This is a genomic window from Algibacter aquimarinus (genome assembly GCF_039543265.1).
Lineage (GTDB): Bacteria > Bacteroidota > Bacteroidia > Flavobacteriales > Flavobacteriaceae > Algibacter_B > Algibacter_B aquimarinus.
Genome location: NZ_BAABJK010000009.1, coordinates 288,358 through 403,700, shown reverse-complemented (window position 1 = coordinate 403,700; position 115,343 = coordinate 288,358). Strand labels below are relative to the sequence as shown.

The 115,343-nt window shown below is 31.6% G+C and carries 108 protein-coding genes, 3 tRNA genes and 1 other RNA gene (2 of these 112 only partly in view); 57 read left to right on the top strand and 55 right to left on the bottom strand.

Annotated features, from left to right (window positions below; all coding sequences use genetic code 11):
- The 3 genes from nusB to yajC all read left to right on the top strand — a co-directional run.
- Positions 1-581, top strand: partial view of a transcription antitermination factor NusB gene (gene nusB, locus ABD939_RS14250; RefSeq protein WP_345170018.1) — the 3' portion only. 364 nt of this gene lie to the left of the window's left edge; 581 of the gene's 945 nt are visible here — the last part of the coding sequence; its start codon lies beyond the left edge, outside the window; it ends in the stop codon at positions 579-581.
- Positions 582-665: 84 nt separating this feature from the next.
- Positions 666-1,148, top strand: a complete 483-nt coding sequence (locus ABD939_RS14245) for a DUF1573 domain-containing protein (protein WP_345170017.1) — start codon at positions 666-668, stop codon at positions 1,146-1,148.
- Positions 1,149-1,156: 8 nt separating this feature from the next.
- Positions 1,157-1,453, top strand: a complete 297-nt coding sequence (yajC, locus tag ABD939_RS14240) for a preprotein translocase subunit YajC (RefSeq protein ID WP_345170015.1) — start codon at positions 1,157-1,159, stop codon at positions 1,451-1,453.
- 55 nt (positions 1,454-1,508) lie between these two features.
- Here the strand turns inward: yajC and ABD939_RS14235 are convergent, their stop codons facing one another.
- The 8 genes from ABD939_RS14235 to ABD939_RS14200 all read right to left on the bottom strand — a co-directional run bounded on the left by ABD939_RS14235 (position 1,509) and on the right by ABD939_RS14200 (position 9,246).
- The gene (locus ABD939_RS14235; protein WP_345170014.1) at positions 1,509-2,108 is read right to left on the bottom strand and encodes a YdeI/OmpD-associated family protein; all 600 of its coding nucleotides are present in this window, start codon (positions 2,106-2,108) and stop codon (positions 1,509-1,511) included.
- Between the two features lie 126 nt (positions 2,109-2,234).
- Positions 2,235-3,725, bottom strand: coding sequence for a YfcC family protein (locus ABD939_RS14230; RefSeq protein ID WP_345170012.1), 1,491 nt, complete (start codon positions 3,723-3,725; stop codon positions 2,235-2,237).
- Positions 3,726-3,921: 196 nt separating this feature from the next.
- Entirely contained in the window at positions 3,922-5,040 is a 1,119-nt protein-coding gene (gene dnaN, locus ABD939_RS14225) for a DNA polymerase III subunit beta (protein ID WP_345170011.1), read from the bottom strand.
- Positions 5,041-5,125: 85 nt separating this feature from the next.
- Positions 5,126-6,793 (bottom strand): gliding motility-associated ABC transporter substrate-binding protein GldG, encoded by a 1,668-nt coding sequence (gene gldG / locus ABD939_RS14220; protein ID WP_345170009.1) that lies wholly within the window; start codon positions 6,791-6,793, stop codon positions 5,126-5,128.
- Entirely contained in the window at positions 6,786-7,271 is a 486-nt protein-coding gene (locus ABD939_RS14215) for a hypothetical protein (RefSeq protein ID WP_345170007.1), read from the bottom strand. Before ABD939_RS14215 ends, gldG begins: the two co-directional genes overlap by 8 nt.
- Positions 7,271-7,987 carry a gliding motility-associated ABC transporter permease subunit GldF gene (gldF, locus tag ABD939_RS14210; RefSeq protein WP_345170005.1) on the bottom strand — a complete coding sequence of 239 codons (717 nt, stop codon included), beginning with the start codon at positions 7,985-7,987 and terminating at the stop codon, positions 7,271-7,273. The genes ABD939_RS14215 and gldF overlap by 1 nt, the downstream gene beginning before the upstream one ends.
- 120 nt (positions 7,988-8,107) lie before the next feature.
- Positions 8,108-8,404, bottom strand: a complete 297-nt coding sequence (locus ABD939_RS14205) for a putative quinol monooxygenase (protein WP_345170003.1) — start codon at positions 8,402-8,404, stop codon at positions 8,108-8,110.
- Between the two features lie 5 nt (positions 8,405-8,409).
- Complete coding sequence (locus ABD939_RS14200) at positions 8,410-9,246, bottom strand: SAM hydrolase/SAM-dependent halogenase family protein (RefSeq protein WP_345170001.1); 837 nt, start codon at positions 9,244-9,246, stop codon at positions 8,410-8,412.
- 157 nt (positions 9,247-9,403) lie between these two features.
- Between ABD939_RS14200 and ABD939_RS14195 the strand changes: the two genes are divergently transcribed.
- Together ABD939_RS14195 and ABD939_RS14190 are read left to right on the top strand one after the other, a co-directional pair.
- Complete coding sequence (locus ABD939_RS14195) at positions 9,404-10,357, top strand: PhoH family protein (RefSeq protein WP_345170000.1); 954 nt, start codon at positions 9,404-9,406, stop codon at positions 10,355-10,357.
- Between the two features lie 151 nt (positions 10,358-10,508).
- Positions 10,509-11,456, top strand: coding sequence for a phosphoribosylaminoimidazolesuccinocarboxamide synthase (locus ABD939_RS14190; protein ID WP_345169998.1), 948 nt, complete (start codon positions 10,509-10,511; stop codon positions 11,454-11,456).
- 160 nt (positions 11,457-11,616) lie between these two features.
- Here ABD939_RS14190 and ABD939_RS14185 read toward each other — a convergent pair whose 3' ends face one another.
- From ABD939_RS14185 to ABD939_RS14160, 6 genes are all read right to left on the bottom strand, one after another.
- Positions 11,617-13,239: a T9SS type A sorting domain-containing protein gene (locus tag ABD939_RS14185; protein ID WP_345169996.1), complete on the bottom strand. Its 1,623-nt coding sequence runs from the start codon at positions 13,237-13,239 to the stop codon at positions 11,617-11,619.
- A gap of 532 nt (positions 13,240-13,771) precedes the next feature.
- Positions 13,772-14,494, bottom strand: a complete 723-nt coding sequence (locus ABD939_RS14180) for a CPBP family intramembrane glutamic endopeptidase (RefSeq protein WP_345169994.1) — start codon at positions 14,492-14,494, stop codon at positions 13,772-13,774.
- 63 nt (positions 14,495-14,557) lie between these two features.
- Entirely contained in the window at positions 14,558-15,205 is a 648-nt protein-coding gene (locus ABD939_RS14175; protein WP_345169993.1) for an HAD family hydrolase, read from the bottom strand.
- Positions 15,206-15,215: 10 nt separating this feature from the next.
- Positions 15,216-16,001 (bottom strand): carbonic anhydrase, encoded by a 786-nt coding sequence (locus ABD939_RS14170; RefSeq protein ID WP_345169991.1) that lies wholly within the window; start codon positions 15,999-16,001, stop codon positions 15,216-15,218.
- 96 nt (positions 16,002-16,097) lie between these two features.
- Positions 16,098-16,988 (bottom strand): alpha/beta hydrolase, encoded by an 891-nt coding sequence (locus tag ABD939_RS14165; RefSeq protein ID WP_345169989.1) that lies wholly within the window; start codon positions 16,986-16,988, stop codon positions 16,098-16,100.
- Between the two features lie 23 nt (positions 16,989-17,011).
- Complete coding sequence (locus ABD939_RS14160; protein ID WP_345169988.1) at positions 17,012-18,109, bottom strand: heparan-alpha-glucosaminide N-acetyltransferase domain-containing protein; 1,098 nt, start codon at positions 18,107-18,109, stop codon at positions 17,012-17,014.
- 79 nt (positions 18,110-18,188) lie between these two features.
- On the opposite strand from ABD939_RS14160, the gene ABD939_RS14155 reads away from it, so the two are divergent.
- The 5 genes from ABD939_RS14155 (at position 18,189) to ABD939_RS14135 (ending at position 24,292) form a co-directional block, all read left to right on the top strand.
- Positions 18,189-19,547, top strand: a complete 1,359-nt coding sequence (locus tag ABD939_RS14155) for an alanine/glycine:cation symporter family protein (protein ID WP_345169986.1) — start codon at positions 18,189-18,191, stop codon at positions 19,545-19,547.
- A 116-nt stretch (positions 19,548-19,663) separates the two neighbouring features.
- Positions 19,664-19,921, top strand: a complete 258-nt coding sequence (locus ABD939_RS14150) for a DUF4212 domain-containing protein (protein WP_345169985.1) — start codon at positions 19,664-19,666, stop codon at positions 19,919-19,921.
- A 19-nt stretch (positions 19,922-19,940) separates the two neighbouring features.
- Positions 19,941-21,641, top strand: a complete 1,701-nt coding sequence (locus ABD939_RS14145) for a sodium:solute symporter family protein (protein ID WP_345170162.1) — start codon at positions 19,941-19,943, stop codon at positions 21,639-21,641.
- Positions 21,642-21,761: 120 nt separating this feature from the next.
- Positions 21,762-23,669 carry an acetate--CoA ligase gene (acs, locus tag ABD939_RS14140; protein WP_345169983.1) on the top strand — a complete coding sequence of 636 codons (1,908 nt, stop codon included), beginning with the start codon at positions 21,762-21,764 and terminating at the stop codon, positions 23,667-23,669.
- 11 nt (positions 23,670-23,680) lie between these two features.
- Positions 23,681-24,292: a DUF2306 domain-containing protein gene (locus ABD939_RS14135; RefSeq protein WP_345169981.1), complete on the top strand. Its 612-nt coding sequence runs from the start codon at positions 23,681-23,683 to the stop codon at positions 24,290-24,292.
- On the opposite strand, the gene ABD939_RS14130 is transcribed toward ABD939_RS14135, so the two are convergent.
- A complete protein-coding gene (locus ABD939_RS14130; RefSeq protein ID WP_345169979.1) occupies positions 24,289-24,903 on the bottom strand; it encodes a fumarylacetoacetate hydrolase family protein in 615 nt (204 codons plus the stop codon). The two genes, ABD939_RS14135 and ABD939_RS14130, sit on opposite strands and share 4 nt — an antisense overlap.
- Positions 24,904-25,040: 137 nt before the next feature.
- Between ABD939_RS14130 and ABD939_RS14125 the strand changes: the two genes are divergently transcribed.
- Together ABD939_RS14125 and ABD939_RS14120 are read left to right on the top strand one after the other, a co-directional pair.
- The gene (locus tag ABD939_RS14125) at positions 25,041-26,813 is read left to right on the top strand and encodes an ABC transporter ATP-binding protein (RefSeq protein WP_345169977.1); all 1,773 of its coding nucleotides are present in this window, start codon (positions 25,041-25,043) and stop codon (positions 26,811-26,813) included.
- An 11-nt stretch (positions 26,814-26,824) separates the two neighbouring features.
- A complete protein-coding gene (locus ABD939_RS14120) occupies positions 26,825-27,343 on the top strand; it encodes a DinB family protein (RefSeq protein ID WP_345169976.1) in 519 nt (172 codons plus the stop codon).
- 7 nt (positions 27,344-27,350) lie between these two features.
- Here the strand turns inward: ABD939_RS14120 and ABD939_RS14115 are convergent, their stop codons facing one another.
- Positions 27,351-28,556 (bottom strand): multidrug effflux MFS transporter, encoded by a 1,206-nt coding sequence (locus ABD939_RS14115; RefSeq protein WP_345169975.1) that lies wholly within the window; start codon positions 28,554-28,556, stop codon positions 27,351-27,353.
- A 97-nt stretch (positions 28,557-28,653) separates the two neighbouring features.
- Here ABD939_RS14115 and ABD939_RS14110 point away from each other — a divergent pair, with 97 nt between their 5' ends.
- From ABD939_RS14110 to ABD939_RS14095, 4 genes are all read left to right on the top strand, one after another.
- A complete protein-coding gene (locus ABD939_RS14110; RefSeq protein WP_345169974.1) occupies positions 28,654-29,238 on the top strand; it encodes a Crp/Fnr family transcriptional regulator in 585 nt (194 codons plus the stop codon).
- A 108-nt stretch (positions 29,239-29,346) separates the two neighbouring features.
- Positions 29,347-29,925: a YceI family protein gene (locus ABD939_RS14105; RefSeq protein WP_345169973.1), complete on the top strand. Its 579-nt coding sequence runs from the start codon at positions 29,347-29,349 to the stop codon at positions 29,923-29,925.
- Between the two features lie 133 nt (positions 29,926-30,058).
- Positions 30,059-31,147 carry an amidohydrolase family protein gene (locus ABD939_RS14100; protein WP_345169972.1) on the top strand — a complete coding sequence of 363 codons (1,089 nt, stop codon included), beginning with the start codon at positions 30,059-30,061 and terminating at the stop codon, positions 31,145-31,147.
- A 156-nt stretch (positions 31,148-31,303) separates the two neighbouring features.
- Complete coding sequence (locus tag ABD939_RS14095; RefSeq protein ID WP_345169970.1) at positions 31,304-32,818, top strand: helix-turn-helix transcriptional regulator; 1,515 nt, start codon at positions 31,304-31,306, stop codon at positions 32,816-32,818.
- A gap of 270 nt (positions 32,819-33,088) precedes the next feature.
- Here the strand turns inward: ABD939_RS14095 and ABD939_RS14090 are convergent, their stop codons facing one another.
- From ABD939_RS14090 to ABD939_RS14065, 6 genes are all read right to left on the bottom strand, one after another.
- Entirely contained in the window at positions 33,089-34,630 is a 1,542-nt protein-coding gene (locus ABD939_RS14090) for an acyl-CoA carboxylase subunit beta (protein ID WP_345169969.1), read from the bottom strand.
- Positions 34,631-34,636: 6 nt separating this feature from the next.
- Positions 34,637-36,076 (bottom strand): acetyl-CoA carboxylase biotin carboxylase subunit, encoded by a 1,440-nt coding sequence (locus tag ABD939_RS14085; protein ID WP_345169968.1) that lies wholly within the window; start codon positions 36,074-36,076, stop codon positions 34,637-34,639.
- A gap of 3 nt (positions 36,077-36,079) precedes the next feature.
- Positions 36,080-36,565: an acyl-CoA carboxylase biotin carboxyl carrier protein subunit gene (locus ABD939_RS14080; RefSeq protein WP_345169967.1), complete on the bottom strand. Its 486-nt coding sequence runs from the start codon at positions 36,563-36,565 to the stop codon at positions 36,080-36,082.
- Positions 36,566-36,733: 168 nt separating this feature from the next.
- Positions 36,734-37,288: an NUDIX hydrolase gene (locus ABD939_RS14075; RefSeq protein WP_345169965.1), complete on the bottom strand. Its 555-nt coding sequence runs from the start codon at positions 37,286-37,288 to the stop codon at positions 36,734-36,736.
- Between the two features lie 10 nt (positions 37,289-37,298).
- A complete protein-coding gene (locus ABD939_RS14070) occupies positions 37,299-38,456 on the bottom strand; it encodes an aminotransferase class V-fold PLP-dependent enzyme (RefSeq protein ID WP_345169963.1) in 1,158 nt (385 codons plus the stop codon).
- 6 nt (positions 38,457-38,462) lie between these two features.
- Complete coding sequence (locus ABD939_RS14065; protein WP_345169962.1) at positions 38,463-39,551, bottom strand: M42 family metallopeptidase; 1,089 nt, start codon at positions 39,549-39,551, stop codon at positions 38,463-38,465.
- Between the two features lie 170 nt (positions 39,552-39,721).
- On the opposite strand from ABD939_RS14065, the gene ABD939_RS14060 reads away from it, so the two are divergent.
- From ABD939_RS14060 to ABD939_RS14040, 5 genes are all read left to right on the top strand, one after another.
- Positions 39,722-40,609 (top strand): ABC transporter ATP-binding protein, encoded by an 888-nt coding sequence (locus tag ABD939_RS14060; RefSeq protein ID WP_345169960.1) that lies wholly within the window; start codon positions 39,722-39,724, stop codon positions 40,607-40,609.
- Positions 40,610-40,632: 23 nt separating this feature from the next.
- Positions 40,633-44,277 carry an ABC transporter permease/M1 family aminopeptidase gene (locus tag ABD939_RS14055; RefSeq protein ID WP_345169958.1) on the top strand — a complete coding sequence of 1,215 codons (3,645 nt, stop codon included), beginning with the start codon at positions 40,633-40,635 and terminating at the stop codon, positions 44,275-44,277.
- Between the two features lie 163 nt (positions 44,278-44,440).
- A complete protein-coding gene (locus ABD939_RS14050) occupies positions 44,441-45,127 on the top strand; it encodes a DUF4294 domain-containing protein (protein WP_345169956.1) in 687 nt (228 codons plus the stop codon).
- A 2-nt stretch (positions 45,128-45,129) separates the two neighbouring features.
- Positions 45,130-45,756 carry a PAQR family membrane homeostasis protein TrhA gene (gene trhA, locus ABD939_RS14045; protein ID WP_345169955.1) on the top strand — a complete coding sequence of 209 codons (627 nt, stop codon included), beginning with the start codon at positions 45,130-45,132 and terminating at the stop codon, positions 45,754-45,756.
- Positions 45,753-46,250 (top strand): GNAT family N-acetyltransferase, encoded by a 498-nt coding sequence (locus tag ABD939_RS14040; RefSeq protein WP_345169953.1) that lies wholly within the window; start codon positions 45,753-45,755, stop codon positions 46,248-46,250. The genes trhA and ABD939_RS14040 overlap by 4 nt, the downstream gene beginning before the upstream one ends.
- A gap of 155 nt (positions 46,251-46,405) precedes the next feature.
- Here the strand turns inward: ABD939_RS14040 and ABD939_RS14035 are convergent, their stop codons facing one another.
- From ABD939_RS14035 to ABD939_RS14020, 4 genes are all read right to left on the bottom strand, one after another.
- A complete protein-coding gene (locus ABD939_RS14035) occupies positions 46,406-47,398 on the bottom strand; it encodes a serine hydrolase domain-containing protein (RefSeq protein ID WP_345169952.1) in 993 nt (330 codons plus the stop codon).
- 173 nt (positions 47,399-47,571) lie between these two features.
- On the bottom strand, positions 47,572-48,000 hold the full coding sequence (locus ABD939_RS14030) for a DUF4268 domain-containing protein (RefSeq protein ID WP_345169951.1): 429 nt from the start codon (positions 47,998-48,000) through the stop codon (positions 47,572-47,574).
- 8 nt (positions 48,001-48,008) lie between these two features.
- Positions 48,009-48,683 carry a ZIP family metal transporter gene (locus tag ABD939_RS14025; RefSeq protein ID WP_345169949.1) on the bottom strand — a complete coding sequence of 225 codons (675 nt, stop codon included), beginning with the start codon at positions 48,681-48,683 and terminating at the stop codon, positions 48,009-48,011.
- A 53-nt stretch (positions 48,684-48,736) separates the two neighbouring features.
- On the bottom strand, positions 48,737-49,468 hold the full coding sequence (locus ABD939_RS14020) for a methyltransferase domain-containing protein (RefSeq protein WP_345169948.1): 732 nt from the start codon (positions 49,466-49,468) through the stop codon (positions 48,737-48,739).
- Between the two features lie 254 nt (positions 49,469-49,722).
- On the opposite strand from ABD939_RS14020, the gene ABD939_RS14015 reads away from it, so the two are divergent.
- The 3 genes from ABD939_RS14015 to ABD939_RS14005 all read left to right on the top strand — a co-directional run bounded on the left by ABD939_RS14015 (position 49,723) and on the right by ABD939_RS14005 (position 55,122).
- On the top strand, positions 49,723-50,880 hold the full coding sequence (locus ABD939_RS14015; protein ID WP_345169946.1) for a THUMP domain-containing class I SAM-dependent RNA methyltransferase: 1,158 nt from the start codon (positions 49,723-49,725) through the stop codon (positions 50,878-50,880).
- 687 nt (positions 50,881-51,567) lie between these two features.
- Positions 51,568-54,480 carry a VPS10 domain-containing protein gene (locus ABD939_RS14010; protein WP_345169945.1) on the top strand — a complete coding sequence of 971 codons (2,913 nt, stop codon included), beginning with the start codon at positions 51,568-51,570 and terminating at the stop codon, positions 54,478-54,480.
- 168 nt (positions 54,481-54,648) lie between these two features.
- Positions 54,649-55,122, top strand: coding sequence for an OsmC family protein (locus ABD939_RS14005; protein WP_345169944.1), 474 nt, complete (start codon positions 54,649-54,651; stop codon positions 55,120-55,122).
- 75 nt (positions 55,123-55,197) lie between these two features.
- Here the strand turns inward: ABD939_RS14005 and ABD939_RS14000 are convergent, their stop codons facing one another.
- Positions 55,198-55,872 carry an NAD(P)H-dependent oxidoreductase gene (locus ABD939_RS14000; protein ID WP_345169943.1) on the bottom strand — a complete coding sequence of 225 codons (675 nt, stop codon included), beginning with the start codon at positions 55,870-55,872 and terminating at the stop codon, positions 55,198-55,200.
- Between the two features lie 102 nt (positions 55,873-55,974).
- Here ABD939_RS14000 and ABD939_RS13995 point away from each other — a divergent pair, with 102 nt between their 5' ends.
- Positions 55,975-56,310: a winged helix-turn-helix transcriptional regulator gene (locus tag ABD939_RS13995; RefSeq protein WP_345169941.1), complete on the top strand. Its 336-nt coding sequence runs from the start codon at positions 55,975-55,977 to the stop codon at positions 56,308-56,310.
- A gap of 21 nt (positions 56,311-56,331) precedes the next feature.
- Here ABD939_RS13995 and ABD939_RS13990 read toward each other — a convergent pair whose 3' ends face one another.
- From ABD939_RS13990 to rlmD, 4 genes are read right to left on the bottom strand one after another with little or no spacing between them, the layout of a single operon-like run.
- Positions 56,332-57,060 (bottom strand): DUF6048 family protein, encoded by a 729-nt coding sequence (locus tag ABD939_RS13990; protein ID WP_345169939.1) that lies wholly within the window; start codon positions 57,058-57,060, stop codon positions 56,332-56,334.
- A complete protein-coding gene (locus ABD939_RS13985) occupies positions 57,026-57,550 on the bottom strand; it encodes a DUF6452 family protein (RefSeq protein WP_345169938.1) in 525 nt (174 codons plus the stop codon). The genes ABD939_RS13990 and ABD939_RS13985 overlap by 35 nt, the downstream gene beginning before the upstream one ends.
- 28 nt (positions 57,551-57,578) lie before the next feature.
- A complete protein-coding gene (locus ABD939_RS13980) occupies positions 57,579-57,941 on the bottom strand; it encodes a four helix bundle protein (protein WP_345169937.1) in 363 nt (120 codons plus the stop codon).
- Positions 57,942-57,975: 34 nt separating this feature from the next.
- A complete protein-coding gene (gene rlmD, locus ABD939_RS13975; RefSeq protein ID WP_345169936.1) occupies positions 57,976-59,391 on the bottom strand; it encodes a 23S rRNA (uracil(1939)-C(5))-methyltransferase RlmD in 1,416 nt (471 codons plus the stop codon).
- Between the two features lie 120 nt (positions 59,392-59,511).
- On the opposite strand from rlmD, the gene ABD939_RS13970 reads away from it, so the two are divergent.
- The 5 genes from ABD939_RS13970 to ABD939_RS13950 all read left to right on the top strand — a co-directional run bounded on the left by ABD939_RS13970 (position 59,512) and on the right by ABD939_RS13950 (position 62,876).
- Positions 59,512-60,003 (top strand): hypothetical protein, encoded by a 492-nt coding sequence (locus tag ABD939_RS13970; RefSeq protein ID WP_345169934.1) that lies wholly within the window; start codon positions 59,512-59,514, stop codon positions 60,001-60,003.
- A complete protein-coding gene (locus ABD939_RS13965) occupies positions 60,000-60,551 on the top strand; it encodes an RNA polymerase sigma factor (protein ID WP_345169933.1) in 552 nt (183 codons plus the stop codon). Before ABD939_RS13970 ends, ABD939_RS13965 begins: the two co-directional genes overlap by 4 nt.
- Complete coding sequence (locus ABD939_RS13960) at positions 60,541-60,927, top strand: DUF6768 family protein (protein WP_345169931.1); 387 nt, start codon at positions 60,541-60,543, stop codon at positions 60,925-60,927. The genes ABD939_RS13965 and ABD939_RS13960 overlap by 11 nt, the downstream gene beginning before the upstream one ends.
- 214 nt (positions 60,928-61,141) lie before the next feature.
- A complete protein-coding gene (gene rocD / locus ABD939_RS13955; protein WP_345169929.1) occupies positions 61,142-62,425 on the top strand; it encodes an ornithine--oxo-acid transaminase in 1,284 nt (427 codons plus the stop codon).
- Between the two features lies 1 nt (position 62,426).
- On the top strand, positions 62,427-62,876 hold the full coding sequence (locus ABD939_RS13950) for a DUF5362 family protein (protein ID WP_345169927.1): 450 nt from the start codon (positions 62,427-62,429) through the stop codon (positions 62,874-62,876).
- 77 nt (positions 62,877-62,953) lie between these two features.
- Here ABD939_RS13950 and ABD939_RS13945 read toward each other — a convergent pair whose 3' ends face one another.
- Genes ABD939_RS13945 through ABD939_RS13935 form a run of 3 tightly spaced genes read right to left on the bottom strand, consistent with a single transcriptional unit; the run spans position 62,954 to position 65,512 of the window.
- The gene (locus ABD939_RS13945; RefSeq protein ID WP_345169925.1) at positions 62,954-63,283 is read right to left on the bottom strand and encodes a CCC motif membrane protein; all 330 of its coding nucleotides are present in this window, start codon (positions 63,281-63,283) and stop codon (positions 62,954-62,956) included.
- A gap of 14 nt (positions 63,284-63,297) precedes the next feature.
- The gene (locus ABD939_RS13940; RefSeq protein ID WP_345169924.1) at positions 63,298-63,585 is read right to left on the bottom strand and encodes a DUF2752 domain-containing protein; all 288 of its coding nucleotides are present in this window, start codon (positions 63,583-63,585) and stop codon (positions 63,298-63,300) included.
- Positions 63,586-63,634: 49 nt separating this feature from the next.
- The gene (locus ABD939_RS13935; RefSeq protein WP_345169922.1) at positions 63,635-65,512 is read right to left on the bottom strand and encodes a T9SS type A sorting domain-containing protein; all 1,878 of its coding nucleotides are present in this window, start codon (positions 65,510-65,512) and stop codon (positions 63,635-63,637) included.
- Positions 65,513-65,687: 175 nt separating this feature from the next.
- Between ABD939_RS13935 and ABD939_RS13930 the strand changes: the two genes are divergently transcribed.
- Positions 65,688-65,879 (top strand): hypothetical protein, encoded by a 192-nt coding sequence (locus ABD939_RS13930; RefSeq protein WP_345169920.1) that lies wholly within the window; start codon positions 65,688-65,690, stop codon positions 65,877-65,879.
- 5 nt (positions 65,880-65,884) lie between these two features.
- Positions 65,885-66,448: a Smr/MutS family protein gene (locus tag ABD939_RS13925; RefSeq protein ID WP_345169918.1), complete on the top strand. Its 564-nt coding sequence runs from the start codon at positions 65,885-65,887 to the stop codon at positions 66,446-66,448.
- Here the strand turns inward: ABD939_RS13925 and ABD939_RS13920 are convergent.
- A complete protein-coding gene (locus ABD939_RS13920; protein ID WP_345169917.1) occupies positions 66,441-67,340 on the bottom strand; it encodes a hypothetical protein in 900 nt (299 codons plus the stop codon). The two genes, ABD939_RS13925 and ABD939_RS13920, sit on opposite strands and share 8 nt — an antisense overlap.
- Positions 67,341-67,439: 99 nt before the next feature.
- Between ABD939_RS13920 and ABD939_RS13915 the strand changes: the two genes are divergently transcribed.
- Both ABD939_RS13915 and ABD939_RS13910 read left to right on the top strand, forming a co-directional pair.
- Positions 67,440-68,585 (top strand): cysteine desulfurase family protein, encoded by a 1,146-nt coding sequence (locus ABD939_RS13915; RefSeq protein WP_345169915.1) that lies wholly within the window; start codon positions 67,440-67,442, stop codon positions 68,583-68,585.
- A gap of 120 nt (positions 68,586-68,705) precedes the next feature.
- Positions 68,706-70,136: a hypothetical protein gene (locus ABD939_RS13910; protein WP_345169913.1), complete on the top strand. Its 1,431-nt coding sequence runs from the start codon at positions 68,706-68,708 to the stop codon at positions 70,134-70,136.
- A gap of 7 nt (positions 70,137-70,143) precedes the next feature.
- Here the strand turns inward: ABD939_RS13910 and ABD939_RS13905 are convergent, their stop codons facing one another.
- Genes ABD939_RS13905 through ABD939_RS13895 form a run of 3 tightly spaced genes read right to left on the bottom strand, consistent with a single transcriptional unit; the run spans position 70,144 to position 74,844 of the window.
- Positions 70,144-70,674, bottom strand: coding sequence for a PH domain-containing protein (locus ABD939_RS13905; RefSeq protein WP_345169911.1), 531 nt, complete (start codon positions 70,672-70,674; stop codon positions 70,144-70,146).
- A gap of 10 nt (positions 70,675-70,684) precedes the next feature.
- Entirely contained in the window at positions 70,685-73,144 is a 2,460-nt protein-coding gene (locus ABD939_RS13900; protein WP_345169910.1) for a TonB-dependent receptor, read from the bottom strand.
- A gap of 14 nt (positions 73,145-73,158) precedes the next feature.
- Positions 73,159-74,844: a M23 family metallopeptidase gene (locus ABD939_RS13895; RefSeq protein WP_345169908.1), complete on the bottom strand. Its 1,686-nt coding sequence runs from the start codon at positions 74,842-74,844 to the stop codon at positions 73,159-73,161.
- Between the two features lie 176 nt (positions 74,845-75,020).
- Between ABD939_RS13895 and ABD939_RS13890 the strand changes: the two genes are divergently transcribed.
- From ABD939_RS13890 to rny, 4 genes are all read left to right on the top strand, one after another.
- A complete protein-coding gene (locus tag ABD939_RS13890; RefSeq protein WP_345169906.1) occupies positions 75,021-75,311 on the top strand; it encodes a hypothetical protein in 291 nt (96 codons plus the stop codon).
- Between the two features lie 15 nt (positions 75,312-75,326).
- Positions 75,327-75,620: a cell division protein ZapA gene (locus ABD939_RS13885; protein ID WP_345169905.1), complete on the top strand. Its 294-nt coding sequence runs from the start codon at positions 75,327-75,329 to the stop codon at positions 75,618-75,620.
- Between the two features lie 56 nt (positions 75,621-75,676).
- Positions 75,677-75,807: non-coding RNA, 6S RNA (gene ssrS / locus ABD939_RS13880), on the top strand.
- Between the two features lie 58 nt (positions 75,808-75,865).
- Positions 75,866-77,440, top strand: a complete 1,575-nt coding sequence (rny, locus tag ABD939_RS13875) for a ribonuclease Y (protein ID WP_345169903.1) — start codon at positions 75,866-75,868, stop codon at positions 77,438-77,440.
- Position 77,441: 1 nt separating this feature from the next.
- Here the strand turns inward: rny and xerD are convergent, their stop codons facing one another.
- Together xerD and ABD939_RS13865 are read right to left on the bottom strand one after the other, a co-directional pair.
- Positions 77,442-78,338 (bottom strand): site-specific tyrosine recombinase XerD, encoded by an 897-nt coding sequence (gene xerD, locus ABD939_RS13870; RefSeq protein ID WP_345169901.1) that lies wholly within the window; start codon positions 78,336-78,338, stop codon positions 77,442-77,444.
- A 68-nt stretch (positions 78,339-78,406) separates the two neighbouring features.
- Entirely contained in the window at positions 78,407-78,748 is a 342-nt protein-coding gene (locus ABD939_RS13865) for a TM2 domain-containing protein (protein ID WP_345169899.1), read from the bottom strand.
- 50 nt (positions 78,749-78,798) lie between these two features.
- Here ABD939_RS13865 and ABD939_RS13860 point away from each other — a divergent pair, with 50 nt between their 5' ends.
- The 3 genes from ABD939_RS13860 to ABD939_RS13850 are packed head-to-tail and all read left to right on the top strand — an operon-like array spanning position 78,799 to position 80,593.
- Positions 78,799-79,674 carry a hypothetical protein gene (locus tag ABD939_RS13860; RefSeq protein ID WP_345169897.1) on the top strand — a complete coding sequence of 292 codons (876 nt, stop codon included), beginning with the start codon at positions 78,799-78,801 and terminating at the stop codon, positions 79,672-79,674.
- Between the two features lie 26 nt (positions 79,675-79,700).
- Positions 79,701-80,117 carry a type II 3-dehydroquinate dehydratase gene (gene aroQ / locus ABD939_RS13855; protein ID WP_345169896.1) on the top strand — a complete coding sequence of 139 codons (417 nt, stop codon included), beginning with the start codon at positions 79,701-79,703 and terminating at the stop codon, positions 80,115-80,117.
- Positions 80,114-80,593: a porin family protein gene (locus tag ABD939_RS13850; RefSeq protein WP_345169895.1), complete on the top strand. Its 480-nt coding sequence runs from the start codon at positions 80,114-80,116 to the stop codon at positions 80,591-80,593. The genes aroQ and ABD939_RS13850 overlap by 4 nt, the downstream gene beginning before the upstream one ends.
- A 55-nt stretch (positions 80,594-80,648) precedes the next feature.
- Here the strand turns inward: ABD939_RS13850 and lpdA are convergent, their stop codons facing one another.
- Positions 80,649-82,025, bottom strand: coding sequence for a dihydrolipoyl dehydrogenase (gene lpdA / locus ABD939_RS13845; RefSeq protein ID WP_345169894.1), 1,377 nt, complete (start codon positions 82,023-82,025; stop codon positions 80,649-80,651).
- A 106-nt stretch (positions 82,026-82,131) separates the two neighbouring features.
- On the opposite strand from lpdA, the gene ABD939_RS13840 reads away from it, so the two are divergent.
- Both ABD939_RS13840 and ABD939_RS13835 read left to right on the top strand, forming a co-directional pair.
- On the top strand, positions 82,132-83,415 hold the full coding sequence (locus ABD939_RS13840) for an NAD(P)/FAD-dependent oxidoreductase (RefSeq protein WP_345169892.1): 1,284 nt from the start codon (positions 82,132-82,134) through the stop codon (positions 83,413-83,415).
- Between the two features lie 86 nt (positions 83,416-83,501).
- The gene (locus ABD939_RS13835) at positions 83,502-84,440 is read left to right on the top strand and encodes a nuclear transport factor 2 family protein (protein WP_345169891.1); all 939 of its coding nucleotides are present in this window, start codon (positions 83,502-83,504) and stop codon (positions 84,438-84,440) included.
- Between the two features lie 36 nt (positions 84,441-84,476).
- Here the strand turns inward: ABD939_RS13835 and ABD939_RS13830 are convergent, their stop codons facing one another.
- Both ABD939_RS13830 and msrB read right to left on the bottom strand, forming a co-directional pair.
- Complete coding sequence (locus tag ABD939_RS13830; RefSeq protein ID WP_345169889.1) at positions 84,477-85,040, bottom strand: DUF1572 family protein; 564 nt, start codon at positions 85,038-85,040, stop codon at positions 84,477-84,479.
- Positions 85,033-85,509, bottom strand: coding sequence for a peptide-methionine (R)-S-oxide reductase MsrB (gene msrB, locus ABD939_RS13825; protein WP_345169887.1), 477 nt, complete (start codon positions 85,507-85,509; stop codon positions 85,033-85,035). The genes ABD939_RS13830 and msrB overlap by 8 nt, the downstream gene beginning before the upstream one ends.
- A gap of 161 nt (positions 85,510-85,670) precedes the next feature.
- Between msrB and ABD939_RS13820 the strand changes: the two genes are divergently transcribed.
- Together ABD939_RS13820 and ABD939_RS13815 are read left to right on the top strand one after the other, a co-directional pair.
- Positions 85,671-86,489, top strand: a complete 819-nt coding sequence (locus tag ABD939_RS13820) for a M48 family metallopeptidase (RefSeq protein ID WP_345169885.1) — start codon at positions 85,671-85,673, stop codon at positions 86,487-86,489.
- A 66-nt stretch (positions 86,490-86,555) separates the two neighbouring features.
- Positions 86,556-87,941, top strand: a complete 1,386-nt coding sequence (locus ABD939_RS13815) for an MFS transporter (protein ID WP_345169883.1) — start codon at positions 86,556-86,558, stop codon at positions 87,939-87,941.
- Between the two features lie 88 nt (positions 87,942-88,029).
- On the opposite strand, the gene ABD939_RS13810 is transcribed toward ABD939_RS13815, so the two are convergent.
- From ABD939_RS13810 to ABD939_RS13795, 4 genes are all read right to left on the bottom strand, one after another.
- On the bottom strand, positions 88,030-88,752 hold the full coding sequence (locus ABD939_RS13810; RefSeq protein ID WP_345169882.1) for a head GIN domain-containing protein: 723 nt from the start codon (positions 88,750-88,752) through the stop codon (positions 88,030-88,032).
- A 10-nt stretch (positions 88,753-88,762) separates the two neighbouring features.
- Positions 88,763-89,308 carry a hypothetical protein gene (locus tag ABD939_RS13805; RefSeq protein ID WP_345169880.1) on the bottom strand — a complete coding sequence of 182 codons (546 nt, stop codon included), beginning with the start codon at positions 89,306-89,308 and terminating at the stop codon, positions 88,763-88,765.
- An 11-nt stretch (positions 89,309-89,319) separates the two neighbouring features.
- On the bottom strand, positions 89,320-89,883 hold the full coding sequence (locus ABD939_RS13800) for an RNA polymerase sigma factor (protein WP_345169878.1): 564 nt from the start codon (positions 89,881-89,883) through the stop codon (positions 89,320-89,322).
- Between the two features lie 118 nt (positions 89,884-90,001).
- Positions 90,002-92,548 carry an ATP-dependent Clp protease ATP-binding subunit gene (locus tag ABD939_RS13795; RefSeq protein WP_345169876.1) on the bottom strand — a complete coding sequence of 849 codons (2,547 nt, stop codon included), beginning with the start codon at positions 92,546-92,548 and terminating at the stop codon, positions 90,002-90,004.
- Between the two features lie 261 nt (positions 92,549-92,809).
- On the opposite strand from ABD939_RS13795, the gene gyrA reads away from it, so the two are divergent.
- Together gyrA and ABD939_RS13785 are read left to right on the top strand one after the other, a co-directional pair.
- Complete coding sequence (gene gyrA / locus ABD939_RS13790) at positions 92,810-95,359, top strand: DNA gyrase subunit A (protein ID WP_345169874.1); 2,550 nt, start codon at positions 92,810-92,812, stop codon at positions 95,357-95,359.
- Positions 95,360-95,376: 17 nt separating this feature from the next.
- Positions 95,377-96,633, top strand: coding sequence for a tetratricopeptide repeat protein (locus ABD939_RS13785; RefSeq protein ID WP_345169873.1), 1,257 nt, complete (start codon positions 95,377-95,379; stop codon positions 96,631-96,633).
- Positions 96,634-96,700: 67 nt separating this feature from the next.
- Here ABD939_RS13785 and ABD939_RS13780 read toward each other — a convergent pair whose 3' ends face one another.
- Both ABD939_RS13780 and ABD939_RS13775 read right to left on the bottom strand, forming a co-directional pair.
- A complete protein-coding gene (locus ABD939_RS13780) occupies positions 96,701-97,450 on the bottom strand; it encodes a C40 family peptidase (protein ID WP_345169872.1) in 750 nt (249 codons plus the stop codon).
- A gap of 7 nt (positions 97,451-97,457) precedes the next feature.
- Positions 97,458-98,636 carry an acetyl-CoA C-acyltransferase gene (locus ABD939_RS13775; RefSeq protein ID WP_345169870.1) on the bottom strand — a complete coding sequence of 393 codons (1,179 nt, stop codon included), beginning with the start codon at positions 98,634-98,636 and terminating at the stop codon, positions 97,458-97,460.
- Between the two features lie 127 nt (positions 98,637-98,763).
- On the opposite strand from ABD939_RS13775, the gene ABD939_RS13770 reads away from it, so the two are divergent.
- The 4 genes from ABD939_RS13770 to ABD939_RS13755 all read left to right on the top strand — a co-directional run bounded on the left by ABD939_RS13770 (position 98,764) and on the right by ABD939_RS13755 (position 101,194).
- Positions 98,764-100,812 carry an HD family phosphohydrolase gene (locus ABD939_RS13770; RefSeq protein ID WP_345169869.1) on the top strand — a complete coding sequence of 683 codons (2,049 nt, stop codon included), beginning with the start codon at positions 98,764-98,766 and terminating at the stop codon, positions 100,810-100,812.
- 92 nt (positions 100,813-100,904) lie between these two features.
- Positions 100,905-100,993: transfer RNA gene (locus ABD939_RS13765), tRNA-Ser, on the top strand.
- Between the two features lie 23 nt (positions 100,994-101,016).
- Positions 101,017-101,091: transfer RNA gene (locus ABD939_RS13760), tRNA-Pro, on the top strand.
- Positions 101,092-101,120: 29 nt separating this feature from the next.
- Positions 101,121-101,194: transfer RNA gene (locus ABD939_RS13755), tRNA-Arg, on the top strand.
- 34 nt (positions 101,195-101,228) lie between these two features.
- Here the strand turns inward: ABD939_RS13755 and ABD939_RS13750 are convergent.
- The 4 genes from ABD939_RS13750 to ABD939_RS13735 form a co-directional block, all read right to left on the bottom strand.
- The gene (locus ABD939_RS13750; protein WP_345169867.1) at positions 101,229-102,410 is read right to left on the bottom strand and encodes a THUMP-like domain-containing protein; all 1,182 of its coding nucleotides are present in this window, start codon (positions 102,408-102,410) and stop codon (positions 101,229-101,231) included.
- Positions 102,411-102,416: 6 nt separating this feature from the next.
- Positions 102,417-103,505: an AI-2E family transporter gene (locus ABD939_RS13745; RefSeq protein ID WP_345169866.1), complete on the bottom strand. Its 1,089-nt coding sequence runs from the start codon at positions 103,503-103,505 to the stop codon at positions 102,417-102,419.
- 22 nt (positions 103,506-103,527) lie between these two features.
- Entirely contained in the window at positions 103,528-104,028 is a 501-nt protein-coding gene (locus ABD939_RS13740) for a TrmH family RNA methyltransferase (RefSeq protein ID WP_345169864.1), read from the bottom strand.
- A gap of 442 nt (positions 104,029-104,470) precedes the next feature.
- Positions 104,471-105,139, bottom strand: coding sequence for a DUF4159 domain-containing protein (locus tag ABD939_RS13735; protein WP_345169863.1), 669 nt, complete (start codon positions 105,137-105,139; stop codon positions 104,471-104,473).
- 26 nt (positions 105,140-105,165) lie between these two features.
- Here ABD939_RS13735 and ABD939_RS13730 point away from each other — a divergent pair, with 26 nt between their 5' ends.
- The gene (locus tag ABD939_RS13730) at positions 105,166-105,894 is read left to right on the top strand and encodes a DUF1223 domain-containing protein (protein WP_345169861.1); all 729 of its coding nucleotides are present in this window, start codon (positions 105,166-105,168) and stop codon (positions 105,892-105,894) included.
- Here ABD939_RS13730 and ABD939_RS13725 read toward each other — a convergent pair.
- Together ABD939_RS13725 and tsaD are read right to left on the bottom strand one after the other, a co-directional pair.
- Positions 105,889-106,596: a 16S rRNA (uracil(1498)-N(3))-methyltransferase gene (locus ABD939_RS13725; RefSeq protein ID WP_345169859.1), complete on the bottom strand. Its 708-nt coding sequence runs from the start codon at positions 106,594-106,596 to the stop codon at positions 105,889-105,891. The two genes, ABD939_RS13730 and ABD939_RS13725, sit on opposite strands and share 6 nt — an antisense overlap.
- A 5-nt stretch (positions 106,597-106,601) precedes the next feature.
- Complete coding sequence (gene tsaD, locus ABD939_RS13720; RefSeq protein ID WP_345169857.1) at positions 106,602-107,624, bottom strand: tRNA (adenosine(37)-N6)-threonylcarbamoyltransferase complex transferase subunit TsaD; 1,023 nt, start codon at positions 107,622-107,624, stop codon at positions 106,602-106,604.
- A gap of 167 nt (positions 107,625-107,791) precedes the next feature.
- Between tsaD and ABD939_RS13715 the strand changes: the two genes are divergently transcribed.
- The 5 genes from ABD939_RS13715 to ABD939_RS13695 all read left to right on the top strand — a co-directional run.
- Positions 107,792-112,192 (top strand): translocation/assembly module TamB domain-containing protein, encoded by a 4,401-nt coding sequence (locus ABD939_RS13715; protein WP_345169856.1) that lies wholly within the window; start codon positions 107,792-107,794, stop codon positions 112,190-112,192.
- Between the two features lie 162 nt (positions 112,193-112,354).
- Positions 112,355-113,341, top strand: coding sequence for a 6-phosphofructokinase (gene pfkA / locus ABD939_RS13710; protein ID WP_345169854.1), 987 nt, complete (start codon positions 112,355-112,357; stop codon positions 113,339-113,341).
- A gap of 17 nt (positions 113,342-113,358) precedes the next feature.
- Positions 113,359-114,363 (top strand): type I glyceraldehyde-3-phosphate dehydrogenase, encoded by a 1,005-nt coding sequence (gene gap / locus ABD939_RS13705; protein ID WP_345169852.1) that lies wholly within the window; start codon positions 113,359-113,361, stop codon positions 114,361-114,363.
- An 83-nt stretch (positions 114,364-114,446) separates the two neighbouring features.
- The gene (locus tag ABD939_RS13700; RefSeq protein WP_345169850.1) at positions 114,447-115,307 is read left to right on the top strand and encodes an N-acetylglucosamine kinase; all 861 of its coding nucleotides are present in this window, start codon (positions 114,447-114,449) and stop codon (positions 115,305-115,307) included.
- A 20-nt stretch (positions 115,308-115,327) separates the two neighbouring features.
- Positions 115,328-115,343 carry the 5' end (the start) of an ATP-binding cassette domain-containing protein gene (locus ABD939_RS13695; protein ID WP_345169848.1) on the top strand. Its footprint extends 1,226 nt past the window's final position, so only the first 16 of its 1,242 coding nucleotides appear in the window; its start codon is at positions 115,328-115,330; the stop codon falls past the right edge of the window.

Sequence of the window (115,343 nt, the reverse complement as noted above, 5' to 3'; positions counted from 1 at the left end):
CCATTATTTCTAGTGATTTATATAAAGAATACATGCAAACTAGAACATCTGATTTTAAAGAAGATAAAGACTTTATTATCGATGTTTTTAAAGAAATTTTAGCTCCAAACGAAAAGCTTTATGACTATATAGAAGACAAAAATTTAACTTGGTTAGACGATCTTCCAACAGTAAACACAACTATTTTAAAGTTATTACGTAAAGTAAAACAAACTTCTACTGAAAACTATTTTACACCCAAGTTGTATAAAGATGTTGATGATAAACAATTTGCTATAGATTTATTTAAGAAAACACTTTTAAATAGTACATCTATAAAAACTGAGATTGATAATAAAACTAAAAACTGGGAATCAGACCGTATTGCAAATATCGATTTTGTATTATTACAAATGGCTATTTGTGAATTAAAACACTTTAGCTCAATACCAGTAAAAGTTACCATAAATGAATACCTTGAAATAGCTAAAGAGTATTCAACACCTAAAAGCAGTATTTTTATTAATGGTGTTTTAGATAAGCTAGTTAAGGAATATGAAGCAGATGGAAATTTGAATAAAGCTGGTCGCGGATTAATGTAGATTTGTTATCTAATTCACAAATATTTCAAAATCGATTAAATAATTCTTATTTTTGCCACCTGTAATGATTAAATAGTTATAAAAATGAAAAAAATTGTAATAGCTTTAAGTAGTTTATTTTTGATTGGATTTACATCTTGTAAAGAAAATGTTGCAAAAAAAATAGAAGAGAGTAACATAGCTGCAGCAGCAGTTAGAGATGCAAATGCATCTAAATTCCCGGTTTTAGAGTTTGATAAAAAAGAGCATGATTTTGGTGAAATAGAAAAAAATACACCAGTAGAAACTGTATTTAGTTATACAAATGCAGGAGAAGCACCATTAGTTATCACAGATATTAAAAGTACATGTGGATGTACAGTTCCTAAAGATTGGAGTAGAGAACCTTTAGCGCCAGGAGAATCTGGAAAATTTACTGTTAAGTTTAATGGCTCTGGAGCAAATAAAGTAACAAAATCAATTAATATAACTGCAAATACAGAAAAAGGTACAGAAAGCGTAAAAATTACAGCTTTTGTAAAACCTGATTCAAATGCAGTTCAATCAGCTGCAAAAGCAGTACAATAAATATAATAATGGGAGAAGGAGGAATAGGTCAGTTTTTACCTTTTATACTAATGTTTGTAGTTGTGTATTTCTTTATGATTGCACCTCAAATGAAACGTGCTAAAAAGGAGAAAAAGTTTAATGCCGAACTAAAGAAAGGTGATAGAGTTATCACAAAAAGTGGTATGCACGGTAAAATAATTGAGCTTAACGATAAAGACGGAAGTTGTGTAATAGAAACGATGTCTGGTAAAATTAAGTTTGATCGTTCTTCAATTTCTATGGAATTGAGTGCTAAACTAAAAGCACCTGCTAAAGCAAATTAAGGTTATAAAACCAACAAAAAATATAAAAGCTTCCAAAAAAGGAAGCTTTTTTTATTTAGCAGTTTTTATATTTATCATGTAAACCTATGCCTTGAATAATCATGGGTTTAATTTTTTCTAAGCGAGTTTGCTTGGTGGTTTCCCGTTTGGCAGTATCAATATATTCACAATACTCTCGTTGTTTACTTGGTGTTAAAAGTTTAAACGCATCAAATAAAGCTGGATTGTTATTTAATTCATTTTGAAGCTCTAAAGGAATAATAATATCTTTTTTTGTAGTTTTTGTAGTTTTAATTTCTTTGCCTAAACGTTGATTTTCAATAGCTTCTTTAACATAAGATAAAACAGAATTCTTGTTTATATCTTTAATTGAAGTAAAACGCATTTGCCGTAAACCTTTTGTTTTTTCTTGAGCATTAATTAAAAGGTTATTTTCATCTTTTAAAAACACACCATTAAAAAACCAAATACAAAAGTGTTTTTTAAACGCACCTAAGCCCAAAATATTTTTACCATTTAAATCATATACAGGAGCAGACCATTTTATAGCTTCGTTTAGTTCTGTAGAATTTATTAAATCTCTCAAAATAGTTAGCTCTTCAGCAAAATGTGCATTAGTTTCTATATATTCTTCAACGGAGTAAACTTTTTTCATTAGTGAATGTTTAAGATTATTCTAACGTGTTTATTCTACTTTGGTATTCAAAAATACTCGAGAATTTTTCACTGTAACCAAAGATAATAAAAGTGATTTTTACTTTTTTGTGGAGTTATTTTTATTTTAATAAATAGAAATTGTTAGGCATATCATTGTAGTTATTGTCAAAATTAGGAGAAGGGGCATTACAAATTTTAACCACTTATTGAATCCAATTTTTACTATAGCTAATGCAGCTAATATTAAACTTGTAGGATTAATCAAATAAAACAAACCCATACCGTATTGGTAGGTGTCAACTATAGTTTCTCGACCTATGTTGGCAGTATCTGCTAGTGGCGACATAATTGGCATTGTTAATACTGCCATTCCTGAGGATGATGGCATAAAAAAAGATAAACTACCATAAATAAAAAGCATCACGTTTGTAAAAACACCTTTGTTCATGCCTTCAGTTATTGCACTCGCATGATATAAAATAGTATCGCTAATAAGTCCATCTTCCATTAAAATTGTTATACCTCTAGCAATACCAACAATAAATGCAACACTAAGTAAAGTACCGGCACCTTTGGCAAATTCTTCAACAAATAAACTTTCTTTAATTTTAGCAATAAAACCAATTATAATAGCACCAACTAGAAATACGGAAGTCATTTCTACAAACAACCAATCTAAAAAAGAGACCCCAATAATCATTACCACAAAACATAAAGTAAACACAACTATAATAAGCCTCAATCTATTTGTAAACTTTTTTGTATTCAATGTATTTAATCCAAAAAGTTGTTCTAATTCATCTTTTTGATCATAAATAAGAGATTTTGATGGATCAGCTTTAACGCGTTTTGCATAGCGAAGGATATAAAGAATAGTAATAACTAAACAAATAACTAACATTATTAACCGATTTTCGAGGCCTGTTGTCCAGCTTATTCCAGCTGAATCTGAAGCAATAATAGTGGAAAACGGGTTTATAGTAGAACACATTGACCCAATTCCAGAACCAAGAAAAACACAAGCAAGACCTACCATTGCGTCGTATTTAGCTGCAAGGAAAACAGGAATTAAAATAGGATAAAACGCCATGGTTTCTTCGGCAAGGCCAAAAGTGGTGCCTCCAGCCGCAATAAGTGTAGTTACCAAAATAATTAGAATAAATTCTCTCCCAAGAAGCATTTTTGACATCCAAGAAATACCAGCATCAAAAGCGCCCGTTAAATTCATTATACCTATTAAGCCCCCAATAATAAGAATTAAAAAAATAATACTTGATGCCTCAATAATACCTTTTATAGGAGCTTGTATTAATTCTGCAATACCTTGAGGTCTTGTTTCTAGTTCTTTGTATGTGTTAGGTATAGCAATTGGTTTATAGATGCCACCGTTTATAAATTTTTCTACAGGTATTTTAATATCCAGTTCGTGCAAAACTTCTTGAGTTGCTGGTAATTCTGTATTATTACCTAAACTAGTTTTGATAAATGTATTGTTATTAGAATTGTATAACAGAGTGTCATATTTTCCCGCAGGAATTAACCAAGTTAAAATAGTGACAATAATGGCTATAATGATTAGGATGGTTTGAGCAGTTGGAAATTTTAGTTTTTTCATGTGTATATTCTAATTGTTAGTTCTAAGTTGTTCCAAATCAACTATGTCTATTGTTAATATGAACTTAATTTAACAATTTATGCTAGCTTAAACGAAGTTATCATTATTTTTTTTTAAGTTAAGTGTAACAAAAAAAGCGGTAACACTATCAATGTTACCGCTTTTGTATAATAAACTTCCTTTTATGGAACTCTTTTTAACTATTTAACATAACAGGCATCACCAACATGGTAATCTGTTCGCCTTCATCTAACCCATCAACAGGCGTTAAAATACCAGCTCTATTTGGCATGCTCATTTCAAGTTGTACTTCATCAGAATTTAGATTGTTTAGCATCTCTGTTAAAAAACGAGAATTAAAACCTATTTGCATATCGTCTCCTTGATAATCACAAGTTAAACGTTCTTCGGCTTTGTTGCTGTAATCAATATCTTCAGCAGAAATGTTTAACTCTGCACCAGCAATTTTTAAACGAATTTGATGTGTTGTTTTGTTTGAGAATATACTAACACGACGAACAGAATTTAAAAACTGAGTTCTATCTATGGCCAATTTATTCGGATTTTCCTTTGGAATTACAGCTTCGTAGTTAGGGTATTTGCCATCAATTAAACGACAAATTAACTCTGAGTTTTCAAATGTAAATTTGGCATTACTTTCGTTATACTCTATGGTTACATCATCTTCGCTAGCTGCCAAAATCCCTTTTAATAAATTCAAAGGTTTTTTGGGCATTATAAATTCTGCAACTTGGTTGGCTTTAATATCTTCTCGAGTATATTTTACTAATTTATGTGCATCTGTTGCAACAAAGGTTAAGCCTTCGGTAGAAAACTGAAAAAATACACCACTCATTACAGGGCGTAAATCATCATTTCCGGCAGCAAAAATTGTTTTACTAATAGCAGTTGCTAAAACATCACCAGTAACAACAGTTTTACTAGGGTCTTCAAGCGCTACAGCTTTTGGGAATTCTGCACCATCTGCATAAGCTAGTGCATATTTACCATGGTTTGAGCTTATCTCAACCGTATTATTGTCTTCAACAACAAACGTTAAAGGTTGCTCAGGAAAAGTTTTTAAGGTATCTAATAATAAACGTGCAGGTATTGCTACGCTTCCTTCACTATCACTTTCAACATCTAAAGTAGAAGCCATAGTGGTTTCTAAATCACTAGCAGAAACAGTTAGTTTTGTATGGTCTAATTCAAATAAAAAATTATCTAAAATAGGTAAGGTATTTGAGCTGTTAATTACACCACCTAAAACTTGTAATTGCTTTAATAAATAGGTACTAGATACTATAAATTTCATCTATAAAAATGCGTTTTAGTTTAGAAAATCACTACTTACAAATATATTCCAAACTGCTTATATTTGGAAACAAACTTATTAACATTTAAGCGGCGTATTTTTTCTTTCTGAAGTAATTAAATCCTAATCCAAAAAGTGCTAATAATACCAATGGTAATGCAATGTTTAGGAGTTGCCATTTGGTTTTTTCTTTGGCTATTTTTTGCTGATTTAAAAAAGCGACTGCTATTTCTTTAGAACGAATGTTTATAAGTCCGTTATCGTCGAGTAGGTAATTTACGGTATTCAATAAAAATTCTTTATTGCCATAATTTTTTCCTGTCCAACGATCAAAACCTAATTCTTGCGGTACGTTGTTAACCACATCATTTTTAATAACATCACCATCGGCTATAACAACCATTTTTGTAGCTACACTTTTTAGTTTTTCACCATTAAGTTTAAATGGTTTTATTCTATTACTATAAACAGATTTAAATTCACCCTCTAATAAAACAGCCAGTGCCTGATTTCCTTTGTTAAATGTTTTTGGGTCTTGTTCTTTAGTAACAATATCTAAACTTACCTCTCGAGGTGTGCCTTCAAGTTTGCTTAATGGCGCTGTTTCTAATAAAATAGTTTTGCTAATACTGTTTTTTAGTGTATCAATTTGGTTAGCAAAATCAAAACGTACTAAGTTTAAATTATTAACGATAGGATGATTACTATTAGAATTTGCTAACGGGGAATAAGGCCATCTTAATGGCTGAAACTGAGATTCACTACCTTCTCCTAATGCCAAGGTTATTGGTGCAGAATACAGCGTACTAACCATAACAGGATTTATACGAACACCGTATTGAAAAAAGAAATCAGTTAGGTTTAAGTCTCTATTTAGAGCTATATTTTTACCTTCAGGATTAAATAAACTATCTTTTTCCATGGCTACTGCATCTAAAAGCCAGAGACTTTTTCCGCCATTCATGGCGTACTGATCTAAAACTAATTTTTCTTCTTCGGTAAATGCTTCTGTAGGTTTTGCATTAATAATTAAATCGAAGTTTTTTAAATCACTTAATGTTTTTTGTGGATTAGAAGAAACGCTATCCAAAGTAAATGGTGCAATAAAATAATATTCACCTATTTTTTTTACAAAATCGGCTATGTATTTGTCTTCTAATTGATTATTTCCTTTAAGAATCGCAATTTTTTTATTTTTCTGTTGTGTTAGTTTACTAAAACCATCTGTAAAAGCGTACTCTAAATGTTGAACAGAATTTATAACTAATTCTTGTTGAGAGGCTCCAATTTTATTTTTTATTAATGGAATAGTAACCGTTTGGTCATTATAACTAGCTAAAGCCCAAGGGAAAATGATAGCTTGTGAGGATTGACCATTTTCCTGAACATTTAATTGCATTGGTGTTAACCCTCGTTGAGTAAGTTGTTGAATTATAATATCGCGGTTAGCCTCATCTTCTAACGGATTGAAGAAATTAAAGATGATATTTTTGTTTTCTGATGAAAATTCTTCGAGCAATTGTTTGGTTTCATTCTGCAGTCTTCTAAATTCTGATGGAAAATCTTCTCCTTTTAAAAACACATCAATAATTAATGGTGATTTTGCTTCATTAATAATATTTATAGTGGCATCACTTAATGTATATCTTGAATCTTCAGTGAGATCAAAACGTTTGAATGAGCTGTAACTTAACAAGTTTATTGCTACTAAAATTAATAGTGTTATAAATATATATTTTGCGTTTTTATTCAAAAGTCTTTTCCAATTTATATTGTGTTATACTGCTAACTTTGTTTTTTTTAAAGGTTACCTCTATACATTCTTGCATGTTATTAAACGCACCTGGTTTAAAGCCTAAATTATAATTCCATTGCTCTGGCGAATTAGCTTTTATACTATCATTCCAGCCATACCATTCACTTTTTCCTAACAGGGTTTCTACTTCCTTTTTCGATTTATTAATTAGAATACTATCATTTTTAATTTGATTTATCATCTCGTAACGTAATGATGGTTTATCATTCCATGCTTCTGCATCAAAATATTTCTCATGATGATAAGAACTAAAAATATTTAAAATAGGATAAAAAACAAAGAAATATACAATTGGTGTTAACGCTAAACTTACTAAAAAAGTGAGCCATTTTCGTTTATCAATTGTGTTTACAAACAACCAAACTAAAACAAAAACAAGAATTAAAAAAATAACAAATAGTGGTGTAATAAACATTATTGCTCTTTTGTTAAATTTAATTTAGTTAGTATTAAAAAGAAGATGGTTACGCTTAAAAAATAAATAATATCTCTAGTATCTAAAACACCACGACTCATACTTTGGTAGTGTAAATTCATACCTAATTGATCTATAATATTACTTGAAGTAAAATCTGCAATACCTTCAAAGCCAATATAAAAGAGAAAACATAAAAATACCGAAGTTATAAAGGCCACAATTTGATTATCTGATAAAGTAGACGAAAAAACACCAATAGCTGTATAGGCTGTAATTAAAAAAAGCAGCCCAAAATAGGAACCTAAAGTACTACCAACATCTAAATTTCCTATTGGGTTTCCTAATTGATAAACGGTATAAACATATACTAGAGTAGGTATAAGCGCAATTAAAATTAAAATAAAAGCTCCTAGGTATTTCCCTAAAATAATTTTTGAAAGCGATATAGGTTTGGTTAACAATAGTTCTAAAGTTCCTTGTTTTTTTTCATCAGAAAAACTACGCATAGTTACAGCTGGTATTAGGAAAATTAAAATCCAAGGTGCTAATAAAAAGAAAGGCGATAAATCTGCAAAACCATAATCTATAATATTAAATTCACCTTTAAAAAGCCATAAAAAGACACCGTTTAATAGCAAGAAAACGGCAATAACTAAATAGCCTATTGGTGATGAGAAAAATGAGTTTATTTCTTTTTTAAGTATGGCTAGCATAAGTGTTTTTTGTTAGTCACAAATGATGGTTAAAGTAACAAAGTTATGAGTTTCTGTTTTTTGCAAAATAAGACAATAAAATGTATTAGTTGCTTTGTGCAAATTATAAAATAATCGGTTTTATTTTAAACTTTCTAATTTATCAACACTCCATGCTTCGGGCCTCGAACTAAAAAGCGGTTTAGTAACAGACCAAACATCATTAAAAACTTCTGATTTTCTGTAGCGTTCTAAATCTTCTTCAGATTCCCAATGGCTATATGTAAAAAAGATGCTTGGGTAATTTTTATCTCTATATAACTCTAAAAATGTACAGCCATTAAAACCTCTTATTCGCTTTTTATTAGCTTCAAAGTTTTTAAGGAAAACTTCAATGTTTTGTTTATAAAACTCCATTTTAACAATTCGTACTAACATATTTTTTAAACTTTATTAAAGTTAACACTTACAGTGTCCATAATACCCAATCCCATTAACGACGAGGCACTTCCAACGGTTGTACTATTACTTTTATATAATGCAATTTCTAAAAAATCTCCCGAATTAAAAACAACTAACCCTCTGCCTTCATCATGGCGCTTTTCTTCAGGAATTTCAAAGTTTACAATATCACTGTATTTATTATATATTTTTTTGAACTTATAATTTCGTGCAGAAATCTCAAAATCACGCCCTTTTTGAGCCGTTTCAAAAAAGCTACGTTTAATGTTTGTAACTACATTCCCATAATTATCAATGTATATAACGCTACCTATAATTTGAGTTTTGTCATCATTAACATAAGGGACAATATTTTTTATGGGCTTTATGCTATTGATGGTTTTTCCAATAATTTCTAAAGTGCCACCACGCGCAATGTGGCAAGCTACTTTTACAAATACATCTAAAACCGGAAAGCTAGTTTGTATTTTATCATGAATATTAATTTCAACAATTTTTTCTGGGGCAATTTCAGAGCAAATCATACTCATAATACCATTATTTGCACAAATAAAATAATGGTCATCTAGCTTAATAGCAATATGTTTATTTTCTGGGTTTATTTCAGAATCTATTCCAATTATGTGAATGGTTCCTTTTGGAAAGCTGTTATAGGCATTTTGAATAATATATGCAGCTTCAGGAATACTAAAAGGAGACACATTATGCGAGATATCAACAATTTTTACATCTGGAAGTTCACTATAAATAGCACCTTTTGTTGCGCCAGAAAAGTGGTCTTTTTCTCCAAAATCAGTTGTTAAAGTTATGATTGCCATTGGCAAAATTGTTGATATGTTTTTAGCTTAAGGTCACTCAAAATTATGTATTTTTGAGTACAAGTTATTTGTTTAACAAAACTAAGAAATCATTATCATCTAACTAAACAATATTTCTATTATTGTTATAAGTATAAACTAAATTAAAAAAACGCCTTTGAACGAAATCATTATTGAACTTGAAGAAATAACTCCAAAAGAATTTTTTGGAGCTCAAAATGCCAACATAGTACTTCTTAAAAAGTACTTCCCAAAACTAAAAATTGTAGCACGTGGTAATAAAATTAAAGCCTTTGGCGATGAGGAACTCTTAGAGGAATTCGATAGGCGAATGACGATGCTTTTAAAGCACTTTGCTAAGTATAATAAATTAGATGAAAACGCGATAGAGCGTGTATTAACAAGTCAAAGTAGTGATGATTACACAACATCAAAACAAAGTGGCGAAGTTATAGTACATGGCGTTGGAGGCAAATTAATAAAAGCGCAAACGGCAAACCAAAGAAGAATGGTAGAGCTAATGCGTAAAAACGATATGGTTTTTGCCATTGGTCCAGCAGGTACAGGAAAAACCTATACAGGTGTTGCACTTGCAGTACAAGCGTTAAAAAATAAAGAGGTTAAACGGATTATTTTAACACGTCCGGCAGTTGAAGCTGGCGAGAATTTAGGATTTTTACCAGGCGATTTAAAAGAAAAATTAGACCCTTACATGCAACCTTTATATGATGCGTTGCGCGATATGATTGCTCCAGAAAAGTTAGCACATTATATAGAAAACGGTACCATACAAATTGCTCCATTAGCATTTATGAGAGGTCGTACCTTAGATAATGCCTTTGTAATTCTTGACGAAGGCCAAAACACCACACACGCGCAAATGAAAATGTTTTTAACCCGTATGGGAAAACATGCTAAGTTTTTACTAACTGGAGATCCGGGACAAATAGATTTACCTCGCAGAACCATTTCTGGATTAAAAGAAGCACTACTTATTTTAAAAAATGTAGAGGGTGTAGGCATTGTGTTTTTAGATGATAAAGATGTAATTAGACATAAACTAGTTAAAAAAGTAATTGAAGCTTACAAAAGCATTGAGAATAGAGATTAATTTTTTTAGAAGCTATTTCCCGCTTTCCACTATATCTTTTTTGCTTTTAATGGCAAAAAAGGATGCCGCTTCAATCGGGGCTAAACATATTTGCTGAGGTTATTTCTTAGCTCTAAACGAATAAACAAATCAACTCATAAACAGTTTTATAATGAGTAATACAATAATTGACACAAATTTTAATTTTCCAGCACAAAAGAGTGTATACAAAGGAAAAGTAAGAGAAGTATATAACATTAATGATGAAGAATTAGTAATGATAGCCACCGATAGACTCTCAGCTTTTGATGTTGTAATGCCAAAAGGAATTCCGTATAAGGGGCAAATTTTGAATCAAATAGCAACCAAAATGATGGCAGCTACTGAAGATTTAGTACCAAATTGGTTAACCGGAACTCCAGACCCTAATGTAGCCGTAGGGCATTTATGCGAACCTTTTAAAGTAGAAATGGTTATTCGTGGTTATATGTCTGGTCATGCTGCTCGGGAGTATAAAGCAGGCAAACGGATGCTTTGTGGTATACCTATGCCAGAGGGTATGAAAGAAAACGATGCTTTTCCAGAACCAATAATTACACCAGCTACAAAAGCAGAAATGGGTGACCACGATGAGGATATTTCTCGTGAAGATATTTTAAAACGTGGTATTGTTTCAGAAGATGATTATGTTATTCTTGAAGATTATACTCGTAAACTATTTAAAAGAGGTTCAGAAATTGCAGCTTCAAGAGGTTTAATTTTAGTAGATACTAAATACGAATTTGGAAAAACTAAAGACGGTAAAATTGTTTTAATTGACGAAATACACACACCAGATTCTTCTCGTTATTTTTATGCTGATGGTTATCAAGAACGACAAGATAGAGGTGAAGCACAAAAACAACTCTCTAAAGAGTTTGTGCGCCAATGGTTAATAGCCAATAACTTTCAAGGTCTAGAAGGACAAACCGTTCCATTTATGAGCGACGAGTATATTGAAACCGTAAGCGAACGTTATATAGAACTTTATGAAAACATAACAGGTGAAACTTTTGTAAAAGCAGATGTTAGTAATATTCAAGACCGTATTGAAACAAATGTTTTGGCCTATTTAAAATAGAATATTAATTTATATAAAACTTAAAAAAAGACCTTGATTCTAAGGTTTTTTTATGTGTTTTTTTAATTACGCTTATCGTTGTTGTGAATGATTAGTTACGTGTTTCAGTAAATAATCACTAGCCAAAGCAATTAATTATACACGTTGTTACCTGCTGGCATTATCTTTTCACTACTAATTTATGAGTTGTTTTAGTATTCGATGTTTCTAAAGAAACAAAGTATACACTACCTTTAGTGAGTCTGTTAATATCCTTTTCATAAAAATTACTTCCAATTGATAAATTAGTTAGGATAGTCTTGTCAATAATTTTTCCATTTAAATCGTGAATAAATAATTTCACCTCTTCAATTTGATTTAGATTAAATACAACCTTTAATTTACCATCATTAGGATTAGGGTATATTATTAAATTTAAATTATTTGTACTTGATTCATTTAAGTCATCAATAGATAAACTCGTTGGTTTTTTTATTAGAACTTTAAATATTTGATTATTGGCATTACTTTGTGTTCCATCATTTATAAAGAATATATTGGGTTGGGTGCTACTTATACCTCCATAAATATAACCTATTAAAGTTTCTTGAGTTGTTAGGTTATCTAATTTGAAAACATTATTGTTAAAATGTGGAAAATTTAAATTTGGAATAAATTCTGCTCCTGCTCCCAAAAGCGAGGGCATCTCTATAGGTAATTTATATTCAGCCATAATGCCAGAACTACTTCTAGTTACTCTTGCAATAGTATTTACAAAAGGAACATTATCATCTTGAACTAAGGTTCCTGAATTATCATAAAACTGAGCAATTCCTCCAAAGAAAACAGTATGCATTTCATTATCTTGTTCAGAATATATTGGTAAAACAGGACAATGATAATGATTGTAATATTGCTGAAAGGTATTATTAACAGTATAATTATTACTATCAACAGTCACTGAATTTAAGAAGGGTAAATTTGCCGTTTGTTGAAAAACACCTGAAAACATTGTTATTCCTTCATCTCCATTTGGCAAAATTTGTTGTTCTGCATTATAATCTCTACGGTGTAAATTATTACTATCCGTATGAGGTGTTAGATGTGTTATTGTAATTGTTGTTCCATTATCTGAAAGATTAAATTTTCTAATAGCATTTGTATATTCTTGTATAAATCCTGGTCCGTTATTTGGTCCCATAGGATTGTATCTCCCAATGAATTTTTGTCCGCCTAGTAAGTAATATGTATTATTAATTTTTTTTAACCTACCACCAGTTACTTGAAATTGTGTGTCTGTAATTTGTCTGAAAAAAGTAGATATAGTAGTGCTATTTATAATTCCATTTATGACATCAGATACTTTAATTGCAGTTAGTTTATCAAATGTTGTATGGTCGTTTTCAGTTGGGCTAAATCCATAACCACCTATACAATATAAATAATCTCCTTCTTGATAAAATTCCATATTTGTAGAACTTAATTGTTCTTGAATTGGAGTAGGTAATGAAGTTAAAGGTGCACTCCATTTTTGAAGAGAAATTGGGTCAAGAACAAGTAATTGATTATTGTGTCCAGCAACGTCAAAAGAAGCCCAAGGTTGTCTTCTATGAAGTCCGTCAAGTCTTCCTCCAATTATTAGCCATTTTCCATTTGCTTGTCCAAATGCATATGATTGAATACCGCCTAAACCAGAAATGTTAATAGGTTCAATATTAATCTCAAAAGGTGCTGTTTGAGAAAAAACAGTAGAAAAGGTTATGACAAATAAAATTGATAAAATTATGTTTTTAAAAAATACCATTTTATAGAATTTAAGTTAGATTTTAAATTTAGAAATATATTTTATGGTATACTGTAACATTGGTTACCTAGGTTTGATGTGAATTGTAATCTTGGTGTCAAGGTTGTTTTTTAGCTTGCAGGTAACAACTGGATATAAAATCGTTTTAATGTTTTAATATCTAATGATACTGAAACAAGTTCAGCACAAGTAAGCGTAGTTGGAATTTTCTAAATAATAAAGACTATACGTATATCTGCGTATTTTTAATTGAAATATAAGACTTTACGAAACATTACTGGTGAAGCTTTTGTAAAAGCAGATGTTAGTAATATTCAAGACCGTATTGAAACCAATGTTTTGGAGTATTTAAAATAGAATATTAATTTATATAAAACTTAATAAAAGACCTTGATTTCAAGGTCTTTCCCTTTTATGTTTTTTTAATTACGCTTATCGACTGGATATGAAATCGTTTTAATGTTTTATATCTAAAAATAAGCGAAGTTAGAATTTTCTTACTAGAAAAGCAATACGTATATCTGCGTATCTTTTAATTAAAATACAAATTATAGGTTAATATGATGGCTAACATGTTGTAAGTGCCATGAGCCAGAATAGATGCTGTTAAATGCTTAGTTTTTATAAATAGTAAAGTGTATATTATTATAGTAGGAATAAGAATATCAAACCATTCTAATGCATTAATAGGCATATGCCCAAATGCGAATACGATTATTGATAAAACTCCTGAAAACCACAAACCATTAGTTTCATTTTTAAATAAACTTTTAAGTACATTAATGAAGTAGCCTCTATTAAAAAGTTCTTCGGTAATACCGCCACCAATAATACCTAATGCTATAAATGAAAGTATACTTATCAAGTTACCATCATACATACTTAACATACCAATAATGTCTTGTCGGTTTGCGCCACCAGTATTAGGTATTATAACAGCAAATTGAAGAATAGTCCATAACGCTCCAAAAGCTAGACCTAATAAGATATCTTTCTTAATGTTTACAAGCTTAAAGCCAATGTAGTTGAAATCTTTTTTTAATATTTTAAGCGATGTGTAAAGTAACGCCGTTACAGAGAAAAATTGAAACAAGGCAATAAAAAGTAAGTTTATTCCTTTTTTACCACCATTGATTTTGGTTACCCCAAAAAACACATCCGGAATAATAAACAATATATAACCTAATACAATTGTAAGTATAAAAACTGTTATAGTTTTCTTTTTATTTACTAATTTATAATTGGTGCCTGCCATTTATCTTTACAGTATCATATAAACGACGAACAACAAGCGTTTTTGTTACTTTCTAAAGTGTATTTACAAAAGTTTAATTAAATCTAACGGATGGTTTAATATATGTTTAGCATTGCTTTCTATTAATTCCTTTTTATCTCTAAAACCCCAAGGTACGCCTACAGCCAACATGTTACTATTATTTGCGGTTTGCATATCTATGGCTGTATCGCCAACATAAATGGTTTCCTCTGGTTTCACGTTTAATTGGTTACATATTTGTAGTGCTACAACCGGATTTGGTTTTTTAAGAGCTTCTTGTTTTAGCCCTAAAACAGGACTAAAATAGTCTGGAAATAAGGCTAATGTTATTTTTTTAGTTAGTTCATCTGCTTTGTTAGACAATACACTAAGTTTTAAATTTCGAGCCTTCAGTTGGTTTAATAAATCTATAATGCCATCATAGGGTTTTGTTTTATTGGTACATTGCTTACTGTAAATAGAAATCATTTGGTCAAAACAATTTTTTATTTGTGCCTCAACGCGTTGTGTTTCGGGTAATGCTTTAATAACTAAACTCCTTATGCCGCTTCCTACAAAGTGCTTGTAAGCTTCGTAATTGTGCGTTGGGTAGTTTTTGTTTTTAAGGACGCTGTTCATGGCATCTGCTAAATCTTCAATAGAATTAACAAGAGTGCCGTCTAAATCAAAAATAATGGCTTTGTATGTCATCTATTTAAAACTAATAATTTAATTTAACCAAACGGTTATTTAAAGGTTGCTCGTTTCTGTAATTATTAATGGGCATATTGTTTTTTAATTTTAGTACTTCTTCAACCGACAAAATAATGGGTTTTTTAAATACAATCCAATTTACACCTTCGGTACAAGGTGGTGTGGTTAATGAGCCTGAATACGAATAATAATTATTTGCATTTAAAAATAAGCTAGATAAATCAATATTTTGATGAATTTCTTTTTCTGAGCCATTTTCAATAGGAAGAAAGCTTTCAAAAAACTCGAATAGTTGACTTTCGTCTCCTTCTTCACCTAAAATTCCTAAAACACTTATTTGTCCTGTTTTATTAACATGTACTAAGTGTATTTCTATTGGATAAATAATTCCATTTATTTTGTGCTCGGAAGGTTCATGAAAATGAATTTGCTTTAAATAATAGATTTCATTTTTATAATCTATAGAATCTCCAGCTTCAAAATCAAATTGTATGGAATGTCCATTATTTTCTACCTTGCTTATTGATGTTTTAGGTGAATAATATATTTTTAAAAGATTTTCTGACGATACAGAATCGGCATCTTTATTAATAATATTTATAGGAGATTGGTATTTGCCATCGCAATTAGAATTCTTTTCAACCTCTACCCAATGCTCAGGTGATGTTTCTCCTGAATAACTCCAATGGCGAGTATCTTGGGTTTCTGAGGTATGTTCTGTTTTATGGATTTGTTTACAAGATTGAAAAGTTAGTAGAATAATACAAAACAGTAAACTGAGTTTAGTATTCATAATATGATGTTTTGATGATTTTTGATACTACAAAATTACTAATATCACATAATCAAAACCTTACTTTTATCATGTTTTGAAACTTTTTAATAGAAGCTAAAATCCAATGGTGCGTTCCGTCTGTCTATTGCTATTTTTTACTATATCATAATATAAAAAATCGACAACTTCGCTTACACAACGGTGCATAGGCATACCAGACCAACTGTGTGTTCCTCCATGTATAGAAAACAAGTAATAGGATTTGCCTAAACCTTTTAAGCGGTCTGCTATGGCTCTAGAGCCATAAAGCATCAAATAACCATCATCTTTTTCATTGCAGTAATGATGTGCCGCAATGTGGTAGGGCACTTTATTATCATTAGTTCCATGAAATAATTGTGTTGGTATAGCTCTAGAATCATCAATATACTCTAATGTGGTTATAGCCCCTGCCATACCTATAACCCCTGCAAATTTAAATTTTCTTGGTAGAATTTTATTCTTGTAAACATAGGCTAAGTTTAAAACAGCTTCTGCACCCGAACTTGTACCAGATATAATTATTTTGTCAGGATTAATTTTAAAAAGTGAATTGTTTTCAAGGATATATTTTACGGCATAGCTAATGTCTTCAGAAGCCGTATTAAAAGCTTCAATTTTATCTTTTGCTTTTGTATTGCAACTAAAACCAAGCTTTTTCATTATTAAACGATATGAAATTGAGGCTACAGCATAACCGCGTTTTGCAATTTGATTTGCAAATTGTACTGTATTATCATCATCACGTTGTCCGCCTGAAAAACTTCCTCCATGAACATAAACTAAAAGGGGTTTGTTTTCTAATATTTTTTCTGGCTGATAAAAATCAAGTTGTAAACTATCTTTTTTTTGTACAGCATAAGTGTGTGTTGTTTTTATTACATTATAAGAAGGGTCTAAAAACTCTGCTTGCGAGAAAAAGAGTTGACATACAAAACAAAATAACAGCGTAAGTTTAAATTTCATGTTTCTTTATTAGGTCGGAAATATCAATTGTTTCCTTTCATTTTATCATATAAACGTCTGATTTTAGAATATAGAAAGGCATTTGTTCTAACATAATAAAAAGAGAAAAAGCAAACAACAATCATAAATAATATAGCGCCAATAATAACTTCAGTTGGATTCAATGCTTTGTTAAAATAAACTTTTAAACCGTAACCCGTATAACTTCCGTAGAGTAAAATAAAATGAATAACGTAAATGGATAATGTTTTTTCTCCAATACGCGCTATTATTGATTGTTTTAAAAAACGTTCTGAAGCATAAAAAACGCCAAATAGAACAAGTACGTTGCCTAATCTTGTAAATAAGTAATTAAAATCGGCACTCATTTTTAGTAATTCAATACCTGTTAGATAACTCAGTTTAGTTAAAAATAGAGACGATAAATAAATAAGAAACCCTCCAACTGCAAAGAACGTTAATACCGTTAATAGTTTAAAGCGATCGCGATGAACATGCCTAAAGAATACAGTAGAAATAAAAGCACCAAAAGCTGAATACCCGAACCAAGGTAAAATGGTAAATACAGAGCCATTGGTTTTAGTCATATAATTAGCTATAAATTTTGGAACAGTTTCTAAAGTTAGGTTTCTATAAAGTGGTTCAGAAATAAAACAAAGAAACCCGATTGTAAAAAGAACTATAGAAAAAATATAGCTATGTTTTTTAAAAATACTATGCAAGCCAACTAACAAAATTAAAGACAAACCGATGCATTGTAGTACATCAATAACAAAAAAGTACTGGTTAAAATGTCCGGTTAGCCAACCAAAAATATTAATTCGTAAACTATATCCTATTCCTATTAAAAGTAAGCCTCTAAATAAACCTTTTTTTATTCTAGGTTTATCATTGCCTTTTGCATATGCACGAAGCAATAAATAAGTAAAAACTAAACCAGATATTGTAAAAAAGGTTGGCGCCGTAATACCTCTAAAATAAGACCATATATTGAAAATTGTATTAGTGCTATCTCTGTAAATAGGGTCCATTAATGTATCAATAAAATGCCCTTGAAGCATCATTAATATAGCAAATGCCCTAACAGCATCAATAAAATACAAACGGTTAGATTGTGCCATAAATTGGTTTAGTATGGTTAAATATACTTTTAATTAATTTAAACATAATGTTAGTAAAGTGATATATTTATAAAAAATTATGGAGCAATTTATTAAAACCTTTTCTGATTATGCTTGGGGTCTACCCTTGGTTATTTTGTTAATTGGTGGTGGTTTGTACCTTTTAATTTTATCTCGATTTTTACCATTTCGTTTTTTAGGTCATGCTATTAAAGTGTTAAGAGGAAAGTATGACGACCCTGATGATCCTGGACAAATTTCGCATTTTAAGGCTTTAACAACTGCTTTGGCATCAACTATTGGTATGGGTAACATTGCAGGTGTAGCAGTAGCTATTTCTGTTGGAGGACCAGGTGCTATGTTTTGGATGTGGATAAGCGCCATTGTAGGCATGTCCACTAAGTTTTTTACTTCAACTCTGGCAATTATGTTTAGAGGAAAGGATAGCGCTGGCGAGTTACAAGGTGGCCCAATGTATTTTATCATGCAAGGTTTAGGGAAATCATGGAAGCCTTTGGCAGTTATGTTTAGTCTTTTTGGAATGATAGGTGCTTTGCCTGTTGTAAATGTGAATCAATTAACACAAGCCATAAACGATATTATTTTAATCCCTAACGGTGTTGAAGTTGGTTTAAAATCAAATTTAATTATAGCAGGTATTCTAGTAGTTTTAACATCTGTAATTATTCTTGGTGGTTTAAAACGCATAAGTAATACGGCATCTAAAATGGTGCCTTCTATGGTATTATTATATTTTGTTTTAGTGCTATATATTCTAATTTCTAATTATGAAGTAGTGCCTAAGTATTTTATGATGATTTTTACTGATGCTTTTTCAGCTGATTATTATGAAGGGGATGCGTTTATGGGTGGTGTTTTAGGTGCTTTAATTTTATTAGGAATTCGCCGTGGAGCGTTTTCAAACGAAGCAGGAATTGGTACTGCGCCTATGGCACATGGTGCGGCAAAAACAGATGAACCCGTTCGTGAAGGCTTAGTCGCTATGTTAGGACCAGCAATAGACACTTTAATAGTTTGTACACTAACAGCATTAGCCATTTTAGTTACTGGAGTTTGGGAAACCACATCAGATAATGGTGTGAGCTTAACTGCAGCAGCTTTTCATCATGTTATGCCTATTTATGGTAATTATTTGCTCATGCTCTGTGTTGCTGTTTTTAGTATTTCGTCATTATTTTCATATTCATACTATGGTACAAAATGTTTGTCTTTTTTAATAGGAGCAAATAAAAAACAATACTATAACTACATTTACATATTAAGTATAATAATAGCTGCAACGGCACCATTTAGTGCGATGTTGAATTTAATAGATGGCGTTTTTGCACTTATGGCTATACCAACTATGTTGGCAACAATAATGTTAGCTCCTAAGGTTGTAAAAGAAATTAAAAGATATGCAAAAAGTGTTTTTTAAAATTATTGTAGAAATGAGGAATTATCATCCATGTTTTGGATGATTTGTTACATAAAAATTAACTTAAATACCGATAATTTTAAATGCGGATATTTCAACTAACTAAACTTTAATTTATGAAAGATATTAAAAATGCAAAAGCGTATTGGAAAGAAAATATTAGATACCTAACGGTGCTTTTAGTAATATGGTTTGTTGTGTCTTTTGGAGCGGGAATTTTATTTAAAGATGCCTTAAACTCAATAAAAATTGGTGGTTTTAAACTAGGTTTTTGGTTTGCACAACAAGGTTCTATGTACGTGTTTGTAATTTTAATCTTTGTGTATGTTCGTTTAATGAATAAACTCGATAAAAAATATGGTTATGATGTTTAGTTTATTAATCGAGGAAGGTATAGGTGTCCAAAATTGGACATATATTTTAGTGGGTTTAACCTTTGCATTATACATAGGAATTGCCATTTGGTCTAGAGCAGGTTCTACAAAAGAATTTTATGTAGCAGGTGGTGGCGTTTCTCCTTTGGCTAATGGTATGGCAACAGCAGCCGATTGGATGAGTGCTGCATCATTCATTTCAATGGCAGGAATTATTTCGTTTGCAGGGTATGATGGTGCTGTGTATTTAATGGGTTGGACTGGTGGTTATGTGCTTTTAGCATTGTTACTAGCGCCTTATTTAAGAAAGTTTGGAAAGTTCACTGTCCCTGATTTTATTGGTGACCGCTACTATTCCAATACAGCTCGTACTGTTGGTGTATTTTGTGCGTTAATAGTTTCTTTTACTTATGTGGCTGGACAAATGCGTGGAGTAGGTTTAGTGTTTTCACGTTTTCTAGAAGTTGATATAAATACAGGTGTTATTATCGGAATGATTATCGTTTTGTTTTACGCCGTTTTAGGCGGTATGAAAGGCATCACATACACACAAGTAGCACAATATTGTGTATTGATTTTTGCTTTTATGGTACCAGCAATTTTTATTTCTATTCAAATGACGGGAAACCCGATTCCGCAATTAGGATTTGGAAGTACTTTATCTGATGGTTCAGGAACATACTTATTAGATAAATTAGACGGACTGAGTACAGATTTAGGTTTCACAGAATATACAGAAGGATCAAAATCGCTAATAGACGTATTTGCAATAACTTTAGCTTTAATGGTTGGAACCGCAGGTTTACCGCATGTTATTGTTCGTTTCTTTACAGTAAAACGGGTAAAAGATGCACGAAAATCGGCAGGAATAGCTTTGTTGCTTATTGTAATTTTGTATTCTACAGCACCAGCAGTTGCCGTATTTGCTAGAACAAATATGATTGAAACAGTTTCAAATCAACCTTATGCAGATGTGCCGGAATGGTTTAAAAAATGGGAAACTACAGGTTTAATTACGTTTACTGATAAAAATAATGATGGACAAATACAATATGTAGCCGATACATCTCAAAATGAATTAGTTGTAGATAATGATATCATGGTTTTGGCAAATCCTGAAATTGCACAATTACCAGATTGGGTAATAGCTTTAGTAGCTGCAGGTGCATTAGCAGCAGCTTTATCAACAGCTGCAGGGTTATTATTAGTTATTTCGGCTTCTGTTTCTCATGATTTAATTAAGAAAATGATAAATCCTAATATCTCAGAAAAAGGAGAACTAGTAGCAGCACGTTTGTCTGCTATCGTTGCGGTATGTGTTGCGGGATATTTTGGTATTAATCCACCAGGTTTTGTTGCTGCAACAGTGGCTTTGGCATTTGGGCTGGCAGCGGCTTCATTTTTTCCTGCAATCATATTAGGGATTTTTTATAAAAAAATGAATAAAGAAGGCGCTATAGCAGGTATGGTGGTTGGCATAGCGGCCATGTTATTATATATGATAAAATATAGGTTAGGTTGGTTTGATGAGGTAACTCCTGATAAAAGTGAATGGTGGTTTGGTATCTCACCCGAAGGATTTGGCACCATAGCAATGCTTCTTAACTTCTTTGTATCAATAATTATTATGAAGTTTACCCCAGCACCACCAAAAGACGTTCAAGACATTGTTGAAAATATTAGAATACCCAGCGGAGTAGGTAAAGCTATAAATCATTAATTGATCAAAAAGATATTTTTCGTCGACAGTTTTATGTTGTCTGTTGAAAAAAATCACCAAGATTATATAATTTTATTACTTTAGAAACCGCATAAGTTTATTTAAGAAGAAATATTTATAATGAGTAACTACCACATAAAACACTTAGAAGAATACTACCAAGTTTATAGAAAATCGGTAAGAGAACCAGAGCATTTTTGGGAAGAAATAGCAGAAGAACATTTTATGTGGCAACGAAAGTGGGATAATGTATTGAGTTGGGATTTCTCAAAACCCGAAGTTAAATGGTTTGAAGGAGCACAACTTAATATTACAGAAAATTGCATTGATAGGCATTTAGCAACTCGAGGTAATAAAACCGCCATTTTATTTGAACCTAACGACCCAAAAGAAGAAGCAGAACTTATTACTTATAATCAATTACACGAAAGAGTTAATAGGTTCGCTAATGTTTTAAAAAACCAAGGCATAAAAAAGGGAGACCGAGTTTGTATTTATTTACCCATGATTCCAGAATTAGCTATTTCTGTTTTGGCTTGTGCAAGAATTGGTGCTATCCATTCTGTAGTATTTGCTGGATTTTCTGCTACAGCGCTATCTACAAGAATTAATGATTCAGATTGTAAAATGGTTATCACTAGTGATGGATCTTATCGCGGAGCAAAAACCATCGATTTAAAAGGGATTGTTGATGACGCTTTAGAAGACTGTTCTTGTGTAAAAACAGTTTTAGTAGCTAAACGCATACACTCTAATATAAACATGAAGGAAGGACGAGATAAATGGTTAAAACCTTTACTAGAGGAAGCTTCAACGGATTGTAAGGCTGAGGTTATGAATGCAGAAGACCCACTTTTTATTTTATATACTTCAGGATCTACAGGTATGCCAAAAGGTATGGTACATACTACGGCTGGTTATATGGTATATGCGGCATATACTTTTAAAAACGTATTTCAGTATAAAGAAGACGATGTGTATTGGTGTACTGCAGATATTGGTTGGATAACTGGACATAGCTATATTGTTTACGGTCCGTTAGCAAACGGAGCAACTACAGTAATGTTTGAAGGTGTACCGAGTTATCCAGATTTTGGAAGGTTTTGGGAGATTGTAGAAAAGCACAAAGTCAATCAATTTTATACCGCACCAACTGCTATTAGAGCTTTAGCAAAAGAAGGATTAGAGCTTGTTGAAAAACACGATTTATCATCTTTAAAAGTTTTAGGTTCTGTTGGCGAACCGATTAACGAAGAAGCGTGGCATTGGTATAATGATAACGTTGGAAAAAAGAAAAGCCCGATAGTAGATACGTGGTGGCAAACCGAAACAGGTGGTATTATGATTACGCCTATTCCGTTTGTAACACCAACAAAACCAACCTACGCTACGTTGCCGTTTATTGGCATTCAACCCGCATTAATGGACGAAAACGGTAAAGAATTAAAAGGCAATCAAGTAGAGGGCAGATTGTGTGTAAAATTCCCGTGGCCCAGTATGGCAAGAACCATTTGGGGAAATCATCAACGCTACAAGGACACCTATTTTTCAGCTTTTGAAAACAAATATTTTACTGGCGATGGTGCTTTACGGGATGAAGTTGGTTATTACAGAATTACAGGTAGAGTAGATGATGTTATTATTGTTTCTGGTCATAATTTAGGAACCGCTCCAATTGAAGATGCTGTAAACGAGCATCCTGCTGTAGCAGAATCTGCTATCGTAGGATTCCCTCATGATGTAAAAGGAAATGCGCTTTATGGCTATGTCATTCTAAAGGATACCGGTGAAAGTAGAAACCACGATAATTTACGTAAAGAAATTAATCAGATAATTACAGAGCATATAGGACCTATTGCTAAGTTGGATAAAATTCAATTTACTTCAGGATTACCAAAAACACGTTCTGGAAAAATTATGCGTCGTATCTTACGAAAGATAGCTCATAAGGATACTTCAAATTTAGGCGATACCAGTACACTTTTAAACCCAGAGGTAGTAAATGATATTATGGATAATGTCCTTTAACTAATAAAAATATGAAGAAAGTTATTTTTGTACTTTTTGCAATCCTATGTATTTGTATAGGTGTATATCCATTAATTTATTTTTTAATTGACCGAACTTTTGGATTACTAAATTCTAAGAGTGATGTGTTATTAAATGATATCTTTTGGAACATTGGATTTTACTCACACATTCTATTTGGTGGCTTAGCCTTATTAATTGGTTGGATGCAGTTTAGTAAAAAACTTAGATTAAAAAATATAAAACTGCATAGAAATATAGGTAAAATATATGTTATCTCAGTTTTAATTAGTGGATTAGCAAGTATTTACATTGCAATTTTTGCAACAGGAGGTTTAATTTCTGTAATAGGTTTTTTGTGTTTAGGTTTAATTTGGACAATTACTACAATATTAGCTTACACATCAATTAGAAAAGCTGATGTTAACAAGCATCAAAAATTCATGATTTTAAGTTATGCCGCTTGTTTTGCAGCGGTAACGTTACGTATTTGGTTACCTCTTTTAACTATAGCTCTTCAAGATTTTATATCGGCTTACAGAATTGTTGCTTGGTTGTGCTGGGTTCCAAATATTATTGTTGCTATTTTTATTATAAGAAAATTAGGTTTAAATGCTTCTTAAATAAGTTTAAAGTCTAAAAGTAATTCGCCTTCAACAAAAGCTTGTAAATGGTCGCCTTTTATGTTTTCTCCGGCTCCAGTTGCAGGCGTTCCTGTAAAGATTAAATCACCAGGTTGTAAAGTCATATATTGAGAAACATAAGCAATAATTTCAGAAAAGTTGTAAATCATGTTACTGGTATTTCCGTTTTGGACTTCTTTATCGTTAATCTTTAAACTAAAGTTAATATCATTAATGTTAGTGAAATTTGAAATCGGTTTAAACCCATTAACTGGTGACGCACCATCAAAACCTTTTGCCAGCGCCCAAGGTCCTTTGTTTTCTCTACTAGCACCCAAAACATCTTTTGCAGTGTAATCTATACCTACACCAATTTCGCTAATAAAGGATGCTGCTTCGGTTTCAGAAATGTCTTTACCTGTTTTACCAATTTTTGCAACTAATTCTACTTCATATATTAACTGATTTGTAATTTTTGGAAACTCTACATCTTTATTATCGGTTACCAAAGTACTTTCAGCTTTTATAAAAATAAGTTGTGTCCCTGTTTTTAGTGCATCAATATCACTTTTGTCATTCACATAATTTTTACCAATACCAATAATCTTCATCTTTTAAATTTGTTTAATTATATGTCAAAAGTAAGCAATACATAGAATTTTACAACTTGTTTTAAATGATAATTGTTGGAAAGTTTAACAAAAAAGTTTTAAAGAAACTCTTACCTTTCATATTTGAAAAATGACTCATGAAAGACCTAAAGGAAACATATAATAGTAAAGAGAAAACCAAGCCAAAAGTAACCATGGCGCAAGCCTTTAAAACTATTATTTGGCCACGCAGAAATTTGGTGTTTATTGGTTTAATATTAATAGTTATTCGCAGTTTAGCAGGATTGGTATTGCCTTGGCAAAGTAAAGTATTGTTGGATGAGGTTGTGCCAAGCAAAGATATATCTCAAATTTACACACTAATTACTATTGTTATAACGGCAATTACAATACAAGCTATAACATCATTTGCATTAACACGAATTTTAAGTGTACAAGCACAATATTTAATTAGTGAATTAAGAGCCCAAGTTCAGAAAAAAGTATTGTCGTTGCCCATTAGTTTTTTCGATAATACGAAATCTGGTGCCTTAGTATCAAGAATAATGAGTGATGTTGAAGGTGTTCGAAACTTAATAGGAACAGGATTAGTGCAGTTGGTAGGTGGGTCATTTACAGCAGTAGTGTCATTAATTATCTTAATAAAACTAAACCCATGGATGACACTTTTCGTTTTTATTCCATTATCTATATTTGGTTATATAGCTCTAAGAGCCTTCAAATATATTCGTCCTATTTTTAGAAAACGAGGTAAGATAAATGCAGAGGTAAAAGGTAGATTAACTGAAACTTTAGCAGGTGTTCGGGTTATAAAAGCTTTTAACGCAGAAGAACAAGAAAATAAGATTTTTGAAAAAGGGGTAGATAAGCTATTTCAAAATGTAAAAAAGAGTTTAACAGCAACAGCGTTAATGACGAGTTCATCAACCTTTTTAATAGGTGTTGCCACTACAGGTATTATGGGTATTGGTGGTTACTATATGATTCAAGAACAAATGACAACAGGAGATTTCCTGTTCTTTACATTAGTTCTTGGCTTTATGATAGCGCCTATTGTTCAAATGAGTAACATAGGTAGTCAACTTACAGAAGCTTTAGCTGGTTTAGATAGAACAGAAGAACTCATGAATAGCTCAGCTGAAGAGGATGATGAAAAAAGAACCATACATCTAAAGAGCTTCAAGGGTGATATAAGTTTTAATAATGTCTCTTTTGCATATGAAGAAGGTAAAGATGTACTTCATAATATAAATTTTAATGCGCCAGCGGGTTCAGTTACAGCTTTAGTAGGGAGTTCTGGTTCAGGAAAATCTACTATTGCTGGTTTATCGGCAACATTTTTAAATCCGAAATCTGGTGAAGTAACTATAGATAATCAAGATTTATCAAAAGTAAAATTGAATAGTTATCGGCAGTATTTGGGTGTTGTGTTACAAGACGAGTTTTTATTTGAAGGAACGATTAGAGAAAATATACTATTTCCAAGACCTAATGCTACTGAAGATGAGTTACAAAACGCTGTTAAAGCAGCTTATGTTGATGAATTTACAGATAGATTTGAAGATGGTTTAGAAACGCTAATTGGAGAACGTGGTGTAAAACTTTCTGGAGGCCAACGACAACGATTAGCAATTGCGCGTGCTATTTTAGCGAATCCTAAAATTATAATTTTAGATGAAGCCACTTCAAATTTAGATACCGAAAGTGAAGCCTTAATTCAAAAAAGTTTAAATGAATTAGTAAAAGATAGAACCACTATTGTTATTGCTCATAGGTTAAGTACCATTAGAAAAGCAGACCAAATATTGGTGATTGAAACCGGTAAAATTGTTGAACGAGGCACACACGATGAGTTAATTGCTTTAAAAGGAAGGTATTACGATTTATACACATATCAAGCAAAAATTTAATAATCATAATTATGAAAGTATCAGATTTAAACGCATCAGAATATAATAACTATTACCAGACATATATTAGTAAAGTTTCGAATACAGCATCTTTAGTTGAAAGTTATAAAGAAGCACAAAATCAAGTTACAAGTTTTTTTAAAGCGATTCCAGATAACAAATTAGAGTTTAAATACGCGCCTGGTAAATGGACTATAAAAGAAGTATTTCAGCATATTATTGATACTGAACGTGTTTTTATGTACAGATGCTTTAGAATTGCAAGGCATGATAAAACGCCTTTGTCTGGTTTTGAACAAGATGATTATATAGTGCCTTCAAAATCAAATTTTAAGACTATGGATATGCTTGTGGAGGAATATCAAACTGTTCGTCAAAGTTCAATCGTATTACTTAAAAGCTTAAACCACGAGGATTTAAAATTTATAGGAAATGCCAGTGGAAGTAATGTATCGGCAAGGGCAGCAGCTTTTATAATTTTAGGTCATGAAATTCATCATATAGACGTTATAAAAAACAAATACCTTTAAAGATTGATTATGCGCTAGCAACAATAGTTTTTTTCCTCATTAAAATAAAAACTAAAAGCGATAATATTCCAAAAATAGAGAAACCAATAAAAAGTGGTAGCACAGACGTATTAACAAATTCGCCAATATAATTCGCAATAGGTACTGCCATAACTGTAGATATAAAGCCATTAATCGCGGCGCCTATTCCTGCAATATGCCCTAGAGGTTCCATAGCTAAAGCACGTAAATTTCCAAATAGAAAACCAACAGCAAAAAACTGCAATGCAAAAAAACTAAGTAACACAAAAATACTTGGATTGTTACCGCCCCAAAACAACAATACATACAAAACGGAGACAATTACATATGCAATACATGCTGTGTAAGCTATTTTGTGCATTCCATATCTAATAACTAATCTGCTATTTAAATAAGTAGCAACACCTACCGAAATTGCTAAACTTGCAAATATATATGGAAATAGCTCTGCAAGATTATATTGTACTTGAAATATTTGTTGCGAAGTGCTTAAATACACCATAAAAGAGCCCGTAATAAAACCAGAAACAAAGGTGAATGCTACGGCTTGTTTATGCTTAAAAAACTCTTTTGTTCCATCTATAAATAAATGTGATGAAAATTTAATTCGATTTTTAACAAGTAAGGTTTCAGGTTGCCTTTTCCAGAACCAAATCATAATTGAAACACCAAAAATTAAGTTGAAATAGAAAATAGATTTCCAATCAAAAAAACTTAAAATGAGCTGTCCTAAAGTTGGAGCAATTACTGGTACTAAAATAAAGAACATAACAACTATCGAAATTATTTTTGCCATGTAATTTCCACTGTAAGAATCGCGTATCATTGACAAAGCAATACTTCTTGGTGATGATAAACCAACACCTTGTAGTATTCTGCCTATAATCATAATCTCAAAACTTTTAGTTGTAACACAAATTATACTGGCTATTATAAAAACAATAAAGCCTATGTAAACCATGGGTTTTCTCCCAAAGCTATCAGATAATGGACCGAATAATAGTTGACCAAACCCTAAACCAAGAAAAATCATGGTTATAAGTAATTGGTTATTAACAGGATTTGTAACACCAAGTGTTGAACTTATTTCTGGCAATGCAGGTAACAAAGCATCAATAGATAATGCGACAATAGACATTAAAGATGCCATTAAAGCAACAAATTCTAATTTAAATTCTTGGGGTTTTTCCATACCATAAAAGTAGTTGAATTAAAATCAATAAAAAGATTCAAGTCATTTATTAATACAATAATATTATCACTAAATTTGATATGTAAATTTCATGATTATGAACATACAACCACTTTTAAATTACATAAGTAGTTATGTGAGTTTAACACCAGAGGAGGAGGCTTTCTTAATTTCGAAAGTAAGCTATAGAAAATATTTAAAAGGGCAATATATTGTTCAACAAGGTGATGTTTGTAAATATGAATGTTTTGTAATTTCTGGTTGTACTAAAACATTTCATGTTGACGATCATGGACAAGAACATATTGTTATGTTTTCTATAGAAAATTGGTGGACATCAGATATGGGGAGTTTTATAACACAAACACCAGCAGATTATAATATACAATGTATTGATAATACAGAATTAATTATGTTTTCATATGATATAATTGAAGAGTTGTATTCTGAAATTCCAAAACTAGAGCGCTTTTTTAGACAAATTATAGAACGTGCTTTAGTGGCTTCACAAAGACGAATTGTTAGAAGTTTTAGTCTTTCTGCAAAAGATAGATATCTCTACTTCCGAAATCAATACCCAAAAATAGAGCAACTTATTCCTCAATATATGGTGGCTTCCTATTTGGGAATTACAAAAGAGTTTTTAAGTAAAATAAAAAGTCAAATATTAACTGAGAAGTAATATTAAAATACATTAACTGTATTTAATAAACTACATTATCTTTTTTTACGATATAGTTACGCAATTTTGTATGGTAATATTTTAACAAATAAATAAAACCATAAAAAAATGAAAAAAATAATTAAAAAATTAGCGATTTTAACTTTAGTATCAGTGTTTACAGTTTCTTTTACATCAATAGAAAAAGAGAAAAAAGAAATTAAAACAGATAAAAGTGAAGTAGTGTGGAAAGGCTATAAAGTTACTGGTTCTCATGAAGGTACAATAGATATTAAGTCTGGCTCATTAGTATTTGAGAGAGATAAATTAACTGGCGGTGAGTTTGTAATAGATATGACAACCATTAGTAGTACCGATTTAGAAGGTGAATACAAAGGTAAATTAGATGGACATTTAAAATCTGATGATTTCTTTGGTGTTGTAAATCATCCAACTGCTAAATTAGTTTTTAAAAGTGTAACGGTATCTGGTAAAAATGCTTATGATGTTGTTGGAGACTTAACTATAAAAAATAAAACGAACCCAGTAAATTTTAAAATATCAATTTACGGAAACAAAGCTACAGCATCATTAAAGGTTGATAGAACTAAATATGATGTACGTTATGGCTCTTCAAGTTTTTTTGACGGATTAAAAGACAAAGCAATTTATGATGAATTCGATTTAATTTCAGATTTGGAATTTTAGTAAATGTGATTATTAATAGCAAAAAGCGTTCTTTTCAGGACGCTTTTTTTAAGCTTTGTTAAACGCTTCATAAAATCTTACTGTTTTATAAATAAATATTTAATTTAGAGATTAAATAAATAAACTTCTTTTCATGCTTTTAAAAAGACTATTAGTACTTATTTTTTCTTCATTTTTTGTATCAACAATTTCAGCTCAAGATATTTCGTTTGAAGAATACAATCCCACATCTACACTAGTTGTGCCAGGTAAAATTATAAAACGAGCCAAGTACCCGTTTATAGATGTTCATGGACACCAATATAGAATGGCAACTCAAGATTTATCTCCAGTAATAGCCGCTATGGATACACTTAATTTAGCTCTAATGGTTAATTTAAGTGGTCGTTCTGGAGAGAATTTAAAACAGTCTGTTAAAAATATAGCAGACCATTATCCAAATCGTTTTGTTGTTTTTGCGAATATCGATTTTAATGGTGCAGGAGGAAAGGGTTGGATTGATAAAACTGTGAGTCAATTAAAAGACGATGTTAAAAATGGCGCTCGTGGTTTAAAAGTATACAAAAGCTTGGGGATGTATAATAAGGATGTTGATGGAAATAGATTAGCAATTGATGATGAGCGATTAGATTTAATATGGAAAACTTGTGGAGATTTAGGTATTCCAGTATTAATACATGCTGCAGATCCAAAATCGTTTTGGGATGATTTTGATTCAGATAACGAACGTTGGCTTGAACTTAAAACGCACCCAAGAAGAAAACGTGGTGCAGATAATCCAGCGCCGTGGGAACAAATTATTGGTGAGCAACATAATATGTTTAAAAAACATCCAAAAACAACATTTATTAATGCACACATGGGTTGGTATGCTAACAATCTGGGAAGATTAGGTGAGTTGTTAGACGAGATGCCGAATATGAATGTTGGTATTGGTGCAATAATTGCTGAGTTAGGACGTCAACCTCGTTTTGCAAAAGCATTTTTTATTAAGTATCAAGATCGTATTTTGTTTGGAAAAGATAGTTGGAAACCTGAAGAATTCCCAACATATTTTAGAGTTTTAGAAAGCGATGATGAGTACTTTCCATATCATAAAAAATATCATGCCTTTTGGCCAATGTATGGTCTAGATTTACCAGATGAGGTTCTTAAAAAGGTATACTACAAAAACGCATTACGTATTGTTCCAGGTTTAGATAAAACGTTATTTCCTAATTAAATAAGTGTGTTATAAATTAAGGTAATTGATTAAGAATAATGAAGTTGCCATAAAAAATGATATTTTAGCATTATATTTTAAACAAATAATGCTAGGTTGGTTATAGCTATTCGTTTTTTTAATTTTAAAATAAGCATTTTATTTATTCTTTTGTTATTGATTAAAACCTCAGGTTTTAGTCAAAACAAGAGTCAATACACTCGTTTTGTAGATTCTGCAGATGCGCATATTGATACTTCTTCTAAAAAAGCTCAACTTTTTTTAGACTCTATTCCTAATCCCATTGAAGAAAATATTGAAGGTAGTTTAGCAGATTATTATTCAATAAAGGCACTCTTATATGAAGATTCTAACGAATATACTAAAATGCATCAAAGCTTTATTTTGGCAAATAAATATGCTGATATTGAGGATAACTGTATTGTTGGTGGGCAGGTAAATTTGGAATTATTCTCTAATGTATATTTCGTAAAAGGAGATTCTACAGCTTATAAATATTTAGAAACAGCAAAGCGGTATTTTGAGACTTGTGATTACGACTATGGTCTTTTAGAGGTTAAGCAAATGCTTTGTTATGTAGAGTTTGTTGATGAGAATTATAAGGTTTGTAATGATATGATATTGAAAGATTTACAAGCCTATAAAGATGCTAAAGATGAGGCGTACTTTTACCTTTTTGCTAATTTCATGTTAGTTAGTAATTATATTGAGTTAGATGATATGGAGAGGGCTAATATATATTTAAAAGAGTTTGAATCTTTAGAAAACAATTCATCAATTTCTAAGTATAATTATTTGTCGTTTGAAGCAGAAATTAATTTAAACAAGGCTTATAAATATTACTATGATAAAGAATTAGATTCTACTTATTTATATTTGAGAAAAGTTTCAAAGAGTTCTGAATATTTATCAGAAGATGTTGTAAGAAGCAGTTATAATCTATATTCTGATTATTACAAATCAAGCGGCGATGTAAATACATCGCAGAAATATATTGATTCTTTATTAGTTTTTGAAAATAAAATATTGAATAACAATATAAATGCTAGTATAGATATAAATGAGTCACTATATAATGCAGAACTTAAACTTAAAGCTAACAATAAAAAAGATGCGATTAATCAAATTTTGATTTTGTCACTAGTTGGGATATCAATTCTTTTAAGTATGTTATACCTTTATTATTACAGAAAAAATAAGTTTAAGTTAGATGATGTATCTAATGAAGTAAATAAATTAACATATTTAAAATCTAATAACGATAAACTGACTGTTAAACTTCAAGGGTTAGAGGAGTATATCAATAACTTAAAACAAGAAGTAAAAGAAATTTCAAAACTAGATGGTAATTGTTTAAGAGAAAGAATAAGGGAGTTTTACGCAAATCTTCATCATAATTCAACTACAATTTTGGATAAAACTGATAACCATTTAGAATTAGTAAATGATTTAAATGCTGATTTTTTTAAAGAGTTGAATGAAAAGTACCCACAATTAAACGACTCAGAAATAATTATATGTTACTACCTATTTATAGGTTTTAAGAATAAGGAAATAGCTGTGTTTTTAAATTCATCAGTTAGAGCAATTGAGAGTAAACGCTATAGAATAACTAAAAAAATGAATCTTGAAAAAATCACTTTATCTGATTACCTTAACGAGGCTTTCTAAATTTTTAACAATATTAATTTTTCACTAATATTTATGCTTTGCGTACCGATTGCGTAGTCGATTTTTAAACAGATATTGATTTGTTTTATGATATTTGCTCAGCTATTAATCATACACATACCTCTCATGATTAACTTATAGCTTGTTATCTAAGGGTTGGAAAAATGATAACAAGTTTAGTTATGGTTTGGAATTTTAGTCTACTATATTTTTATAGTTTCTGAAATTACAAGTTAAAAAAAAGGAGTCTTTTTAGACTCCTTTTTTGATTTATAAAGGTATGTTTCCGTGTTTTCGTTTTGGTCTAGAAACTTTTTTTGCCTCAAGCATCGAAAATCCTTTTAATAACTTTCTTCTTGTATTTTGTGGTAAAATAACTTCATCAATAAATCCCCGACGAGCAGCGCGATATGGGTTGGCAAATTTTTCTGAATATTCAGCTTCTTTTTCAGCTAGTTTTTCAGCTGGATTATCTGAGGCTGCAATTTCTCTTCTAAATATTATTTCGCTTGCTCCTTTAGCACCCATAACAGCAATTTCCGCGCCTGGCCATGCATAGTTTAAGTCGGCTCCAATGTGTTTAGAATTCATTACATCATAAGCTCCCCCGTAAGCTTTTCTGGTAATAACAGTAATCTTTGGTACTGTTGCTTCACTTAAAGCATATAGTAATTTTGCTCCATGAACTATAATGCCATTCCATTCTTGGTCAGTTCCAGGTAAGAAACCAGGAACATCTACTAAGACTAATAAAGGGATATTAAAACAGTCACAAAAGCGTGTAAATCTTGCAGCTTTTTTTGAACTATTTACATCTAAAACACCTGCTAAAAACATGGGCTGATTTGCTACCACACCAATACTTCTTCCACCTAAACGGGCAAAACCAACAATAATATTTTCAGCGTAATCTTTATGAATCTCATAAAAAGAGTTTTCATCAATAATTCCTGAAATAACCTCATGCATATCATAAGGTTTATTTGGGTTATCTGGAACTATATTTGATAATGTATCTCTAATTTCGTCTTTAGGCTCGAAATTTAATTTCTCTGTGATTTCTTTATTATTTTGAGGTAAATAACTCAAAAGTTTTTTTAAATCCTCTAAACATTCAATATCATTTGCAGATGTTTTATGAGCTACTCCAGATTTTGATGCATGTGTGAGTGCACCTCCTAATTCTTCACTTGTTACTTCTTCATTTGTTACTGTTTTAACTACGTTAGGTCCAGTAACGAACATATAACTCGTATTTTCCACCATCATAGTAAAATCAGTTATGGCAGGGGAGTAAACTGCACCACCGGCGCAAGGGCCCATAATGGCTGAAATTTGAGGGATAACACCAGAGGCTTGAACATTTCTGTGAAAAATATCGGCATAACCCCCTAATGATTTCACTCCTTCTTGAATACGAGCTCCACCAGAATCATTTAAGCCAATAATAGGCGCTCCTACTTTTACAGCCATGTCCATAATTTTACAAATTTTTTCGGCATGTGTTTCAGATAAAGCACCCCCAAAAACCGTAAAATCTTGTGCATACACGTATACTAATCTTTTGTTTATTGTACCGTAACCAGTAATAACACCATCTCCAAAATAGATTTCTTTTTCCATACCAAAATCGGTAGTTCTATGGGTAACTAAAAGACCAATCTCTTCAAATGAACTTTCATCCATAAGATAGTTTATACGTTCTCTTGCTGTTAGTTTTTTCTTTGCGTGTTGCTTCTCTATACGCTTTTGTCCACCTCCCAAATGAGCCAAGGCTATACGTTCGTTTAATTTATCTAATTTATCACTCATAGTATTCTAGTTTGGTAAACGTAACTTTTTTTGATCTTCAATGTATTGTTTCACAGCAATTAGTGCAGCAATTTTAGCTTCGTTATTTGTTGCTTCTTTTAATGCTTCTGGGGAATAATAATCTTTAACAAAATGGGTATCAAAATTCCCTGAGCGAAATGCGTCATGTTCGCAAACGTACTTTCCAAACGCTAATGTGGTTTCAACCCCTTTAACATGATAATTTTCAATAGCTTTTATCATGAGTTGTATGGCTTCTTCTCTGGTTTTTGCATAAGTTATTAATTTAGAAAGCATAGGATCGTAATAAATAGGAATATCCATGCCTTCTTCAAAACCATTATCTACTCGAATATTTTTGCCTTCAGGTATTTTATAAACTTCTAAATTGCCAACACTTGGGAGAAAATCATTTAAAGGGTCTTCTGCATAAACCCTAAGTTCTAGAGCATGACCATTAATTTTTAAATCCTGTTGTTGTATTTGAAGTTTTTCTCCTCGAGCAACTTTTATCTGCAGTTCAACTAGGTCCACACCAGAAATAAGTTCAGAAACGGGATGTTCAACTTGTAAACGGGTATTCATTTCTAAGAAGTAAAAATTATGATCGGCATCTAAGAGAAACTCTACGGTACCGGCTCCCAAATAATCACATGATTTAGCAACTTTTATGGCTGCTTCACCCATTTCAGCTCTTAATTTTTCAGAGAGTACAGATGAAGGTGCTTCTTCTACTACTTTTTGATGGCGACGTTGTATACTACATTCTCGTTCAAAAAAATGTAGAATATTACCATGACTATCTGCCATAACTTGGATTTCTATATGTCTTGGTGATTTTACATATTTTTCAATAAAAACGGAACCGTCACCAAATGCAGAAGTGGCTTCGCTAATAGCTCTACTCATTTGCGATTCTAAATCTTTTTCTTTATCAACTATTCGCATCCCTTTTCCACCACCACCTGCAGAAGCTTTTATAAGAATAGGAAAACCTATGTCTCTAGCTATTTTTTTTGCTTTTTCTACATCGGTAATAGCTTCATCAATACCGGGAACCATTGGGATATTGTATTTTTTTACCGCATCTTTTGCAGCTAACTTACTGCCCATTATTTTTATGGCATTAGAACGCGGACCTATAAAAATGATATCGTTTTCCTCACATAATTCGGCAAAAGAAGCATTTTCACTTAAAAATCCGTAACCAGGATGTATACCATCTGCGTGTAATTGTTTTGCAACTTCAATAATTTTATCGCCTCTTAAATAAGATTGATTTGAAGGAGGTGCACCAATACAAACGGCTTCATCTGCAAACTTTACATGCGGTGCATTTCTATCTGATTCCGAGAAAACTGCAACCGTTTTTATACCCATTTTTTGAGCTGTTTTCATGACTCTAATAGCAATTTCTCCTCGATTAGCAACTAGTATTTTTTTCATAATCTATTCGAATTCTATTAGTAATTGATTCTTTTCTACGGCATCACTTTGATTTACTGAAATAGATTTAATAATACCATCTCTAGGAGATGTAATTACATTTTCCATTTTCATAGCCTCTAAAATTAGTAAGTTGTCATTCTCCTTAACTTCATCACCTACTTCCACATTAATTTCTAAAATTAAACCAGGCATGGGTGCTTTTATTGAATTGATATGTTTTGTAGCCCCAATAGTAAATCCCATTTCCTTTATTAGCAAGTCTAAATTACTAGAAATATAGACGTTATATATATTACTATTAATCTTTACTTGATATGTTTTACTATCAAAATCTGACTCAATAACTTGTGCTTTATAGGATTTATTTTGTTTCAGAATATGAAATTTTGACTCTGATATTTGCAAAGCATCTAGCTTTGAAATATCATCTGTTTTAATATCAAAATCGAAAATATTATTAACTTTAGTTTTATAAATATGCCCCATGTTTATATTAGGTTTAGTTATTAGTAAATATAAGAATTAAATGAGCGGATTCTATTTCAAAAAATAGAAATTAAAGAATTTTGAGTTGTATAAAATTACATCTGTTTAAACTCTCTTTTTTTTACAAATTATTATATTAAAAAAAATTAGTAGCAACTTGAAATTAATTTATTTTAAATGTGATTTTATGTTTTGTAAAATAAACTGATAATAAGATTTGTTTGAAGGCACAAAATGATTACCGTTGTTTTTTATGTTATTAATAAGGCTCTCAAATTTTTGTAAAGACACTAACTTTAGTGCTTCAACCTCTTCTGGTTGTGGTGTTAATTGAGATATGGGTACTTGAAGTTTTACTATGAATGTGTTATGAAATTCATTGTCTTTTATACCGCTCTTATAGCTTTGAAAACACTTGAAAACACCAATTTTATGTAAGTCATTTTCCGATATTGACAAACCTATTTCTTCTTTTGTTTCTCTTATTGCTGCATGTTCAACTGTCTCTCCAGCATCAATATGACCTGCTACGGAGACGTCCCATATTAGCGGACAAATTAATTTATTTGCAGAACGTTGAGATAGCAAAACTTCACCGTTTGAAGTGTAAAACCAAATATGCGCCGTATGATGGTAATATCCTTTTTCGTGAATAACTGATTTCAATTCAGATTCTCCTGTAAGTTTACCATCCTTGTTTGCAATATCAATATACTCATCCATAATAAATTAATTATAAGTGTGCTGCTATTGATGAAATTAAAGGTTTAAAATCGTTTTTAGTATTGTATAGGTGAGAAGAAATTCTGATGTAATTACCTCTGAAGGAAACAAAAATATTTTTATCAATTAAATCTTTTTTTAAAGTATCAATATTTAGTTTTTCGGGTAATTTAATTCCAAATAAATGATGTGTTCTAAACTTATCGTCTTCAATTATACAGCCTAGATTTATTAACTCTTTAACGGCTTCTGAGGAGATATGTTTACAGTAATCTTGAATTGCTTTCGGAGTCCATTCTATAACCTGTTTTAGAGCTTCAATTTGCATTTTTACATAAATAAAATTTCCACTCTCTCCAACCGAATACCGATTAGCTAACGGTTTGTACTTTGGCTGGTATTTTGTTAATTTGGTAAGGTCTTCGCTATTTAGGCGGTTTGCCCAATTTTCTTCAATAGGATTTCCATTATCAAAGTATTCACCAAAATAAGCGTAAGCACAACCATAAGGTCCGAAGAGCCATTTATATCCAGCACAAATAAGTGCATCTGGTTTAATGTCTTTTATTGAAAAAGGAAGAGCTCCAATTGATTGCGAACCATCTATAATTAAAAGTGCATTGTGTTCTTTCGCTTTTTTACTAATTCCTTTCAAATTGAAAAGACTGCCATTAGACCAATGTATATTTCCCATGGCGATAACAGCAGTGTTTTTATTGATATGTTTTAGAATTGATTCATTCCAATGTTCTGTACGATTAGATGCATCATCTGTAGCTTTAATTACTTTTAATGAAGCATTGTACTTTTCAGTCAGTTTTTTCCATGAATAAAAATTACTAGGGAATTGCTCTGCTAAAATTAAAATTTCATCATTTTCTTTTAAAACTATATTATTTGTAACAGTTGCAAAACCATATGATACCGAAGGAATTGTAGCAATTCTATTATAATCATCTGCATCAATAAGTTTAGAAAATAGTTTTTTTAGCTCAATCACTGGTTCAAAAAAATCAGAACTCTGAAGCTTGTAAGGATGCTTTTTTTCATATAAACCTTGTAAACCTGCTTCATAAACTTTCTTAAAAGCAGGAGATTGGCTTGCTATATTTAAATAGGCAACATCTTCAGGAATTTCGAATAAGTGTTTCTGATTTTTTAACGTCATTAATTATTATTTGAAATAGCTAAATGTCTCACCATCTTTTATATTCAATAGTGATTCGTAAATTAATTTAATAACATTTTCTACATCATCTTTATGCACCATTTCTACCGTAGTATGCATGTAACGCAGTGGTAATGAAATTAAGGCAGAAGCTACACCACCATTGCTGTAAGCAAAAGCATCTGTGTCGGTTCCTGTGGCACGTGATAATGCAGAACGTTGGAAGGGTATTTTTTTATCTTCGGCAGTTTCTGTAATTAAATCTCTAAGTTTTTGTTGAACAGCAGGAGCATAAGCTACCACAGGACCTAAACCAATTTCTAGGTGACCTTCTTTTTTGCGTTCAATCATTGGGGTGGTGGTATCGTGTGTAACATCAGTTACGATAGCTACATTTGGCTTAATAGTTTGTGTTATCATTTCGGCACCTCGCAAACCAATTTCTTCTTGTACAGAATTTGTTATATATAAGCCAAAAGGTAATTCCTTTTTATTCTCTTTTAATAGTCTCGCTACCTCGGCAATCATGAAACCACCCATACGATTATCTAAAGCACGACAAACAAATTTGTCACCATTTAGTATATGAAATTTATCTGGGTAAGTAATTACGCATCCTACATGAATACCCATTTTTTCTACTTCAGATTTGTCTTTTGCACCAACATCTATGGTAATATTATCTGGTTTTGGTGGTTCTTCCTTAGCTCTGTTACGCGTATGTATAGCCGGCCATCCAAAAACACCTTTTACTATGCCGTTTTTAGAATGGATATTTACAATTTTACTAGGCGCTATTTGATGGTCGCTACCACCATTTCTAATGACATAAATCAATCCATTGTCTGAAATATAATTTACATACCAAGAAATTTCATCAGCATGTCCTTCAATAACAACTTTGTATTTTGCATCCGGATTTATTACACCAACAGCAGTACCGTAAGTATCGGTAATAAATTCGTCAACATAGGGTTTTAAATAATCCATCCATAGTTTTTGACCATTCCATTCATAGCCTGTTGGAGCTGCATTATTTAGATATTTTTCAAGAAAGTCCATCGACTTTTTATTGAGGATACTTTTTTTAGCCATAAGAGTTTTAGTTATTTTAAGCCATTAAAAATATTGACTTCATTTTTTTACTGTATTTTGTAAAAATAAAAGGAATTATTTAGTTTTTACTCGTGAATAAAAATAATTTGTAACAAATTACAATCTTTTTATACTTATCAGAAATATAAAATAATCTAAAATAGAATCAAATGAAATTAACCATCAAAGATTTGACTAAAACGTATAAAAATGGTGTGAAAGCCATTGATAATTTAAACTTAGAAATTGGAACAGGCATGTTTGGTTTACTAGGGCCTAATGGCGCTGGAAAATCTTCTTTGATGAGAACTATAGCTACGCTTCAGAGTCCAGATTCTGGCTCAATTGAGTTTGGAGATATCAATGTTCTAGATGATAAAATGGCGTTACGTAAAGTTTTAGGTTATTTACCACAATCGTTTGGTGTATATCCTAAAATGTCTGCAGAAAAATTGTTAGATTATTTTGCAACTTTAAAAGGGGTGAAATTAAAATCTGATAGAGCTGCTTTAGTAAAAGAAGTTTTAGAAATCACTAATCTATACGATGTTAGAAAAAAACATGTGGCAGGTTATTCAGGAGGAATGAAACAACGTTTTGGGATTGCTCAACTACTATTAAACAACCCCAAGTTAATTATTGTTGATGAGCCTACAGCAGGTTTAGATCCTGCAGAGCGTCATCGTTTTTTAAATGTTTTAAGAGAAGTTGGTACAAATTGTACGGTTATTTTTTCAACACATATTGTTGATGATGTTAAAGAACTTTGTAATGAAATGGCTATTTTAAATGGCGGACGTATTTTACAGCATACTACGCCAACAGAGGCTACTTCTGAAATTGAAGGACAAATTTGGACGAAAATTATTGAGCGTGATGATTTAGAAACCAATGAAGCTTCTTACAATGTATTATCATCAAACTACAATCAGGATAATACTCTAAACATAAGAGTTCACGCTTTAGAAAAACCCGCTGACGATTTTATATCGGCAAGTCCACAATTAGACGATGTGTATTTTATTGCTTTAAAGCAAGACGAACCAACTCTTGCATAATTTAATTAACTAAAATAACGCATATGTTTTCTACAATATTTAATTATGAATTAAAGTACTGGTTAAGAAAACCAGCATTTTATATATACATGGCTATTTTCTTTTTTCTAGCCTTGTTTTTTTCTGCAAGTTCAGCAGGTATTTTTGATAGTGTTACGGTAACAACGGGATCTTCCTCTATTGTTAATTCACCATTTGGTATTAATGGTTTATTTAATGCCATGACCATTTTTTTACTTTTTTTATTTCCTTCAATAATAGGGGTTTCTATACACAGAGATTATAAGAGTGAAATGCATACTATTTTGTATTCCTATCCTTTTACAAAAGCCAATTATTTATTTGCTAAATTTTTAAGTTCAATTCTAATAGTTACTATAATTATTGTAGTGGTTGGAATTGCCCTGTTTATTGGTTTTAGAATGCCTGGAACAAATTCTGAGATAGTAACAGCTTTTGATTTTAAATCTTATTACAGCGCCTATTTCATTTATATTTTGCCTAATATTTTATTATTTGGAGCTATTGTTTTTGCTGTAGTCACATTTACAAGAAATATAGCCGCGGGGTTTATTACGGTTATTCTATTGCTGTTTGTACAAGGCTTAATGGAAAGTTTATTATCTGATCCTGAAAATAGATTTTTAGCAGCCATGGTAGATCCTTTTGGCGCTTCGGCTACAAATTATTACACCCGATATTGGACAGTTTCAGAACAAAATGAATTGCATTTACCAATAAAGGAAGTTATACTTTATAACCGTTTATTGTGGTTAGGAATAGCAGCTTTAGTATTTGGTTTGGTATATAAGTTTTTTGCCTTTAGCCAAAATGCGATATCTATTAGTTTTAATAAGAATAAAGGCGAACGAGCAACAAAAAGTAATTTTGGAGGCATAACAAGAATTAATTTACCTAAAGTTGGCTTTGATTATTCATTTGTTCAGAATTTAAAAACTACATGGAAATTATCGAATATCGATTTTAAGTATATTATTAAAAGCTGGCCTTTTTTAAGTATTGTTTTAGTTGGGTTAATTATAATTTTAATTGCACTATCAGAAGTTGGTAATTTATTCGGTACACCCACACTTCCAGTTACCTGGAAAATGCTAAATGGCGGTAGTTCCTTTACTATAGCAATAAATATCTGTACATTTTTATACGCAGGTATGTTAGTACATCGTGGCAAAATTGCGAATATGAATCATTTAGTTGATGTAACTCCAACACCAAATTGGACGCTTTTCATGTCTAAATTTATAGCACTCATAAAAATGCAATTAATTTTATTGGCTGTTATAATGGTTTCAGGAATTTTGTTTCAAATGTATAATGGTTATTACGATTTTGAAATCGGTCATTACATCCAAGAATTATATGGTTTAAGACTTATTAACTATGCTATTTGGGCATTTTTAGCCTTGTTTGTTCAAACATTATTCCGCAATCCTTATCTTGGTTTGTTTGTTTTACTTGTTTTATCCGTTGGTATTCCTTTGTTAAGGTTTGCAGGTTTAGAACAATCTATTTTTAAATACAACGAAGGTCCTGGGTTTCAATATTCAGACATGAATGGCTACGGAAATTCATTTACAAGATACTTTGCATATAAAATTTACTGGTTATTTGCTGGGTTAATGTTACTCGTATTTACAGCTTTGTTTTGGGTTCGTGGTTTACCACACTCATTTAAAGAGCGTCTTTCAATTGCAAAATCGCGTTTTAAAGGTATTACTATTGTTGGGTTTGCAATGTTTTTAATATGTTTTTTGTCATTAGGCTTTAAAATATATCATGTAAACAATATTGAAAACAAAAGAACATCGTCTAAAGAGCGAGAGATTAAAAACGTAGAATGGGAGAAGACATATAAAAAGTATGAAAATAATGCACAGCCTAGGATTGTGGCCGTAAAAGCGCATATGAATATTTTTCCTAAAGAAAGAAATTTTGATGCCAAAGGAAACTATTTAATGGTAAATAAAACCGAAGTTGTAATAGACTCTATTTTACTAAACCATAATAATTATCCGTCTACCTTTAAGTTTAATAAAGAGGTCGATTTGGTATTAGAGGATACCATCTATAATTTTGATATTTATAAGCTAAAAACACCTTTAAAACCAGGAGATAGTTTAGAGTTAGACATCACTGTAAATAATAAAGAAAATACATGGTTAAGAAATAATTCGCCAGTAATCGAAAATGGAACCTTTATAAATAATTTTGCCATTTTCCCATCTTTAGGTTACAGTGGAGCCGGTGAACTTTCTGATAATAAAACCAGAAAAAAGTATGGTTTGCCACCAAACGATTTAAAACCACATCCATCTGATTCTACAGCTTTAGGAAATCATTATATAAATAAAGATTCTGATTGGGTTGATTTTGAAGCGACAGTGAGTACCTCTGAAGACCAAATAGCCATTGCACCAGGGTATTTACAAAAGGAATGGAATGAAAACGGACGACGTTATTTCCATTATAAAATGGATAGTAAAATCTTGAATTTCTATGCCTTTAATTCGGCAAAGTACGAAGTAGTAAAAGATAAATGGAACGATGTTAATCTAGAAATTTACTACCATAAAGGGCATGAATATAATTTAGATAGAATGATGGCCGGTATGAAAGCATCTTTAGATTATAACTCTAAAAACTTTAGCCCGTATCAACATAAACAAGCAAGAATTATTGAGTTTCCAAGAACTCGTGGAAGTTTTGCACAATCTTTTCCTAACACCATTCCGTTTTCAGAAGCTGTAGGTTTTATAGCCGATGTTGATGATACTGATAAAGGTGGTGTAGATTACCCATTCGCAATAACCGTTCACGAAGTTGCGCACCAATGGTGGGCGCATCAAGTTATTGGAGCTGATGTTTTAGGTGCAACAATGTTGTCTGAAAGTTTATCAGAATACGTGTCGCTTAAAGTATTAGAACATCAACAAGGCAAAGGGAAAATGCGCAAGTTTTTAAAGAAAGCTTTGGATGATTATCTAACCCGAAGAACATTCGAGCAAAAGCGTGAGAAACCCTTAATGTACAATGATGGGCAAGGGTATATTCGTTATCAAAAAGGCTCTTTAGTATTTTATGCATTAAGCGATTATATAGGCGAAGATGTTTTAAACGGCGCCTTAAAAAAGTATGTTGAAAAAGTACAATTTCAATATCCGCCTTATACCACATCAATTGATATGGTTAACCATATTAGAGAAGTAACTCCAGACTCTTTGCAGTACACTATTAAAGATATGTTTGAGACTATTACCGTTTACGAAAATAGAATTAAGGATGTTACGTCAACCGAATTAGAAAATGGCAAATACCAATTAGACATAGAGTTTGAAGTTAGTAAATATAGAAATGATGAAAAAGGGAAAAAAGTTTACAACGATAGTATAACTTATAAAACAGAAGATATGCGAAAGCCTATTATATCTGTTCCTTTGGCTGATTATATAGATGTTGGTGTTTTTGCAGAAGATGAAAGTGAAGATGGTGAAAAAACAGAAGTTGAGCTTTATTTAAAGAAGCACAAAATAACAGAGATTAATAATAAGGTAACCATTATAGTTGATAAATTACCAGTTGAAGTAGGTGTTGATCCTTACAATAAATTAATAGACACCAATTCAAATGATAATAGAAGACGTTTGTAACACGTTATTTATATAAATTAAAGCCCACAACCAGTTTTTTTGATTGTGGGCTTTTTTATTAATTTTAATTATTACTTATTTATATAATATTAATCACATTTTAATGTTTATCAGAGTAAATTAGTAATTTTGAAAAAGAAAAGTAAAAGTCCCAAATAGTATAATGAAGCGTCTAAAATACATATTCATTTTTTTTCCATTTTTGCTGTTAGCTCAAGTAAATACACCTGAGCAAGATACCACAAGCATAGAATATCTTATCATCAAAGGCGACTCAATTCCCAGAACAAGCATCGATTTAGATGAAGTTATGCTTTTACACAAACTCAAGTTTGATAGTAAAGAGGACCGTATTCGCTACTTAATACTACGCAGAAAAACCATTAAGGTTTACCCATACGCTAAAATGGCTGCCGATAGGTTAGACTCTTTAAATACGCGTTTAGCACAATTAACTAAAAAACGAGATAGAAAACGATACACAAAAAAAATTCAAAAGTATATTGAGGGCGAGTTTTCAGATGAATTAAAAAAAATGACCAGAACCGAGGGTCAAATTTTAGTAAAACTTATACATAGGCAAACAGGAAGAACAACCTTTGATTTAGTTAAGGAATTACGCAGCGGATGGCGAGCCTTTTGGTATAATACCACAGCGAGTATGTTCGATATTTCATTAAAAAAAGAGTTCGATCCTGAAAACGAGAAAGAAGATTATTTAATTGAAGATATTTTGCAGCGTAACTTTCAAAGCGGACGGTTAGTAAGTCAGAAATCTGCCATACCATTTGATTTTTATTATTTAACCAACAAGTGGTTAAATAATGAGACAGAAGAAACTCCAGAATAGAAATGCGTATTCAAACACCCTTTGAAGAAAAATTAAATGCTTTTACACATGGTATCGGGGCATTATTTGGAATAGCTGCTTTGATATTGTTAATTGTTTTTGATACTAATAAAACAAATTGGAGTTTATTTAGTGTTATTGTTTATGGTATTTCCATAATCATTTTATTTACGGCATCTACGTTATACCATTCGGTTACATGTGAGCAGAAAAAGCACTATTTCAGAATTGTAGACCACATTAGTATTTACTTTCTTATTGCAGGAACGTACACACCTGTTTTACTTATTTCATTGGAACAAAGCTTGGGGTGGACACTCTTTTGGGTAGTTTTGGGAATAGCAGCTTTTGGTGTTGTTTTAAAATTATTTTTTACAGGAAAGTTTGAAACTTTTTCAACCTTACTCTATTTAGTCATGGGTTGGTTGATTGTTTTTGATTTTTCAAATTTATCTGAAATTATAGGTAGTGAGGGGATATTACTATTATTTGCAGGCGGATTATTTTATACCGTTGGAATTGTTTTTTACGCCATTCAAAAAATCCCGTTTAATCATGTTATTTGGCACGTATTTGTATTGGCGGGCGCCATATGTCATTTTTTTATGGTATTTTTTCATGTGATATGATAAACATAAAAGCGTCAAATACCATAACAGATTTTGAGGTTGTTGAAAAGTTAGCCGATATTATTTGGCGAGAGCATTATATTCCTATTGTTGGGAAACCACAAATAGATTATATGCTAGATAAATATCAATCTGTTAAAGCAATGCAGGAGCAAACCCAAACGGGTTATGAATATTACACTGTTTTTTATGATGAATTACCTGTTGGTTATTTGTGCATTAAGCCAGAAAAGGATAATTTATTTTTAAGTAAAATATATATTTTAACAGCTTACAGAGGAAAAGGCATAGGTAAAACCATGATGCAATTTGTATCAGATAAGGCTAAAAAATATCATGTAAACAAGATAAGATTAACTGTAAATAAGTACAATACAAACTCTATTAAAGCATACGATAAAATGGGTTTTAAAAATGTAGGCCCTTTAGTTGCAGATATTGGTAGCGGTTTTGTTATGGATGATTACGAGATGGTAAAATTAGTTAGAAACTAGATGTTTTTTCGACTTGCGCTTATCGGTGAGTATAAGCGTAGTGCAGGATTTCAAGGCACTTCACTATCAATTCTCTACACCGTTTGTTAATAGCTAATTTATTCATATTCAGTACTTCGTCCGAATTACGTTTATATATTGTTAGGTTTCGTTTATTAATTTGGCATGGATTCTATTATCAAGTCAAGGATTTTATTGTGAAATCCTTTTTCTGCACGTCGTCCTAATCGAACAACAACAACATTTGTACTTGGAAATACATATACATTTCGGTTTCCAGCTCCAACCATAATGATCATATCATCAGGACAATCACTATGATATTTTAATTCAGTATTTAACCAAAATAAGTATCCATACTTTTTATTCATCTCCTGTGACGGTTGAAAAGCTTCTTTCAGGTAATCTTTATTCTTTATGATGTTTTCACCATCCCAGTATCCATTATTAAGTATTAATAACCCCAGTCTTCCTAAATCTCTCAGATTAGCTTTGTAACCATGTGGATTATCATAATTACCTTGACGTTTTATCCATTTGCTATCTTTAATACCAATTGGTTTTGTCAACCATTCTTGTGTCAAAACTTTAATATCTTTAGCTGTTATTGTTTCCAGAATAGTTATTAATCTGCTGTATGCTGTTGTATTATAAGACCATTTCTCTCCTGGTAAATATTTGAAATTCAAACTCTCGTCCAAACCACTAGACATACTTAACAAGTGTTTCACTAAAATTTTATTTTCATTCTTCAAATCAGAATTGGACCATCCTGATTTAATATACTTATTAACTGATGAATTAATATCAAGTATTCGTTGTGAGATAGCTATTCCACATAACAATGATATCACACTCTTTTGAATTGAAGCTACATCTTCAAAATGTAAATCTTTTTTTTCAATCCAATATTCTTCAACTAATATTTTTCCATTTGCAAGAATTAATAATCCACTGGAATTTTGATTTTCCGCATAGCCTATTAATTCTTTCAGTGCAAATGCATTCCAATTTGATTCTTGCTGTTTTGCTTTTTCCCAATTACCATTATTCGATGGTAAATATATTTCAGGATCTTGTTTTTGAGAAAATGCAGTCGTTGATATAGCAATAAACAATATCAGCTGTAAAGTTTTAATGAAATTCATTATTAATATTTTTATATGTATAGAGTTAGTTAATTGGTCGAATCTAATGAAACCTAACGACTTGATATGAAATCGTTTTAATGTTTTAAATCTGATGATAAGCGAAGTTCGAATTTTCTTAGTAGAAAAGCAATACGCACTTCTACTTACTTTATTTAGTTTATGCGCTTCGTTTAAGAATCAATAACATCTTTGTACTCCTCAAAAAAAGCTTCAAACAGTATCATTTTTTCATTAAAAAACTCCATAACATCGCGCCAAGAGTTTTTGTTATGTATGGATACTTTTTGCTCTAAAGGCACGTATATTCTAGAAATTTCTTTGTCGTTGTCAAGAAAGTACTCTTCATCATAAATAGCTTCGGGTAAATAATCATCAAGTAATATAGCTTTTAAAGCTAAAAGTTTTTCCCAATATTTTATGCGGTGTTCTAAATCGTCTTCTAAGTCTAGAGCTACAAGTGCTTTTTTAGTATCAAAATGAAATTTAAAACTTAAGTCTTTAAGCTTAGTGTTGTATAAAATCCATTTTCTTGGAAACGATTTCCCAAAACTTGTCCAAAATTCTTGTCGTAATATGCGCGATTCTTCTTTTGAAAACATTTAGAGAACTAAATAAAATAAGCAATACCAACACCTAAAATTATAGCAACAAATTTGCTAAGGTTAAATTTATGTCCTTCGCCACTTTCAAATAAAATAGTAGTAGAAATATGGAAAAAGATACCAATAACAATAGCATTAATACTGTGCGCTAAATTAACACTAAGGTTTGCAGTGTTTGAAATTAAGGTTCCAAAAGGCGTCATAGCAGCAAAAACCACTAAAAAAGCAATAATTTGTGCTTTACTAAATTTAGATTGGAATAAAAACATGCTAATTAACGTAGCAATAGGTATTTTATGAATTAAAACGCCATAAACCATATCGTTATGCTCGTGTATAGGAAAGCCCTCTAAAAAGCTATGAATGCATAAACTAATAAACAACAACCAAGGAAAATTCGCTTCATTTTTATGAATATGAACATGCCCGTGTTCTGCCCCTTTAGAGAATAACTCTAAAACAATTTGCAACAGAATACCACACATTATAAAAAGTCCTGTTAGTTTGGTATCTAAATGATTATAAACCTCAGGAAGTAATTCAAAAAGTGTTAATGCCAATAAAAAAGCACCACTAAAAGAGAGTAGGAGCTTGGTATTCCAAGTTTTCTTGTTTTTAGAAATTGTTGCTATAACAACACCTAAAATTACAGCTATTATGGGTAATAAAAACTTATTCATTTATAAACAATTACCCACAAAATAGTGAGTATAATTAAATGTCAATTATTAGCTTATTTAAAAATCATCACTAAACGTTCTGATGTTTTCGGGTTAAACTTACGTAATTTATAGTCGCCAAAAACATCAAGTAAATGCACATTAGCCTGTTCAAATAGTAATTCAAAATCTTTTAACGTAAAAGCACGTACGCGCTCTTGGTAATTATAATTTTCACCTTCATGTGCAAAGGCAATGTCTTTTATAACATACCCGTCTTCAACATAACGCTTTAAATTAAAAACAATATTATCAACCGTTTTTTGCTCTTCGGGTACTAAATTATCAATAACAAACTCACTATTCATAAAATCAATCACCCCAAAACCAAATTCATTCAAATCAGATTTAATTGCCTTTATAGTGTTTAAGTTATCCTCATTTTTATCAAAATATCCAAAACTTGTAAACAAATTAAAAACCGCATCAAATTGCTTATGGTAAGGTTTACACATGTCGTGTACATCAAATTTTAAACGGTGGTTTTCAAACTGTTTCGCATAAGCAATACTGTTTTCGCTTAAATCTACACCAGTAACATCATAACCTAAAGTGTTTAAATACAACGAATGCCTACCCTTGCCGCAAGCCAAATCTAAAATGGTTCCGGTCTCAGGTAAATTTAAATAACTAGTAAGCGCATCCATAAACTTGTGCGCTTCAGTATGGTCTCTATCCTTGTATAAAATATGGTAAAATGGTGTATCAAACCAAGAGGTAAACCATGTTGTAGTGTTTTTACTCATATATCTTTTTGGGGGTTACCTCGCCCAAAAGCGAGGTCAGGCTTTCCGCTATATCTTTTTTGTGTTAATCTTGTTTCAGTATCTCATCAAGTTTTCAAATAGCATTATAAATGAGCTATCATCAAATTTCTTATTTGCACAAAAAAGGATGCCGCATCAATCCTTAACCCGAATTATCAATAAACTTTACGTTTGCCGCAAAATTACATTATTTTTGCAATCTATTAGGCTTAAAAACCAATCAGACGAAAAAAATGGCAGAAAATTTCAACATGGTAGCCAAAACCCTTTTTGGTTTTGAAGATTTATTAGAAAAAGAGCTTACCCAACTTGGGGCAATGTATGTAAAAAAAGGCGTGCGTAACGTTTCCTTTTCTGGCGATAAAGGTTTTATGTACAAAGCTAATTTAGCATTGCGTACCGCTATAAAAATTTTAAAGCCCATACATTCGTTTAATGTAAGTAACGAAAAAGATTTATACGATAAAATTTATGCGATGGATTGGGCGCAATACCTAAAACCCACAGGAAGTTTAGCAGTTGATGCTACAATCCATTCCGATTTGTTTTCGCATTCGCTATACATAGCACAAAAGACAAAAGATGCTATTGTAGATAAATTTAGAGATACAGACGGGCAACGCCCAAATGTAGATTTAAAATTTCCCGACCTAAAAATAAACGTACATATTGATAGACGAAAATGTACCATTTCCTTAGATTCCTCAGGAGACTCCTTGCACAAGCGTGGTTACAAAACAGCTACAAACATTGCGCCCATAAACGAAGTTTTGGCAGCAGGTTTAATTATGTTATCGGGTTGGGACGGACAAACCGATTTTATGGACCCCATGTGTGGTTCGGGTACCATGCTTATAGAAGCTGCTATGATAGCCTGTAATATACCACCAAATTTGATGCGAAAAGAATTTGCTTTCGAGCGTTGGCAAGATTGGGATGTTGATTTATTTGAGAAAATAGAAGAATCTTTACTGGGCAAAACACGAGATTTTCATCATAAAATAATTGGGTACGATAAAGCACCAAGTGCTGTAAACAAAGCTAAAGAAAATGTAAAAAACGCCCAATTGGATGATTTTATTGAAGTAAAACACGAAGATTTCTTTAAAACCCAAAAAGGAGGCGACGAAAAACTTCACATGGTTTTTAACCCACCATATGGCGAGCGTTTAAATATTGATATGCAAGAGTTTTACGGTAATATTGGCGACACTCTAAAACAGAGTTATCCAGGAACTGATGCTTGGTTTATAACTTCAAACTTAGAAGCTTTAAAACACGTAGGCTTACGTCCTTCAAGAAAAATACAACTCTATAACGCTAAATTAGAGTCGAGGTTGGTAAAATACGTTATGTACGAAGGCAGTAAAAAAGGTAAGTATATGAAATAGGTTTATGGAGTTACGCTTATTGTGTTCGTGTATGGTTAGTTGCGTGTTTTAAGCACCTATTTTAGCAAATAAAAACTGAATAGAAAGTCCGCGAGGATTTTCGTAAGTAGGCAAGAAGTAGCAAGAAATTATATCCGTTGTTTTCTTTCGTGTTCTTTACTATTATTGATCTAATATGTTTTTTATTTTTTTTTGTTTATTTAATGGAAAACTTAGATTCAGTAAGCACACTTTCTTGATAAGTTAACTTCTGTAAATATTCTGCCTATAATTCTTTATATTTGAATTAATAACTTTCAATTAATTTTTGTATCCAAAAAAAACAAACCAATGAGAAACCTCTTCTTTACATTTCTACTATGCTTATTCTCGTCAACATCTATCTTAGCTCAAGATAAGAAAGTCGAACCTTGGTCGGACAAAAATTTTGAGGGTCTAAAATTACGAAGTATAGGGCCAGCTTTTATGTCAGGCCGAATTGCAGATATTGCCATTCATCCCGAAGATGATAATACTTGGTACATTGCAGTTGCTTCCGGAGGGGTTTGGAAAACTGAAAATGCTGGAGTCACTTGGAAGCCGCTATTTGATAATGAAGGTTCTTTTGCCACGGGTTGCGTAACTGTTGATCCTAATAACCCACATGTGGTTTGGGTAGGTACAGGAGAGAATGTAGGTGGCCGTCATTTGTCTTTCGGGGACGGGGTATATAGGAGTGATGATGGTGGGATGACTTGGAAAAATATGGGTCTGAAAAATTCTAATCATATTTCTAAAATTGTGATTCATCCCGAAAACTCTGATGTGATTTGGGTCGCCTCACAAGGTCCGCTTTGGACAAAAGGAGGTGAACGAGGATTGTACAAATCTATCGATGGCGGAAAAAATTGGAAAAAGACCTTAGGGAATTCTGAATGGACAGGTGTAACAGACATCGCTATTGATCCTCGAAATCCAGACCAGATGTATGCTGCTACTTGGGATAGGCACCGAACTGTAGCTGCCTATATGGGTGGAGGTCCTGGTACAGGGTTGTATCGAAGTTCGGATGGAGGAGAGACATGGGAAAAACTCAAAATGGGTTTACCTGAATCTAATATGGGTAAAATAGGGTTAGCAATTTCTCCGCAGAAACCCGACGTGTTATACGCTGCCATTGAATTAGACAGGCGAAAGGGTGGTGTTTATCGCTCATCAGATCGTGGCTCGACTTGGAAAAAAATGTCTAATACTGTTTCTGGTGCAACGGGACCGCATTATTATCAAGAATTGTATGCATCCCCTCATGAATTTGATAGATTGTATTTATTGGATGTTAGGGTGCAGATTTCAGAAGATGGCGGAAAAACGTTTCGACGTATGACTGAGAAACATAAACACTCCGATAATCATGCTTTGGCTTTCAGAAAAGATGACCCCGATTATTTGTTAATGGGAACAGATGGCGGTGTTTATGAAACTTTTGATTTGGCGGAAAATTGGCGATTTATGGGAAATCTTCCTTTGACTCAATTTTATAAAGTTGCGGTAGATGATGCTGAGCCATTTTACAATATATTTGGAGGTACGCAAGACAATTCCACAGAAGGCGGTCCTTCTCGAACCGATAATATTCATGGTATTCAAAATTCAGATTGGAAAGTGGTCTTAGATTGGGACGGACATCAACCAGCTACCGAACCAGGCAACCCAAATATTATGTACGGTCAACGTCAGGAAGGAACCTTGTCTAGAATTGATATGATTACTGGCGAGGTGATGGATATTCAACCACAACCAGCGGCAGATGAAGACTATGAACGTTATAATTGGGATGCGCCTATTTTGGTAAGCCCACATTCACCTAAAAGAATTTTTCATGCTTCGCAAAGACTTTGGGTTTCTGATAATAGAGGAGATGACTGGCGAACCCTTTCAGGCGATTTAACACGTGATCAAAATCGTTTGGAATTACCCATTATGGGGAAACAACAAAGTTGGGATAATGCGTGGGACTTGAATGCGATGTCCAATTATAATACGATTACTTCTATAGCGCAATCACCACTGAATGAAAATTTGATATATATCGGTACCGATGATGGCTTGATACAAGTGACGGAAGATTATGGTAAAACTTGGAGAAAAATAGAGGTAAGTGCCATAAAAGGCATGCCAAAAATACCTTATATTAATGACATTAAAGCAGATTTACATGATGCAAATACAGTTTATGTAGCGATGGATAATCACAAATATGGTGATTACCAACCTTATATTTTAAAGAGTACAGATCGTGGAAAAACGTGGAAATCTATTCAAAATAATTTACCTAAACGAAACTTAGTTTGGCGACTAGTGCAGGACCATGAGAAGAAAGATTTATGGTTTGCTGGAACGGAGTTTGGCATTTATTTCTCTCCGAATGCTGGTCAAAAATGGATAAAACTCCAAGGTAATGTTCCTACAATATCGTTTCGGGACTTGGCAATACAACGACGAGAAAATGATTTGGTTGCTGCCTCTTTTGGACGAAGTTTTTATGTTTTTGATGATATCAGCGTATTGCGAGAAGTAAATGACGACGCTTTGAAGAATGATGCTACTTTGTTTTCTACGCGAAAAGTGTGGTGGTATATCCCGCGCGGACATCTTGGTTTTGAAGGAAAAAAAGGTGATCAAGGTGCTGACCATTTTGTAGCGGACAATCCTCCTTTTGGCGCTGTCTTTACCTACTATTTGAAAGATGATTTAAAAACACAACAGGAAATTCGGGCTACCCGAGAAAAGAGAAATAAAGGCAATATCGCTTTCCCGGGTTGGGAAGCCTTAGAGGCAGAACGAATGGAAAACCCACCTAAAGTATGGGTTGAAATCAAAGATGCAAATGGTACTGTTGTTAGACGCGTAGACGGTATGGCCAAAAAAGGGTTTCATAGAGTTGCTTGGGATTTAAGATATCCTTCTCCTAATGCTATTTCTATGGTTGAACCTCCAACGCCCTTGTGGGATGATAGCCCAAAAGCTTTGATGGCTGCACCAGGAACATATTCCGCTTCGCTTTTTCAGCAAGTGGATGGAGCAGTGAAAGCCTTGTCCCAACCGATAGAATTTGAGGTCGTGCCCTTACGCAAAGGTGCACTGGAAGGAGCAACACCTGAAGAGGTTGCAGGATTTTGGCGACAATATGAAAGTGTAGTGCGTTCACATTCTGCGATTCAAATAAGTTTAGCAAATACTATGGCACGTACAGAACGCATGAAAAAAGTTTTAAATAATTCGCCTACGGCAGCTGGCAGTTTCGATAATCGCTTGACAGAAGTACGGATGGAATTACTAAAAATAAATCAACAACTTAATGGTGAGAAATCGAAGTTAGAACCCGGAGAAAAAACTAATCCTACCGTTGGTGGGAGATTATTTTCTTTACAAATTGGGATTGACCATTCGACTTATGGCCCTACAACGAACCATAAGAATGCTTTACTGCTCATAAAAAAGCAGTTGAATTCTACGCAGTCTCAGTTGGAAATGAGTCAAGGGAAATTGTCGCAGTTGGCGAAGGATTTGGTGAAGTCGGGTGCACCTTGGATGGAAGGAGAAGCACTGCCAAAGAATTGATTGTTTAAGAGTTTTAGAAATCCAAACTGATTAGGAGTCGGTCAACTCTAGATTGTTAGCCATAAGAGGATAAAATAGAACACCTTTCAGTTGTACACTTATGCGTAATTATTAACAAAACTCCTTAAAGATTTTTCAACTTTGTCTATTTTTCTAAAAAAAATTAATATGTCTTTCAAGCATACTTTTAAAGCCCAAGTAAACTGGAAATTAGATGATAATGAAACCACACAAAATCCAAAAGGCTTTAGTAGAAACCATGTGGTAACTATAGCCAATAAAAAAACACCTTTAGAAGTATCAGCAGCAAAAGCATTTAGAGGCGACGAGACCCTTTATAATCCAGAAGACTTATTGTTATCTGCTTTGGCGTCTTGCCACATGATGTCGTATTTATACGTTTGTGCGCAACACAATATTGAAGTATTAAACTATACAGATACTGCCGAAGCTATTTTAAATGTAGAAGCATCGGGTAGTGGTTATTTTAGTAAAGTTAATTTAAAACCTGTGGTAACTATAGCAGATGCAAAGCAAAAAGAATTGGCTAAAAGTTTTCATAACAAAGCTAATAGCTTATGTTTTATTGCAAATTCTTGCAATTTTCATGTAGAGCATCACGCAGAAATCCTGATAGTATAAATTAAATAGCATAAAAGAACTAAACTGAAGTTTAACCCTTTTATGCTATTTAATATAAATTGGCTTCTATTGGTTTTATTTCCAAGTAACAATATCTTTAATAGCTCTTCTCGATTTTGGGTGTGGTGGTTCAGCTTTTCTGTAGCCAAAAGCAACCATATACGACAATCCGTATTTATCTGTATCAACTCCAAATTTTTCACGTAATAGTGCTTCTGTTTTTTCTTGATGAAATCCTTCAATAGGGCAGCTGTCTATTCCTGTTAAAGCCGCAGCAGTCATCATATTAGCTAAAGCTATATAGGTTTGTTTAGATGCCCAATCAAATAGTTTTTTATCAGTATCTAATTCAAAATCACTTTTTTGAAACTCCCTGTAAAATTTAGAATACATTTCTATAACGTCTTCAGGAAATTGTTTTATGTCTTTCATCATATGCATAATATAGTCTGAATCCCATTTAGTCATTTGAGCTTTCATGCTTAAACCTAAAATAAAATGACTTGCAGTATCTAATTTTAATGGCGCACCCCAAGCTACAGGTTTTAGTAATTCGCGTAATTCTTGATCTTGCACCACAATAAAATGCCAAGGCTCAAAACCAAAAGAACTTGGAGATAAATTTGCGGTTTGTAAAATAAAATCTATTTGGTCCTTTGTTAGTTTTTTAGTAGCATCAAATTCTTTGGTTGCATGTCTAAAATTAAATGCATTAATAATGTCTTTTCTTGAAATATTTGGTGTATCCATTGTTATTATTTTTATACTATAATTAGTATAGTTGCAAAACTAAGTATAGTATTTTATCTTTGCAATAACGGTCAAAAAGGATAGTATAAATTTTTATTTGTTATGTATAAATTTAAAGGAAAAGAATACCCGTGTTGTACAAGTTTAACTATGGGTATAATTGGCGGAAAATGGAAAACAGTAATATTGTATCATTTAATAGACGGTACGCTGCGGTATAATGAATTAAGGAAAGAAGTGCCTATGGTAACAGAACGCACGCTAAGTTTGCAGCTTAAAACTTTAGAAAATGATGGTATTATAAAAAGAAAAGTTTACACCTCCAAGCCGCCTTTAAAGGTAGAATATTCTTTAACAGATTTAGGAAAAACGTTAATTCCTTTAATACACTCTGTTGCAGATTGGGGAAATTATGCAGTAGAAAATTATTCTAAATAAAATTCTCACCAGTTAAGCAACCTATTTGTCTTTTTTATAAAGCGGAATACGATAAGAGATTGTATAGCCATAACCAACGCCAATACCACTTCCATCAAAGGTTTTATTAAATCCGGGTATGAAAACGTTTCCAAAATTATCGGGCTCAGTTTCACTCGCCATTATTTTTAGTTGTGCATTTAGGCCCAAGTAAAGATTATTAAATAATTCTACTTTCATACCTATTATAAGTTCTGCCCAAATAGCTGTTAAGCCTTTAAATTCTTCTAAATCTGTTGATGTAAATTGAGGCGCCCAATATTGGTTGGTAGTGTATACAGTAAATGAATTTCTGTTTTGGCTAAAGGAACTTGCACCAATTCTAAAACCAGAGTAAATCATGTTGTCCATGTTTAGCCAGTTTTGGTACATATTATAATCTATCCCTGCTTTAATGTAACTTCCTTTACTGGTAACATCTAAAAAATCTGTGACTGTAGTTTTTTCATCAAACCCAATTTCACCGGCGATGTATAAACGTTTTTTAAGCCTGTAATCTGCAGCAATTTCAAAGCCAGAATAATCATCATCAAAAAAGGAACGACCAAGTTTACTCATATCCACGCCAACACGTAAACCGTATTTTTCCTTAATTACAATGGTATCGTTTACAGGTGTTGTATCTTCTTCATTTTGTGCATTTACAGACACACAAAAAAGTAGTAGAAATAAACTACTAATGAAATATGTTAAAGTGCGCTGATGTTTCATCTTCTACAGATTGGTTGGGATTTAAAGGTGTTTCAGAAAGTATCCAGTTGTCTTCATCATCTACAATGGTGAGTGTTACGTTTTCAAAAATGGTTTTATAGCCACAAGCTTTTGATACAAAAACTTCTCTTCGACTATAATTTATTGATATGACATCTTCATTACCACTAGTTAATAAACCGTCATCACCACGAACAGTTTCTTTTATAAGTCTATATTCAGTGGTATTTTCGTCTGTTTTTAAGGGTAAAATAAGATTGTTTGAAGACACAATATCATAATCGGGTAAAGCATCAGTATCTTGTCTATCTGCTCCAACAATTAATAAACCAAATACATTTTTTTTGTTTTCTTGATTACTAAAATCAAAAACATCTATAATTAAACTTGGAGTTGTAGGAGTGCTTTCAGGACAAATATCATCACGTTCGCAACTATAATAGCTTATTATTAATGTTAATACTATTATAAGTAGGCTTGCTTTTTTCATTTATCTTTTTGTGTATGTGTTTATTAGTTTATCTGTTTAGTTGAGCTTTTCTCAAAGCATTTAGCATGTTGGTTATTTTTTCAATTTTATTTCTGACTAATATATAATCATTTTCAGAAACAAAATTTAATTCTTTTGAAATTATTAATTGATTTAAGACCTCCATTGCAGAACTGAACGATAATGTTGTAAAATGTGCTTTATCTTTATTTGTGTTTCTAGAAGTCCCTTCAGATAGATTTGATGAAATAGAGACAGATGCACGCCTTAATTGACTTATTAAACCAAATTTTTCTTCGGTAGGGAAAGTGCTAGAGATTTTATAAATAGATTTTACTAATTCTATAGACTCTTTCCAAACTTCTAATTTTTCAAATGAATATGTTTTCATTTTAAACAAATAAACTTTTTAAACGAATAAACTTCTAACGTTTTTCAAGTAAAACTACATTTTCTACATGAAACGTCTGTGGAAACATATCGACAGCTTGGGTTTTTATTACCTTATAATCGGCATCCATTAAAGCTAAATCTCTAGCTTGTGTAGCACTGTTACAACTTACGTAAACCACTCGATTCGGTGCAATATTTAGTATTTGTTGCACCACATCTTTATGCATACCATCTCTTGGCGGATCTGTAATAATAACATCTGGTTGCCCGTTAGTTTCAATAAACGTATTATTAAAAACCTGTTTCATATCGCCAACAAAGAATTCAACGTTATTAATGTTATTTAATTGTGCATTTTCTTTTGCAGCTGTAATAGCATCAGGAACAGATTCTACACCAATAACCTTGCTTGCTTGTTTTGAAACAAATTGAGCAATGGTGCCTGTACCTGTATATAAATCATAAACCAATTCATTACCTGTTAAACCAGCAAAATCTCTGGTTATTTTATAAAGCTCAAAAGCTTGGTTAGAGTTGGTTTGATAAAATGATTTAGCGTTTATTTTAAACTTTAAACCTTCCATTTCTTCAAAAATATGGTCAGCACCTTTATAGCAAATAACATCTTGATCGTAAATGGTGTCATTCGCTTTTCCATTAACAACATATTGTAATGATGTTATCTCTGGAAAGGTTTCAGCAATAAAATCGAGAATAAGTTCGCGTTTAGTTTTGTCTTCTTTAAAAAACTGAATCATCACCATAATATCGCCAGTGCTAGATGTACGAATCATCATGGTTCGTAATAATCCTGTTTGATTTCTGGTATTAAAGAATTCTAAATTGTTCTCGATAGCAAATTGCTTTACTGCATTTCTTATAGTGTTTGAAGGATCTGCTTGTAAATGGCATTTGTTTAAATCTAGGATTTTGTCCCACATACCAGGAATATGAAACCCTAGAGCATTTTTATCACCTAAATCTTCATCAGATTGTATTTCTTCTAACGTTAACCAACGGCTATCACTAAAAGAAAACTCCATTTTATTCCTATAAAAATATTGCTCCTCAGAGCCTAAAATAGGAGTAACTTCGGGTAGCTCAATATGTCCAATTCGAGTTAAGTTATTAGTAACTTCTTTTTGCTTGTAATATAATTGATGCTCGTACGCCATGTTTTGCCATTTGCAACCACCACAGGTTCCAAAATGCTCGCAAACAGGTTCTGTTCTTTTGTCAGAAAGTTTATGGAAAACAGTTGCTTTACCTTCATAATAAGCTTTTCGCTTTTTAAAGGTTTGTACATTAACCACATCGCCAGGTACAGCATTTGGTAGAAAAATTACTTTTCCATCAGGAGCTTTTGCTATGGTTTTCCCTTTTGCTCCAGCATCAATAACTTCTATATTTTCAAAAAGTTGTTTTCTCTTTTTACTTCTTCTAGACATGCTGCAAAAATAAGAATCACATTAAATTATTATGACTTTATTTCTATTAACTTTAAAGGAAATTCAAATTCATCTAAAATAAAATGAACCTTTTAATAATTTAATCGTCTTTAAAGTAGAATGCATGTTGTAAACTTACATAAACGAATTATTAAGCAACCTAAAGCTGAAGTCGCTATTTTGTTAAAAACCTTGTCTGCAAAGGATGATAAAGTTTGGCCAAAAGATAATTGGCCTGCAATGAGATTTAAAAACGGATTGATAGAAGGTGAAATTGGTGGACATGGTATTATAAGATATTCAGTTGAAGAATATATTTTGGGAGAAAAAATTGTTTTTAAATTTTTGAAACCAAAAGGATTTAATGGTATACATAAATTTGAGATTGAAGAAATAAACTCACATCAAACGCAAGTTAAGCATAGTATTATTATGGATACACAAGGTTTTCTAGCAACTTTTAAATGGCTTCTTGTTATAAGATGGCTACATGATGCTTTAATTGAAAATGCGTTTGATACCATTGAAAACAATTTTTTAGAAGTTAAGAAGCACACTAAATGGAATGTTTGGGTTAGTTTATGGCGTTTTATATTCAAAAAGCTTAGGTGAAAAAAAGAGACACAATTGATGGTAAATTAGTTATGCAATTTCAATCTGGAAATAAGCAAGCATTAACACATTTGGTAAAACGTTGGCACAAAACGTTTTGCGAAAAAGCCAATTGGTTGGTTAAAGACACTGATGTAGCAAAAGATATTGTACAAGATTCTTGGCAAGTCATAATAAGTAAAATAAATCAGCTAAAAGACCCATACAGCTTTAGTAGTTGGGCGTCAAGAATTGTTTATACAAAATCGTTAGATTGGTTAAAAGCCAGTAAGCGAAAGCAAAATCATCTTGAAAATTATAAATACGAACAAGAAGTAGATAATTTAGAAACAAAAGAGAAAGAATCCATTAAAGCACAATTATTAAAAACTATAAAAACACTTCCTGAACATCAACAAATGGTAATTAAATTGTTTTATGTTCAAGACTATTCGTTAAAAGAAATTAGCTCGGTTTTAAACATATCTGTCGGTACAACAAAATCAAGATTATTTCACGCTAGAGAAAAATTAAAACAAATTTTAAAATATAGAAATTATGAAAACTAATATGGAAGATATTGACAAATTAATAAAGGAGACATTAACAGAAGAAGAAGCTAAATTTTATGACGATTTAGATGAACAAAACGTACTTCAAATGGTATGGGGTTTATTTAGAGGGAAAAATAAATGGATTATGTACATGATGAATTTTATGACCTTAGTATTCTTTGGTCTATTCATATACTGTTTAATTGAATTTTTTAAGGCTGAAATTACTTTTAATATGATAAAATGGGCTACTGGAAGCATTATATTTTTAATTGGTGTAAGTATGCTAAAAGTTTTTGCTTGGATGCAAATGGATAAAAATGCATTATTGCGAGAAATTAAACGATTGGAATTACAGCTGTCATCGTTATCTGGTCGAATGTCTGAATAACATTTTTCGTAAGTCATTAATATTTATTAGTTTTACACCTCACTAGGGATGATTTCTTTCCCACGCTGAATTTTCGACACTTTTCGAAAGGATAAAGGTAGATAAGGAATGGTTATTTACTCGTTTTACGAGATGTAATTATTAAAGTTTGCATCAAATTTCATGATGTTAAACGGTGCCTTTGTTTGGGCATTAAACCTTAAATTATTTAAAAATGGCTGTTTTAGACCACATTACCTCGCAAGAAGCGATGGCATTAGAAAACAAGTATGGAGCTCAAAATTACCATCCATTACCGGTTGTATTAACTAAAGGAGAAGGTGTTTTTGTATGGGATGTAGAAGGCAAGAAGTATTACGATTTTTTATCGGCATATTCCTCATTAAACCAAGGGCATTGCCATCCTAAAATTGTAAATGCAATGACACAGCAAGCACAACGATTAACGTTAACCTCTCGTGCATTTTATAACGATATGTTGGGCAAATACGAAAAGTATGCAACCCAATATTTTAAATTCGATAAAATGCTTCCGATGAATTCGGGAGCAGAAGCTGTTGAAACCGCATTAAAGCTCTGTAGAAAATGGGCTTACGAAGTCAAGGGAATCGATTTAAATAAAGCAGAAATAGTTGTTTGTAAAAATAACTTTCATGGTAGAACAACTACCATTATATCATTTTCAAATGATCCTGTAGCCAGAAAAAACTTTGGCCCATATACAGATGGATTTATTAAAGTAGAATATGACGATATAGAAGCATTAGAAGCCATTTTAAGCACTAATGAAAACGTTGCAGGCTTTATGGTTGAACCAATTCAAGGTGAGGCTGGGGTTTACTTACCTAGTGAAAACTATTTGAAAGAAGCCAAAGCTTTATGCGAAAAATACAATGTTTTATTTATTGCAGATGAGGTACAAACAGGAATTGCCCGTACAGGTAGATTGTTAGCAAGTTGCGGAAATTGCAGCTGCCCTAATAAAGATTGCTCCGGAACACCAGATGTTAAACCGGATGTTTTGGTGTTAGGAAAAGCATTAAGTGGCGGATTATATCCTGTTTCTGCTGTTATGGCAAATAATGAGATAATGAATGTAATACAGCCAGGAAATCACGGAAGTACATTTGGAGGAAACCCTATTGCAGCGGCGGTTGCTATTGCCGCACTTGAAGTTGTTAAAGATGAAGATTTAGCTGAAAACGCTTTTCAATTAGGAGAATTGTTTCGAAGTGAAATGAATAAATATATTGAAACAAGTTCTATAGTAAGTTTAGTAAGAGGTAAAGGACTTTTAAACGCAATTTTAATTAATGATGATGAAGATAGCGATACGGCATGGAATATTTGTTTAGCACTACGTGATAACGGTCTTTTAGCAAAACCAACACATGGAAATATAATAAGATTTGCACCGCCTTTAGTGATGACTAAAGAGCAGTTGTTAGATTGTGTATCGATAATAACAAAAACATTGAAGCAATTTGAAAATAAATAGTATGGAACAAAAATCAGCTTTTGAAAGTTTTGAATTAGATGTAAATGAGGACATAAGAAGTTTTTTAAAAGAAACTTCCAAGTGGACTAGCTTTATATCTATAATAGGTTTTGTAGGAATAGGTTTGATGGTAATCGGGGGTATTTTAGTAGGTTTTTTTAGTGGATTGAGTGAAATTCCCGAAAATACTGCTTACGGAGTAGGTTATTCTGCTGGTGTTGGAATGTTTTATTTAATAATTGCATTGGTTTATTTTTTTCCAATACTATACCTATTTAAATTTTCTAAGAAAATGAAAAGCGCATTAGCACTAAATAATAATGAAGACTTTAAAATGGCTTTTTTGAATTTAAAATCGCACTATAAATTCATGGGTATTTTTATTATTGTAATAATTACTCTTTATATATTGATTTTTATTGGAGCTATTGTAAGCGCATCAATATTTTAACTGATTTAATTGTTGTACTAAAATAAACATAAAAAAAGCGACCATAGGTCGCTTTTTTTATGTTTAAACAGAGAACTTTATTGCCCCATCATTTCTTGAATTCGTTCTTGCATTAATTCTGAATCTTGCATAGAATCCCATCCAAAAGTAGATACTGCCCATATGATTAAAAGTAAATAGATAGCACTTAAAATAATACCAATGATTGATAATATTTTTCCTGTTTTCACATTTTGAAAACCAGTATAACCTTCAGGGTTTTCAGCATATAGTTTAGCAGCTTTAGATGCTAAGATAAGTGCTACGACACCTAAAATTATACCTATTCCGTAAAAACAGCACCCTAATATTGATAAAATACCGAATACTAAAATTAGTGTTGCGTTGGGTAATTTTTGTTGTTCCATGTTTTTTTGTTTTATTAGTTGAAAAAAGTTTTTAATATAAAACTAGTAATAATAATTATTGCGTTAAGCACCGCCAAAATAAGAATTATTTTATTACCGTGTTTAAAATTTTTAAAAGCATTTATTACTATAAACCCGAAAAGTAGTATTAAAGTATAAATAGCAGGATACATATTAAAAGCCGCTACAAATTCACCTTGAAAAATGAGCGCTACAGAACGTTGCATACCACAACCTAAACAGTCTAATCCAAAAAGTTTTTTGTTTAAACAGGGTAACATGTATTCTTCTGTAGCTTGCATATTGAAAATAATAGGCTACTAAAATAGTAAAAGGTATTAATACAAATACCTAATTATTACTTATGATAATTTTTTTAGTAAAAATTTGATTGTTATCATCAGTTATTTTAACAATGTAGAGGCCATCACTAAAGTTTCTTGTAGAGTAAGTGTGTTTCTTTTTGTTAGTAACGTTATTGTCATTAATTACTTGCTTACCATTTACATCAAATAGTGTTAAAGTCTTAATATTTAAGGATTCAGGGTTGTAGATTTTAAGTTTAGATGATTTATTGTTTTGAAATATTTCAATACTTTCAATAAAACTTTCTTCGATATCTAAACTATTACTTTGACTAAAAGTTATTTCAAAACGATTGTTATAAACACCTTCGGTTATGTTCGCTGTAAATTCATTATTCTTAATATCTGTGTATGTGTCTGATAAATTATCATAAATAAAAATATTCACACTTTCTGGAATATCTTCTAATTTGAATACTTTTACAGTTATATTAGAGTTGGGTTCAAATGTTTTAAGTCCAAATGGAATTCTAACATTTTCATTATAATTTATAGATTTTATAGTTAATTCTTTGTCTTCAGAAATTAAATAAACATCAGAATTCAAATCGGTTTCTACATTTTTTCCATCAAAAAATCTATTGTATGTTTCATTATTGGGGGTGCCATCTCTAAAAGCTATAACACTTTCTTTATAAAAGGTTTCATCGAATTGTGTGTGTATTCTAATTTCTGGAATTACAGTCGGGTTGTCGTAAAAACTCTTATAATCAATGCCATTGTGAGATTGAGGAATATTTATTTTTTCATCTTTTTTTGATGTATTTTTCGCAAAAACAGATCCGCTACCTGCTGGTGCAGAATCTTCAGCAAGATATACGCGCATACTATTATCGAAAACAGCTGTTCCACCAGCTGGTGCTCCGCCAGCATCAAAACTACTAACAACAAAACCTTGTCCAACGGCAGCATAGCGTCTTTCATTATTTGCAGAATAGTCTGTGGTGTTTCCTGTTGTGGCTCCCATATTTCCTCCAAATCTGTCATAGTTTTCAAAAGGTGCAACAGTATACGTACCATTATCAGCTAAATTCATTGGATCTCCTGGGATGTAAGTGGCATAACCACCTTCATAGGCTGCTAAGAAATGAGAATTGTTTACTTTTTGTTCCCAGAAAAATATTTCTCCGTTTAAAACAGTTTGGTTTGTTGGATTAATTAAAAATAATTTTAAATCTAAAGCTGAAGGGTAAGGGTTTCCTGTTAAAGTTTCCACTTGGTTTGTAGAACCAGAATTGGGGTCTGCATCAGTACCATTAAAAGTACAATCTATGCTAATGTTTCCTGTATTTGGTCGACCTCTAAAATCTAGAACGTTGTTTATGTTTGGGCTTCCTTTCATGGTAAAACCATAGCCGGTAGGAAGATTTCCAGTGTTTAGTATTTGATTCCAGCCATTATAGCCACCTGCAGAAATTAATGAAAACAACCAGTAATTCGCAATTTCTGTTGCTGTACCATTAAACGCAGTGGTGTATGGATATGCTATAGATGTTACATTGGTAAAATCTGTATCATCATTTGGGTCATGAATATTGCTACCATTAAAATCTACGTTTGCTTGAATAATGCCAGCAGAACTAACACCAACAGGTGAACACCAAAAATTATATTCGTAAACTCCTGTGGTTTGATTTTGGTAAATAGACAATTCACCTTCGTCCGAATTTTTTGTGTCAGTATTTTGAAGTAATTGTGCGTCTCCACGAAAGTATAAATTTGAAGATGCCGTTTCTAATCTAATATCATCATTAACAAAAACTACTACATCTTGCGCGAAAAGATAACTGTTATCAGCCACGTACAAATCTTGGCTAAAAACATGAACAGGAATAAGTAGAAAAATGAGTATTCTAAAAATCATATAGACTTGGGTACTATTAATTGTATGTAAATATAGTATTTTTTTAATAAAACGCATTTTAACGATAATAAATGTATTTCAACGATTTAAATTAATAAATAGTATCAATATTAATTTTTTCTTTAGGATTAGATTTTTAACGTAATTTTGTAGTCCTAAATTTAATAGATATTAAATGAAATATTTAAATTACTTACTAATATTGGTAGGTGCGATAGTTGCTATTTACTCCAAAGCTGGTGAAGATCAAAATCAGTATATTTTAATAGGTGGTATTGTTTTATTAATGGTTGGTGTTTATAGAATTTCTAAAACGATTCCCAGTAAGAACAATAATGATAATGAACCTAAAAAACCTGAACAATAATAATTATGACTTTTAAAGTAGGTGATTTTGTTATGGTTTTAGATGATAATTTATATGGCGTAGTCAAAAATATTTCTGGTAACTCTATATCTGTTGAGACCCAAGATGGATTTTTATTAAACTTTAAAAGTGAAGAATTGTTAATAGACGAATCTAAAAAAAACAAGAATTTAGATGTGTTTGTTAATTCTGATATCAATAAAATTATTTTTGAAAAAGAACAGCCTAAAAAAAAGCATCAGCCAAGGATTAAGGCTAAAGAACGATTTGAACCTACCATGGAAGTAGATTTGCATATTCATCAATTAGTTAAGTCTTCAAAAGGGATGACCAATCATGATATGTTAACTTTACAATTAGATACTGCAAGGCGTAAATTAGATTTTGCAATATCTAAGCGTATACAAAAAGTAGTGTTTATTCATGGCGTAGGAGAAGGTGTTCTTAAATTAGAACTTGAATACCTTTTTGGTCGGTACGATAATATAAAGTTTTACGATGCAAATTATCAAAAATACGGATTAGGAGCCACCGAGGTATATATTTATCAGAAACGCTCTGCTAATTAAAGTCCGGTATTGCTTGTCTAGAATCTGATAAACTACCATTTTGTAATGCACCAAAATCTAAATTTTGTTGAGATAAAAAAGAAAGACTAATATCTGTTACATTTACGGTTACTAGGTAAGTCTGTAATATGGTATGCGTTCTATATGCTGTTGCTGCTACCAATGTTGATACTTCTGGATTTAAATAATCTGGACCAACATCACTATTTGTTATATCATTAGCTGGATTTTGGTCTTGCGAATCGTTTTCCTCATCTCTTGTATTAATGCCATCGCCATCATCATCTGCATCCAAGTAGTCAGGTGTTCCATCACCATCAGTATCTTGCGCATCAGTTATTATATCATCTTCGTCAGGATCAGGATTTTCATTTATGGTTAAAATATTATCACCATCATCATCTGCATCAATATAGTTAGGTAAGCCATCACCGTCGGTATCATCATCTTCTAAATTACCATTACCATTTATATCTTCTAGTGCGGCTAAAATCCCATCATTATCATCCTCAACTAAAGTTGTGTTAATTTCTATATTTACGGCATCTTGTTCATCTATAACGATATCCACTTTAGGTGGTACATCACTACAAAATAAGTCATTAGGTAAATCAGAATCAGAATATGTCCGGTAAAATAATGTACCAGACTCCGATAATTCTAAAGTATTATCATCTCCTACTTCCAAAAGTTCGCTTAATGTAATATTGGTAATAAGGATTGATAAGGATTCTGATGGATCTTCTTTTGTTTTATAAAGCACTAAATCTGATTCGCCACAGGCTTCAAAAGTATCTTCAAAATCTAACTCGATATCAATTACCTCACCATCGTCACAAGAATGAATTACGAAAAAGCTGAATGCACAAAAAAGAAAAATAAACTTACGCATTGAATATATTTTTTGTCAAAAATAATGGAATTGTTATTTATAACGTAGCTTATTGATAATAATTTTATTTCAAGTATTTTTGCTAATAAAATTAGTGGTATGAAACAAGTTTATTTTGATAATGCTGCAACAACACAAGTTAGAGAATCTGTTATTGATTCTATGACTGAAGTGATGAAAACTTGTTATGGAAATGCCTCATCTTCGCATAGCTTCGGCAGGTCATCTAGAGCTTTAATTGAAAAATCAAGAAAAACGATAGCAAATTTTTTAAATGTGTCTGCAGGTGAAATCATTTTTACATCTGGTGGAACAGAAGCAGATAACATGGTGCTAAGAAGTGCAGTAAGAGATTTAAATGTAAAGCATATTATAACATCTAAAATAGAACATCATGCGGTATTGCATACTATAGTGCATCTGGCAAAAGAGCATGACATTGCAATAAGCTACGTTAATTTAGATGAGAATGGAGATATTGATTATTCACATCTAGAAACCTTATTACAAAACCCAAATAAAACACTTGTAAGTTTAATGCACGTTAATAATGAAATTGGTAATGTTTTAGATATTAGTCTAGCAGCTAATTTATGTAAAGATTATGATGCTTTATTTCATAGCGATTCGGTTCAATCAATCGGGCATTTTAAAATGGATTTGCAAGAGATTAAAGTTGATTTTTTAGCTGCGGCTGCACATAAATTTCACGGACCTAAAGGCGTTGGGTTTGCTTTTATTAGAAAAAACTCTGGTTTAAAACCATCAATTATTGGCGGAGAGCAGGAGCGCGGTCTTCGTGCAGGCACAGAGAGCGTGCACAATATTGTTGGTATAGCAGAAGCCTTAAAATCTGCTGACAATAATTTTGATGCAGAACATGAATATGTAAAATCTTTAAAACAGTATTTTATTAATACAATTAAAAAAGAAATTCCTTCCGTAACATTTAATGGCAATTCTGGTGATATAGTTAAAAGTACTTATACTTTAGTTAACGTTTGTTTACCTATACCTCCAAAAAAAGCTGCAATGCTTTTGTTTCAATTAGATTTAAAAGGTATTGCATGTTCAAAAGGAAGTGCTTGCCAAAGTGGAAGTAATCAAAATTCTCATGTATTAACAGAAATTTTAAATGAAGAAGATTTGTTAAAACCCTCTATTCGTTTTTCTTTTAGCATTTATAATACTGAAGAAGAGATTGATTATGTTATTGATGTTCTTCAAAGCTTCATAGAACAATAATTTATTATCACTTTTTATAATTCATAGTTCGATTAAACAATCAATTTTTAGGTTATTCACATTTTTTGTAGTATTTTTATATATATATAATAATAAATAGCCTACTTATATTGTTGAATTATGAAAAATATATTACCAAAACTACTTACATTATTTTGTCTATTTTCATTAGAGTTGTTTCCACAGGTTGGAATTAATACAACCTCTCCAGATGCTTCGGCAGTTTTAGATATGGTTTCAACAACTCAAGGTGTTTTAACACCTAGAATGACATCTGCTCAACGCTTACTAATAGTAACACCAGCTGAAGGATTATTAGTATTTGATACGGACCAAAATGCATTTTATTTTTATAATGGAACCGAATGGATTGAATTAGACAAACGAAATAATTATAAATTAGTTAAAAGTGTTGCAGATTTAGCAGATGAATTATTAGCAGGAGGAGGAGCTTCATATTTGCTTACATCTAATACATATTATGAAATTAATGGAACTATTACCCTTGCAGCTCCTATAGATATTAATGATGCATATATATCCGGGTTAGATGCTAATGAAGATGTTTTAGTACGAGTAGGAGGTGAGATATTTTCTGGGGCTAACGGTGGAAGTCTTAGAAATTTAACATTGGTAGCGCCAGGTGGTAGTATTTTTAATTTATCTGGTTCTGGTGCAGAGACATTAGTTTTTCAAAACTGTATTGTTGCTAATTCTGGTAGTTTAGGTAATATTTCTTCATTTGGTGTTGTATTCATGAATATTATTCAAATAGTAAATAATTCTGATGGAATTACATTTACAAATATTGATAGTTTGTTATTAAGTAACGTAGCATGGTTTGGAAATAATGCTGGTACTTTTGAAACTTATGTAGGAACGTTTTCTTTAATTGAAAAAATAAGTGGATTTTGTACCGTTCCAAGTGGTGCTGTAGGAATAGATGTAAGTGCAGACCCAACGGTTACTACCGGTGTTATTAATAGTACAACTTTTTCTGGAGCTGGTACATATATTAATGGTTATACAACGGGTTCTTATGTTGGTTTTAACTTCAATAATGCATGGGATATAAATTGTCCTGGAATTCCTGTTGAATCTGATGCTGCTGCAACAGGTTATTATTATATGGCAGGAAACACTACCAATACAAACTTTGTAACCAACAATGTTGCTGTAAAAGTTGGAGGACTAACAACTTCTGATGGTTTATTTAGAATGTCTTCAATTGATAATAGGTTGGTGTATGAAGGAAGAGAAGCAAGAGAATTTCAAGTAATTTGCACGGGTGCTTTAGATCATGGGACTACTGCTACACCAAATGGAAGAATATATGAGTTCTTTTTAAGTAAAACACCAAATGGAGGTTCACCAACTTTGATGCCAGCGATATCCTCAGAAAGACGATTTTCAAATAATGATGTTGGTAACTTCTCTATGGTAGGTTTAATATTTCTAGAACCTGGTGATGCAATTGAAATATGGGTTTCAATAAACAATGCTTCTAATGTTGATACCGATTTTACAAGATTAAGTGTTGTTTTAAAATAAGTGAAGTTTACTTATTTTTTATGTCATTTAATAAATCCCTAATTTCTTCAAGTAATATATTAGTTTTTTCACTTGATGATATGGCTTGATGATTACTTTTAGAATTAGATTGAATACGTTCTCTTTGATTAAGAACATCTTCTTTAAAGTTAACAGAATCTATTATCCCAACAAGTTTCATATCGCTACCTTTTGGGTTGCTTTGTCCTGCTGTTTCTATTTTGAGAATGCGCAAGTCTAAAGCTTTTAACAGAGGATTTTCTATAAACGTTAAATCTTGTATGTTTTCTAACGGAATTGTTTTTTCAACTCTAAATAGGACACCTTTTTTAAATTCTAAATGTCTGTTTGTTAATTGACACTCTAAATTATCGTAATAGCGTTTACCTATGTATTGTCCTAGACCAAGAAACCATATAATTAAAATTGGAATACCAATAAATGATATTAACAGAAAAAAAGAAACTACAAATAAAATATAAAATTTAATCTTTGGATTAAATTCAGCTTTTCTAATTACACTAGATTCTTTTGCCATTAGTTTTGAGTTAGAATTTCATTGTTGTTCTTAAATTAAAAACTCGAGGGGTTAAAAAATTAGGTATGGCAATTTGCCTTTTACTATCTACATCTCGCACCCAGGTGTTTGTAATTGAGTTTTGTACATCAAAGATATTATAAATTTCGAAACCAAAAGAAAGCTGTTTAAATGGTTTTTTCCAGCCACTTTTAAATTGTTTTTTGTCATCAACTAAAACAAACTGTAAGCCAAAATCTGCGCGTTTGTATGAAGGTAACCTATTTTGAAAATCATATGGGTCTGCATAACTAGGCGAACCACCAGGCAATCCAGTATTAAAAACTAAATTTAAATACATTTTAAGATTAGGTACATTGGGTACATAATCTTGAAATAATGCAGCAAATTTTAAACGCTGGTCTGTAGGCCTAGAAATGTAACCTCTGTCTTCTATATTTTCTTCATTTTTTAAATATCCGAAACTAAACCAAGATTCCGTTCCAGGAACAAACTCTCCATTTAAACGCATATCTAACCCATAAGCACGTGCTACAGCACTGTTATCAGCTCTATATCTTATCCTAACATTTTCTAAAGTATATGGGTTTACATCGGTTAAACCTTTATAATAAAGTTCTGTTGTTAGTTTAAAAGGTCTGTCCCACATTTTAAAACTAAAATCGTTTCCTAATACAACATGAAAAGATTTTTGAGCTTTTACATTAGGTTGAATAACACCATTACGGTCTCGTAATTCTCTATAAAAAGGTGGTTGATAATATAGACCAGCTGCAATTCGAAAGAGCATATCTTTTTCCCAATAAGGTTTTATAGTAAATTGAGCTCTTGGACTAAATACAGTTTGATTGGTAGACTCAATACCATCGCCTTTAACAGACCAATTATGAACTCTAACTCCAGCATTGTACCATACATCACTTGTACCTAAAGTAGACCGTTTACTCCATTGTGCGTAGGCTTGTATTCTGTTTATTTGAGTGCTATTTGTAGCTCTAACATTTTGAAAAGGCTCTAAAGGTCCAGTAAAAGGTTCATAAGGTTGTTCATTTCTTGGAAATGTTGGAGGCCTTATAGAAAACCCAGCAGAATCAATAACTTCCCATTCAACTAATCTGTCTCTAATATCTTCATTGGTATATTTAACAGACCATTCAAACCTATTATCATTAACCCTAAAATCGCCTTTGTGTTCAATATTGGTAATAAGTGCATCTAAATCGTTTCTACCATGATTAATTTGACTACCAATACCTTCGCTAAATTCTACTTCTCCTAAATTTTCATCTCCAATATTAGTATTAACTTCTCCTAATCTGTATTGGGCTAAAATATCAAAATACTCTTCTTCTGTAGTGTGGTAAGTTGAAGCAATTAGTTTTAATGTTAAGTCATCATTTGCAAAATAAGTACCTTTAAAAGCGCCAAAAAGTGTTTGGTATTTATCTTTTTCTTCACCTTCATAAATCACAACTAGAGCTATAGGTTCGCTTAAAGTACCAAAATTAGTTTGTCTGTTTTGTGGTTCAAAATTATAATTATTTATTGATGCATTTCCTAAGAAACTTAATTGAAATTTATTTGAAAATTTATAAGTGAAATACCCTTGTAAATCTGCAAAAACTGGGTTTACATTGGTCTCTGTTTCACGAGCATCAACTAGTAAGCTGTTATCTCGAAAACGCCCGCCTACAATGGCAGAGAACTTAGAGTCTTTACTAACGTTTTCAATAGATAAACTACCACCAAGTAAACTTAAATCTGCGTTTACCTCAAATTGATAAGGGTTTTTATAAGTAATGTCTAAAACTGACGATAACTTATCTCCATATTTAGCTTGAAAACCTCCAGCAGAAAAATCTACATTTTGAACTAAATCTGTATTTACAAAGCTTAAGCCCTCTTGTTGTCCAGATCGAATTAAAAACGGACGATATACTTCAATATCGTTTACATAGACTAAATTTTCATCGTAGTTTCCACCTCTAACCGAGTATTGCGTACTAAGTTCATTATTATTACTAACCCCTGGGAGCGTCAATAATAAGTTTTCTACTCCGGCATTGGCACCTGGTATTTTTCTGATAGTTTCGGGGTTTAAAGAGGTAATGCCTTCAATTTCTTTATTTCTGCTACTATTAACAACAACGGTGGCTATTTGCTCTACAGAGGAATTCATTACCGGGTTAAATTCGAATGTTTCTCCGTTTTTTAAATTAAAAGGAATTACAATTTTTTTGAAAGTAATGTGACTGAATTCAATAGTTACATCTTGATTTGCAGGAATTTCTAGTTCGTAAAAACCTACCTTATTAGATATGGTACCATTGGCTCCTGCTTTTATGCTAACATCTGAAACTGGTAAGTTATCTTCATCTAAAATAACACCTTTTATAGTTGCTGTTTGAGAATGACCAATAAAAAATATTGATAAGAAAAAGATTAATAAAAGGTTGTGTTTAGTTTTCAAATGATGGTTTGGTTTTATTTCCGATAGAATAACGTCTCAAAAGTAGAATTATTTCCAACATTATCGGTAACAATTACTTTTAAATTGTTTTTTGTGTCTGTGATAATGCCGTCATTAAAATCGTGAGTTAGCATTTTTGTTTTATAATCGTATTCCATTAAAATCCATTTACCATTAACAGTTGCTCTGTATTTAGAAATCCCAGATTCCTTATCGTCAATTTTAATTTTTAAATACCGGTATTTACTAAGCCACTGACCTTTTTTAAAATTATTGGAAGATATGGATGGGTTTATCGTATCCATGGCTAATGCATAGGTTCCTAAAGTTTTTGTATTTGCCGTTAAAAAATCACCTTTCCTTTTAGTGTATGTGTATGCAGGATAATTTTTATAACCTATTAAACGCGCTATATACAATTTGTTTCTATCTTCTACTTTGTAGTTAGATACATCGTATGTGATGCTGAAGTTTTTTTGAGCAAACACAACATTTTTATGAAGTTTTAATGTATCGTTACTAACGTCAAAGTTTAAGTAAAAATCATCATAAAATGTATCTTTATAAAAATCAACAGCAACTTTTCCTTTTTTTAAATTAATGGTTTGATCTGCTTTAATAAAATAAGGAGTGGTTTTTATTTCTTTATTATCTGTAATTACACTTTTAGTGCCATTTATACTAATGGTAACCCAAGACTCATTGTTTTTATAATCTGAAACTCTTATTTTGTATACAGAATTTGTGCTATCCTCAACAGCTATAACACCTTTGTTTATAATAGGTTTAATAATACTAAGCGGATTGTTTTTATTGAATAATTTTTGAATACGTTGTTTTTTTGTAGTGTAGTGTTCGTAATCAATTAAACCATTAATGTGCTTTGTTTCACTAAACGAAAACCTTTTAAAATCGAGTTCGAAATTTTGTTTTCCATTAACAAAGGTTTGTATGTTGTAAACACCATTTGAGTTTGCAGCTAAATCTTGCCTGTCTATGGTTTCAATACCAAAACCAATATTCCCTATGGCATCAATATTTTTAATTATGTAATCTCCACTTTTAAGAGGAATTAAGCTTAATTTCTGTTTGGTATTCGATTTGTTAATAAAAGATTTTTCATCTAATGGGTAAGCATATATAGATTTAATTAAAGGTGCTGTTGTGTCTTTAATATCAATACCAAAAATCATTGGGTTTATAGGTCGTTCGGCATTATCTCTAATCTCAAAATGTAAATGCGGTCCTCCAGAGCCTCCTGTATTTCCGCTGTAAGCAATTAGGTTATCTTTAGTTATTTGTAATTCTTCAGCTTTGGGAAATATTTCAATTTCATAAGATTCTTTTTCATACTGTTTCTTTTTTATATAAGCTTCAATTTCTGGAGCAAGCTTTTGTAAGTGAGCATATACAGTAGTGTATCCGTTAGGATGAGTAATATAAAGTGCTTTACCGTAACCAAAATGAGATAATTTAATTCTACTTACAAAACCACTAGCCGAAGCTTTAACTTTTAAGCCAGTACGCTGTTGTGTTTTAATATCTAAACCAGAATGGAAGTGTGTAGACCGTAACTCGGCAAATGTTCCAGAAAGTATCAAAGGAATATCTAACGGACTGCTAAAATAATCTTGAGGATATTTATTTTGCGCATTTAAAAATAATGAGAAAACTAAAAAAACAGTAAGGAATAATCGCATAAGTAAGTATTGCTGCTAAAATATTAATTTGATATGAAAACGCAAAGAATAAAACAAAAATCAAGCCATTCTAGAAAGCGCAACAGTAAACCAGATATTTTAAAATTTTATGAAAAAACAATTGTTATTTATACCAAGGTATGTTAACTTTGTGTTATTAGTATTGATATTTGTAAATGAGTAATATTGAAGATATTGTAGATTCTTTAGAAAACAAAATTAGCAAGGTATTACACAAACTAGAGCTTTTAAAGCATGCTAATCTTAAATTAAATGAAGAATTAGAAGTTTCAAAGCAAGAAATTCAAAACCAAAAATTGCACATTGCAAGCTGGGAAGAAAAGTATGATGCTCTAAAAATTGCAAATTCTATGCTAGGTAGTGACGATAACAAGAGAGAAACTAAGCTTAAAATAAATGCCTTAATTAGAGATATTGACCATTGTATTGGGCAACTTTCAGATTAAAGCAAAATTAATTCAATGTCAGAGAAGCTTAAAATAAAGCTATCTATAGCTAATAGAGTATATCCTTTAACGATTGAATCAAGTCAAGAAGAAGGATTACGAAAAGCCGCTAAAAACATTGAAATAATGATTAAACAATTTGAGCAAAGTTATTCTGTTCGAGATAAACAAGATGTTTTGGCCATGTGTGCATTACAATTTGCATCTCAAGTAGAACAGAAATCTATAGATAAAGAAAATGTAAATGAGCATGTAGAGGAAAAGCTAAATGCGCTTAATGATTTGCTACATTCATTTTTAGTCTCTTAAACGTTCTTTAAAATAAAATAAAAGTTACTGCCTACATTGGTTATTTTTTTTGATAAACTCAACGTTAATTCTTTAAAAAGGGTGAGTTTAAGTTGTAAAAGCATGCTGCTAGTGCTGAATTTATTTTCAGTATCTCGAGCAGACCCTTGATCAGCTTGTTAGCCCTAAACTTGTTTTTAAGGAGTTTATACAAAACTTTATACCGGTGTAGGCTTTTTTATATACAACAATCAACTAAATAGAAAATGGATAACTCAATTATATTTGCAATAGGTGGTGTAATTTTAGGACTAATAATTGGTTTTATTATTGCTAAAACTCTTGAAAAAAATAATGCATCAAAGCTAGTTAAAGAAGCTAAAAGAAGTGCATCTTCAATATTAAAACAAGCCAACAGTGAAGGCGAATCGATAAAGAAGGATAAAATTCTTCAAGCCAAAGAGAAATTTATAGAGCTTAAATCAGAACATGAAAAAGTAATCTTATCTCGGGATAAGAAAATGGCTGAAGCCGAAAAGCGTACTCGAGATAAAGAATCTCAAATATCAAGTGAGCTTTCCAAGAACACTAGGCTTAATCAAAGCTTAGAAAGTAAAATAAAAGATTACAATCACAGACTTGATGTTCTAGAAAAGAAACAAGCAGATTTAGATAAGCTACATAAAAATCAAGTACAACAATTAGAAGTTATTTCTAGTTTATCTGCTGAAGAAGCCAAAGAGCAATTGGTAGAATCTTTAAAAGGTGAAGCTAAAAACGACGCTATGGCATATGTTCAAAGTTCTTTAGAAGAAGCAAAATTAACTGCAGAGCAAGATGCTAAGAAGATTATAATAAACACCATTCAACGTATTGGAACAGAAGAAGCAGTAGATAACTGTGTGTCTGTTTTTAATATAGAGTCTGACGATGTGAAAGGGCGAATTATTGGAAGAGAAGGTCGAAATATTCGTGCTATAGAAGCAGCTACGGGTGTCGAAATTATAGTTGATGACACACCAGAAGCTATTATTTTATCATGTTTTGATTCAGTTAGAAGAGAAATAGCACGCTTATCTTTACACAAGTTGGTTACAGATGGTAGAATTCATCCAGCACGTATTGAAGAAATTGTAAAGAAAACTCAGAAACAAATTGAGCAAGAAATTATTGAGGTTGGAAAACGTACGGTAATAGATTTAGGAATCCATAATCTACATCCTGAACTTATAAAAATGGTTGGAAGGATGAAATATCGCTCTTCTTACGGGCAAAACTTATTACAGCACTCGCGTGAAGTTGCTAAACTTTGTGGTGTAATGGCTGCTGAATTAGGTTTAAATCCGAAGTTAGCTAAACGAGCAGGTTTACTCCATGATATTGGAAAAGTGCCAGATGCAGAAGCTGATATGGAAACACCACACGCTATTTTAGGTATGCAATGGGCAGAGAAATTTGGTGAAAAAGATGAGGTTTGTAATGCCATTGGTGCTCACCATGATGAAGTAGAAATGAAATATTTAATATCGCCAGTTATTCAAGTATGTGATGCTATTTCGGGAGCTCGACCAGGAGCACGTCGTCAAGTTCTTGATAGTTATATTCAACGATTAAAAGATTTAGAAGATATAGCTTTTGGTTTTAGCGGTGTTAAAAAAGCTTATGCGATTCAAGCCGGTAGAGAACTTCGTGTAATTGTTGAAAGTGAAAAGGTTGATGATCAAAAAGCAGCAGATTTATCATTCAGTATATCTCAAAAGGTGCAAACAGATATGACGTATCCAGGACAGGTTAAAGTAACAGTAATTAGAGAAACAAGAGCTGTTAATATAGCAAAATAACCTATTTTCTTGGATGGAACTCTTTCAAAGCTCTGGATAGATGACTCTTATCTAAGTGAACATAAATTTCAGTTGTGGTTATACTTTCATGTCCAAGCATGAGTTGTATAGACCTCAAATCAGCTTTATTTTCTAATAGGTGTGTGGCAAAGGAATGCCTGAATGTGTGTGGGGAAATACTTTTTTTAAGGCCTATTTTTTCTGCTAATTGTTTTGTTATAGTAAAAATCATAGCTCTGGTAAGTTGTTTCCCTCTTCGGTTTAAAAAAAGAATATCTTCAAATCCGGGTTGAATTTTCAAATGATTTCTAACCTCATTTTTATAAATATTAATATACTTTTGGGTTATATCTACAATTGGTACAAAACGTTGTTTGTCTCCTTTTCCTGTTACTTTTATAAAACCTTCATCAAAAAATAAATCAGATAGTTTTAAATTTATAAGTTCGCTAACACGCAGTCCACAGCCATATAACGTTTCTAAAATGGCGCGGTTACGTTCTCCTTGCGGTTTGCTTAAGTCTACCGCATTAATTAGTTGGTCAATTTCTTCTTCAGATAAAGTGTCTGGTAGTTTTCTTCCAATTTTAGGAGACTCAATAAGCTCTAATGGGTTTGATGCTCTATAATCTTCAAAAATTAAATAATCAAAAAAGCTACGCAGTCCAGAAATTAATCGAGATTGAGATCTAGCATTTATAGTTTTTGAGGTTTCATAGATAAATTGTTGAATAATCTCTGAGGTAATATTAATAGGTAAGTTGCTAGATTTATTTTCATCAAGATATTTAATTAGTTTATCAACATCTCTTGAATAATTATCAATTGAGTTTTTAGACAAACCTCGTTCTATTTTTAAATAGAGTTTATAATCTTTTAGAGCTTGTTGCCATTTCATATTTGTAAAAATAAGCATAAAAAAAGCTACCAATTGGTAGCTTTTTTTATTTTTAAATTATGAATTTATTATTCGAAATTATCAGTAAGTATGTTGATTAAGTCAATAATAGCCCAAATACCTAATCCACCAATGGTAAGAATAAACAAAATATTAGCCCAAACAGGCTTGTTATAGTACCATCTATGTGCAGCAAATGGCCACCCTAAAAAGAACCAAAAGGCTACACCTACCCATTTATCTTTTGCTTTAACTGTTGTAACAGGTGTAAGTACTTCTTCTATATCATTAGAAGTTGTAATTTCATTGTTAACATTGGTTTGAATTGTTCTTTTAACAGGAAAAGAAGCGTAACAAGTAGAATAGGATACTAATACTACTAATAAAGAAAGTAATAATTTAATTTTCATGTTTAATTGGTTTATGTTTGTGAAGTACAATTTATAAAAAAAACATGAGAATGCTCAGAATCTACTTACTTATTTTATTTGTTTTTTCTCTAACTCATTATTCTTTCGCACAAACCAATTATGAGTATCTGGGAGGTTTAAAGTTAAATGATTCAACTATAATATCTTACAAGATTAATTTTATAGTTAATGATGAAGATGTTAAAGGTTTTTCTGTTACAGATTTAGGAGGCGAACACGAAACTAGGTCAAATGTTTTTGGTGAATATGATATAAAAAAAAGAGAATTAAGTTTTAGAGAAACAGGAATTGTGTATACAAAATCACCCGTATCTCAAAATGATTTTTGTTTTTTAAATGTAACTGCCAAAAATTTTGTGTTTGGCAAAACCAAAAGTGTGAAAACTAAATTTATAGGACTTTTTTCTGATAATACTGAATGTATTAATGGGGAAATTGCTCTCAATTCTGCTGAAAAGGTCGAGAAGCGAATTAATAAAGTCGTTACCAAGATAAATAAATCTAAACGAGTTGCAGATAGTGTAAAGCAAAAGATAAATATGATAAAGGTTATGGATTCTTTGAATATGAATATTTTAAGAAAGAATCAAACATTAAGTTTTTTTACTAAATCAAGTAAAATAAGATTTATTATATACGATGGTGGGCAGGAAGATGGCGATAATATAACCATTACATCAAACGGAAAAACAATATTAAAATCTTATGTGGCAAATAAAACAGAAAAATACTTGGATGTTGATTTAAATAGTAATAAAACATCGATAGTTATTAAAGCAAATAATGAAGGGAAAATTGCTCCAAATACTGTTGTAGTTAAAATTGATGATGGTAGTAATTTGGTAAAAGCACTTTCTAATTTAAAAACTTCAGAAACTACACAAATAGATATCTTGAAAAACTAATTAAGAATTTTAAATATCTTTGACTTATGAAGAAACTAATTATCATAAACGGGCCCAACTTAAACTTACTAGGTAAACGAGAGCCTAATATTTACGGAAGCTTAACCTTTACTGAGTTTTTAGAAGAAGTAAGAAAAAAATATAAAGACATACAAATTGATTATTTTCAATCTAATATTGAAGGAGAACTTATTGATAAAATTCAAGACGTAGGTTTTAGTTATGATGGTATTATATTAAATGCAGCAGCTTATACACATACATCTGTTGGTATTGGTGATGCTGTAAAAGCGATTGAAACATCTGTTATAGAAGTTCATATTTCAAATACATTTGGAAGAGAAGAGTTTCGACATCAATCGTATATTTCACCAAATGCTAAAGGTGTTATATTAGGTTTTGGTTTACAGAGTTACGAATTAGCAATACAGAGTTTTATATGATAAAATATTTAACATTCACTATTTTTCTTTTAAGTAGTTTGTTTTTAGAAGCACAGTCTAACTCAAACATTGGAATAAAAGGTGGTGTTAATTTTACTTTTTTTAATGTTGATGAATCAAATTTTGGTTTCAATCAAGATAATGCAACAGGTTTTTATGGTGGTGTGTTTTTAGATATTGAAGTTGATAAAGCCTTTTCAATTCAACCAGAAGTATTATATATTGGACTCAATGATTTTCAATTTTTAAATGCCCCTATTTATGCTAAGTATGAGGTTGCTAATAATTTAGATATTTTAGTCGGGCCAAGTATTAATTACTTTTTTGACTTTTTTTCTAATAAAATTAAAATTCGAGTAGATTTAAGTACAGCTTACAACATTACTCGAGCATTAGATGCGCATATTAAATACACTATAGGTTTTCAAGAAATTACACCCAACGGGTTGTTTTTGGGACTTGGGTATAGATTATAAAAAAAAGCGATTCATTTTGAATCGCTTTTTTAATTTTATTTTTAAACTCAATAGTTTATAAGTGTATCACTTCATCATAAGCTGCAGCTACAGCTTCCATTACCGCTTCACTCATAGTTGGATGCGGGTGAACTGCTTTAAGTACTTCATGACCTGTGGTTTCAAGTTTTCTTCCTAAAACGGCTTCAGCAATCATATCAGTAACGCCGGCACCAATCATGTGGCAACCTAACCATTCGCCATATTTGGCATCAAAAATAACTTTCACAAAACCATCTTTATTTCCACCAGCACTGGCTTTACCAGAGGCTGAAAATGGAAATTTACCAACTTTAATGTCTATGCCTTTTTCTTTTGCTTGTTTTTCAGTTAAACCAACAGATGCAATTTCTGGTGAGCAATAAGTACAACCTGGAATATTTCCATAGTCTAAAGCTTCAACATGGTGTCCTGCAAGTTTTTCAACACAAAGAATTCCTTCAGCTGATGCAACATGAGCTAAAGCTTGTCCAGGTGTTACATCGCCAATAGCATAGTAACCTGGAATATTTGTTTGGTAAAAATCATTAACAATAATTTTATCTCTATCTACAACAATACCTACGTCTTCTAATCCAATATTTTCAATGTTTGTTTTAATACCAACGGCACTTAAAATAACATCTGCTTCAAGTACTTCTTCACCTTTACTAGTTTTCACAGTTGCTTTTACGCCATTACCAGATGTGTCTACACTGGTCACTTCTGCGGAAGTCATAATATTAATTCCAGTCTTTTTGAAAGAACGCTCTAATTGTTTTGAAACTTCTTCATCTTCAACAGGTACTACATTCGGTAAATATTCTACAATGGTAACTTCCGTACCCATAGAATTATAGAAATAAGCAAACTCTACACCAATAGCTCCAGAACCAACAACAATCATCTTTTTTGGTTGTTTTGACAAAGTCATAGCTTCTCTGTAACCTATTACTTTTTTACCGTCTTGAGGTAAACTTGGTAATTCACGTGAGCGAGCTCCAGTAGCAATAATGATATTATCAGCTCTATATTCTGTTCCATCAACATCAACCTTTTTTCCAGGTTTCAATTTTCCAAAACCATTAATAACGTCAATTTTATTCTTCTTCATTAAAAACTGAACACCTTTGCTCATGCCATCTGCAACACCTCGACTACGTTTAACAACCGCGTCAAAATCATGTTTAGCATCTTTAACTGTTAAGCCATAATCTTCTGCATGTTTAAGATATTCAAAAACTTGAGCAGATTTTAATAAGGCTTTTGTTGGAATACAACCCCAATTTAAACATACACCACCAAGACTTTCTTTTTCAACAATAGCAGTTTTAAAACCCAATTGCGATGCTCTAATTGCAGTTACATAACCACCAGGACCACTTCCAAGAACTATAATATCGTATTTACTCATGTGTTAAATTTTAGGGTACGAATTTACGAAATCGAATTTGAATAAAGAATTTAGAACGCTTTAAATTTACATCTTTATACTACCTTTGCACTGCAAGTATTTATTTATGAATATACCAAAATCAAGTTATCCAAGAATCGTAATTATAGGAGGTGGTTTTGCGGGTATAGCCTTAGCGAAAAAATTATCAAAACAGGAAGTGCAAGTTGTGCTTTTAGATAAGCATAATTACCACACATTTCAGCCTTTATTATACCAAGTATCTACAGGAGGATTAGAACCAGACTCTATTGCATACCCAATTAGAAAAATTTTAAAGGACTTTCCTAATTTCTTTTTTAGATTGACAAATGTTAACGAAATAAATACTGAAAAAAGTAATATATTAACAGATATTGGTGATTTAAAATTTGATTATTTAGTTGTTGCATCAGGGTCTGAAACCAATTTTTTTGGTAATTCTGAAATAGAAAAGCATAGTATGGCAATGAAAACCATACCACAATCTTTAAATCTTAGAAGTTTAATATTAGAGAATTTTGAAGAGGCTCTTTTAACGTCAGATTTGAATGAGCGTATTGCTTTAATGAATTTTGTAATAGTTGGAGGAGGGCCAACAGGTGTAGAGTTAGCTGGAGCACTAGCAGAAATTAAAAAAGGAATATTGCCAAAAGATTATCCGGATTTAGACACGCGTTTGGCGCAAATTAATATTATACAATCAAGCGATTGTATATTAAAAGGTATGAGTGAAAATGCTTCGAAAAAAGCAGAAGATTTTTTAGAAAAGCTCGGTGTTCATATCTGGAAGAATGTAAGAGTAACTAATTATGATGGAAAAACTGTTACTACCAACACAGATTTAACGTTTGATTCTGCCACAGTAGTTTGGGCAGCAGGTGTTAAAGGTGTAACTATAAAAGGTTTAGATGCAGAAGAATTTGTAACAAGAGGAAATAGACTTTTAGTTAATGAGTTTAACCAAATTAAAGGCTTTTCAAATATTTTTGCTGTTGGTGATATTGCTTGTCTTGTAAGTGAAGAATTTCCAAATGGTTTTCCTATGATGGCTCAACCAGCAATTCAGCAAGGTGAACAACTAGGTGAAAATTTATTAAATCTTATAGAAGAAAAACCTATGAAACCTTTTGTTTATAAAGATAAAGGGGCCATGGCTACTATTGGAAGAAATAAAGCAGTTGTAGATTTAAAGAAATTTAAATTCCAAGGTGTTTTCGCTTGGTACGTTTGGATGTTCGTGCATTTATTCTTCTTGATTGGTTTTAGAAATCGAATGGTAGTTTTTGTTAATTGGGTTTATAATTATGTGCGTTTTGATAGGGAGGCACGCTTAATTATTAGACCTTTTAAGAAAAAAATTAAAGCATAGCTTTTAAATAAAAATCATCTTAAGTCGTTGTCTTTCAAATATTTTAGTTAACTTTTGTTGATATTAACCAACCAAAATTTTTTAAAATGAAAAAACAAGCGATTATTCTCGTGATGATGTTTTCTTGCATCATGTATTCACAGAAGAAAAAAAATGGAACTATTTATCTTGATCACCCAGCAATTCAAACCGTAGAAGCAATGCAGCAAGCTTTTATATCAGGTGACACCACAGCCCTTAAAGTTTATTTACATGATGACTTTAGAGCTTTCAATGGTATGAATTCAGACCCTGAGGCTAAAGGTGCTTCAAAATCAAACCTTTTAAGGCAGTCTATTTTTTGGGTAAACAATGCATCGTATTTAAGTATCGAACGATCAAATGGTGCTTATCCTGATGCCCTACACTACAAGAAGAATAATGACGATGATATAGTTTGGGTACAAACTTGGGATCAACTAAAAGGAGTACACAACAACACAGGTGTTAAGTTAGATATGCCTATTCATAGACTTTTTAGGGTTGACCAAGACAACAAAATTTTAACAATGATAACTTATGATGATGGTGCTGTTTTTGACGGGATTGGAGAAGCAAGGAGTATTAGAAAAAATGGAACTCTTTATAATGAACATACAAATATAAATACTGTTCGTAAAATGGTAGCTGCTCTCGAGCATGGGGATGCAGATAAGGCATTTAGTTATTTTGCTGAAAATGCACGTTTTACAAATTTAGATATGCCTCGTGGTGAATCAAATACTTTAGAAGAAGAAAAAGAAGGTTATCTGGGAATGTTAAATTCTTGGGATATTGAAAGTATCGATGTTGTTGGATATCCAGACTATTTGGAATATGAAATAGGAAATGGTAAAGTTGTTCAATCTTGGTGGGATTTTAACATTAAAAGAAAATCTGATGATAAAAAAGTAAGTATTCCTGTGTTGTTAATTCATGATTTTAATGATGATGGAGAAATTATACGAGAAGCAGGATATTATACCATGTCTGCTATGGCGAAGTAGAGTAGGGGTTTAAATAAAAAGCCTTTGAGATAAAACTCAAAGGCTTTTTATTATGTCATCCGTAAAATGTTCACGCCTTTTTTCTTTACTAAATTTTTCTTTATTATAAGCTTTAGACTGTCCTTTTGGTACTGAAAGCGATTTCCAATCACTGCCTTTTAATATTTTCCCAATAAAAACAATTTGTCCAACATGATAGGAGTAATGAGCAAGCTGTCTATTTATAGCTTCAGTAACCGTATGTCCCATATTACGAATGTAAACAATACGCTCTAAATCTTCGTTTGTTAGTGGTTCTATGGCATCAAAAACGCATTGCCAACCTTTATTCCAATTTTCGATAAGTTCTTCCTTTGATGTATAAGAGCTTTCAAATTCTTGATCTCGATGCCTCCATTCTTTTTCGCCATCTTCATTTAAAAAGTTAGTCCATCTACTAAGCATATTACCAACAATATGCTTTACTATTATAGAGATTGAATTGGCGTCTTTAGCAATATCGTTTTGTAATTCATCAAAAGATAACTCATTAAAAGTTTTATCACCTAAGCTTTTATAATATTCAAATTGTTTTATTACACTTACTAAATAGCTACTCATTTTTTGGTATAAATTTTAAGGATACACCATTTATACAATGCCTTTTACCAGTTGTGTCTCTTGGACCATCATTAAAAACGTGTCCTAAATGTCCGCCACAAGTGGCGCAATGCTCTTCAGTACGAGCATAACCTAAATTATAATCAGTAGAGAATTCTACGTTTCCTTTAATTTCCCTATCAAAACTGGGCCATCCGGTGCCAGAATCAAATTTATGTTCGCTTTTAAATAGTGGTGTTTCACAAGCTTTACAAACGTAAGTTCCAGCTTTATAATTCTTATTTAAAGGGCTTGTAAATGGGCGTTCTGTTCCTGCTTTTCTTAGGACATAAAATTCCGTATCACTTAATTGAGCTTTCCATTGGGCTTCAGTTTTCGATACGTCATAAACTTTTTTTTCTTTTTTTTGAGCATTTCCATTACAATTAAATAGAAATATACTCAAACTTATTAGTAGTAACTTTTTCATTCTTTATATTTTTCCTCTAAAATAAGTCGGAAATAATTAAAAACATAACACTTTAACTATTGCAAAATATTTAAGATTAAATGTGACCAAATAATAATCATGTGGGTCAAAATGATATAAACGATTTTTGTACTTTTAAAGAATAATTAAAACATAAGATAATGAAAATAAGAAAAGCACTTATAGTATTTGGAATTTTAGCTCTCATTTTATCATGTGCTACAAATCCATTCACAGGAAAAAAGACTATGGCTTTAGTGCCAAATTCACAACTATTTCCTACTGCATTTGCACAATATGATCAGTTTCTAAATGAAAATAAAGTTGTTAAAGGAACTAAAGACGCCGAAATGATAACTAGAGTTGGACAACGAATTGCTGTTGCAGCAGAACGTTGGTTAAACGCAAATGGTCACCAAGGTTATTTAAATGATTATAAGTGGGAATATAATTTAGTTAATGATGAAACTGTTAACGCTTGGTGTATGCCAGGAGGCAAAATAGTTTTTTACACAGGAATTTTACCTATAGCTAACGGAGAAACAGGTGTTGCAGCAATTATGGGGCACGAGGTAGCACATGCATTGGCAAATCATGGGCAACAACGTATGAGTGCTGCTTATGTTCAGCAAGGTCTGGCTATTGCTGGAAATGTGGCTATACAAGATGAGCAATCTAGAAATGCTTTTAATCAATATTATGGTGTTGGTTCTCAGGTTTTGGGTATGTTGCCATTTAGTAGAAGTCATGAAACAGAAGCTGATAAAATTGGATTGTATCTAATGGCTATAGCTGGCTACAACCCAACAGAAGCAGCAGAGTTATGGAAACGAATGAAAGCAAATAGTGGCGGTCAAGCTCCTCCAGAATTTTTAAGTACACACCCATCAAACGATTCTCGTATAGCAAATTTAACAGCTCTAGCGCCAAAAGCTATTGCAGAAGCACAGAAATTTGGAGTAAATACATTCAGAAAATAATTTATTCTTCAAAATTAAAATATTTGATTACTTTAGAGCTGCTCATAAAAGGGCAGCTTTTTAGTTATGGCAGTAATAGATAAAGGAAGTAAAAAGCTTCTGAATGCATGGGCTTTTTATGATTGGGCAAATTCTGTTTATACCTTAACTATTGCATCTTCAATATTTCCAATATTTTACTCAGCATTATTTATTTCTGAAATCAAAACGGTTATTGCATTTGGTTTCGAATTTAAGAGTACTGCTCTTATTACCTTTGTAACCGCTTTTACATTTTTGGTAGTTGCATTTACATCACCTATTCTTTCTGGTGTAGCCGATTATGTTGGTAACAAAAAAAACTTTTTAAAATTCTTTTGTTATGTTGGTAGTGCTGGTTGTATTGGTTTATATTGGTTCGATATTACTCCAGAAAAAATTCATTTAAGCTTACTGTTCTATTTTATGGGTTTAATAGGATATTGGGGTAGTTTAGTGTTTTACAACTCATATTTGCCTGATATTGCTTATCCAGGACAGCAAGACGCTGTGAGTGCTAAAGGATTTTCTTTGGGGTATTTAGGAAGTGTACTTTTGCTTATTTTGAATTTGTTAATGGTTATGAAACCTGAGTGGTTTGGTTTTGATATAAGTATCTCAGAAACTATAAAAAATTCGGGGTCTGAAGCAGAGATAAGTGAAGCGCTAAAAACCGCAAAAGATGCAGCATCTTTTGAAGCTATGAAAATAGCATTTATTACTGTTGGTATTTGGTGGGCATCGTTTAGTCAATATTCTTTTTATTATTTACCAAAAGGAACATCTACAGGACACAAAGTAACTACCGCCGTGGTTTTTAATGGTTTAAAAGAGTTAAAACAAGTTTGGGGACAACTTAAATTAGATTTAAGATTGAAACGTTATTTGTATGCTTTTTTTGTTTTCAGTATGGCGGTTCAAACTATTATGTTGGTAGCTGTTTACTTTGGTGAAGAAGAGATTGATTGGGGAGGTGATAGTGAAAAAACTATGGGCTTAATTATAAGTATTTTGGTTATTCAAATAGTAGCCATTTTAGGGGCAGTTTTAACATCTAAAGCATCTTCAAAATTTGGTAATATTAAAACTTTAATTGTTGTTAATTTTATTTGGATGACATTATGTTTTTATGCTTATTTTATGAAAACACCAATGCAATTTTATATTGCCGCTAGTATTGTTGGTTTAGTAATGGGAGGGGTACAGTCGTTAGCCCGATCTACATATTCTAAATTTTTACCTGAAACTGAGGATACAACGTCTTATTTTAGTTTTTATGATGTTGCTGAAAAAATAGGTATCGTTATAGGTATGGTAATTTTTGCTACAATAGATCAGGTGACTGGTACAATGCGAAATGCGATACTATTTTTATTTGTTTTCTTTTTATTCGGTATTATTTTATTATTTAGAGTGCCAAAAGAAAGAGTTTGATACAAAATTAAATATAAAAAAAACCTGTAAATTTCTTCACAGGTTTTGATTAACACATATTTTACTGTTTGTTTATTGATTGTACTTTTTAATTACTTTTAATAGATCCAGAGCCAGAAACTTTAGCATCCTTTTTTGGGTTTCCTTTATACCTTATATCTCCAGAACCAGATACTCTAGCAATTAAGTTTTTGTTACTAACTACCTCAGCATCTCCAGAGCCGGCAACAGCAACTTCGGTATCATCTGATTGTAAACCAAACCCATGGAAATCTCCAGAACCAGCTACTTTAGCATTTAAATTATTAGTAGCCCCAGTTAAGGTTATTTCTCCAGAACCAGCTACAGCCCCTACTACATAATTGGTTTTAATATCAAGTTTAATTTCTCCAGAACCAGCTACAGAAACACTTAATTTATCAGCTTTAACAACATCTCTACTTACAATATCTCCAGATCCAGCAAGCGAAACTTTATTAATGCTTTCAAACGGGACTGTAATTTCAATACTTTTCTTGTAACTTATTTTAGACCCTTTTTTTAATTTAATAATTAAATTATCGTTTTTAACTTCGGTAACTATATATTCTAATAAATTAGAATCACCTTTTATTTTTATTTCGCCCTCTTTTCCATAAACTAAAATGATATCCATACTCCCAGCAGATTTAATACCATTATAATCTCCAACGTTTCTGGTCTCGGTGGTAATATTTCCGTTGCCTTTAATTTTTTTCTTCCCCCAAGATTGGGCATTTGCTATGCTAACTAGCATTAAAAAAATAACTGATAGTGTAATTGTTTTTCTCATGATTTTAATTTTAAATGATTAATAATTGATTATTAATGTTATTAAGTTCTTCTATTTTTTCTTTTGTATCCTGTATAATATCTATTCTACTTTGGAAATTTAGAATCATCGCATCCAGAATTAATTCGTCATTGGGGTGTTCTTTAAGCCCAAATATGAGTTGGTTGTAGTCTTCTTCAAGTACTTTTAATTCAAACAAAGCATCAACAATTAACTCTTGATATTCTGGCATCTCTTCGCTATTAAGATTTTCCAGTTCTTTAGATAGTGATGCCATAAACACACTTTCAACTTTAGCCATTTCAGGCGAAATACTTGCAAGATCGATAGTATTGACCTCTTCTTTTGGTGAAAAAACAAATAAAGAAACTAGTAAAGCGATTGATGCTGCTATACCTATAAAAGGTTTCCATAAATTCTTTTTAGTTTTATTTAAACTAGAATTTTGAGTTTTTAGTTTATTTAAAAAGCGCTCTTGATGCCCCAAATTTGGGTTTTCTGTATCGAAATTATTTTCAAGGTTTTTAAATAGATCTTCTAAAGTATTTTTGCTCATTTTTTTATTTTTTAACACTCGAGAGTGGTTTCAAATTTCTTTCTTAAATTTTCTTTAGCTCTAGAAATTGTGGTTCTGCAATTTGAGTTGCTAATATTCATTATTTCGCTAATCTCTTCATAGTCGTAACCTTCAATAAGGTTTAGAGTTAAAGCTATTCTATAATTATCTTTTAATGTTTTTAAAGTCTTTAAAACCTGTTTAGCTTTAAGGTTTGTAAATTCATAATCGTTGTTTATACTATTAGAATTATCTTCTACTTTATATAACATATCGTCTAAAGCAACTTCTTGATATTTACTGTTTTTTTTGTAATGATAAATACTGTTATTAATAACAATTCGTTTTAACCAAGCTCCAAAAATTTTAAGATCTTTTAAAGTATCCAGTTTTGTAAAAGCCACTAAAAATGAATCTTGCATAATATCTTCAGCCTCAAAATTATTTTTTACAATTCTTAAACATGTATTGTACATGGCTTTGTAATATCTGTTGTAAATTTCCAATTGCGCAGATTGGTTTCCAGACTTGCAAAGTTCTATTAATTGCTCAGTATTTTGATTGGTTGATTTCAAAAAAACAAATTGTTATAATAAAGAGGAATGTATTTTTTATTTGTTACAGTTCTGCAAAAAAAAATCCTACGTTCTAAATGAATGTAGGATTTTAGTATGGTCTTAAAATTTGAATTTATCAGGATTCAGTGGGCTTTTCAGCTTTTTCTATTGAAATTTTTAAATCTTCTGAATCTTTATCAATATCAATTTTTATATTATCTCCTTCTTGAAGATTTGATGCAACAATTTCTTCAGCTAAAGCATCTTCAACATATTTTTGAATAGCTCTTTTTAATGGTCTAGCACCATATTGTTTATCAAAACCTTTTTCAGCAATATAATCTTTAGCACCATCAGTGAGTGTTAAAATATAGCCTAGTCCTTTAATACGAAGTAAAAGTTTTTCTAATTCTATATCAATAATTTTATTGATATCATCTTTTTCTAATGCATTAAATACTACAACATCATCAATTCTGTTTAAAAACTCTGGTGCGAAAGATTTTTTAAGTGCATTTTCAATAATGCCTCTTGCATTCGCATCTTCTTGCGCTTTTTGTGATGAGGTTCCGAATCCAATGCCAGTACCAAAATCTTTTAACTTTCGAGCACCAATATTTGATGTCATGATAATGATGGTGTTTCTGAAATCAATTTTTCTTCCCAAACTATCGGTTAAATAGCCATCATCTAAAACCTGTAGAAGCATATTAAATACATCTGGATGTGCTTTTTCAATTTCATCTAAAAGAATAACCGCGTAAGGTTTACGTCTTACTTTTTCAGTAAGTTGCCCACCTTCTTCGTATCCAACGTATCCCGGAGGAGCTCCAATTAATCTTGATATGGCAAACTTTTCCATGTATTCGCTCATGTCAATTCTAACAAGGGAATCTTCACTATCAAACAACTCTCTAGATAACACTTTGGCTAATTGAGTTTTTCCAACACCGGTTTGACCTAAAAAGATAAATGAACCGATAGGCTTGTTAGGATCTTTAAGTCCTGCACGGTTTCTTTGAATCGCTTTTACAACTTTCGCAACAGCTTCATCTTGACCAATTACTTTGCCCTTGATAAGGTTTGGTAATTCTGCAAGCTTATTAATTTCAGTTTGAGCTATTCTGTTTACAGGAACGCCTGTCATCATAGAAACCACATCTGCAACATTATCTTCTGTTACAATTTCTCTATGTTGTTTGGTGTCTTCTTCCCATTTTTCTTGAGCTACAGCAAGTTCTTTTTCTAAACGCTTTTCGTCGTCTCTAAGTTTTGCAGCTTCTTCATATTTTTGTTTTCTAACAACAGAATTTTTTGTTTCCTTAACGGCTTCAAGTTTCTTTTCTAATTCTATTATTTGTTTAGGCACATCAATATTGGTAATGTGCACACGTGACCCAGCTTCATCTAAAGCATCAATCGCTTTATCTGGTAAAAAGCGTTCTGTCATGTACCTATTGGTTAACTTCACGCAAGCTTCAATAGCTTCTGGTGTGTAATCAACATTATGATGTTCTTCATATTTACCTTTAATGTTATTTAGAATTTCTATAGTTTCTTCAACAGTAGTTGGCTCAACAATTACCTTTTGGAAACGACGCTCTAAAGCACCATCTTTTTCAATATATTGTCTGTACTCATCTAAAGTAGTTGCTCCTATACATTGAATTTCTCCACGAGCTAAGGCAGGTTTAAACATGTTTGAAGCATCCAAACTACCTGTTGCACCACCTGCGCCAACTATGGTATGTATTTCATCAATAAACAGAATAACTTCATCGTTCTTTTCAAGCTCGTTCATAACGGCTTTCATACGTTCTTCGAACTGGCCTCTATATTTTGTTCCAGCTACTAAGCTTGCTAAATCTAGTGTAACAACGCGTTTGTTAAATAGAATTCGAGATACTTTACGTTTGACAATTCTTAGTGCTAGTCCTTCGGCAATGGCAGATTTACCAACACCAGGTTCACCAATTAAAAGGGGATTATTTTTCTTTCTCCTGCTTAAAACTTGAGATACGCGTTGTATTTCTTTTTCTCTTCCCACAACAGGGTCTAACTTACCTTCTTCTGCTAAAGCGGTTAAATCGCGTCCAAAATTATCTAAAACCGGGGTTTTAGACTTCTTATTTGTTTTGCCTGCTGGAGCATTAAAAATATTGTCTTTTGTTCCATCTTCTTCAGGATTCGCATCATCGTCCTGAAATTCGGCTTTTGGTTCTATGTAATTATTGTCGTTTGTAATCATTTGTTTAAATTGTTCTTTAACATTATCATAGTCAACTTTTAGCTTATTTAAAAGCTTGGTAGTGGGGTCGTTTTCATTTCTTAAAATACAAAGCAATAAATGCGCTGTATTAATTGACGAACTTTGAAATAATTTTGCTTCTAAAAATGTTGTTTTCAAAGCACGTTCTGCTTGCCTTGTTAAGTGTAAATTCTTTTTATCGTTTGACGAAACAGTAATATTTGGATTAGCTGGACTCAATATCTCAACTTTTCGTCTTAAATGATTTAAATCAATATCTAAGGCGTTCAATATATTTATTGCCTTTCCGTCTCCATCACGAAGAAGTCCTAACATAAGGTGTTCGGTACCAATAAAATCATGGCCTAAACGCAAAGCTTCTTCTTTGCTGTAAGCAATAACATCTTTAACTCTTGGGGAAAAATTATCATCCATATTCTAGTCCTTATCTGCATTAAAAATAGTAAAACATTTTACTAACGGCAAAAACTATACCTTAAATCGTCTGTAAATTGCTAATTGACGAAAAAAACTTTATAAAATCAAAACATTTGGGAGTATACTTATTAACTAAAAAACACCCTAAAATTGTTAATAAATAACATGAAAAAGTGTCTTTAATAGTCTTACTATGACTACTGAAATTCTTATATTAGCATGTTTTGAAATACAGATAAAAACTTAACTAAATTTTATATGGCAGAAGGAGAAAAATTGATCCCTATTAACATAGAAGATGAGATGAAATCGGCTTACATTGACTATTCAATGTCAGTCATTGTGTCACGTGCATTACCAGATGTAAGAGATGGTTTAAAGCCAGTTCATAGACGTGTACTTTACGGTATGCACGAATTGGGTGTTAGAGCAAATTCGGCACATAAAAAATCGGCAAGAATAGTAGGAGAAGTTTTAGGTAAATACCACCCTCATGGTGATACTTCGGTATACGATGCTATGGTGCGTATGGCTCAAGAGTGGAGTTTACGTTACATGCTTGTAGATGGGCAAGGTAACTTTGGTTCGATTGATGGTGATAGTCCTGCAGCAATGCGTTATACAGAAGCGCGAATGCGTAAGATTTCTGAAGACATGTTGGCAGATATTGAAAAGGAAACTGTAGATCACAAGCTAAACTTTGATGATACGCTTCACGAACCAACAGTTTTACCAACAAGAATCCCAGGACTTTTAGTAAACGGAGCTTCTGGTATTGCAGTTGGTATGGCAACAAATATGCCGCCTCATAACTTAACAGAAGTTGTAAATGGAACGATAGCTTACATTGAAAATAATGATATTGAAATAGATGAACTTATACAACATGTAAAAGCTCCAGATTTTCCAACAGGAGGAACTATTTACGGATACGATGGTGTTAAAGAAGCGTTTCATACTGGTCGTGGTAGAATTGTTATTAGAGCAAAAGCGAACATTGAAGAGGTTAATGGACGTGAGTGTATTATAGTCGATGAGATTCCTTATCAAGTTAATAAAGCAGATATGATTAAGAAAACTGCAGACTTGGTAAATGATAAAAAGTTAGAAGGTATTTCTACAATTCGTGATGAATCTGATAGAAATGGAATGCGTATTGTTTATGTTTTAAAGCGCGATGCAATACCAAATATCGTCTTAAATAAATTGTTTAAATATACTGCGCTACAATCCTCATTTAGTGTAAATAACATTGCATTAGTTAATGGGCGTCCACAGTTATTAAACTTAAAAGAGCTTATTCATTATTTTGTAGAACACAGGCATGAAGTTGTTGTAAGACGAACTACTTATGAGTTAAGAAAAGCAGAAGAACGTGCTCATATTTTAGAAGGATTAATTATAGCTTCAGATAATATTGATGAAGTAATAAAAATTATTAGAGCATCTTCAAATGCAGATGAGGCTAGAAATAGTTTAATAGAACGTTTCAAGCTTTCTGAAATACAAGCCAAAGCTATAGTTGAAATGCGTCTGCGTCAATTAACAGGCTTAGAGCAAGATAAATTGCGTTCTGAGTATGAGGAAATAATGAAAACCATAATCGACCTTAAAGACATCCTAGACAAAAAAGAACGTCGAATGGATATCATAAAAGGGGAATTAGAAGTAGTTAGAGATAAATATGGTGATGAGCGTCGCTCTACTATTGAATATGCTGGAGGAGATTTAAGTATTGAAGATATGATTCCTGATGAAAAAGTAGTGATTACTATTTCGCATGCTGGATATATTAAAAGAACATCTTTAACCGAATATAAAACTCAAAATAGAGGAGGCGTTGGACAAAAAGCATCAACAACTCGTAATGAAGATTTCTTAGAGCATTTATTTGTTGGTACTAATCATCAATATATGTTATTCTTTACTCAAAAAGGAAAATGTTTCTGGATGCGCGTTTATGAAATCCCAGAAGGCAGTAAAACCTCTAAAGGTAGAGCTATTCAAAACCTCATAAACATTGAGCAAGATGATAAGGTGATGGCTTTTATTTGTACTCAAGATTTAAAAGACGAAGATTATATTAATAGTCATTATGTTATTATGGCGACCAAAAAAGGTCAAGTTAAGAAAACGTCTCTTGAGCAATACTCTCGTCCTAGAACAAATGGAATTAATGCCATAACAATTAAAGATGATGATGTTTTATTAGAAGCTAAATTAACCACTGGTGAAAGTCAAGTTATGCTAGCGCTTAAATCTGGTAAAGCTATTCGTTTTGAAGAAGCAAAAACAAGACCAATGGGTCGTGGAGCTTCTGGAGTTAGAGGTATTCGTTTACAAAATGAAAAAACTGATGAAGTTATTGGTATGATTGCTGTTGATGATATGGAAAGCAATGTACTTGTAGTATCAGAGAATGGTTACGGAAAACGCTCAAGTTTAGAAGATTACAGAATTACCAATAGAGGAGGTAAAGGTGTAAAAACCATTTCTATTACAGAAAAAACAGGTAACTTAGTATCTATCAAGAATGTAACTGATGATGATGACTTAATGATTATCAATAAATCTGGAATAGCTATTAGAATGGCGGTACAAGATTTAAGAGTTATGGGAAGAGCTACCCAGGGTGTAAAATTAATTAACTTAAAGGGTAACGATTCTATAGCTGCTGTTGCAAAAGTAATGCATGATGAAGATGAGGTAGAAGAAGTAGAAACAGTTGAAGGGTCTGAAAACACTAATGTTTCAGAAGATGGCACAACTCTTGATAATAACCTAGACGAAAATAACACTGAAAATTAAACTTAATATTATTTAAAATGAAAAAACAATTAGTCATAGCTTTAGCATTTTCAATAAGTGCATTTTCATTTGCACAAAAAAAGGAATTGAAGTCTGCAGAAAAAGCTATTAAATCGAACAATTTTGCTGAGGCGAAAGCTGCACTAAATCTAGCTGAGGGTTTGATGTCCTCTATGGATGAAAAAACAAAAGCGAAGTATTACTATTTAAAAGGACAAGCTTTATATGCTAATGGTGCTGCCTCAATGGAAGATATAGATGCTTCTCTAATGAATTTAAACAAAGCTAAAGGAACTTACAAATCTGAAATTGCAGCTTTAGAACAAAATATAGTAAATGGTTTGCTTCAAAAAGGAAACGATGCTTACGGTAAAAAAGATTACTCTATTGCTTCGAAATTTTTTGAAAAGTCGTATCGAGTTAAGGAAAAAGATACAATATATCTTTACTATGCTGCAGCTACGGCGGTAAATGTTCAAGAATATGATAGAGCTTTAAAAATATACGAAGAGTTAAAAGCTTTAGGATATACAGGGATTGAAAAACAGTACTTTGCAACGAATAAAGAAACTGGCAAAGAAGAGGTTTTAGATAAAACGACTCGTGACTTATATGTAAAGGCTAAGAGTCATATAAAGCCAGGTGAGCGTAATACAGAGTCAAAAAAACCTGAAATTGTTAAAAATATAGCTCTTATTTATGTTAGTAATGGAGATAATGAGAAAGCTATTGCAGCTATGAAAGAAGCAAGAGCTGAAAGTCCAGATGATATAAATTTAATACTTTCAGAGGCTAATGTTCATTTTAAAATGGGTAATACCGAAGAATTTAAAAAGCTTTTGAAAAAAGCAACTGAAATGGACCCTGAAAATGCCGAGTTACAATATAATTTAGGAGTAATTTCAGCTGATTCAGATCAACCAGAAGAAGCTAAAGAACATTATTTAAAAGCTATTGAGTTAGACCCTAACTATATTAATGCCTATATTAATATGTCAGCGTTAGTTTTAGGTAAAGAAGAGGCGATAATAAAAGAAATGAATGGATTAGGGACTTCTAAGGCTGATGATAAAAGATATGATGAATTAAGAGCGAAACGCCAAGATTTATACAAAGAGGCAACCCCTTATTTAACAAAAGCAATAGAGATTGATCCTAATAACATAAACGCATCTAAAACCTTAATGAATATTTACAGTATTTTAGGTGAAACAGATAAGTATAAAAGTTTAAAAGATAAAGTAGCTAATTTGGAGGCTGCTGCTCAAAACTAATCTATAATTATACAATAAAAAAAGGTCGCAATTTGCGACCTTTTTTTATTGTATAATTATTTCTGAACTAAATGATTTTTTTAATTACACGTAGCTTGTGTGTATGTGTGTTTTTATCAACATTGTAAATACCAGAATGGTCTAGTCTATCAATTCTTACTTTACCATGCGCATGAATTATGTAATTATCTTTCATAATAATACCAACATGCGTTATTGTACCTTCGTTATTATCAAAAAATGCTAAATCACCAGGTTCACTTTCTTCAATAAAACTGAGAGCTTCACCTTGTGTGGCTTGTTGAGATGCATCGCGTAATAATTTGTAACCATTAAGCTTGTAAGTCATTTGAGTAAATCCAGAACAATCTATACCAAAAGGTGTTTTTCCTCCCCATAAATATGGTGCATTTAAAAATATAAATGCTGTTTTAACAATGTTAGATTTTTTTTCTTTTTTAGCTATTGAATTTCCATCATATTTATGATTTAAAATAGAAAGTCCATTTAAAGAAGAACCTATGGTTATAGGGAATAGTTGTTTGTTTTGGTCTTCTATAAATTCAACTAAATCTGTAGTTAAGTTTGGCGTTTCTTTGCTAATTAATTTATAGTTTTCTTCGTTGATTTGTGAATATTGTTTGTTATCAATCCAGCCTTCATAAGAATCAAAAGCAAGTCTTATTTTACTCCAATTTTTACGCTGTTCAATAATTTTAAAAACATCTCCATATAACACTTGTGAGACGAGTTCACTAGTGTCAGCAGCCTCACATCTTAAAGGAACAATACTTAAATTACAAATTCCGTATAGCATTCAAAACTTAATTTCGCTCGATTATAACTGCTGATGCGCCACCGCCGCCATTACAAATAGCTGCTGCACCAATTTTACCATTATTTTGTTCTAAAACGTTTAATAATGTGATTAAAATTCTAACGCCAGAACATCCTAAAGGATGCCCTAGTGATACGGCTCCACCATTAACATTTACGTTGGAATCGTTAAGATTTAAAATCTTCATATTAGCTAATCCTACAACAGAAAAAGCTTCATTAAATTCAAAAAAATCAATATCATTAATCGTTATTCCAGCTTTATCCAAAGCTTTTGGTAATGCTTTTGCAGGAGCGGTTGTAAACCATTCTGGTTCATGTGCAGCATCTGCATAACTTTTTATTGTAGCAATAGGGGTTAAGCCTAATGCTTTAGCTTTTTCTTTACTCATTAATATCATAGCGCCAGCACCATCATTAATTGTTGATGCATTTGCAGCTGTAACACTACCTTCTTTAGTAAAAGCTGGACGCAACTGCGGAATTTTATCCATCCTTACGTTTTTGTATTCTTCATCTTCTACAACAAGAATTGGTTCTCCTCGCCTTTGTGGAACTTCAACAGGAACAACTTCATTATTAAATTTTCCGGATTCCCATGCTTTAGCTGAGCGCTTGTAGGATTGAATAGCGAAAGCGTCTTGATCTTCACGAGAAAACTCATATTTGTTAGCACAAGCATCAGCACAAACACCCATGGCATTTTGATCATAAGCATCAACTAAACCGTCTTTTTGCATACCATCAATTAATGAGGTAGGACCAAATTTAGTACCTGTTCGTGTATATAAGTAATGCGGTATTAAACTCATGTTTTCCATACCACCAGCCACTATAATATCAGCATCACCTAACGCAATACTTTGAGTTGCCTGCATAACGGTTTTCATACCAGAAGCGCATACTTTATTAATTGTTGTACACGGCACAGTATTAGGTATACCAGCGTAAATAGCTGCTTGTCTTGCTGGAGCTTGACCGGTACCAGCTTGTACAACATTACCCATTAAAACTTCTTCTACCAATTCTGGTTTTAGATTTATTTTATCTAGAGCACCTTTTATGGCAATAGCGCCAAGTTTAGGTGCGCTAATTTTAGATAAAGCCCCCATGAAACTACCAATTGGAGTTCTTGCAGCAGATACAATAACAACTTCTTTACTCATTGTTTAATTGTTTAGTTTAGTATAGGCGAAAATAATGATTTTTTAATAGAAATATAAAAGATTCGTTTATTATAAAAAATGGTAAACGCCTATAATTTTATTACATTTGATGTACTTTATCTTTTCAATGAAAGACTTTATTAATAAACTTTACAGAAACCACTCTTTTATATACAAAGGGCTCTTATTTATATGTACTACATTTTTAATTGTTTACTTATTCCCAAAAAGTGGGAAGTTCAAGTATAATTTTGAAAAAGGAAAACCTTGGCAGTCTGAAAATTTATATGCGCCTTTTGATTTTGCCATTAGAAAATCTGATGATGAAATAACTAAAGAAAAAGCAGATTTAAACAATAATTCCATATTATATTTTAATATTGAAAGAGCTGTAGTTGACGATGTTAGAAAAAATTACATCATAGCTTTTGAAGAAGTATTTTCAGATTCAATTCCAAATACTCAATTAAAAAAAATCAGTAACGTAGGAGAAACAATTATTTCAGAATTGTATACCTATGGTATTCTTGCTGATAATTATAAATTTTCTGATGAAAAAACAATCGCTTTATTAGATGGAAGAACTGAGATTAAACGAACTGTTTTTTCAAATTTAGTAGAGCAAGATGAAATTGCTGTTGTTATTAATGAAATTCTTAAAACTAATAATTTAACAAATTATAAGACAGAATTTGTATCCTTATTTTTTGATTTAATAGAGCCAAATTTAACCTTTGATAAATCTTTTACAGACAAAGTTTTACAAGAAGAGATTAATAAAATATCTTATGCTCGAGGAAGCATCGAGAAAGAAACACTAATAGTATCAAAAGGTGAAGTTGTAGAAGGAGATAAATTTCAAATTTTACAATCATTAAAATCTGAATACGAATCTCAAGTTTGGAGTAAAGCTAATTATAATTGGGTTATTGCGGCATATACGCTACTGGTAGCTTTGGCACTTTTAATGCTATTACTGTTTTTAAGAAAATACCGCGTTTCAGTTTTTGAAAACAATACTAAAGTCACCTTTATATTTTTTAATATACTATTAATGGTGTTTTTAACTACACTTATTATAGATTATAATTCTAAATATATTTATGTAGTACCTATTTGTATACTACCATTAGTTTTTAAGGCGTTTTTCGATGCTAGATTAGGGCTTTTTGCGCACGTAATAACTGTTTTGTTATTGGGTTTTGTGGTTCCTAATAGCTATGAATATATGTTTCTACAAATTATAGCTGGTATTGTAACTATTTTAACAATATCTGAGTTATACAAAAGAGCAAACCTATTTATATCGGTAGGTCAAATAACTTTAATTTACATTATTGCTTACTTTGCCTTTTTTATAATTCATGAGGGTACCGTTGAAACCATAGAGTGGAATGTTTTTGGCTTGTTTGCTTTGTCTGGCCTTGCAACTTTATTTGTACAACCGCTTATATATGTTTATGAAAAACTCTTCGGATTAGTTTCAGATGTGTCACTTTTAGAGTTGTCTGATACAAATTCTAAATTGCTTAAAGAGTTATCTAATACAGCTCCAGGAACATTTCATCACTCATTAAATGTTGCAAATCTTGCTGAAGCCTCAGCAAATGAAATAGGAGCAAACGCTATGTTGGTTAGGGTAGGTGCATTGTACCACGATGTTGGTAAAATGAAGAACCCTACTTATTTCACGGAAAACCAATCTACAGGTATTAATCCGCATGACGAGTTATCTTCAAAAGAAAGTGCAAGAATAATTACAAACCATGTTATTGAGGGTATAGAAATTGCAAAGAAAAATAATTTACCAGACCGCGTTATAGATTTTATTAGAACACACCATGGTACAAGTGTGGTTTATTATTTTTACATGCAAGAGAAAAAGAATTTTGAAGATGTAGATAAAGCTGATTTCAGCTATCCCGGACCAAAACCATTTAGTAAAGAAACGGCCATATTAATGATGTGTGATAGTATTGAGGCAGCCTCAAAAAGTTTAAAAGAACCCACTAGTACAAAAATTGATGCATTTGTTGAAAACATTATAAATAAACAAATAGAAGATGGACAATTTTTAAATGCTAATATTACTTTCAAGGAGATTCAAGCCATAAAAAAAGTGCTTAAATTAAAGCTGGCAAATATTTATCATTTGCGAATTGAATATCCAGAATAAAAAAATAAAAAATTGAATAAATTTGTTGCTTCATTAAGGATGTTATACTACATTTGCATCCGCAATTTATTGCAATGTTCATAAACAATTAAGGAGAGGTGCCTGAGTGGCCGAAAGGAGCGGTTTGCTAAATCGTCGTACCTAGAAATAGGTACCCAGGGTTCGAATCCCTGTCTCTCCGCAAAATATTATAGATAATCTATTCGGGGTGTAGCGTAGCCCGGTTATCGCGCCGCGTTTGGGACGCGGAGGTCGCAGGTTCGAATCCTGCCACCCCGACACTGTTTTCGTAGAAACATAAAAACTACGGGCTCTTAGCTCAGCTGGATAGAGCACCTCCCTTCTAAGGAGGCGGTCGAAGGTTCGAATCCTTCAGGGCTCACATAAAGCTTCACTTTTTAGTGAGGCTTTTTTGTTTAATTTACTTTAGAAGTTAATAATACAATTTTATTGTTTTTTATGTTTGTTGTAAAAAATAAATAAGTGCTTCCACCATCTTTAATATTAAGTTTTTTTCTTATTTGTTGAACTGTTTCAGGGAAATTTCGAGTAGTAATATTAGCTTTTTTAATGCCTAATTTTTTAATTTCTTTTTTGTTGTAGGTTATCGAGTTTTCAATTTTAAAAATTCTTCCAGGAAATTCTAAAAGTTCTTTACTAGTGTATAAATGAGAATGCTTATGAATTTTGAAAACTTGTAATTGTTTTGATATTTGATGGAAAGCTCCTGCCTTTAATATAGATGAGTTAGGCTCATACAAATAAGTTAGTGGTAAACTATATTCAGCTTCAGTTTGTTTTTCATCTTGTAAATTAAAGCTAAAAGAGTCTTTAGATTCTTTTTTTAGATTTACCGTTTCAACAGAAATAGTATCATTAAACCCTTTTTCTAATATCCAGAGTAATTCTTTAACTTCATTATTTACTGCAACAACATGAATAGTTTTTACAAATTGTAATTCATGAATGCCTAACGAAATATCCAAAAGTGGAGACGTTTTTATTAAAACGTTTTTAGTATGTTTAAAAAGTATATCTATGTGCTCTGGAACGCTTGGTAAACAGTCTTTCAAAAAAAACACTTTCCCTTTGCTATCATGTCGTCTTGATGGATCAATATAAATCCAATCGAAATTTTTATTTGAATTTTTTAAATATTCAATACCATCAATTTGCAGAGTTTCAATATTAGTAACATTTAATTGACTAAAATTATGCTTAACAATTTCTGAAAGGTTATTATTCATTTCGCAATGAATAACTGTTTTAAACTGCTTGGAGAAGTAAAAACAATCCACGCCAAAACCGCCTGTTAAATCAATTATTGATTCACCATTTAATAATTCAGATTTATAATTTGCAGTAATTTCAGATGAAGTTTGTTCTATCTTTAACTTATTGGGGTAGATAATATTCTTAGCAGTAAACCATGAGGGAAGTTTTAGTTTACTTCTTTTTTTAGCTTCAATTTGTTCAATTATATCCTTCGTTTCAACTTTTGGAAAGTTAGTACCTTTAAGCAATAATATATTTACATCAGAATTTAAATTAGTATTAATAAATTCCTGAATATCAGTATTTAAGATTGAAGAGTTCAAAAGAATTTATAAGTCTTTAGTTAGTTTTTTAACGACCTTGTTTTCTGATAAAAACTCCTTTAAAATAACTTTTATTGCGGTATATGCTGGTACGGCTACAACTAATCCAACAACACCAAATAAAATACCAGTAATTAAAATTACTAAGAAAATTTCTAAAGGATGTGCTTTTGTAGCTGTAGAGAAAATTTTTGGTTGACTTATAAAATTATCAAATAATTGACCTATCATAAATACGATGAAAACCCAGAATGTTTTAGGTAAAATAACTTCACTAAAACTTTCTCCTAAATTACTAGTCATGGTAAGTGTAAGCATTAAAAAGGCACCAATAAGTGGCCCTACATAAGGAATTAAATTTAACAGAGCACATAAAAATGCAATAACAATAGCATTTTCTACACCTATAATTAGTAAACCAATAGTGTAAATAACGAATAGGATTAGTATTTGAAGAATAAGACCAACAAAGTAACGCGACAACAAATCTTTAATTTTATTTGAAGAATTTTTCCAACGAGATTCTTTATTATCTGGAATAAAAGTTAATATGCCATTTTCGAATAAACGGCTATCTTTTAAAAAGAAAAAGGAAATAAAAAGCACCGAAAATAAACCAATACTAAAACTACCTAAACCACTAATAATCGAATTTAAAAAATCTGGAATTAATGAATAATCTATTTTAGATAATAGGTTAGATTCTTTTAAAGATTGTTCAATATCTATCTGATGTAAATCGAAATAACTAATTATTTCTATATATAAATTTTCTATGTTTCCTTGCAACTCTTCAATGTTAAGTAAAGAAAGATTTTGCCCTTGTTTTATTACTAACGGAATAAATAACCAAACCAAACCAGTAAATAAGCCTAATAAAACAACCATACTTACTATTACTGCAATAGTATTTTTAAATTTTAATTTGCGTTCTAAAAACAAAACAATAGGTCTGCCTATTAAAGAAATTACTGCAGCTATAGCTATATAACCAATAACGGATTGAATTTGATATAAGAAATAAAGCAATACAACTATTCCTATAATAATACCAATAGCTTTTAAAATACCGTTAGAAATAGTGTTCGAATTCATAATGGTAAATATATAAAACAGTTTACAAAAGCTGCTTTGTTATTTCATATAAAGCAATATTAGTAGCTTGAACCACATTCATACTAGAGTTTTGTCCAAACATGTAAATATGAATTATCTCATCAGATGACTTTAAAATGTGTTCTGATATACCAAAATTTTCATCTCCAATAATAAGCGCAATGGGTTTTTCTTTTGATATTTGAAATTCATGAATTGGTTTGCTGGAATTTGTAATTTCTAATGAAATAATCTGATATTTTTTAGATTTTAAATCGTCAATTACTTCTGTAGCAGTTTTTTTAATTTCATAATTAACAACTTTTTCTGTTGCTCTTGACGTTTTAGCCATTTTTCTTCCTAACTGAATACCTTCACCACAAAGTATTAATTTTTCAATACCAAAGGTATCTGCTGTTCTAAATAAACTTCCAATATTTGGCGCATTTGTTACGTTATCGCAAACTAAAATTATTGGAAAAGTTTGTTTTTTGAATTTTGTATTGTAGTGTGTGAGTTGCAAAAAATATTTGTTTTGTTTATTTCAAGATAGAAAGGATTAATTCGAAATAGTTATAAGTTCTTCATCATTTAAAAGAAAATATAATACTATGGCAAGAATAGAAAGAAAGATAATAATTTTTAGAATTAATATTAACAAGTGCTTTAATGAGTAATTATTTTTATTATTGAAATCTTCAAAAAAGAAGTCTACTAATGAAACAAAAAAATCTTTCATTAGTAAAACAAGTGAAATGTTTTACCACAATTATAACTTGAATGCGAAAGTGGTATTCCAAAGCAGCAAGTTATACCATCTGGACATTTGTAATGAAAATTCTCAAATCCAATTGTATAAGTATGGCTATTAATTTGATGTAAAGATTGAAAAGAAAACACTAAAATTAAAATAATAGCGACAATTTTATGTTGTAATTTAAAACGTTTCATGTGTTAAGTATAGGTTAATTTTCAAAAGCATATTTAACAATATTAGCGCCCATTTTTAATGCTTTTTCTCTTACATCGGCAGGGTCGTTGTGTATTTCGGTATCTTCCCATCCGTCGCCTAAATCACTTTCATAGGTGAATAATAAAACCAACCTTTCTTCATGAAAAATACCAAATGCTTGAGGCCTTTTTCCATCATGTTCATGTATTTTAGGTAAGCCTTTTGGAAATTTATAAACGGAATTAAAAATAGGATGACTTGCAGGAAGTTCAACTAAATCTTTACTAGGAAAAACTTTTTTTAGCTCTTTAGTAATGTAGGGTTGCATACCGTAATTATCATCAATATGTAAAAAACCGCCAGAGACTAAATAGTTGCGAAGGTTTTCAGCGTCATCATCACTAAAAAAAACGTTTCCGTGCCCCGTCATATGTAGTAACGGATATTGATATATATCTAAGCTCCCCGTTTCTACTGTTTCTGGTTTAGGATTCATTTTTGTACCAATATTCTGGTTACAAAAGGTAATTAAATTAGGAAGTGCTGTTGGGTTTCCATACCAATCGCCACCGCCTTTATATTTTAAAATTGCTAAGTCTTGACTAAAGCAGTTGGTTGTTAAAAGTATGCTAAATAATAATATTGATGTAAGATTCTTAATCTTTAACGAACTAAAACTCATAGTTATCAAAAATAAAAATTATTATTATGCAAAAGCTCTTTTTAATATTAATTATATTGTTCTTTTATTCCAATACAGAAAAAAAAGATTCTTTTGAGCCTGTTGTAGTTTTAGAATTATTTACTTCGCAGGGTTGTTCTAGCTGTCCTTCGGCAGATGAGTTATTGAAAAATATAAAATTTAAAAATAAGCAAAGTGAAGTTATTACATTGTCTTATCATGTAGATTATTGGAATTATATAGGTTGGAAAGATCCATTTAGCAAGTCTGACTATACTGATAAACAGCGGGATTATAGTCGTAAGTTTAATACCAGTACTATTTACACACCTCAAATTGTTGTAAATGGCAAAGAGCATTTTGTAGGTTCTAATAAAACAATTATGGATGCTAAATTAAAATCCTATTTAAAAACACCTTCTAGTAATAATATAAAGATTTATGACATAAAAAAAGATGCTGATGGCATTGACTTTAAATATGAAATTGAAGGAAAAACATTTGATAAAAGAATGCGTTTTATTTTGGTTATTAATGAAAGAAATACAGAAATTAGTAGAGGTGAAAACAGAAATCGAGTATTAAAAAATGACAATATAGTAGTTGAAGAATTTCGTGTTAAAATAAATAAAACAACTGGGAATGCCAGAATTGTTATCCCAGAGGTTGTAAAAGCGAGAGATAAACTATCGTTAATTGCTATTGTCGAAACAAGTAACTTAGATATAACAGGAGGTTTTCAAATAATGCTATAGGGTATTTGTAAAAGCAACAGAATGACACGCAACAATAGCTGCCGTTTCGGTACGTAATCGGGTTTTTCCCAAAGTAACAGGAATAAAATTATTTTCTAGTGCTGTTTCAATTTCTTTAACAGAAAAATCGCCTTCTGGTCCAATTAAAATTGTGATATTGTTTTTAGACTTGAGTTCATTTTTTAAAGATTTTCTATCAGTTTCCTCACAATGCGCAATAAATAAATGGCCGTTAAAATCTTGTTTTATGAAGTTTTTAAAAGAACTAACATCATTTAATTTTGGTAGATAACAGTTTAAAGACTGTTTCATGGCTGATTGCAAAATACGCTCAAAACGTTCAGGTTTAATTACCTTGCGTTCGCTGTGTTCGCATATAATTGGTGTAATACTATCTATACCAATTTCTGTAGCTTTTTCTAAAAACCATTCGTAGCGGTCGTTCATTTTTGTTGGTGCAACTGCCAAGTGTAAATTATAATTTCGTTTGGGTTGTAGTGTTTTTGAAACAATTGTTGCTACACATTTATTAATGTTAGGTATGGTGATTTCTGCTTTAAATAACCAACCACTTCCATTAGTAATATGCAGAATATCCCCAATGTTTTTGCGCAGGACTTTTACAATGTGTTTGCTTTCTTCTTTGTTAAAAGAAAATTCTTTGGTCGTTTCTGTTACGCTTGGGTTATAAAAAAGTTGCATTTTATCTATATCTTTAATCTCGCAGAAGCCATAACATCTTGTTTGGCAAAATCACCTTCTAAATATTTTAGATAGCCAACAATGGCTATCATTGCAGCATTATCTGTTGTGAATTCAAATTTAGGAATATAGGTTGTCCAACCAAATTTTTGTTCACCATCTTTTAAGGCTTTTCGTATTCCAGAATTTGCTGATACACCACCACCAATGGCAATATACTTTATGTTAGTTTGTTTAGTAGCTAGCTTCAATTTATCAATTAAAATACCAATTATGGTATATTGTATAGAGGCACAAATATCATTTAAGTTTTCCTCTATAAAATTGGGATTTGCTTTCGTTTCTCGTTGTACAAAATAAAGAATTGCCGTTTTAAGCCCAGAAAAACTAAAATTTAATCCATCTACTTTTGGTTTAGTAAATTTGAATGTTTTCGGGTTTCCAAGTTTGGTGCGCCTATCTATCTCTGGGCCTGCAGGATATCCTAAACCTAAAATTTTACCACTTTTATCAAAAGCTTCACCAACAGCATCATCAATAGTCTCACCAATAACGGTCATATCAAAATAGTTATTCACTCTAACTATTTGTGTATGTCCGCCAGAAATTGTCATTGCTAAAAACGGAAAAGGTGGTTTTTCAAATCCTTCTTCATCAATAAAATGAGCCAGAATATGAGCTTGCATATGGTTAACATCAATTAAAGGAATGTTTAACCCATATGCCAAAGATTTTGCAAAGGAGGTTCCTACCAATAAACTCCCCATTAAACCAGGACCTCTTGTAAAGGCAATAGCACTTAACTCTGCTTTGGTAATATTAGCTTTTTTAAGTGCTTGGTGTACCACAGGAACTATGTTTTGTTGATGTGCCCTAGAAGCTAATTCTGGTACAACGCCGCCATATTCTTCATGTATTTTTTGGCTAGCAACAACATTACTCAAAATTTTACCGTTGTGTATTACAGAGGCTGCAGTATCATCACATGAAGACTCAATTCCAAGAATAAAAATATTTTGTGAAGCCATTATTAAATATTAGGCACAATAATTGTTAATTTTGATTCAGAATAAAAAGTCTAACAAGGTGTTTTTATTCGTAATTACAAAGGTAGGGCATTCATAATTAAATTTTAATCTAAAAACGTATCAAAAAAGGGCTTAAAATAGCATCAAAAATAATCGGCATTATTTTAATGTTGTTTATTATTTTGGTGTTAATTTTATCTATTCCTTTTGTACAAACTGGACTTGGTAATTATGCAACCAAAAGACTAAATAAAGATTTTGGTACTAACATAAATATAGATAAAGTTGGCTTGCAATTTAATGGCGATGTTGAGCTAAAAAATATTTATGTTGAAGACTACAAGAAGGATACACTAATTAGCATTACCGAATTAAATACATCTATTTTAAACTTCAGGAATTTATACAATGGCAAATTAGTTTTTGGTGATATTGATATTATCGATTTAATTTTTAATATCAGAACCTACAAAGGAAGTAAGGATACTAACTTAGATGTTTTTGTTGCCAAATTTGATGATGATAACCCAAGACCAGAAAAGAGCAGTTTTTTATTGTCATCAAGTGATGTTTCAATCTACAATGGTATTTTCAATTTGTCTGATGAGAATAGAGAAACTACAAAACTACTTCAGTTTAAAGATTTAAATATAAATGCCACAAACTTTCTAATAAATGGTAGCGATGTAAGTGCCAGAATTAACACATTAGCCTTTAAAGACAGTAGAGGTTTGGTTATGAAAAATATGATGACCAACTTTAAATATACCTTGCAGGATATGACCTTTGCTAACTTAGATATAAAAACACCAAATTCCGTTTTAAAAGGCGATTTAAAGTTTTTGTACAATCGGGAAGACTTGCAATTCTTTACAGATAAAGTTTTAGTAGAAGCCAGTTTTAAAGACTCTAATGTGCAGCTAGATGAACTAAACACATTTTATAACGAGTTTGGAAAAAACCAATATGCCAAGTTTAGTGTTGCTTTATCAGGTACCTTAAATGATTTAACAACTAGTAATTTAAAATTGACAACAAGTACCAACACAAAAATTTACGGCAATATTAATTTTAAAAACCTATTTAATAAAGAAGAGAATAATTTCTATATGAATGGAGATTTTTCAAATTTATCTTCAACTTATAAAGATTTAAAAAGTTTACTCCCAAATGTTTTAGGTGCCGCCATACCAACATCGTTTGATAGGTTAGGCAAGTTTACTATAGTGGGTAATTCGCAAGTAACATCATCAAAGGTTATTGCAGACATAGAAATAGATACCGAGCTTGGTTTTGTAGATTCAAATTTGGAAATAGACAAGATTAACGACATTGATAATGCAAAATACAGTGGTAAAATTATATTTGAGCAGTTCGATTTTGGTACATTTTTAAATGACCCCAATGTAGGTTTTACATCTTTAAATTTTGATGTAAAAGGAAGTGGTTTTACTCCTGAAAATATTGATACCCAGGTAAAAGGAGATGTTTTTGAAATTGACTACAACGATTATGTTTATACAGGTGTAAAAGTTGCAGGAAATTTGCGTAATAATATTTTTGATGGAAACTTAATTGCAATAGACAGAAACCTGAAACTAAACTTTAATGGTCTTGTAGATTTTTCTGAACAATTGAATAAATATGACTTTGAGGCAAAGGTTGATTATGCAAACCTAAAGGCACTTAATTTTGTTAAAAAGGATAGTATTTCAATTTTTAAAAGTACTGTAAAAATGAATATGAATGCCAGCAACTACGATGATGCTTATGGTAAAATTTCGTTTAGTAATACATCTTATAAAAATGAAAACGATACATATTACTTTGATAAGTTTGATGTTTCTTCAAGGTTTGATAAAGATATACGCTCTATAGAAATTAACTCCCCAGATATAATTGAAGGGGATTTAAAGGGACGTTTTCGCTTCAGAGATTTAAAAAAGCTATTTGAGAATTCGTTAGGGCACATTTACACAAACTACAACCCTCATGAAGTTCAAAATAATCAAAGTATCGATTTTAATTTTAAAATTTACAATAAAATTATTGAGGTCATTTATCCTGAAATAGAGCTGGGTAAAAATACTTTTATTCGTGGTAGAGTAGAAAGTGATGAGAGGAAGTTTAGACTCACTTTTAAATCTCCAGAAATAAGATATATCGATAATTTTGTAAACAATATTGAGCTTCAAGTAGATAATAGTAATCCACTTTTTAATACACTTGTAGAGTTAGATAGTATTAATACGAAATACTACAACGTTTCAAAGTTTAATTTAATTAATGTAACAGTTAATGATACGCTTTTTATGCGTTCTGAATTTAATGGAGGAAAGCGTAATAACGATATCTATAACCTTAGTTTTTATCATACTATTAATGAAGAAAACGAATCTGTAATTGGGTTTAAAAAATCTGATGTAACAATTAAAGATAGTAAGTGGTTCATTAATGAGAAAAAGGATAACTTAAATAAGTTTTCATTTAATAAAGACCTTTCATCATTTAAGATTGACGGATTTAAAGTTAATCATCAAAATGAAGAAATTAAACTTTCTGGCTTTATAAAAGACTCTACTCAAAAAGATTTAAAACTTAATTTTAAAAATGTTGATTTAGCAAAAATAACACCAGATATTGATAGTTTGTCTTTATCAGGAAACGTAAATGGTAAATTAGATATTTTACAACAAAACGGCAGTTATTTACCTAATTCTACGATAGTTGTTGACGATTTAAAAGTGAATAATTTTTTATTAGGCTCATTTGATGCTACTATAACAGGTAATGAATCATTAACCAATTATACTGTTGATGCAACAATTAAGGATGATGAAGCAAAATCTTTTAGTGCAAAAGGAGACATAAGTGTTATTGGAAAACGGTCTGCCATAGATGTAAATTTACAGTTTGATAAATTTAATTTATTTCCTTTAAATCCACTTTTAGATGGTGTTTTATCAGACATACGAGGTTTAGCAACAGGAGATGTAAAATTGATAGGAGATTTAAAACGTCCAGATATTAATGGAAAGCTAAACTTAAACAAAGCAGGGTTAGGAATACCTTATTTAAACGTTGATTTTGATTTTAATGAAAAAGCATCGGTTACCCTTAAAGACCAAACATTTATTTTTAATAAAATCAAATTAACTGATACCAAATATAAATCTAAAGGAGAATTAAGCGGATCTTTAAGTCATATCAACTTTTCTAATTGGAGCTTAGATTTAGATTTAAAAACACCACGATTATTAGTTTTAGACACTAAAGAAACTGAGGAGTCTCTTTATTATGGTACCGGATTTATTGGAGGAGAAGCGACTATAAAAGGTCCCACAGAAGCTTTAGTTATTAGTGTTGCGGGAGAAACGAAAAAAGGAACTGTATTTAAAATACCACTTTCAGATGCTGAATCTTTTGGTGATAATTCATACATAAGATTTATAACTAAAGAAGAAAAACGGGCAAGAAATGAAGGTGAGGAAATTGTTTTTCAAGAAATTGATGGGTTAGAATTAGATTTTGATTTAGATTTAACTGAAGATGCCGAGGTTGAAATTATTATAGATAAAAATTCGGGGCATTCTCTAAAAGGTCGCGGTCGCGGTGGTTTATTAGTAGAAATAAACACCAATGGAAAGTTTAATATGTGGGGAGATTTCTCTGTGTTTGAAGGGGTTTATAATTTTGCTTATGGCGGTTTGGTTCAAAAAGAATTTATAGTTGAACCTGGAGGAACTATTGCTTGGGAGGGCGACCCTCTAGATGCCATAATTAGAATGAATGCTATATATAAAACACAAGCAAATCCATCACCATTACTAGATAATCCAATAAATAGAAGTATTCCTGTAGAACTTAATATAGCCTTAACAGGGAATTTAGAACAGTTTAATCCAAATTTTACATTCGAGTTTCCTAACGTGAATTCAGCAATTAAATCTGAGCTTCAATATAGATTAGAATCTGAAGAGGATAGAGGTAATCAAGCCTTATATTTCCTAGCTAGTGGCGGTTCTTTCCAAAGTAGAGGTTTTAACGATTTAAGTATATCAGGAACCATTGCAGAACGTTTAAATGGTATTATTAATGGTATTTTTTCAAATGGAGATGGAAAGCTAAATATAGGTTTAAACTATGAAGCGGGAGAAAACAGACCAGATTATCAAACAAGTGATAGATTTGGAGTTACGCTTCAAACCCAAATAAATGACAAAGTTTTAATAAATGGAAAGCTAGGTGTACCAGTTGGAGGTGCAGATGCTAGCGAAACTGTTGTAGCTGGAGATGTAGAAATTAGTTTTCTTTTAAATGAAGAAGGAACTTTAACAGCCAAAGTATTTAACAGAGAAAATAGTATTAGAAACTTTGGAGAAGCTATTGGCTATACACAAGGTGTCGGACTTTCCTATAATGTAGATTTTGATAACTTTAAAGAACTCATTCAAAATTTTTTCAAGAAAAAGGATAAAGTTGAAAATGTTGTTGAAGAGGAATCTGATAATCAAGAGCAAAATGCATTACCAGATTTTATAAAACATAAAACAACTACAAAGGATTAATATAATCTCTGATTTACCCTTAAATTTACTACTGTTTCAATAGTAAAGCTACTTTTTTTATTAACTAAAACGTTATAGTTTAGCAAGCATTATTAAAATATGATATATGTTATAGAATTGTAGTTTTTGTTTAGTAATTTTACGTAATAAATTAGAAAATTAATGCCAAAACAAATAAAAAAACTTGCTGTTTTAACATCTGGAGGAGATTCTCCTGGAATGAATGCAGCTATACGTTCTGTAGTTAGAGCGTGTGCTTATCACGATATAGAATGCTATGGTGTTTATCGTGGTTACGAAGGATTAATGGAAGGAGATTTTGAGCCATTAAATGCAAGAAGCGTAAAAGGTATTATTAATAAAGGTGGTACAATTTTAAAATCTGCAAGATCAAAAGAATTCCGAACTAAGGAAGGAAGGCAAAAAGCTTATGATAAATTAATAGAAGCTCAAATAGGTGGTTTAGTTGCTATTGGTGGTGATGGAACTTTTACTGGTGCCATGATTTTTAATCAAGAATTTGATTTTCCAGTTATGGGTATTCCTGGAACTATAGATAATGATATTGTTGGAACATCTCACACATTAGGTTTTGATACTGCTTTAAATACGGTAGTTGACGCTATTGATAAAATTAGAGATACCGCAAGTTCACATAACAGATTATTTTTTATTGAAGTTATGGGGAGAGATGTCGGTCATATTGCCTTAAACGTTGGTATTGCTGGTGGAGCAGAAGAAATACTTATTCCTGAAGAAGATTTAGGTTTAGATAGATTAGTAGACTCTTTGAATAGAAGTAGAACATCTGGTAAATCATCTAGTATTGTTGTAGTGGCTGAAGGCGATAAAATTGGAAAGAATATTTTTCAGCTTAAAGAATATGTTGACGAAAATATGGAAGGCTATGATGTTAGAGTTTCAGTTTTAGGCCATATGCAACGTGGCGGAGCACCATCTTGTTTCGACCGTGTTTTAGCCAGTAGAATGGGTGTCAAAGCAGTAGAGTCTTTATTGGCAAACAAAACAAATTATATGGTAGGGTTGCTAAATGGTAAAATGGAACTTACACCATTAGAAAATGCAATTAAAGGTAAAACAAAAATAAATTTAGAATTATTGCGTGTCTCAGATATCATGAGCACTTAACATTTATAAACACGATTATGTCAAAATTAAAAATTGGAATTAACGGATTTGGTAGAATAGGTAGAATTGCTTTTAGAGTAGCTGCTGCAAGACCAGATATTGAAATAGTAGGAATTAACGATTTATTAGATGTAGACCATTTAGCTTACCTATTAAAATATGATTCTGTTCACGGAAGATTTAACGGAACAGTTGATACAAAAGATGGTAACTTAGTTGTTAATGGAAATGAAATTAGAATTACAGCAGAACGTAACCCAGAAGATTTAAAATGGGATGCTGTTGGTGCAGAGGTTGTATTAGATTGTACAGGTATTTTCACTACACTAGATAAAGCACAAGCACACATTAAAGCTGGTGCTAAAAAGGTAGCGATTTCTGCTCCATCTGCTGATGCTCCAATGTTTGTAATGGGTGTAAACCATGATAAAATTACAGCTAGCGATACTATTGTGTCTAATGCATCTTGTACAACTAACTGTTTAGCACCATTAGCAAAAGTTATTGATGATAACTTCGGAATTGTTGAAGGTTTAATGACAACAGTTCACGCTACAACAGCAACTCAAATGACAGTTGATGGTCCTTCTAGAAAAGACTGGAGAGGTGGAAGAAGTGCTTTAGCTAATATTATACCTTCATCTACAGGAGCTGCAAAAGCAGTAGGGAAAGTAATTCCAGAATTAAATGGAAAATTAACAGGTATGGCATTTAGAGTTCCAACTCCTGATGTATCAGTTGTTGATTTAACGGTTAGAACAGAGAAGTCAGCATCATGGGATGAAGTTAAAGCTGCTCTAAAATCAGCTTCTGAAGGTGCTATGGCTGGTGTTTTAGGATACACAGAAGAAGGTGTAGTTTCTCAAGATTTCGTTTCAGAAACACAAACTAGTGTTTTTGATGCTGGAGCAAGTATTGCTTTAAATGATAATTTCTTTAAATTAGTATCTTGGTATGATAATGAGTTTGGTTACTCAACTAAATTAGTAGACCTTGCTCAACACATAGCATCTGTAAAATAATAAACTAAATTATTAATAATAACTCCACAGAGTTATTGTGTATATAGCACAGTATTTTGTGGAGTTTTTTTATCCTTATACTCATGATTTTAATTGTTGATAGTGGTTCTACAAAATCAGACTGGTTAGCCGTTGATAATAATGGTAATAAATTAATGGAAAAGGTACGAACCAAAGGGCTTAATCCTGCCATTTTATCTGATTCTAAACTATATAAACGAATTAGTAAAAGCAAAGAATTAAAGAGTAATAAAGATAAAGTAACACATGTGTTTTTCTATGGTGCTGGTTGCGGAACAGATAACGCTAGAACGCTTTTAAAAGAAGTTTTAGAGAGTATATTTACAAATGCTACTATAAATGTAAATGAAGATACCTTAGCTGCTGTTTATTCCACAATAAATCATCCACAAGAGGCTGCTGTTGTTTGTATTTTAGGTACAGGCTCTAATTGTAGTTATTATGATGGTAAAGAGCTTCATCAACGAGTTACATCTTTAGGCTACACGCTTATGGATGATGCTTCCGGAAACTATTATGGCAAACAATTAATTAGAGATTATTATTTTAATAACATGCCTGAAAACATAAGAGTAGCTTTTGGTAGTAAGTTTAATATGGATGCCGATTTTATAAAATATAATTTATACAAACAACCAAGCCCTAATGCTTATTTAGCAAACTTTGCAGAGTTTATGTTTCTTCAAAAAGACTCTGAGTATACAATCAACCTCATTAAAAAAGGAATCCGATTATTTGCGAGTAATATGATTATGCAATATGAAGAAGAACTAAAAACAGTACCCGTTCATTTTGCAGGATCTATCGCTTATTTTGCACAAAAAGAAATTACTGAAGTGGCACACGAAATGGGATTTAAAGTTGGAAATTTTGTACGCAGACCTATTGATGGTTTAGTACCTTTTCACACCAAAGATCTATAGTTTTAAAAATAAAACAAGTTGTGTCTAAGCATATTG

Coding starts and splice junctions, on each gene's coding strand:
- ABD939_RS14020 (WP_345169948.1), bottom strand. CDS start 49,468: ATGAGTAAAAACACTACAACATGGTTTACCTCTTGGTTTGATACACCA.
- ABD939_RS13735 (WP_345169863.1), bottom strand. CDS start 105,139: ATGAGTTTTAGTTCGTTAAAGATTAAGAATCTTACATCAATATTATTA.
- ABD939_RS13820 (WP_345169885.1), top strand. CDS start 85,671: ATGAAAATAAGAAAAGCACTTATAGTATTTGGAATTTTAGCTCTCATT.
- gap (WP_345169852.1), top strand. CDS start 113,359: ATGTCAAAATTAAAAATTGGAATTAACGGATTTGGTAGAATAGGTAGA.
- ABD939_RS14035 (WP_345169952.1), bottom strand. CDS start 47,398: ATGAATTTCATTAAAACTTTACAGCTGATATTGTTTATTGCTATATCA.
- ABD939_RS13830 (WP_345169889.1), bottom strand. CDS start 85,040: ATGAGTAGCTATTTAGTAAGTGTAATAAAACAATTTGAATATTATAAA.
- ABD939_RS14150 (WP_345169985.1), top strand. CDS start 19,664: ATGAAAGATATTAAAAATGCAAAAGCGTATTGGAAAGAAAATATTAGA.
- ABD939_RS14070 (WP_345169963.1), bottom strand. CDS start 38,456: ATGACGTTAAAAAATCAGAAACACTTATTCGAAATTCCTGAAGATGTT.
- tsaD (WP_345169857.1), bottom strand. CDS start 107,624: ATGGCTTCACAAAATATTTTTATTCTTGGAATTGAGTCTTCATGTGAT.
- ABD939_RS14200 (WP_345170001.1), bottom strand. CDS start 9,246: ATGGCAATCATAACTTTAACAACTGATTTTGGAGAAAAAGACCACTTT.
- ABD939_RS14060 (WP_345169960.1), top strand. CDS start 39,722: ATGAAATTAACCATCAAAGATTTGACTAAAACGTATAAAAATGGTGTG.
- ABD939_RS14005 (WP_345169944.1), top strand. CDS start 54,649: ATGTCTTTCAAGCATACTTTTAAAGCCCAAGTAAACTGGAAATTAGAT.
- rlmD (WP_345169936.1), bottom strand. CDS start 59,391: ATGTCTAGAAGAAGTAAAAAGAGAAAACAACTTTTTGAAAATATAGAA.
- ABD939_RS14025 (WP_345169949.1), bottom strand. CDS start 48,683: ATGAATAAGTTTTTATTACCCATAATAGCTGTAATTTTAGGTGTTGTT.
- ABD939_RS13950 (WP_345169927.1), top strand. CDS start 62,427: ATGGAACAAAAATCAGCTTTTGAAAGTTTTGAATTAGATGTAAATGAG.
- dnaN (WP_345170011.1), bottom strand. CDS start 5,040: ATGAAATTTATAGTATCTAGTACCTATTTATTAAAGCAATTACAAGTT.
- ABD939_RS13850 (WP_345169895.1), top strand. CDS start 80,114: ATGATAAAATATTTAACATTCACTATTTTTCTTTTAAGTAGTTTGTTT.
- ABD939_RS13775 (WP_345169870.1), bottom strand. CDS start 98,636: ATGAGTAAAGAAGTTGTTATTGTATCTGCTGCAAGAACTCCAATTGGT.
- ABD939_RS14015 (WP_345169946.1), top strand. CDS start 49,723: ATGGCAGAAAATTTCAACATGGTAGCCAAAACCCTTTTTGGTTTTGAA.
- ABD939_RS13805 (WP_345169880.1), bottom strand. CDS start 89,308: ATGAGCAAAAATACTTTAGAAGATCTATTTAAAAACCTTGAAAATAAT.
- ABD939_RS13795 (WP_345169876.1), bottom strand. CDS start 92,548: ATGGATGATAATTTTTCCCCAAGAGTTAAAGATGTTATTGCTTACAGC.
- ABD939_RS14180 (WP_345169994.1), bottom strand. CDS start 14,494: ATGGCAGGCACCAATTATAAATTAGTAAATAAAAAGAAAACTATAACA.
- ABD939_RS14100 (WP_345169972.1), top strand. CDS start 30,059: ATGCTTTTAAAAAGACTATTAGTACTTATTTTTTCTTCATTTTTTGTA.
- pfkA (WP_345169854.1), top strand. CDS start 112,355: ATGCCAAAACAAATAAAAAAACTTGCTGTTTTAACATCTGGAGGAGAT.
- ABD939_RS14165 (WP_345169989.1), bottom strand. CDS start 16,988: ATGAAATTTAAACTTACGCTGTTATTTTGTTTTGTATGTCAACTCTTT.
- ABD939_RS13810 (WP_345169882.1), bottom strand. CDS start 88,752: ATGAGAAAAACAATTACACTATCAGTTATTTTTTTAATGCTAGTTAGC.
- aroQ (WP_345169896.1), top strand. CDS start 79,701: ATGAAGAAACTAATTATCATAAACGGGCCCAACTTAAACTTACTAGGT.
- ABD939_RS14155 (WP_345169986.1), top strand. CDS start 18,189: ATGGAGCAATTTATTAAAACCTTTTCTGATTATGCTTGGGGTCTACCC.
- ABD939_RS14120 (WP_345169976.1), top strand. CDS start 26,825: ATGAAAGTATCAGATTTAAACGCATCAGAATATAATAACTATTACCAG.
- ABD939_RS13935 (WP_345169922.1), bottom strand. CDS start 65,512: ATGATTTTTAGAATACTCATTTTTCTACTTATTCCTGTTCATGTTTTT.
- ABD939_RS14085 (WP_345169968.1), bottom strand. CDS start 36,076: ATGAAAAAAATACTAGTTGCTAATCGAGGAGAAATTGCTATTAGAGTC.
- ABD939_RS13840 (WP_345169892.1), top strand. CDS start 82,132: ATGAATATACCAAAATCAAGTTATCCAAGAATCGTAATTATAGGAGGT.
- ABD939_RS13865 (WP_345169899.1), bottom strand. CDS start 78,748: ATGAAAATTAAATTATTACTTTCTTTATTAGTAGTATTAGTATCCTAT.
- ABD939_RS13835 (WP_345169891.1), top strand. CDS start 83,502: ATGAAAAAACAAGCGATTATTCTCGTGATGATGTTTTCTTGCATCATG.
- ABD939_RS14130 (WP_345169979.1), bottom strand. CDS start 24,903: ATGAAGATTATTGGTATTGGTAAAAATTATGTGAATGACAAAAGTGAT.
- ABD939_RS14190 (WP_345169998.1), top strand. CDS start 10,509: ATGAGTAATACAATAATTGACACAAATTTTAATTTTCCAGCACAAAAG.
- ABD939_RS13780 (WP_345169872.1), bottom strand. CDS start 97,450: ATGCTATACGGAATTTGTAATTTAAGTATTGTTCCTTTAAGATGTGAG.
- ABD939_RS13725 (WP_345169859.1), bottom strand. CDS start 106,596: ATGCAACTTTTTTATAACCCAAGCGTAACAGAAACGACCAAAGAATTT.
- ABD939_RS14245 (WP_345170017.1), top strand. CDS start 666: ATGAAAAAAATTGTAATAGCTTTAAGTAGTTTATTTTTGATTGGATTT.
- ABD939_RS13815 (WP_345169883.1), top strand. CDS start 86,556: ATGGCAGTAATAGATAAAGGAAGTAAAAAGCTTCTGAATGCATGGGCT.
- ABD939_RS14075 (WP_345169965.1), bottom strand. CDS start 37,288: ATGGATGAGTATATTGATATTGCAAACAAGGATGGTAAACTTACAGGA.
- ABD939_RS13895 (WP_345169908.1), bottom strand. CDS start 74,844: ATGCGATTATTCCTTACTGTTTTTTTAGTTTTCTCATTATTTTTAAAT.
- ABD939_RS13910 (WP_345169913.1), top strand. CDS start 68,706: ATGAAAAATATATTACCAAAACTACTTACATTATTTTGTCTATTTTCA.
- ABD939_RS13745 (WP_345169866.1), bottom strand. CDS start 103,505: ATGAATTCGAACACTATTTCTAACGGTATTTTAAAAGCTATTGGTATT.
- ABD939_RS14160 (WP_345169988.1), bottom strand. CDS start 18,109: ATGGCACAATCTAACCGTTTGTATTTTATTGATGCTGTTAGGGCATTT.
- ABD939_RS14065 (WP_345169962.1), bottom strand. CDS start 39,551: ATGGCTAAAAAAAGTATCCTCAATAAAAAGTCGATGGACTTTCTTGAA.
- ABD939_RS14170 (WP_345169991.1), bottom strand. CDS start 16,001: ATGAATACTAAACTCAGTTTACTGTTTTGTATTATTCTACTAACTTTT.
- ABD939_RS14185 (WP_345169996.1), bottom strand. CDS start 13,239: ATGGTATTTTTTAAAAACATAATTTTATCAATTTTATTTGTCATAACC.
- gldF (WP_345170005.1), bottom strand. CDS start 7,987: ATGCTAGCCATACTTAAAAAAGAAATAAACTCATTTTTCTCATCACCA.
- ABD939_RS13970 (WP_345169934.1), top strand. CDS start 59,512: ATGCATGTTGTAAACTTACATAAACGAATTATTAAGCAACCTAAAGCT.
- ABD939_RS14175 (WP_345169993.1), bottom strand. CDS start 15,205: ATGACATACAAAGCCATTATTTTTGATTTAGACGGCACTCTTGTTAAT.
- ABD939_RS13730 (WP_345169861.1), top strand. CDS start 105,166: ATGCAAAAGCTCTTTTTAATATTAATTATATTGTTCTTTTATTCCAAT.
- ABD939_RS14115 (WP_345169975.1), bottom strand. CDS start 28,556: ATGGAAAAACCCCAAGAATTTAAATTAGAATTTGTTGCTTTAATGGCA.
- ABD939_RS13940 (WP_345169924.1), bottom strand. CDS start 63,585: ATGCAAGCTACAGAAGAATACATGTTACCCTGTTTAAACAAAAAACTT.
- ABD939_RS14055 (WP_345169958.1), top strand. CDS start 40,633: ATGTTTTCTACAATATTTAATTATGAATTAAAGTACTGGTTAAGAAAA.
- ABD939_RS14205 (WP_345170003.1), bottom strand. CDS start 8,404: ATGTTAGTACGAATTGTTAAAATGGAGTTTTATAAACAAAACATTGAA.
- ABD939_RS14125 (WP_345169977.1), top strand. CDS start 25,041: ATGAAAGACCTAAAGGAAACATATAATAGTAAAGAGAAAACCAAGCCA.
- ABD939_RS13715 (WP_345169856.1), top strand. CDS start 107,792: ATGTTGTTTATTATTTTGGTGTTAATTTTATCTATTCCTTTTGTACAA.
- msrB (WP_345169887.1), bottom strand. CDS start 85,509: ATGAAAAAGTTACTACTAATAAGTTTGAGTATATTTCTATTTAATTGT.
- ABD939_RS13700 (WP_345169850.1), top strand. CDS start 114,447: ATGATTTTAATTGTTGATAGTGGTTCTACAAAATCAGACTGGTTAGCC.
- ABD939_RS14215 (WP_345170007.1), bottom strand. CDS start 7,271: ATGTTTATTACACCACTATTTGTTATTTTTTTAATTCTTGTTTTTGTT.
- ABD939_RS13995 (WP_345169941.1), top strand. CDS start 55,975: ATGTATAAATTTAAAGGAAAAGAATACCCGTGTTGTACAAGTTTAACT.
- ABD939_RS14050 (WP_345169956.1), top strand. CDS start 44,441: ATGAAGCGTCTAAAATACATATTCATTTTTTTTCCATTTTTGCTGTTA.
- ABD939_RS13785 (WP_345169873.1), top strand. CDS start 95,377: ATGAAAAAACAATTAGTCATAGCTTTAGCATTTTCAATAAGTGCATTT.
- ABD939_RS13915 (WP_345169915.1), top strand. CDS start 67,440: ATGAAACAAGTTTATTTTGATAATGCTGCAACAACACAAGTTAGAGAA.
- yajC (WP_345170015.1), top strand. CDS start 1,157: ATGGGAGAAGGAGGAATAGGTCAGTTTTTACCTTTTATACTAATGTTT.
- ABD939_RS13985 (WP_345169938.1), bottom strand. CDS start 57,550: ATGAAAAAAGCAAGCCTACTTATAATAGTATTAACATTAATAATAAGC.
- trhA (WP_345169955.1), top strand. CDS start 45,130: ATGCGTATTCAAACACCCTTTGAAGAAAAATTAAATGCTTTTACACAT.
- xerD (WP_345169901.1), bottom strand. CDS start 78,338: ATGAAATGGCAACAAGCTCTAAAAGATTATAAACTCTATTTAAAAATA.
- ABD939_RS14040 (WP_345169953.1), top strand. CDS start 45,753: ATGATAAACATAAAAGCGTCAAATACCATAACAGATTTTGAGGTTGTT.
- ABD939_RS14230 (WP_345170012.1), bottom strand. CDS start 3,725: ATGAAAAAACTAAAATTTCCAACTGCTCAAACCATCCTAATCATTATA.
- ABD939_RS13930 (WP_345169920.1), top strand. CDS start 65,688: ATGAAATATTTAAATTACTTACTAATATTGGTAGGTGCGATAGTTGCT.
- ABD939_RS13990 (WP_345169939.1), bottom strand. CDS start 57,060: ATGAAACATCAGCGCACTTTAACATATTTCATTAGTAGTTTATTTCTA.
- ABD939_RS14235 (WP_345170014.1), bottom strand. CDS start 2,108: ATGAAAAAAGTTTACTCCGTTGAAGAATATATAGAAACTAATGCACAT.
- ABD939_RS14105 (WP_345169973.1), top strand. CDS start 29,347: ATGAAAAAAATAATTAAAAAATTAGCGATTTTAACTTTAGTATCAGTG.
- ABD939_RS13770 (WP_345169869.1), top strand. CDS start 98,764: ATGAAAGACTTTATTAATAAACTTTACAGAAACCACTCTTTTATATAC.
- ABD939_RS14110 (WP_345169974.1), top strand. CDS start 28,654: ATGAACATACAACCACTTTTAAATTACATAAGTAGTTATGTGAGTTTA.
- lpdA (WP_345169894.1), bottom strand. CDS start 82,025: ATGAGTAAATACGATATTATAGTTCTTGGAAGTGGTCCTGGTGGTTAT.
- ABD939_RS14135 (WP_345169981.1), top strand. CDS start 23,681: ATGAAGAAAGTTATTTTTGTACTTTTTGCAATCCTATGTATTTGTATA.
- ABD939_RS13945 (WP_345169925.1), bottom strand. CDS start 63,283: ATGGAACAACAAAAATTACCCAACGCAACACTAATTTTAGTATTCGGT.
- ABD939_RS14030 (WP_345169951.1), bottom strand. CDS start 48,000: ATGTTTTCAAAAGAAGAATCGCGCATATTACGACAAGAATTTTGGACA.
- ABD939_RS13920 (WP_345169917.1), bottom strand. CDS start 67,340: ATGCGTAAGTTTATTTTTCTTTTTTGTGCATTCAGCTTTTTCGTAATT.
- ABD939_RS13925 (WP_345169918.1), top strand. CDS start 65,885: ATGACTTTTAAAGTAGGTGATTTTGTTATGGTTTTAGATGATAATTTA.
- ABD939_RS13885 (WP_345169905.1), top strand. CDS start 75,327: ATGTCAGAGAAGCTTAAAATAAAGCTATCTATAGCTAATAGAGTATAT.
- rny (WP_345169903.1), top strand. CDS start 75,866: ATGGATAACTCAATTATATTTGCAATAGGTGGTGTAATTTTAGGACTA.
- ABD939_RS14000 (WP_345169943.1), bottom strand. CDS start 55,872: ATGGATACACCAAATATTTCAAGAAAAGACATTATTAATGCATTTAAT.
- rocD (WP_345169929.1), top strand. CDS start 61,142: ATGGCTGTTTTAGACCACATTACCTCGCAAGAAGCGATGGCATTAGAA.
- ABD939_RS13860 (WP_345169897.1), top strand. CDS start 78,799: ATGCTCAGAATCTACTTACTTATTTTATTTGTTTTTTCTCTAACTCAT.
- ABD939_RS13905 (WP_345169911.1), bottom strand. CDS start 70,674: ATGGCAAAAGAATCTAGTGTAATTAGAAAAGCTGAATTTAATCCAAAG.
- ABD939_RS14090 (WP_345169969.1), bottom strand. CDS start 34,630: ATGAGTGATAAATTAGATAAATTAAACGAACGTATAGCCTTGGCTCAT.
- ABD939_RS14080 (WP_345169967.1), bottom strand. CDS start 36,565: ATGGGGCATATTTATAAAACTAAAGTTAATAATATTTTCGATTTTGAT.
- ABD939_RS13980 (WP_345169937.1), bottom strand. CDS start 57,941: ATGAAAACATATTCATTTGAAAAATTAGAAGTTTGGAAAGAGTCTATA.
- acs (WP_345169983.1), top strand. CDS start 21,762: ATGAGTAACTACCACATAAAACACTTAGAAGAATACTACCAAGTTTAT.
- ABD939_RS13960 (WP_345169931.1), top strand. CDS start 60,541: ATGAAAACTAATATGGAAGATATTGACAAATTAATAAAGGAGACATTA.
- ABD939_RS13890 (WP_345169906.1), top strand. CDS start 75,021: ATGAGTAATATTGAAGATATTGTAGATTCTTTAGAAAACAAAATTAGC.
- gyrA (WP_345169874.1), top strand. CDS start 92,810: ATGGCAGAAGGAGAAAAATTGATCCCTATTAACATAGAAGATGAGATG.